The organism is Amycolatopsis taiwanensis DSM 45107 (assembly GCF_000519205.1).
GTDB lineage: Bacteria > Actinomycetota > Actinomycetes > Mycobacteriales > Pseudonocardiaceae > Amycolatopsis_E > Amycolatopsis_E taiwanensis.
The window spans coordinates 1-109074 of sequence record NZ_KI912602.1; the positions used below are offsets into that span (position 1 = coordinate 1).

Sequence of the window (109074 nt, forward strand, 5' to 3'; positions counted from 1 at the left end):
CGCCACGGCCCCAACGCCGCCGAGAGCTCCCGGTCCAGCCCCAGCGCCCGCGCGGTATCAGCCAGCAGCACCGCACCCGCGTGAGAAACCACCCCGTTTCCGGCCGCGTCAACAACAGGCATGGGATAGAACCCCGTAGACTCACTCACCAGAAAGGTGCTCCAGATCTCGGAAAAATCGGTCCTCAGCAAACCGGATTCTCCCAGGTCAGAGCACCTTTCTCCCTATCCGACACACCCACACATCGAATTACCGTGAAAGCCCTGGGCTAGGGTTGCGACGCTCGTTGACCTCGTTGAGCAGCCGGACGAGGGCCGCTTCGGCCTCGCGCTCCGCGTCTGGCCCAGGCGGAACGTGTTCAACGAGATAGTTGCGCTTGCCGGTGATCGAGTCGTACCCAGCGAACACCCGTACGCGCAGCGCACCGCTCGGCCGCACGTCGATCGAGCCACGCGGACGCTTCCGTGCCTTCTCGTATGCCGCCGTGCGGCGAGGGTAGCTTGGTTTCGCGTCCCAAGTGATGTCCCGCAACCCGGATCGGCCGCTTCAGGCGGCCAGTTCCGCCAGGTCAACCGGTGTGCCCTCGGCAGGACTCGAACCTGCGACCTAGAGATTAGATGATTACCGTCGACTTTATTCGACTCTAGCGTTTTCACCTGGGGGAACTCCCTAAAATCGTCGGGTCTTATCGAGTTGAATCGGGTTCCAATGTGGTCCATTAATGGACCACAGTCCGACTAGCCGGTCTCCTCGCCCTCCTCACCCTCTTCGGCCCCCTCGGCCGGCACATCGAACATGCTCTCCAGCGCACCGGCCGTCTTCTCGTTCGCGATCTGCGGACGCCGGTAATGCCCCTCGACGACATCGCGCGTGTTGCCGAGCTGATCGGCGATCGCCTCGCTCGAGATGTCGCTGTCGCCGAGATGCGACGCCGTCGTCTTCCGGAACACGTGCGAGGTGACCCAGCCGTAGCCGATCTCGTCGCACACCTTCCGAAGCCGCTTCATCACGTTGCCCGGGTCCTCCAGCTCCCCATTCCACGTCCGGAACAGCGTGCCGCCGCCCGACTCCAGCTTCCGCCGGCGGAACATCTCCACGCTCCAGCTCGGCACCCGGACCACCAGGACCGCGCGGTTGCCCTTGCGCAGCGGCTGCCGCACGATCCCGACACCCTCCACACGGATCAGGTGATGCGACAACGCGACCTTCCGCTCCCGCGGATCCACGTCATCGGCGGCCAGGGCGAGCACCTCACCGATCCGGCCGCCGGTGGCGAGCCCGGCGAGCGCGAGGTCCGGCAAATCCAGCCATCCCTGAGCGCGCACGCCGAGCCGGCGCTTCGGGTCCTCGGCCCGCGCCTTCACCGCCGCGGCAAGCTTGGCGAGGAAGTCGCCACGCTCCCCCGGCTCCAGCGCGCGGATCGGCTTCGCCTCCGCGGCCGCGGCGATCGCCTCGACCGACTTGATCGGGTTCGCCGTCATCGCCTGGTTCCGCACCGCGTAGGCGCAGATCCCCGACAGCACAGCGCGCACCCGCCTGGCCGCCGCCACGCCGGACTCACCGCGCTTGCCGCCCTTCTTCAGTGCCTTGCGCACTCCGTCCTTGACACCCTTGATCACCTCGTCGCAGAAGCCCACGTCTTCCTGGACCTCACGGCACGTCATCTCGCCGAACTGCTTCTTGACGTGGTTGCGGACCGTGTCGCGATAGTCGTACAAGGTCTTCGGAGCGCGCTCGCCCTCGGCGACCTTGCGTTCCAGCTCGGCCAGCCACAGGTCAGCCACGTGCCCGAAGCGCGTGTCGGGGCTGATCTTCTTTCCGGACACCTCGTCGGCGAGCTTGACCAGCGCCGCTTTCAACTCGTCGACGGCGGCGCTTTCGCTCGGTCCGCGGCGCCGCGGGCGCAGGACGCGTCCGTTGCGCAGGCGGAACCGTGTGCGGGCTTCCCAGATGGCCGATCGGCCCTTTGTTTTCTCGCGGATCTTTGTCGTGTGAATGACACCGTAGGTGCCGATTGGAGTACGCCGTCTGGCCATGTGGTCACCTATCTCGAAAATCCGGCGGGAGGTCCTCGGTGGTCTTGACGGCCGCAACATAGCGGCTGAGCTGGCTTTTCTCGAAATCCTTTCTGAGCTGATCGTGCTCGCGACGAACGACCATAATGATGCGCAGACCGATTACCGACAGCCAGCAGATGACGGTGAGCGACGCGGCACCGATGGCAGCTGCCGGCACGGCTTTGTCCGTCGCCGCGAGCCACGTGACAAACGCGCTTGCGCAGGTCACCACAGCGAGGATCACCCAGAGCGAGATCCGCGCCCATTCACTCTCATGGATCTTCATACAATGTCCCATTCCGATGCGAAATAACTCCTTGCATCGGTCTTTACTGCTACGTTCCGAATGGGTTACGAGCTACTGGCCAGTATCACTCATTTAGACCAAAACACGCGCACAATCCGTCACTCAGAGCTACGCATTCGCGCCTTGCGCTGGATTTCGAAAGCACCTTCGAGCCACTGCCGCTTAGCCTCGACACCCAGCACCGCGTGAATGCGGTCCGCCAGAGCGAAGATCTGCTCGTCCGACATGTGAGCGACCTCGATGCGCCGAGCAGCCAGATCGGCCTCCGCCTCCGACATGACCGGCCCGATGGGCTCAGGCTCGGTCGGCCCGGGCTGCTTAGTCGGCGGGATGGGGCCGTCTTCGAGGATCACACGCGGGGTGTCTTCGTTCCAGGTGGACAGTGCGCGGCCGACGGCGCGAAGGTTGATCTCTCCGACGCCGGGGTTGCCTTGCTCGATGTCGTCGAGGCTGCGCTTGCTGATGCCTGCGAACTCGGCAAAGGGGCGACGGTACTTGTAGCCGTCCGCTTCTCTCTGGATACGCACCGCTTCCCCGAGTCGGCGGCGCATCTTTTCGCTGTAGTCAGCAGTCCTGAGCCTCACAAGCGCAGAGTCTTGCAGACCCGCGCAGACAGGACCATGCCGTGACCTGCACGTTTTGCCCCGCTTGCCCCGATCGAGCGGTGACTTTATGTCCATGTCGATGCAGAGTAGTGCAGAAATTTGCAGACAGCAAGGCCGCAAGTTCATCATCATTCAACGCCATGCAACACATTCCTTGACTTGCCGTTGCAGAGTGATGCAGACTGACGCACATGCCCAACTTGAACAGCCCGCGAGTGAAACATCGCATGGCCGAGCGGGGCTTCGTCGACTCCAAGGCACTCGCCGAAGCGGTCCCCGCTGTCCCGTACGGATCACTCCGCAACGCGGTTGCGGGCACCGACCCGATCCGCCTGCAGCGGGTCTACGACATCGCGCGTGTCCTCAAAGCTCCGGACGAAGAACTCCGCACCGTCGTGGAGGACATCCTGGCGACGGCCGACGGCGGCCCCGACGAGGCACGCGACCGCCCGAAGGACACGCGCCGGGACACCCGCGCACCCTCCAGTCCGAAGCGGCCGACCAAGGCGGAACCGAAGCGGCGGCCGGCATCTGGGGAAGCGGCATGACCATCGCTGATGTCGTCGAAGCCCTCGACAAACTCACCCGCGAGGTCGCCGCCCTGAAGAAGGCCGCGAAGAAGCCCGATCGCGCCGCGTGGAAGCCGCGCGAGGTCGCCGAGAAGCTCGGCCTGGAGTACGAAACCGTGCTCGACCTCATCCACTCCGGTCAGATCCGGGCCGTCGAGATCAACGGCCGCTACCTCGTGCCTGACGACGAACTGCGGCGACTCCTCGCGCTGCCCGAAAGCGCGTGACCTGATCTCCCAGCCGCATCCCGAGCGGCTGGGCCCCATGAAAAACGCCCGCTCCGTGTCAACCGCCAAGCCGCACGGAACGGGCTCCACCGGACCAGCAAAGGAGAACCCGGTGAAGCACAACCGTACCAAGCCCAAGCGCACGCGGGTCGTGCTCGACGAGAAGCACGGCCAGGGCCACGTGGACCACGACCCGGCCGAACTGGAGCGGCAGGCCCGCCGGCGGGACCTGGCCTGGCTGCGTGACCGCTGCGCCACCCGCACCAACAACGAGGGGAGCCAGGCATGAGCGACACCGAGTTCACCGAGCAGCAGGTCCGCGACATGGAGGTCGCGCTCTACCAGGCCCGCATCGTCAACGAGATCCCCAACCGCGAGGCCGCCCTCAACGCGCTCCGCAAGGGTGCCGTCCCGCCGGTCGACGGGCAGCAGCCGGAGATCTGCGGGGACGTGCTCTACCCCGGCGTCACCTGCCAGTCCCCGGCCTGGCGCTGCGCGTTCGAGGACCACGGCTGGAGCAACGGAAAGCGCCGTCTCACCTGGTCGAACCACGGCGGTGAGGCATGAGCCGCGATCACCGCAGCATGTATGGCGTGGCCGCGCTGCTGGAGCGGCACGGCATCCAGATCGACCGGACCCGCGGTCCGCAGCACCGCCGTCCGCGTGCCGCTGAGACCGCGCTGGCCCAACCGACCGAGACCGAGCTGTTCATCGCCGAGATGCGGATGCTCGGTGCCCACGCCTACGAGGTGCTGCGGGACACGCACGGCCCGTGCAAGGTCTGCCAGCTCGAGGGCCGTGAGGGCGACACCGAGGTTTACATCGGCCGCGACGGCCACGAGGTCATGTGCCGGCCGTGCGCCCGCCAGGCCGTGAAGGGCGCCGACCGGCCGACCGTCGTGGAGGTGCTGATCCCGTGAGCACCCGACGCGACTGGCTGGACGCCATGGCCGACCCGCGCGCCGCCGAGCGCGCCGCGGAGAAGACCGCCCGACGCGAGCAGGGCGAAACCACCACGACCAACCCGCCCGCCATGGGCGAGGAAGCGAGCAACTGATGGCCACCTCCAACGACGTGAGCAAGGACCTGCTGGCCGACTTCGACAACCTGCTCGCTGACAGCGCCGCCATGCCGATCGACGAGCTGAAGGCCCGGTTCCAGGAGCTCGGCGAGAGCTGGCTCATCTACAACGACCACCGGGTGTTCGACCGGGTGCTCAGCCTGCCCGTGACGATCGACATGATCCTCGGCGACCAGAGCGACGCCGTCCGCAAGATCGTCGCCGGGTTGAAGGAAATCCACGGCGACGAGCTGGAGTTCGTACTCGACGGCTCCCGCTCCAAGCCGGAACTCGTAGTGCGCAAGTGGCGCGACGAGGACGCGCTCCGCAAGGCATGGAAGGAACACGCCGAGGACCAGTACCGGGCGAAAAACCTCGGCGGTGGACGGTGACCGCGACGATCTCGACCGAGCAGGACGTCTACGACCGGATCGTTGCGGAGAAACTCCAGATCACCGAACCCGGCGTCTACCCGGACGTCGACGAGGCCACGTACCACGCATTGCCGGGCCTGTCGTCCACGGGCATCAAGCGCATGTTGGAGGCGCCTGCGGTGTACCGGTGGCACGCCGACCACCCGGCCCCGCCGCGCAAGGCGTTCGACGTCGGCCACGCGGTGCACGCCCGCGTGCTCGGTGTCGGCCTCCCGGTCGCGGTGATCCCCGACGAGTTGCTCGCTACGAACGGTGCCGCCTCAACCAAGGCGGCCAAGGCGTTCGTGGCCGCCGCGCGCGCCGAGGGCAAGACCGTGCTCAAGCCCGACGAGTACGCCGAAGTGTCGGCGATGGCCGACGCCGTGCTCGCACACCGCGACGCGGCGCAACTGCTGTCCGACGCGGCCCCCGAGGTCAGCATCCTGTGGGACGACCCGTTCACCGGCGTGCGCTGCCGCGGACGGCTCGACTACTGGCACGAGCGGCCCGGCGTGGTCGTGGACCTCAAAACGGCCAGGAGCGCTAACCCGGCGCGATTCGCCCGCCACGCCACCGAATACGGCTACGGGGAGCAAGCCACGCACTACCAGACCGGCGCGGCGCTGCTCACCGGCCGGGATATCGCGCCCCGCTTCATTCACGTCCTGGTGGAGAAGGAACCGCCGCACCTCGTGAGCGTCGTCGAGCTCACCGCCGAGTTCCTCGACGTCGCCCACGACCGTGTCCGGTTCGCGATCGACCTGTACGCCCGCTGCCAGGAAACCGGCCACTGGCCCGGCTACGGCGACGGAATCCACCGCATCCAGCCGCCCGCCTGGTACCGCGCCGACACCCTCGACGAGATGGAGTTCTGACCCATGACCGAGATGGTCACCTACACCCCGCCGTCGCAGACGGCCCTCACCATTGCCGACGAGCAGCACCAGTTCACCGAAGCGCAAACACAGGCCTTGGCCCACATCGGCGTCGAGAACGCTTCACAGGGCGACCTTGCCGTGTTCTTCCACGTCGTCAAGCGCACGGGGCTCGACCCGTTCGCCCGCCAGATCTACATGATCGGCCGCCAGGCGTCCGAAAAGGACGCGCAAGGTAACTGGGTCAAGGTCACCAAGCAGACCATTCAAACCGGAATCGACGGCTACCGGCTCATCGGCCGCCGCGCCGCTGCCCGCACCGGCGAAACGATCTCCGTGGACGCCCCCGAATGGTGCCGCGACAACGGGACATGGGTGCCCGTGTGGTCCGCTGCGTGGGGTCTGCCGATCGCCGCCCGCGTCACGATCCGCCGCGACGGGCAGCCGTTCACGGCGGTCGCGAACTTCGACGAATACAAGCAAACCAAGCGCGACGGTTCACTGAACGCGATGTGGACGCAGCGTCCTGCCGGGCAGATCGCCAAATGCGCCGAGGCCGCCGCGTGGCGCATGGCGTTCCCGCAAGACCTCGCCGACATCTACACCGACGACGAGATGGGCCAGGCCGACAACCCGCCTCTGGCCAAGCCGCGTCGCGAAAGAGCCGCAACCCTGCTCGCACCCGCCGAGAACGTGATCACCGCCGAGCAGTGGAAGAGGCTCGGCACGCTCCTCAAGGGGGTCGACGCCAACAAACAGCTGCGGATCACAGCGCAGTTGATCAAGCGCGAGATCACCTCGCCGAAGGAGCTCACCGAGGCTGAGGCTTCGGAGCTGATCCGCGCGCTCGAAGACCTCGCCAACCAGGGCCCGATCGCCGACATGGTCGAGGCGCTGCTTTCTGCCCCCGAGCCCGGCACCGCGGAACCGGCCCCCGAGCCGGCCGCAGCCGAGCCGGGCACCGTCTACAAGCCCGCTACCCAGGCGCAGCTCACGAAGCTCCACACGGTGCTGACCAAGCTCGACATCGGCGACGGCGAGAAACACCAGATCGTCGGCACCCTGGCCCGCCGCGAGATCTCCACGACGAAGGACCTCAACCGGGACGAGATCGGGCGCGTCATCGACACCCTGGACGGCTGCCTCAAGGACAGCGATCCGCAGCGAGCACTTGACTTCGCGCTGGCCAACGCCGACGAGGAGGGGGCTCAGTGAACTGGCACGAACGCCCCTTCGTGGCGTTTGACCTGGAAACAACCTCTGTGGACGTCGAAACCGCCCGGATCGTGACGGCAGCCGTCGTCACGGTCGACCCCTCCACCGGCGCGAAAGACGTGCGCGAGTGGCTCGCCGACCCCGGCATCGACATCCCGGCCGAGGCGACCGCCGTGCATGGCATCACCACCGAGCACGCCAGGCAGCACGGTGAGCCAGCGGCTGACGTTGTGTGGGCCATCGCGGGCGCACTGACAAGGGCGTGGCTCAAGACGCACCCCGTCGTGGTCTACAACGCGAGCTACGACCTGTCGCTGCTGGACCGCGAGATGCGCCGCCACGGTCTCGGCGAACTGGACACGGCTGCGGTCATCGACCCGCTGGTGATCGACAAGCATTACGACCGGTTCCGGCGCGGATCTCGCAAGCTCGTCGATACCGCGCGGCACTACCGCATCGAACTGTCTGAGCAGGACGCGCATGGTGCGGCTGCGGACGCGCTCGCCGCGGCCCGCGTGGCGTGGCGGCTCGCCCGCGTCTACCCGGAATTGGCCGGGATGCGGCTCCCTGAGCTACACGCGCACCAGATCGCCTGGCACGCCGAGCAGGCCGCGAGCTTGCAGGAGTACTTCCGCGCCAAGGGGAGCGACGAGATCGTGCCGCTCGAATGGCCGCTGCGTCCGGTTGCCGTCTCGCTGCCCGAGCCTGCGGGCGGTGACCAGTGATGGCCGCCCGGATCACGGAGGCCGAGCGCTACGCCCGCGGGGACCGGCGCCTGCGCCACATCATCGACACGCTCGCCGTCGCCGTGCCCGTCGCTTTCGGAACCGCCGCGAGCCTCGCCGTCACCGGCACCTGGCCGGGGCTCGGCATCGGCTGGCGTGTCCTCGCCGGCGCTGGTGTCTTCCTGTCGTTCGCATGGCTGCTGATCGTGCGAGGTGACCGGTGAGCGAGCCGCTTCCACTGTTCGCCGAGGAAGTCCAGAAGTCGGCCGTGATCAGCCCGTGCGGCACCTACCGCTACGAGCTGACTCGCCGCTGGTCGGACGGCCCGCCCGTCGGCTGGGTGATGCTCAACCCGTCCACCGCCGACGCGAACCTCGATGACCCGACCATTCGCCGGTGCATCGCCTTCGCGAAGGCGTGGGGTTACGGCGGCATTGTCGTCCGCAACCTCTACGCCCTGCGTGCAACTGACCCACGCGAACTCGACCGGCACTCCGAACCGATCGGGCCGGACAACGACGCGCACCTGGCCCGATGCGTCGGCGAGCCGCTGACGATCGTGGCCTGGGGTGCCCGCGGCGGGGATCGAGGGCGCGAGGTGCTCGGGCTCCTGGCGAGCCGGGGTGTCCGGCCGCACCTGCTCGCGACCACGGGTGACGGCCAGCCGCGGCACCCGCTGTACCTGCGGGCCGATCTGTTGCCCGTGCCGGTGCAGGAGGTGGCCCGGTGATCCGCCGTCTTCTCGCGCGCCTCGCCGACTGGGCCATCGCCCTGCTCGACCGCGGCGACTCCATGCGCTGGACCGACGAATACGTCCTGCTGCTCGACGAACAGAACCGGCGAGGTGAGGGCCGGTGAACCGCCGCGTCAACGACATCCGGCCCGCGATCGACGAGCTCGCCGACGTCATCGCCGGATGGAACGCCAACCCGCGCAACAGACTGCCCTCGATCAAGGTTGGCGAAGACTGGACCGTTGGCATCGCCTGGCTCGTGAAAGCACTGCGGAAAGTGCTTGACCGGCACGCGCCTGACCGGGACGGCAACTGTGTCGCCTGCTATCGGTCCTCGTCGTCCGGCTGGTATCAGCGGCGCCCCTGGCCCTGCGACGACGTCATCGACATCGCCACAGAACTGGACCTCCAGGACGTGCTCGGCATCGATGCGGAGGACGCGTGAGCAGCCCAGTGAAGACGCGTCCGCATGGCCGGACGAAGTACGTCGTCGAGAAATGCCACTGCGAGGTCTGCCGCACGGCCTCTCGCGCCTACGAGAACCACCGGCGCCGCCAGCGCGCATACGGCCGCCAGGCCTACGTCGACGCCGAACCGGCACGTCAGCACGTCCGCAAGCTCCAAGCAGCCGGGCTCGGCTGGAAACGCGTCGCCCAGCTGGCCGGCCTGGACCACAGCGTCGTCTGGAAACTGATCTACGGCGACCGTAAGCGGTTCGACGGCCCGTCGAAGCGGATCCGGCCCGAGACGGAACGGAAGATCCTTGCCGTCCGGGCCACGCTCGACAACCTCGGCGACAACGCCCTGGTCGACGGCACCGGCACGCGCCGCCGCCTGGAAGCGCTCATCGCGATGGGCTGGTCCAAGGCGAAGCTCGCCGCTCGACTCGGCATGACGCCGACGAACTTCGGCAGCACCATGCAGCGCGCCCGCCTGCACGCGGCGACCGTCCGGGCCGTCCGCGTGCTCTACAACGAGCTGTGGGACATCCGGCCGCCGGAGGACACCCACCGGGACAAGATCGCCGCGTCACGGGCACGCACCTATGCGCAGCGGCACGGTTTCGTGCCACCGCAGGCGTGGGATGACGACACGATCGACGACCCGGTTGCGCAGCCTGAGGGCACAGAGCCAGTGCGCCGCAAGGGAGTACTGCCACCCGCCGAGGAACTGCTGTATCTCCGCAAGTGCGGCGAATCCGTCGCGGCAATTGCGGCCCGGTTCGGCGTCAAGGAGAACACGGTCGAACAGGCGTTGCACCGCGCTCGGGCGGTGGCCGCGTGATCCACTTCTATCTGGGTACCCATCAACCTTCCTGGCTGGCGCACGCCGGTGTGCCGTTGTTCGTGTCCCACCGCCGGCTGTCCGGCCGCAAGACCCTTCCGCGTGCACGCGCAGGATGGGCGCTGGACAGCGGTGGTTTCAGCGAACTGTCGCTGTTCGGCGAGTGGCGCACCAGCCCCGAGGACTACGTCGCCGCGGTGCGCCGCTACGACGAGGAAATCGGCAAGCTCGAATGGGCCGCCCCGCAGGACTGGATGTGCGAGCCGGTGATGCTCGCGAAAACCGGTCTCACAGTGGCGGAACATCAGCGCCGCACCGTCGTGAACTTCCTGCGACTGCAGGAAGTTTGGGGCGACCGGTACAGCTGCCCGTTCATGCCTGTCCTGCAGGGCTGGAACCGCGACGACTACCTGCGCTGCCTCGACCTCTATGGCGCGCACGGTGTCGACTTCACCGAATACCCCGTGGTCGGCCTGGGCTCGGTGTGCCGGCGCCAAGCAACAGGAGAGATCGGCGCCGTCGTGACGGCGCTCCGCGCAGTTGATCCCGGCATGGCACTGCACGGATTCGGAGTGAAAAAGACGGGCCTGGCGGCCTACGGCCACATGCTCACCGCCGAGACCGAGCACGAGTTCAACATCGGCAGCGCGGACAGCATGGCGTGGTCGTTCGACGCGCGCCGGCACGGCCGCCCACGGTGCGGCGGCACCGGGCACAAGAACTGCGCCAACTGCCTGCCCTACGCCTTGACGTGGCGCGGTGAGGTCCTAGCCGCGATCGGGAGCGTCTGGCAGCTCGACCTGTTCACGTCGCTCGAAGGCGAGGAGGTCGCGTGATCACCCTTGCCGCCACCTGGTCCGCCCACGTGCTGACCGACACCGCCACCCAACTCACGCGCGCACACCAGCGCGCACAATCCACAAAGGACTACCGATGAGCTACGAAACCCGCGCCTACGACAAGAACACTGGGGACCAGTTCGGACCCGACCCGGTCGTCGTCATGGCCGTCACCGGCACACACGACATCTCCCGCCTGCTCTACCTCCTGTCTCGCGGCACCATCGAGCAGATCCAGCTCGCCGAGCACATCACGCGGCAGGTCGCCCGGCACAACGGCGGCCGGGCCGCCCTGAAACTGCTGCGCGACCACGGCGGTCCGGACCTGCTCGAAAAGTTCGGAGTGGCTGCCGAGGCGCCTGCCGGCGGTGCGCGATGACCGCCCGAATCCCGGACCCCAAGGGCTACCAGTGGTTCCGGTACGGGCCGTACGACCCGCCGTACCGCAAGACCCCCGAGGGGGAGTACCACCAGTTCAGGCCGCAGTACAACGGCTGGTGCTACTGCAACCAGAACGAGCGCGGCCTGACCCGCATCCCGTTTTCGAAGCTCCCCGCCGAACTCAAGGCCAGGGCCATCGAGAAAGCGCTTCCGCGTCCCGTGGTCGACGTGCAGCTGCCCGAGCCGATCGGGAGCGAGGCATGACCGACCGCGAGAAGCTCAAGGCCGCAATCGACACCGTCGCGCGGCACTTCGTTCGCAACGCCGTGTTCAGCGAGATCGAAGACGGCCGCGGCGGCATCCGCTGCAGGTGCGGAGATGCGTCGTGAGCCTGCGCCTCTGCGATCCCGAGTGCTGCTACCCGGACGACACGCACGTCGAACCGGAGCCCGACTGGATCGGCAATGCCCCCGTCATGCACGGCGAATCCGAACGACCCGTGCCCGGCACGAACGACACGGACGCCTACTGCCTGTGTGGCCACCCGAACTACCTGACCTGCATGGGATGGCTCAACGGCGGCGGTATCGGCAGCTGGACCTTCGAGCGCACCGAGGACCAGACGTGACCCCCGCGCCCGACCGCCACAGCCCCCGTCACGGCGCGACCGCCACACATCACCAGCCCGGACAGCCGGGACCATCCCGCCACTGACCAGCGAAGGAACAGAGACATGACCAGCACCGAGAAGTGCAGCGGACTCGCTACCGACATCGCCCGCTACGACTCCGACTGGAACGAGGAGACCGGCGACTGGGAACCGCTCGCGCCGGAATACCTGAAAGCGCTCGCCAACAACCTCACCAACGCCGGATACCGCAAGTTGTCCACCGACGACGCCACCGTCGAGCGCATCGCAGCCGCTTCGTGGGCGGCATCCGACGGCTACGTCACCGGCATCCCGTGGCCCCCAAAGGGCCTCCACGCCGAGAAGGAACGCCGCCGCGTCCGCGCCATGCTCGCCGTCCTCACGGACCAACTCCCGTACGTCGGGCAGCACGTCGAGTGGAACTACACCGGCGACGAATGGAAGCCGGGACTCGTCCGCGAGATCCGCGGCGAGCACGTGCACATCGTGCTCGCCGACGGCCAAGACCTGCTCGTCGAACGACGACACCTCGCATGGGGCGGCCAAACCGAGTCCGAACCCACCGCCTGACCCGCCGGGCCGCCGCGAGTGACCCGACCCCGCGGCGGCCCGGACTCCCAGACCACGAAAGGAGGTGCGCCGTGGCGATCCACCTGCACACCACAGAACCACCCGGCGGCCGCCCGATCACCGCGCAGGAGCTCTACAACGCGTGCTGGCGCGGCGAACTCCCTGCCGAAGTCCTCCGGGCAGCCGACCGAGAACGCCTCGTCGAAGACCTCTGGGACCAGGGCTGGACCGATGTCGAGATCGCCACACACACCCGCATGACCACCTACACCACCGCGCGCATCCGGACCCGGCTCAGGCTCGCGCCGCACCACGCACAGAAAGAGGCCGCAGCCTGATGGCCCACGACCGGCACCTGTTCATCAAGGTGGACGTGAACATGCCTGATCACCCGAAGATCGAGGCACTGTCCGACCGCGCGTTCCGCGAACTCATCCGGCTGTGGACGTGGTGCTGGAAGCACGACACCGACGGCGAAATCACGCCGGCTCGGTGGCGGAAAGTGCCGCCGAAGGTACGTAACGAACTGATAAATTCCAAAGTTACCGACGAGTCAAGCGGCGTCTTGCTGATGCACGACTATTTGGACTGGCAGCAGTCCTCGGAGGAGCGTCGGCAGGCGTCCGGCGGGCGTGCCAAGGGCGGCTCGCTGGGGATGCATAACCGCTGGCACAAGGCCCGTGGAGTGATCAAAGAGGGGTGTCCGTACTGCGAGGAAAGCACCCCCTCGGAGATCAACAACAGTGATAAGTCGAGTTATAACCCAGGTAATAACTCAGCGATAACAGAGAGAGAGAAAGAGGAAGAACTTAAGGACTTATCGAGTCAGCCGCCTGTAAGTAGCGCGCCCGCGCGAAACGGCAGCGGCATCAGCGGCCCCTACAGCACCAGGGCCTACCGACTCGTCGACCGCACTCTCGGCCGCGACATCACCAGCGCCACCCGCACCCTCCTCGCCATCGAAGTCGCCACCCTGCTGCCCGAAGTCGACGAACCCACCCTGACCGCCGCCCTCGAACGCTGGAACCAGCGCAGCGGCATCGGCCCGAAACTCCTGCCCGGTCTCGTCGACGACATCCGCAAGGAAGCCCGCGGCGCCACCACGCGCGCCTCGCCGGCACCGGCCGTCAACGCCACCGACGCGTTCGCCCAGCAATTCCTCGCCGGCGGCCACACGCCGCCCCCACTCCGAGCACTCCCAGGAGGAGCGTCATGAGCACCACCGTGAAAGCCGTGACAGCCCGTCGCGAGCACGCCTGCGACAGCTGCTCGGGCACACCGAACGTGCGCCCCATAGCCCCTGGCCATCGCTATCTGCGGCACGTGGCCTTTCCCGGAGACCTGCTGAACCAGACCGCGCGGCTGCTCACGAGCGTCGAATGCGTGGCCTGCGCCAGTGAACGCGAGTGCTCAGACGGGCTGCTGGTCGCGGGCGCCTGCGCCACGTGGTGCTGCGGCGACGTTCCCTGCGCCCGCCCCTTCGGCCACGACGGCGACCACTCCTGCCGACGCTGCGCAACGGCGACGCGAGGCGGTGCAGCGTGAACGACGACCAGATCCGCGCCCTGCTCGCCGTGGCCATGGGCTACGACAACCGGCGCCCCGGCGAGTTGAACATCGCCGCCTGGACCGAAGCCAGCGCCCGCGGCCGGTGGACCTTCGACGCCGCGCTCGAAGCCATCCACGCGCACTACGCCGAGAACACCGAGTTCCTGATGCCCGCGCACATCACCAGGCGCGTCCGCGCCGGTGCCGGCCAGCCGCCGCGCTACGAGGCCTTGCCGCCCGCGCAGCCCGCGTCCGAGGACACCCGCCGCCGGATGCGCGACCTCATCGGCAACGCCTTCCGCCTACCGCGCCACGCCCGCGGACACCGACCCGCGCCCGACTCGGCCGAACACCAAGCGGCCCGCCAGCGAGCCCGCGAAGAACTGGACCAGGTCCGCCACAACCGAGGCGAGGCATCGTGAAAGCGCTCACCGTCAAGCAGCCCTGGGCCTGGGCCATCGCCGCCGGCCACAAGCCCATCGAAAACCGCAGCTGGACCACCAGCTACCGCGGCCCGCTCGCCATCCACGCCGGCAAAACCATCGACCGCCACGCCATGCCGCTCGTGCGCCAACTCCTCGCCACCATCGGTGCCGACACCGCCGAACTCGACCAGCCGCTCACCCGCGGCGCCGTCATCGCCACCGCCGAACTGGTCGACGTCTGCGCGCAAGCCGTCAGCGGAGGTACCTGCGCGTGCGGACCCTGGGCCGAACCAGGCCAGCATCACTGGCGGCTTGCGAACGTGCAGCGCCTCGCGGAGCCCGCGCTCGTGACCGGTCGGCTCGGCCTGTGGCATTGGGAAGCCGGTGAGCAGTCATGACCACGACCCTCACCAGGCCCACCTGCACCATCAAGGGCTGCACCCGCAACCGCAAAGCCAAAGGCCTGTGCAACAACCACTACCAGCAGCTTCGGCGCGCGGGACGCGTCACCGCGCCCGAAAAGGACACCCACTGCTCGGTCGACGGTTGCACCAACACCCGCACCGCCCGCGGCTACTGCCTCGGCCACTACACGAACTGGAAACGCACCGGCAACCCCGAACACGCGCCGGTGCAGCAGCTTTCCCGCGATGAACTCGTCTACCTGCGCCGCCTCGTCGGCCTCCCCGACACCGGACCCACCGCCGAGCAGATCGCACGGTGGCGGGCCGAGGAAACCGCCGACGGGCTGGGGGTGGCGTCGTGAGTACCGCAAAGAACATGATCGACATGCTGCGGCGCCACTATCTGCCAGAGACCAAGCCGCCGGGCGGGGTCTTCGCTCCGGAGATCGCCGCGCCGAGTTCCGACCGGCGTGCGGATCTGATCTGGCAGGGGGTGACGGCCGGGTTCGGTCAGGACCTCGTCGGCCACGAGATCAAGGTTTCGCGACGCGACCTGCAAGTCGAGCTGGCCGACCACACCAAGTCCGACGCCTGGATGCGGTACTGCGACCGGTGGTGGCTGGTGGTCTCGGACCTGTCGCTCATTGAAGGCCTGGAACTGCCGCCTACGTGGGGCGTCATGGCCCCGCCGTCCGGGCGCCGCACTCGCTCGATGACCGTCATCGTGGACGCACCCCAGCTCAAGCCGGTCGACCAGGCTCCGGCGTACCTGCGGATCGCCACGTGGCTGCACTGGAAGCTCCAGGACGAGCGCAGCCAGCATCGGGCGGCTCGGGTAGACCTGGAGCGTCGGGACAACCGCATCCGCGACCTGGAGAACCAACTGACGGCGGCCGGTCGTGCGACCCACATGTCCGACCGCATGCAGGTCATCACCCAGATCGTCGATGCGCTCGGGGTGGCCTACGGCGGTGGCCTCGGTGACGGCTATCGCGAGACCGTCAGCGTCGATGAGGTCGTCGAGGCACTGACGGACCTGAAGGCCGCGCGTGGTCGTGCGCGCGAAGTCCAGAGCCGGGCCGAATACCTCCTCGGCCAACTCACGTACGTACGTGGTGATCTCGATCGGCTGCTGAAAGACCGCGACGTCGACAGCCTCGCGAAGTTGGTTCGGAGGCCGGCATGACCCGCGACGAGCCGCGCCGCCGCTGGGGCAAAGCCGGGCGTCGCCTCACCGCCCAGGAATCCGCCGCCATCGCCCGCCGCAAACACCAGCGGACCGTCGACCAGCAAGAGACCTACCGCGCCTGGCGCGCCGGATGCGTGACCCCGTGGCGCATCACCGCCGCCCTCGACATCCGTGGCCTCTACGGGCCGGAAGTTGACGAAGCGTGTGGCGTTGCCGAGCCCGCGGTGGACATGTGGGAAGACGGCCAGCTCTACCCCACCTGGGAGCAACTGCTCGCCCTCGCCAAACTCACCGACTTCCCCGTGGGGTTCTTCACCCTCGGCGGCGAACCCATCCCAGTAGACGCCACCAGCCTGCTGTGCGGCATGACCGACGCCCAGATCGCCGCGTGGAAACGCGACCACCGCGAACCCGTCCTGGAGTTCCTGCCCGAAGCCATCGCCACCACCGTCGAAGGAGAACCCGTTGAGCGAGCACGAATTCACCCCGGACCAGATCGTGCAGGGCATCGCGCGGGCCGTCCGGGAGCGCGCGTTCGACGTGATCCCCAGCCTGATCACGCTGCTCGCACTCCAGGACCCCGACCGCGCGCAGAAAGCCCTCGACGCGCTGCAGGGACGAGCCACGTTCCAGGTGCAGTTCACATGACCCTCGACCGCACCGGCGAGCCCATCGACCCCGACACCGGCCACCACTGCGCCAACGGCTGGCAGCTCGGCCACACCCTCGACGACGACCAGCCCTTGCGCTGCCTGATCTGCCACCCCGAATTCCTGCCCGAACGACGCCGCGCCCGGCTCTGGGGCGGCAACCCCGACGCCCGGCCACACCCGTCCAGCACCGAAACCCGTCCATCTACCAGGGAGAACCGATGAACGAAGTGATCCAGTTCCAGCCCCAGCAGCGCGTCTTCCAGGCCGGAGACCCCGAACCGAGCGACGTGGCCCGAGTCCGCGACAACGAGGGCGACGTGTGGGAGCGCATCGAACCCATGGCGTGGCAGGTGGCGGGCGAGGACCCCGACTACGCCGTGTCGTGGCAGTCGCTGGCCCCGTACGCGCCGCTGACCGAGGTCCGGTCCTGATGGCCGACACCGAGACAGCGCTTCCCGCCCGGTTGGACACGGCGGACACGCCGATCCTCGCCGCCGTGCTCCGCGACCTGGCCGCCACGGACGACGAGTCCGAGGCTTCCGACGGCGAGAGCGAGGCGCGCTGATGCCCATTCCTGCCGCCTCAGATCGCCGTGGAGCCACGAACCCCGGTTCGCTGGTGTCCACGGACGCCGGAAACCGTGTGGGTCAAATCAGACCCGCTTTTCCCGTCAACTTCTTCCGTCGGATGCCCACCGGCGGAAGCACCGCCTACATCCACCCCGAGGAGGACCAAGTGACCCAGGACCCGGCCGCCATCGCGGCATCGATCGACTGGACCCCGACCTGCCGACCAGGCGAGGAGCGGCAGGCCATCGTCGAGCAGGTTCTCCGCGCCGCTGCGCCGGCCGCGAGCGGAGACACCATCGAACGGGCTACGCGGATCATCTGGAGCGACCAGGTTGACCACCTAGCACCGGCGGAGATCGCGCACCACCTTGCCGTTGTTGGCCTCCTGGTTGACGGCCGGGACCGGGCCCGCATCGAGAAGGCGCTGGCGATCGCCTCGAAGCTCAAGCACGCCGTCGCCGAGGAGATCCGCACCGCCCTGACCAGCACCGAGGAGCAGCAGTGACCCAGAACCAGACCACGAGCATCGGGATCGCGATTCTGCGCTACCCCGTCGGAGACCTGTGGGCCGCATACGTGGTGTGCCAGGACGGCCCCACCCGGCTACTGTCCGCCCGGCCGCGTGAGCAGATGATCGCCGCATCGTCGGCGGCTGTCCGCGACATGGCCACCCATGCGCCCGGCCCGGTGCAGGTGTGGCGGTGGGAAACCACCGAGACCGAGGCGCAGGCCCTGGTTCGAGACCTCCCCACGCCGGTGCTGGTGCAGCGGGTGCGGCGAGAGGCCGAGGCACCGCTGGCTGCCCGTGAGTTCCGGGCCGGTCAGCGGGTGATGGAGACCCGCTCCGGCCGCGGCTGGCTGGGCACCGTGCAACGCCGCATCATCGGCTACCCCGCCGACGTCGTGCCGGTCGAACTGGACGGCACCGACGGCGAGATCGTCGGCATCCCGCCGCATGAACTGATCATCGACACCCAGGAGCCCCAGTGACCGCGGACCAGACCACTCGGACATGCGAGGCGTGTGGCCGCACCTACCACGACATGGAGGGCATGGTGGGCGACCGCGACTACTGCCACCCCGACGGCATGACCGGCGAAACCTGCTACGCGCGGGCGTCGCGGGCCGGGTTGACCGGGCGTCAGGACCAGACCACCACCGACACCGCACATGCTCATGAGCATGTGGTGAGCATGTCGAGTGAGCATGTGCCAGCCGACACCGCAGCCCTGCGCGTTCACATCGCCGAAGCGTTCCGCAAGCTCGACGCCGAACGCTGGGGCTACGACAACGGCTTCGTTCCCTACGGCGGGGACGAGGAGTCCGACTCGTTCGTCGATGCCGCCGTGGCCGTCATCGCACCCGCACTGGCCGACCTCAGCCAGAAGCTGGCCGCCGCCGAAGCCTCCGCCGGCCAGTGGCGCAACGCCGCCGAAACCATGCAGCGCGTGCTCGCCGCGCTGTCCGGAGACTGCGGCCACGCCGAGCACGTCAGCACGCGGCAGATCCGGGCATGCCTCGCCCGCCCTGCCGGTGAGAGCGGCGACAACCCGGGCGAGGCGCAGCCGAGGATTACCTACCCCATCCATGCAGCCCACATCGAGCCCGGCAGCCCCTATTTCGACGAAACGATGCCGCCTGGCTGGTGGGTGCTCGGCTCCCACTATCCCGAGGAGGGCGCCGACCTGGAGATTCAGGTGGCGGAGGCAATGGACGACAACGGCGCGGACATCCGTGGGTGGGTTGCTGAGCGAATCGCCGCCGCACTGTCGGACATCACCCAGCCGACTCCGTCCGAGGAACCGGGGGAGACGCGGTGAGCGCCTACACCACCGAGTACGGCGAGCGTGTCCGTGACGCGCGCGAACGCGCTCGCCTCACTCAAATCCAACTCGGCAACCGGCTCAGCCTCACCCGAAGCAGCATCGTCAACATCGAAGCCGGACGCCAAGCCGCCACAGCCGAACAGGTCATCGGCACTGCACAAGCCCTCGATGTGGACCCCGCATGGCTGCTGCTCGGCGATCGTCCCGGCGTGGAAGCGCACATCATCCCGGCCGATGCCGAGAACCGGTTCCGAGAACTGGTGCGCGGAGTCGTCTTCGGCCAGATCGACGAGCGCTTGGGCATCGCGTGGCAGGCCTACGAAAAGGTCCTGACTCGCTTCCCGGTGCGCCCCGCCCCGTCTTCCCAGGAGAACAGCGAGGACCAGGCGTGACCCAGCCCCGCACTGCCGTCGAGATCGACCTGCCCATGGTCATCCAGCTCAAGACCGGATGCCGGCCGCTCACCCATAACGACCGGCTCCACCACCGCCCGCGCCCGGCACGTCAAGACCATCCGCCACGCCGCCCACCTCGGCGCCCGCTCCAAACGGCTCCCCGCCGCCGGCCACATCACCGTGCAGCTGCACTACGCGCCCGGCGGCCGGCGATCCGTCACCGACGCACCCAACCTCACCGCCACCTCGAAACCCGCCATCGACGGCCTCGTCGATGCCGGAATCGTGCCCAACGACACCGACCAGCACGTCACCGAACACATGCCCGTCATCCACCCCGGCCCCGGCACACGGCGGCTCTGGCTCGAAGTCACACCCACGGAAGCCGAGTGACCCTTCTCGCCTACCTCGTCGGCCCGGTGGCACTCGCCACCGGGCTTACCGCTGCCCGACTCGCCACCTGGAGGAACCGTTGACCACCGCCGTGCCCTGCGTGCTGGGCTGCTTGAACGCCGACGGCATCCCGTACCCGGCCGCGCCCGGCCAGCTCGCCTGCACACCGTGCGAGCAACGGCTCATGGGCGTGCTCGGCGACCTCGCCGACCGGCTCATCACCCTCCAAACCGCCGACGCCCTCGCCCCCCACAGCGCCCCCGGCGAAAGAGGCACACCCGGATACGGGCCGCGCAGCCCAGCCCTCGACGCGCTCATCGCCCACGGCGACATGCGCACCAAATGGTCATCCGAACTGGGCCACGGCGTCGTCGCCACCGTCGAATCGTGGGCACGGTGCATCCGCGAAGAAGTCGGCGCCCTGCCACCCGCCGAACGGGCCACCTTCGGCCGTGAACTGCGCACCATCCGGTTCCACTGGGACCACGTCATGTCCTCGCCGTGGCTCGACGAGTTCGCGCGCGAGATGCGCGAAGCACTGTCCAGCCTGCTCAACGCCGGACGGCTCACCGAACGCGCCATGCGGATCGGGCCCTGCCCCGGGCTCGTCGCCATCGGCGAAGAGGTCTTCACCAGCGAAACCATCTACCGGGAATGCGGCGCAACCCTCCGAGTCCGCGCCAGCGACGACGAGATCCGCTGCCGGACGTGCGGCACCGTGTGGCCACGGTCCCGCTGGCGCGAGATCGGCGACCCGTGGGCCGACTACGCCACCCTCGCCGACGACTACGGCGTCGCCGTCGGCACCCTGTGGCGGTGGGCCAGCGAGGACCGCAAGAACGGGCTGGCCTGGCGCACGGAGAAACGCGGCGGGAGACTCCTCGTGCACCGCGACGACGCCGAAGCCTCACGGGCACGGCGACACCACAGGAAGGTGGCGTGATGGCCGGGTTGAACCCGCTGGAAAACCTGCGCGTCGCGATGCAGGAACTCGAGGACTCCCGCCGCGTCGTGATCTGCTCACCCGAGTGGGAATCTCGCGTCAAGACGATGATCGACGCCTACGGCATCGGCGGTCTGTGGTCGGTGCAGGTGAACCGCTTCATCGGCGACGACAAGCTCGTCATCGTCGACCCGAACGCGATGGAAGCCGCGCACCGGCAAGCCATGCAACGCGCAGCCCGCGACTTCCGGTTCGACCCCAACCCGCCGCCGCACGCGGCCCACAACGGAGGGTGGCTACGCCGATGGATGACCTGATCAACGCCAGCAATACCACCGTTCAGGACGAACTCGCGCTCTGCATAGGCGCGTGCATCAACGCCGGCATGTCGCCCAACGACATCGCGGGCGTGTTGCTCCGCAGCGGCTGGAGACCACCCGAGGGTCTGGCCTACCTCGACGGCATGGAGCTGACCCGTGGATGACCTGATCGCGTTCCTGCGGGCACGGCGGCCTTGAATGACGACACGCCGCGCCAGTCACGCTTAGTTGCCGAAGATCGAAGCGAAGGCTAAATTTGTCACCGTTGGTGCAGTGTCCGTACGGGACGCGCCCACGAAAGCCCCCGTCGACCCCCAGCGACGGGGGCTTTCCCATGCTCGGAGGTACCCGTGGCCAAGTGCACCAGCAAGGTCCCGATCAAGCAGGACGGCCGCATCAAACGCGACCCGGACGGCAAGGCGATCACCCGGCCCTGCAAAGCCGAGGCGATCAGGGGCGGCAAGGTGTGCCGAATGCACGGCGGCAACGCCAAGCAAGTCAAGGCCAAGGCAGCTGTGCGGGCCGAAGTCATGGCGTGGGGTCTCGGCAACACCACCGTCGACCCGGCCGAAACCCTGCTCAAACTGCTGTCCCAGTCCGCCGCGCGCGCCGAGCACTACTCGCGGCTGCTCGCCGACGCCTACGACGCCGCTGAACGCCTCAAGACCGCGCACGACGCCCACCAACTGCTCACCACCGGCCGCGGCGACAGCGGCGACGAGGACACCGAGCCCGCCGCGGTGCAGCAAGCCCGCGGCGACCTCGACCGGATCTTCACCACCGGCGGAGTCGCCGCCCTCGTCGGCAACACCTACTCGGCGAGCAACAACGGCAGCGTCTACGCCACCGGCGAAGCCATCCGCGGACTCGCCCAACTCGAAGCCACCGAACGCGACCGGTGCGCACGGTTCGCCAAACTCGCCCTCGACGCCGGAATCGCCGAACGGCAAGTCCGGCTCGCCGAGCGCCAGGGCGCCCTCATCGAACAGGTGTTAACCAGCGTGTTCGCTGACCTCGGCCTCACCGACCAGCAACTCAAGGAGGCACCAGCCGCGCTGCGGCGCGCACTCCACGCCGTCGCATAACCCCAGCGAGGTGATCGACGGTGACCATCGCCACCGGCGACCTCGCCGCGTTCGAGAAGGCCATCGAACGCATCGCCAACCGCGCCTACGCCACCGACCCCGTCGCCTGGGTGACCGAGAAACTCGGCGAACACGTCTGGTCCAAGCAAGCCCAGATCATGCGCTCGGTGGCGGCCAACAAGCTCACCGCCGTCCAGTCCTGCCACGGCGTTGGAAAGACACACCTCGCGTCCAGACTGGTCCTCTGGTTTCTCGCCACACACCCCGTCCAGGACACGATGGTCGTCACGACCGCACCCACCTCGCACCAAGTACGCGCGGTGCTGTGGCGCTACATCCGCCAAGGCCACGAAGCCGGCGGCCTGCCTGGGTTCATCAGCCAAGCGCAGGTGCCGGAATGGAAGATCGACGGGCACCTCGTCGGCTACGGCCGGCGCCCCGCCGACCACCAGCAAAGCGCCTTCCAGGGGCAGCACGCCGAGCACATGCTGATCGTGCTCGACGAAGCCGGCGGCATCCCGAAATGGCTGTGGGACGCCGCCGACTCGCTGATGACCGGGCAGGACCAGCACCTGCTCGCGATCGGCAACCCCGACGACTCCGGTTCACACTTCTTCACGGTGTGCACGAAGGAGCCGGGCTGGACCCGGTTCCGGATCTCGGCGTTCGACGCGCCCGCGCTCACCGGGGAGCAGATCTCGCCGGAGATGGCGTCGAAGCTGGTGCAACGCGAGTGGGTCGAGGACAAGCAACTGCGGTGGGGCAAGACGAACCCCCTGTACCGCGCGAAGGTGTTGGGGGAGTTCGCCGACGCCGACGACTCACTGATCCCGCTGTCGTGGGTGACTGCGGCGAACCAGCGATGGCAGGAGTGGAACGAGGCGGGACGCCCGCCCCAACCCGGCCGCAAGATCGTCAGCACGGACGTGGCGCGCATGGGCGAGGACCAGACGTGCGTGGCGGTGCGGCGCGGTGACGTGGTCGAGTCGGTCACCCGCTACGCCAAGCAGGACACGGTCCAGACCTCGCTGATCGTGGACGCCCAGCTCGCGTCCGAACAGCAGTCGCTTGCGGTTGTCGACGACAACGGGCTCGGCGGCGGCGTCACCGACCAACTCCGGCACCGCGGCCGACGCGTGCAGGCCTTCAACGGCAGCCACGGCACGAAGATCCGCGACTCCAGCGGCGTGTGGAAGTTCCCGAACGTCAGGTCGGCGTCCTGGTGGAACCTGCGCGAACTGCTCGACCCCGCCGGCGGTTCAACCATCGCCCTGCCGCCCGACGACGAGCTGACGGCCGAACTCACCACCCCGAAGTGGAACACCCGAGCCGGCGGTGTCCTCGTGGTCGAGGAGAAAGACTCGGTCAAGCGGCGTCTGGGCCGGTCGACGGACTCTGCTGACGCGGTGGTCATGGCGTTCTGGCAGCTCAAGACCCCGGAACCGGCCGAGCCCGGTGGCCGGCGGCGGTCGCGCGTGCACAAGCACCGCGGATCCGACACCTGGGAATAGACCCCCGTTCTCGTGCCGGGGCGTCAACCGTGCGGCCCCATCGTCTCGAGCAGGGGCGGAGACGACGCTCGGATGGCACGCAAGGACGAGCGCAGGCCGGATCGACGAGGGGCCATCCTGGCCGGCCGTTACCGACCACGTCCTGCGCCCCGGCACGACCCACATCGAAGGAGTAACCATGGCCGCTACCGCGATCACCCCGGCGACGATCAGCCGGTCCGGCACCGCCTACCAGACCCTGGCGGCGTGCGACGCCACCAACGGCAACACCGTGCCCAACAGCGGCCAGGTGTTCCTCGAGCTGTCCAACACCGACACCGCCAGCCACACGGTCACGGTGGCAATTCCCGGCGTGGTCGACGGCGTCGCGAGCCCCGGCAAGGTGATCAGCCTCAGCGCCAGCGCACACGGCCTCTACGGACCGTTCCCGCTCGCGATCTACGGCCCCAACCTCGCGTTCACCGCGGACTCCAACCTCGTGAAGGTCGCCGCCTACCAGCTGCCGTTGAGCTGAGCCCACCACACAACCAGGAGCGGAGAGACATGAGCGAGCAGCAGCCGAGCGTCGGCAGGATCGTGCACTACGTCAGCTACGGCACGCCCGGCGGCGAGTACAAGTCCGAGTGCCGCGCCGCGATCGTCACCGAGGTCACCGAGCACCCAGACGCTGACGGCACAGTCGGACTGTGCGTGCTCAACCCCACCGGCCAGTTCTTCAACCGCAACGTGGCGCACGCCCAGGACAAAGCCGCAGGCGCCTCCGATCACCCTGGCGGTACCTGGCACTGGCCGGAGCGCGTGTAAGGCCGGTGAGGATCACCGTCCGGCTGTTCGGTCGCGAACTCGTGGCAGTCGAATGGAGCGACCAGCCCGAGCCGTGCCGTATCGAGGCCGGATCAGGCGGACAGTTCGAGATCCCGTACGGGTTCATGACCGAGGAAATGACGAAGGGCGGTGACCGGTGGCCAGCGAGAGCGAGGCGCGCCAGCTGAACCAGCGGGAAAAACGAGCCCTCGCCGGGACCGCCCAGTCCAGCCCGTTCGACATCTACGACCGGCTCTTCCCTGACTACAGGGGCGGGGATGTTTTTACCTATAGCTGGGAGAACCGGCGGCTGAAGGAGATGCTCGGCCGGTCGGGCAAAGCCCGCAGCGTCGAGCAGGTGCTGACGCTGCCGCTGCGTTCCGCCGGCGCGAAGCTATCCGGCACCGGCCCGGCCGCCGAGCTCGTGCGGCGCAACCTCATGCCGAAGCTGCCGCTGCTCATCGGGCAGATGACCGGGGCCGTGACCTACAAGAAAGCGTTCTTCGAACTGGTATGGAAGCTCGACGGCGGCCAGGTGGTGCTCGATGAGGTCGCGTGGCGGCCACCAGCGTCGTGTGAGGCCGGGTTCGACCCGAAAACCGGGCGCCCAGCCGGGTTCCGGCAGATGATCGCCCACCCCGGCGGCGTGACCTTGTCCGCCGAAGGGCAGGACACCATCCCCGGCTACGTGCGCATCCCCGCCAGCCGGGCGTTCATCTACACCCACGGCATGCACCGCGAACCGGTGCTCGGCGTGTCCGACCTGGATGTCGCGTTCTGGTGCTGGGAAACCAGCCAGAAGCTGCTGTTCCTGTGGTTCCAGTACCTGGAGAAACAGAGCCTGCCGAACACCATCGTCTACGGCAACGACCCCGATGAGGCCGACGAGAACGCCCAGACTGTGGCCGACATGAAAGCCGGCGGCGCGATCGGGATGCAGCGGCCCCCGGACCCGACCGCGAAGGTGTTCGACATCCTCGAGGCGTCCGGGCAGGGCGCGGATCAGTTCGTTCAGGCCGTGAAGTACCTGGACACGATGATGGTCGCCTCCGTGCTGGCCGGGTTCACTGAGCTGGCCGACAGCGGCACGGCGTCCCGTGTCGGCTCCTACGCCCTGTCCGCGGACCAGTCGGAGTTCTTCCTCGCCTCGCGGCAGGCTGTGGCCGATGAGATGGCGCACGCGGTCAACGAGTACCTGATTCGGCCGCTGGTGGCCTACAACTTCGGCACCGACGTCGAGTTGCCGACGGTCAGCATCGGGCCGTTGTCAAACAGGGACACCGATCGGGCGTTGGACATGCTGAAGGCGATCGTCACCGCTCCGCAGCTCAACGTGCCCGGCTCGTTCGTGGACGAGCTGGTCAAGTCCACTGCCGCCTACCTCGGGTTGGACGAGCAGACTGTGCATGACGAGATCACCGCGTTCGCGAAAGAACGTGCCACCGCCCCACCATCGGGAGTGCCGCCGGAGGTCGGCAAGATCGGCACCGCGGTACGCGCCGCCACCCACATGGTGCAGTCCGATCACCCGGGGGTTCCGGCCAACTCCGCACCCACACCGCAACCACCGGCGCCGCGGCCGGTGACCGTGCCGACAGTGACGAACCCGGCGCCACGGTAAGAGGGGGTGGCGGTGACCGCACCCGTGCCAGAACAGCCGCCCCAGCAGCCGCAGCAGTCCAACGCCGCCGAGGACGCCGCGATCGTCGCCGCGATCGCCGTGCTGCTCGCCATGGTCCCGGCTCCGCCGATCGGACGGCTGATCACCCTGCTCACCCAGCACCGGGTGTCCCGGCCCGCAGCACGCGCAGCGGTCGCGCTGGTGACCTCGACCGGCCGGGACGCGGTGCTGCCGCTCGGCCCGGCCGCGCAGGGCATGCAGCGCACGAACCTGTTGCGGCGGGCTCAGTACCTGCTGGCCGCCGCGAAACGGCTTACGCGGACGCTCGGCACCAACCCGTCGCGTGAAGCGCTTACAGAGGCGCTGAGACGGGAACGGCAGTACTGGCGGCAGCACCTGCACGCCAGCGACCGACGCACCCAAGCCGCCGCGCTGGTCGACTCCACAGCCGACACCGCCAGCGGGCAGGTCATCGACCCGCGCGAACCCAGCCAGCCCCGCCGGGTGCTCGGCTGGCGCGCGGTCATGGACGACCGCACCACCGCCGACTGCCGCGCCGCCCACGGCCGCAACTTCTACGCCGACCAGGAACCACGCATCGGGTGGCCGGGAACCGTGCACGTCCGCTGCCGATGCCGTCCAGTCGCCCCGTGGCCGACCCGTCGGCTCGTCGACGGTGGTCTGCTCCCCCACTTGCCCGGCCGTACCCGTGAGGTCGCCGCATCCAACCCGAGGAGGTGAGCGTGGCTGGCCACACCGGCGGCATGATCGCCCTCGTCCCCACCACGACCGACGCGAAGAAACTCGCCGTGCCCGGCGGCGACCCGCAGCACGAGATGCACCTGACGCTCGCCTACCTCGGTGACAACGTGAAGAACCTGCCCGACCAGCAGGTGTCCGCGCTCAAGCGCGGCACGGCCGCCATCGCCCGCGGCATCGGCGCACCGATCGAGGGCCAGGTGTTCGGGCACGCCGTGTTCAACCCGAACTCGACCGAGTTCGACCCGGCGCACGTGTACATGGTCAACGGGCCTGTGGCCGGGCCACGGCAGGCAGCGGACAAGGTCGCGCGGCGGGCCCTCGGCGAGGACTACCCCACCCAGCACCCGAACTTCGTGCCGCACATCACCGCCGGCTACAACCTGCCGCCCGGGAAGCTCAAGCACACCGGCCCGGTCACGTTCGACCGGGTGCGCCTCACTCTCGGCGACCACGTGCATGACTACCCGATCGGGGAGGCTGTCACCTTGTCCAACACCCTGGAACTGTCCGTCGAGACCCCGGCGCTGGCGAGCGTGCACCACAAGCTCGGCAAGCCTGGCGGGCCCGGCCTGTTCCACGACAAGAACCTGCAGCTCCCGGCCTATATCCAGAACATCGCGCACGCCCTGATCCGGCAGGGACACGACAAGTCCCGCGCGATTCAACTGGCGATCGCCGCGGTTGAGCGCTGGGCGCGTGGCGGCGACAACGTGCACCCCGAGGTCCGGGCCGCCGCCGCGAAGGCGGTCGCCGAATGGGAAGCCGCCCGCGCACGTGCGAAGGCGAAGCCGAACGAGCACGCCCACGCGAACATCAGCCGTGCGGTCGAGTTGTCGCAGCCGCGCCGACCCGCCGGGACCAGCGACGGAGGCCAGTGGTTCGCTGACGACCCTGCCACGCCACGCCAGGACGAGATCCCGAAGGTCACCACGACGGCCGTGGACCGGCTACGCGATGCCGGCGACCTCGACGACCTGGCCACCGGTCTGGACCTCAGCAACCCGGCGACCATCGACCTCGCGGTGGTCATGCACCAGTGGAAGCACGGATGGATTCCGCTCACGCCTCGCGCCGCGGCGGTCAAGGCGAAGATGCTGCGCGGCAGCACCCGCGGCAAGGACCCACACCTGCCGAAGTCCCTGCACGGACGGGCGCACGAGGTGCACCAGCGTGCTGGCAAGAGCGTCACCCACGGCTCCTACGGCAAATCTGCGGTGCCTGCCGATCATCAGTCGCGTAAGCCGGTGGGCCAACGGCTGACGGACGGGGTCGCTGCGCGCCGTGTCAACCCGGCGAACCTGACTGAGGAGCAGCTCCGCACGGTTGATTCCGAGTTCACACGCCGCGCCACTCGGTTGGGCAAGCCGGGGGCGGTAGGCACTACACATCGGGCGGTCAAGGCTGAACTGGGTCGCCGCGCGGCGGAGAAACGAGCGCGTGAAGCCCGCTCGGCGCGGGCCACGAAAGCAGCCGAGACCAGGAAGCGTCGCGCCGAGCAAGGGCTGGGCCCGAAGCGGCCGAAAGGGCTGGACAATGCGCCTCCGGGCGGCTGGACCGAGCAGGACCGGGTGGCCGGTGGAACGCAGCGGCTGGCCACGCCGAAGCCGAAACCTGCGGCGCCGCAGGCGCCCCGCGCGACCGTGGAGGATGCGCGCCGGGCCACGGCGGAGAAGAACGCGGCCCGCTGGGACAGGCGCGACGCCGAGAAAGCGGCGCTCACGCCCGAGGAGCGCAAGGTCTACGACGCGGCCAACCGGCGCCCATCGACCGCCCAAGAGCGGAACGTGTTCGGCACCGGCCCGACCACGAAGCGCACGATCAACCTGGACGAAGCCCACAAGCTCGGTATGCGGGCTGTCCGCGAGCACCGTGCGCGGCAGGCGCGTAAGCCGCTGGCCCCCAACGTTCAGCGTGCAGCGTCAGGCAACACGTCCACGACGCACAGCGGTTTGCTGGTGGAGAACACCGGCACGCCGCACCGAAACCTGGTGAAGCGCGACGGAAAGCTGCTCGGTGTCGTCGAAGGGCGCACCAACACCCGCCGCGGCGACATGGCAACACCCGCAGGCGAGACACCGGACTTCTACCGCTCAGCGACAGCGGGCCGGCACACCCCGAAGGTCGGCGGCAGCGAGGTACGAGCCGCCACAGCCACCCATTCGTCCCTTGACGAGGCATTGGCCCACGTCGACAAGCAGGCCGCGGGGTCGGCGAAACGCAACGCACAGGACCTGCAGGGCGGTCTGTTCGCCCCGCCGAAGCCGACGCGTCGCGCGAGCAAACTCCACGAGGTCAAGGAAGGCGAAGCCGGCGGCCCGATCGCCTTCGAGGGCGGCAAACGTACCGGCACCGTGTGGTCAGACGCGCCCGGCGGCGGCAAATGGGTCATCCCCGACGAGCGCCAACCGGGCGAGGCGCACGCGATCTACGTCGACCAGCGGGGCAACGTCCACGCGAATCTGTCGTCGCGCGAGTACCAGCAGAACTGGCTCGGACGGCGGCAGGGTGAGCTGGACAAGCTGTACAAGTCGCCGAACCAGAAGGCCGTGGAGAAGGTACGCGACCAGAAACTGAGCAGCGTCGCCTCCCAGCTCAAAAAGGGCGACACTTCTGGCTTAAAGGGTCTGTCCGACGACGAGCTGACGAGCCTGGACATCCTCCACGGCACAGGCGGCTACGGCGCCTCTGTCCGCTCCTACGTAACAAGGGAGAAGACGCGCCGTATCGACGCGAAAATCGAGGCCGACATCCGGTCGCTCACACCCGCGCAGCAGGACCGCTACTTCGAGGTCACCTCCTCCCGGAAGGGTATAGACCGGGAAGCCGCTCACCGGCTGGCGATGCGGGAAGCCGGGGACCGTTCCATCGGGAACCTGACACCGCAGGAACAGCGCGCCTACAAGGCCGCCTACGAGCGGCTCATCCGGGCCGGAAAGCCGACCTGGCAGGCTCACAAGATGGCGCTGCAGGAAGCCAAGCTGAGCAACACCGCTGCTGGTGACGTGCTGAATCTGTCCCATGTGCCTCCGCGGCTGCGTGCGAAGGCCCGGCGGCGGGCTGCCGCCCAGGGTGAGGCGCTGCCGGACGGGTCGTGGCCGATCCGCAACCGCGGCGAACTCGGCGACGCGCTCCGCAACTGGGGCCACGCCGTCAAAGCCGGCAACACCAGCCAGGTCAAGGCGCACATGCGCAAGCGCGCCAAGACGCTCGGCGCATCCCAGACCGTGCTCGACCGCATCCAACAGCTCAAGGGGTGACCACCATGCCCACCCAGGTCCTCACACCGCTCGACTTCGGGGCCGCGACCAAGCTCACCGGGCGTGTGTTCCGCAAGCAGATCCTGCCGGTCGGGTCGATCAACTACCAGGGCCGGCGGATCGAGTTCAGCCGCGAAAAGCTGGCCGCGATCGAAGCCGCGTATCGAGACCAGGCCTTCGACTTCGTGCCGCTCGTGCTCGCCGACGAGAAGAACACGCACACGATGGATCCGCGCGCCACCAGCGGCAAGGTCATCGACATGGAGTTGGCCGCGGACGGCCTGGACGTGATCGTGCACGCCGACGACGAAGCCGCGCAACTGCTGGAGAAACACCCCGAGATCGGGATTTCCGCCCGCATCCTCGAGAACTACGACCGGGCCGACGGCCGCCACTACCCGGCCGCGATTCAGCACGCCCTGATCACCGCCGACCCGCGCATCACCGGCATGCGGCCGTGGGAGGCCGTGAACCTGTCCATCGAGGTCGACAACACCGTCGACCTCACCGCGGCCACGTTCGCGGACGACACCAAGGAGGAGCCCATGGCTCAACTCACCGACGACGAACTGGCGAAACTGCGCAGTCTCCTGGCCGAGTTCGACAACGCCCCGACCGGGAACGACAACCCCGGCGACCAGCCAGCCGAGGACAAGCCGGAGGACACCCCCGGCGACCCCGAGCTGACCGACGAGGAACTGGAAGCCATCGCGCTGGAAGCGCTGGCCGCCGAGGGCGGCGAGACCCCGGCCGAGGACGCCCCAGCGCCGAGCGAGCCGGAACTGGTCACCGCATCCAACGACAGCGCCGCCGTCGAGCTCGCCAACGCCCGCACCGCCGAACTGCAGGTGCAGCTCGCCAACATCCAGGCGCAGCTCGACCAGCGCAACTACGAGGCCGAGCGGGACAAGCTGGCCTCGGAGTACGGCATTCCGCCGGCGGTGACCGAGCTGGCGAAGCCGCTGCTGCTCGGCTCGAACGTGATCGAGCTGTCCAACGGCGACAGCGTGGACGCGGGCGCGGTGATGCGGAAGGTCCTCACCGAGTTCGGCCGGCAGATCAAGCTGCTGGACCTGTCCAGCCCGCTCGGAAGCGCCGTGGAAACCGACCAGGACAAGGCCAAGGCCGACGAACTCCGGTCCTGGGTCGGGCAGGCCCGCGCCCAGCTGGGTGTCTGACCACCCGTTTCGCCGCAACCATCCATCGAACCCCCGACGTGTCCGGGGGTTTTCTCATGTCTGGAGAAGAAATGTCGATCGTTCCTGTGTTGTGGGAAGGGCCCGACACCTGCGAGGTGTCGGCCGCGGTCACCGGCGGCCAGCTCGTCGTTCCCGACGGCACCACCGGCAAGGTCAAGCCCGCCGGCGCGGGCGCCACCAACGTGCTCGGTGTCGCGCTCACCGACGCCCAGCCCGCCGGATCGGCCCCCACAAACCCGATCAGCACCGCCTGGCCGGACCCGTACACCTCGGTCGCTGACGACGTGGACGTGCGCGTCACCTACGCCGCGGCGGCGAACTACGGCGACCGGCTCAAGGCCGCCGCGAACGGCCAGGTCACCCCGTTTGTGGGCGGCACCGACACCGACTTCCGCCTGATCATCGGCCGCTGCACCGAACCCAAGGGTGTCGCCTCCGGCGCCGTGGGTCGCGCCCGCATCGACGTCCAGTAACCCCCTGCTCTTTCCCTTCCCCGGCCGTGCTCGACGGCCACCACTCGTGAGGAGTAACCCACATGGCCACGATCCCCGTGGTGTCCAGCTCGGACGGCCCGAAGGTCACAGTCAACGACTTCGTCAAAGACCCGCTGCGGCTGCCGACGCTGATCGTCGACATGATGAAGCAGGGCTTCATCGCCGACGCCGTGCTGCGCTCGGCCGGCGAGGTCGAATCCGGCGCGGTGCGCTACAACGAGTCCACCCCGCCCTACGCCGACACCGATTCGGTGATCCGGGGCGAGTTCTCCGAGGTCCCGATCGCGCAAACCTCGGTCGGTGCGCCGAAGGTCGCCTACGCCCAGGAACGCGCGCTCGGGATCATGGTGTCTGACCGGATGCGCAGGCGGCAGGTCGTCGACCCGGTAACCCGCCAGTTGCAGCAGGTCAAGAACACCCTGGTCCGCAACTGGGCCGACGCGTTCCTGAACATGCTGCTGTCGGGCGCGGGGAATGTCGTGGCGGGCGGCTCGGACTGGACGAACTCGACCTCCGCGACCATCCGCAAGGACATCAACGCCGGCAAGAAGGCCGTCAACACCGCGAAGACCTCGCAGGGCGCGAGCTTCGGCTTCGAGGCCGATGTGATGATCATCGGGCAGAACGCCGCGTTCGACATCATGTCCGACGACACGTTCCAGAAGCCCTACCAGGGCAACATCGCGGACGAGAACCTGCTCTACACCGGAAAACTGCCGTACAAGATCCAGGGCCTCAACGTGCTGGTCACCCCGGAACTCGACTCGATCGACCCGCACAAGGTGATCATCGCCCAGCGCGGGATCTGCGGGTTCATCGCCGACGAGATCCCGTTGCAGGCGTCCGCCGTGTACCGGGTCGAGGAGAAGAAGAGCTGGCGCAGCGACGTGCAGCGCGCCTCCGCGATGGGCCTGGACCAGCCGCTCGCCGTCGCCGTCGTCGACCTCGCCGGCGCCTGACCGACCATCAACCCGTAGGGAGCAGCAATGCCCAAGTACACCGTCAAGCGGCGCACCTTCGTCGGGCTGATCGCTCACGAGCCTGGCGACACCATCGAACTCGACCAGACGGCCGGCGACAGCCTGGTCGCCAGCGGCTGGGCGGAGAAGGCCACCGGCGGCGACACCACGGAAACGTCGTCCGAGCCGTCGGAGAGTCCGGACAGCAAGACCAGCGACACCAAGAACACCGGCAAGACGGCGGCCAAGACGACCAGCAAGACCGCGGCCAAGACCGACAGCGGCAACCCGGACGGGAACTGACCGGTGTACGTGACGGTCGCCGCGGTGCGCGCCATCCTCGCCCGCGACCCCACCAACCCGGTCGGGACGGCCGCCGAACTCAGCGATGCGGACATCGCCTCGGCCATCACGTCCGCCGAGGCCGAGGTCGATGCCGCGCTCGCCGTCCGCTACACCACCCCGTTCGCGGACCCGGTGCCGCAGCTGGTGGCGGACCTGACGCGCGACATCGCCGCCTACCTCGCCGACCTGCTGTACCGGCAAGGCAAGGACTACGAAACCCAGCAGGACCCGGTACTCCTGCGCTACCAGCGCGCCAAGGACATGCTGGACAAGCTCGCGGCCGGGAAACGGGACCTCCCGTCCGGGCCGCCCGTGTCGGAGGGCGCGGCGACGATGCGGGCCCACAACCGCTACATCGGCAATCTGTTCGGGCTGGACGACTTCGGGTTAGGAGTGACCAGTGGACGCGTTCGACGACCGTATTGCTGAACTGGCGGCGAAGGTAGGTGATGCAAATCTGGTCGGCAGTGTCGTTGTCGACCAGGTATTACCCGGTCTACGCCCGCTACCAGCATGAAGAACTGCAGCTCAACCACCCGCGCGGCGGGCAAGCCAAGTACCTCGAGCAGCCGCTGCACGCCGAGTACCGCGGCTACCTCGACGACATCGCCCGCCGAACCCTGGAGACAGGTCCGGTGGAACCGATGATCGACGCCATGGAGAACCTCGCCGCCGACCAGCTCGGCCAGCACGCACCGCTCGAGTTCGGCAACCTCCGCGAATCCGGGCACCCGAGCGTGACCAGCGGCGGCGAGACCGTCTACGACCGGGAGCCGGTGCAGCGCCGCCTCACCGAGGCCGAACTGCGCGAGCAGCACCGCACCGGTATCCGGCACCGGCACCTGCACCCCGAGCAGTACGGGGAATAGCCGATGTGGACCACCGAGACGGTGATGTCGTGGCTGACCGGGCTGGGCGTGCCGGTGCCGATCATCAACGGCACCGGCACCATCCCGGACATGCCGGACCGGATCTGTGTCGTCACCCCGATCCCCGGCGTCGGGCTCGCCCTCGAAGGCGCGGCGGACACGCCCGGCTTCCAGGTTCGGATACGGGGTGCGCAGAACCAGCCCGACGACGCCGAGAACATCGCGTTGGACGCGGACCGCCGCATCCTCGGCGCCACCTTCCCCACGCTGGTTGGCACCACCCAGTTGGTGTGGGTTACCCGCTCCGGCGGCCGGCCCGCGCCACTGTCGGCGAAGCCTGACGACGGTGGCCGTACCGAGTTCGTCTGTACCTACCTCGCTCGCATCTTGGAGGCACCATGACCACCCCCCGCAAGGGCACCGCGAAGACCACGGCCACGACCGACGACAGCACGCCGGACACCGCGACCGCTGGCGACAGCAAGCCGGCCAGCGCGGACACCGTCGACACCAGCCCGGCCTCGGCCGAGGAGTCGACGGTCACCCTCGCGACACCACCGTTCACCAGCGAGTTCCGCGTCGGCCAGCACGCGATCACCACCGCGGGCACGAAAGTGCCGGCGTCGGAGGCCGAAAAGGTGCGGACCGCCGCGCTGCGCTCCGGCATCGCCCTGCGCGAAATCCAGTAACCCCCAGCTCAGCCACTCCAGCCCCCCGGTGACCGCCGGGGGTTTTCTCATGCCCGGAGGACGCCATGCCCACCCTTGTGCCCACCTACGACCCCGCCAAGGTCCTCGTCGGCCAGGCCGCCATGTACCTGCAGCCCTACAACGCCGCGAGTCCGGCGACACTGCCCGAGGACATCGTGCCGCTCGGCACCCCATGGGGCGGCCTGTGGACGCCGCCAGGGGCGACCATGGACGGCCTGTCGTTCGACGTGAAGCGGACACCGCAGGACATCACCATCGAAGAGCAGATGACACCGGTCGACCAGCGAACCAAGTCGATGGACTTCACCGCCAACTTCGAGCTGGCGCAGGACACGCTGGAGACGATGCTGTGGGCCTACGGCGGCGGCACGATCGTGTCCACGGCCGCATCGAGCGGCGTTCCCGGGACCTCAGTACTGACGATCAGCGACGAGATGGACAACTTCGCGTTCGGGTTCGAGGGAGTCAACGAGGCCGGGTTCTGGCGGCGCATCCTGCTTCAGCCGGTCAAGAGCGTGGGCAACGCGAAGACCCAGTACCGCAGGGCCAACAACCAGCGCACCTACGCGATCAGCCTCACGGCGCTGTGCGCCCCGTCGGACGTCGTGATCAAGAACATGGACGCGGCCGCCCTCTGACCCACCAAGCCCCTGCACCGTAAGGAGAACACCCGATGGGATTCGTCCTGTCCGAGCACGCCGCCCCGCTCGACTACGACTTCGGCAACGGCGTGAAAGGCACCGTGCCCGAGCCGTCATCGAAGGCGGTGAACAAGTTCCTGGCCCGGCTGCGCTTGAGCGTCCGCGCCGCCGGGGTCGAGATCGACGACACCGCCAGCTCCGTCGAACTGTCCCGCGTCATGCAGGGCCTCACGGCCGAGCAGATGGACGCAGTCACCGACGAGTCCACCGACGCGATCTGCGAGGTCACCCAAAACCATCCCACCCGCGAAGACCTCGACGCGGCAGGCCACCGGCCACGGCAGGCGTTCCTCGGCTGGCTGCTCGGGGAGCTGACCCGCCCGGAAGGCGCGAAGCCCGGTACGACGCGTACACCCGCGGCGCTGCCGGGCGCCTGACCTACTACCTCGTCCGCAAACACCTCGGCTACACCGTCGAGGAATGGGACGCGCTGCCCTGGTGGCAATCCGACATGTACCTGGACGAACTCCAGCGCGACCTCGGCGGCGGCGAGGCCGCCGAGCCCGTGACCGAGGACGACAAGCTCCGTGCCCTCGGGTTCCACATCGACTGACGGCGGGGGGTGAGGGCCTTGGCGTTCGACGCCGGCGCGATCGAAGCGACCCTCACCCTCAATCGCACCCCGTTCCAGCGTGGCCTGGACCAGGCGCGGGCCGACAAACAGCGGTTCGTCGACGAGGACTTCACGGTCGACCTGGACCTGGACACCGCAGCAGCGTCCGGGCACCTGAACGAGTTCCGCGCCAGCCACTCGGACCCTCTCGGCATCGGGATCGACCTCGACACCGCCAGGGCTGGGGTGGCGTTCGCCGACTGGCGGCGCCTGCAAGAAGCCACCAACCTGGCCATCGGCATCAACCTGGGCACCGCGCAGGCCGGGGTCGCCCTGGCTGACTGGCGGCGCCTCCAAGAGGCCACCGCCCTGGGTGTGGACGTCAACGTCGACACGTCACTGGCCAGCGCCCGCATGGCCCAATGGCGCGCCACCGAAGGCAGCCACACCTTGCGCGCCGACGTCCAAGCCGACACCAGCGGCGCGACCCGCAGCATCGACGGGTTCAACTCCCACTGGAAGCTGATCGCCGCCGCCATCATCGCCGCCACCCCGTTCATCGGTGGCGCGATCCTCGCTGGTATCGGCGCCGGGTTCGTCGGCGTTGCCGCGCTCGCGGAGAAAAGCAACGAGCAGGTCAAGGCCAGCTGGCGCCAGCTGTGGTCCGACGTCGTCCTGGGAACTCGCGACGCCGCCAACCAGATCGTGCCCCAGATCGTCGGCGCGGCGAACCAGATCGACGCCACGGTGCGGCGGGTGGGTCCCGACCTGAAGCAGGCCATGGCGGCGGCCGGGCCCGACATTGTCACCCTCACCCGCGGTCTGGACGATCTCGCCCTGAACGTGGTGCCGGGCTTGACGTCAGCGATGCGGAACGCGCAGCCCGTCGCGCAGGGCATGGCTTCGCTGCTGGGCACCCTCGGCACTGCTGCCGGGGACACTTTCGAGTCCCTCGGCCAGCACTCCAGCGAACTCGGCACCGACCTGGCCTCGCTGGGCCATGTCGTGCAGTCCGTGCTTGGCCTGGCCACCACTGTCATTGAGGTCGCGGCGAGCGCGTGGGCGCAGAACGCCGGGACGATCGATGCGGCGATCAACGGTGTCACCACCGCCGCGTCCGCACTGGCCCAGGGCGCGCTGCCGCTGCTGTCCGGCACGCTCAGCGTCGTCGCCAACATCCTCCAGGGCATCACCACTGTCCTGGGGCCGATCGCGCCGCTGCTCGGCACGGTCGGGGGCGCCGCACTGGCCACGTGGGCCGCGTTCAAGCTCGCCGACCTCGTCACCTCAGGGGTGAAGGCCCTCGCGATCGGTGTGGTCACGCTGGCCGCGAACTTCGAGGCCGGCGCGACGCGTGCCGCGGCCTACACGGCGTCCATGCTGGGCGTTGAGGCGGAATCCTCGGCGGCGGCGGGCGCGATCACCGCAGCGGGCACGGCAGCAGCCACAGCCGGCACGGAGATGGGCATCGGCCTGTCGGCACTGGCTGGCCCGATCGGTATCGTCGCCGGGCTCGCCGCCGGGGCGATCGCACTTGGTGCGGCGTTCATTCACACCGGCGGGGACGCTGTGCAGCTCACCGGCAACATGGATTCCCTCACGGCAGCCCTGGAACGCTCACACGGGGCGATGGACCAGGCCGCGCAGGATGCGCTACGGGCGGAGCCAGATTTCAAGGCTGTCACCGGCGCAGCTGCTCAGTTCGGGGTGTCTCAGCAGGACGTGGCGGACGCGGTCACCAAGGGCGGGGCCGCGCTCGATGGACTGCGCGTCAGGCTCCAGCAGATCATCGACGCCCACAAGGTCCTGGTGGCCGACGAGGTCACAGGCGATCTGGACTGGACCGGCCAGTTCGACGCCACAGGGCAGGCCGCCCAGGGTGTCCTCACCGCGCTCAACAACCTCACGAGGGAATACGGCGACGCGTCAGCCGCCGCTGCCGACGCCACCACGGCACAGAATTCGGCGGCGGCGGCCTTGGCCAACAGCAGCCAATACCAGGAATCCGCTTCCAGCACCGCGAACCTACTCGGCCTCAGCTTGGCGAACGTCACCTCGGGCTACCAGTCAGTGATCCTGGCGTCCGGCTCGGCGTCCGCGTCGGTGGCGGCGACCAGCGAGGCGTTCCTCAAGCAGCAGTTGGCGGTGGCGCAGGCGGCGACCTCGATGACGCAGCAGTTCACGCAGGCCGACGCCCAGGTGGTTCAGGCCGAGCAGTCCGTAGCGGACGCCCACCGCAGCGTCGAGCAGGCGGCCCGCGCCGTGGCCGACGCACAGCAAGGTGTAGTGAACGCCGCGCACTCGCTCGCGCAGGCGCAACGCTCGCTGCAGGACGCCTACACCGGAGTAGCGACAGCGGAGCAGGCCTATACGCGGGCACAGCAGGCCGAACTGCAGGCCCAGCAGGCCCTGAACAAGGCCCGCGAGCAGGCCATCCAAGACCTCAAGGACCTCCACCTGCAACTCGAAGACCAGGTCCTGTCTGAGCAGCAGGCCCGGGTGCAACTGTTCGACGCTGAGCAGGCCGCGGCGGAGCAGGGTGTGACCGCGGACAACGCGCGGACGATCGCCGCGCAAGAGGTCACGGCAACGAACGAAGCCCAGATCAAGGCAGCCCTGAGCCTGATCGGTGCCCAAAACGCCCTGAACGACACCTTGAACAGCGGCGACAAGCTGCGTAAGCAGGTCAACGACGCCGACCGGGCTGGTGTCGACGGCGCGCCGGGTGTGCTCTCGGCGCAGAACGCGTTGCGGAACGCCCAGGATCAGGTGGCTTCCAGCGCTGCCGCGCTCGTGAAAGCCCACCAGCAGGTTGAGGATGCCCAATACGGCGTCCAGCAGGCGTCTCTGGCGCTGCAGCATGCGCACCAGCAGGTGACGGACGCGCAGTACCAGGAGCAGCGGGCCGCCGACCAGCTCCGCGTGGCGCAGCAGAACCTGCGAGACGCGCAGGACGCGGCGTCGCGGTCGCTGGACCTGCACACCGCCGCCGGGCAGCGCAACCTGGGCATGGTCCTGTCGCTGTGGGACACGATCACCAAGAGCGGCCTGCCGATCCAGCAGCAATACCGCACGGCGATCGACGACGTGGCCTCCGCGTTCGGGATCTCCCGCGACCGCGCGGCCGACTACCTCAAGCAGTTGGGCTTGATCCCGAAAGACTTCCAGTACAGCGTCACCGCGATCACCCAGGTCGACCGCAACAACTTCGACTCCTGGCTCAAGGGTGTGCTGTCCACCGGCGGATACGCCATGGACTCCCGCAACCAGCAGAAGACCGTCGGTGGCACCGGCTACGCCACGGGTGGCCAGATTGCAGGCCCGGGCGGTCCGCGGGACGACGTGGTTCCGATCATGGCGTCGGCGGGCGAGTTCATGCAGCCGGCGGACGCGGTCGACTACTACGGCGTCGGGTTCATGGAAGCCGTCCGCGCCAAGCAGCTACCGCGCGGCGGGGACGGCGCGGCGATGCCCGGGTACGCCTCGGGTGGCCTGATCGAGCAGGCCGCGAACAGCGTCTACACGGGCGCGTCGCTCGGCGCGGCCTACCTGGCGACGAACAACGCACGCCGGGTCATGGGTTTCCCGACCATGCCGGACCTGCCGAAATATGACCCGGCTGGCGACGTGGGCGGAATGGTCGGCTACACCCCGAGCGCCGGGGTCGCCCAGTGGGCCGGTGTGATCCTCCAAGCCCTGTCGATGCTGGGCCAGGCTCCGGGATGGTTGGGCACGGTCGAACGCCGTATGAACCAGGAGTCGGGCGGTAATCCGAATGCAGTAAACCGCTGGGACAGCAACTGGAAGGCCGGGCACCCGTCCGTTGGCCTCATGCAGGTCATCCGCGGCACCTACGCGGCATACAAGGGCCCGGACGTTGGCCCGTACATGTACGGGGTGAGCGTCAACCCGCTGTCCAACGTCTTCGCCGGATTGAACTATGCGATCCACCGGTACGGGTCGCTAGCGGCGTTGAACAGGCCGGGCGGCTACGACAACGGTGGCCTGCTCGATCCCGGCTGGACGGCGGTCTACAACGGCACCAGATCGCCAGAGAATGTGCGCACCTCACAGCAGGAAGACCAGCTACTCGCCGAGCTCCAGGCGTTGCGTGCCGAAGTCCAGGCCGCCGGCGGCGTGCACATCCACCAGTCGTTCAACGGCAACCGCTGGTCGCCGGAAGAACTGGCCGCGGCGTCCTCGCGACGGGCGGCCGAGGCGTTCAGGGGGCTGGGTTGACCACGACGGTGACCGTCGGTGGGTTGGTGATGGGCCAGCCCGCCGTGGACGACTACGGCGTGACCTGGTGGCACCAGAAACTCTCCGGCTGGCGCGACGGCGTCCCGATGCGCACCAACTTCACCGACCGGCCGCAGGGAGCAGGCGCCTACGACGGGCCCGCCTACCCGGACAAGCGGGTCATCGTCGTGGCCGGCACGCTGCGAGCGCCCGACAACCTTGAGCGAGAGCGCGCGATGCGCCGACTCGCGGCGTGCCTGGCCGACGGGTCGATGGGGCAGATGACCGTCGCCGACGAGCTCGGCACGCTCATGGCGTGGGTGCGGCGCTCGGACAAACCGACGATGACCATGACCGGCACCACCTGGTGCGACTATTCGATGCAGTTCACAGCGCCGGAGCCGCGGCTGGTCGACACACAGCTGCAGGCGGCCACGACGTTGATGGCGCAGCCCGGCGCGGGCGGGGTCGCCTGGAACGGCACCGTGCCGATCCTGAACAGCAACGCCACGTTCGAGACGGGCACGGACCCGTGGGCCGCGACCGTGGGCACGCTCGCGTGGTCGGGGGCGCGGGCGCACGCCGGCACCTACTCGGCGCAGATCACCCCGACCGGGTCCGCCGCAACGGCGGCGATCCAATCGGAGCTGGTGCCGGTCACGGCCGGGAAAACCTACCGGGCTCGCACCTGGGTGTGGGTCACCAACGCGGTGACCAGCAACTACTCGCCCTCGATCGCCTGGTACAACTCGGCGGGCACGCTGCTGTCTACCTCAGCCAGCGCACAGTCGGTGCCGGCGGGGACCTGGACCCAAGTGGATGTGGTTGCCGCCGCGCCAGTGGGAGCGACGCAGGCGCGGATGGTGCCGACCCTGTCGGGCACCCCGGCCGCGGGGCAGATCTGGTATGTCGACGACGCCACCCTGCGCTTGAACCCGACCGGAACGGAGTGGAACGGCCCAGCCGGAACCACTGGCCTGTCGTGGGGACAGCCATCCGACACCGGCACCGTCGTGGTCGACAACCTCGACGGCACCGCCGAGGCGGACCTGCTGATCACGATCACCGGGCCGTGTTCCAACCCGTCGGTGTCGACGTCGGATTCGTGGATCACCTACCAGGGTGACCTGTCGCCCACCGACACGCTGGAAATCAACACCGGAACCGGGTCGGTGCAGCTCAACGGCGCCAACCGGCGTCCCCGGCTGCGGCGTGCCCAGTGGTTCACCGCGCTGGCCGGCGAACAACTCGCCGTGCGATTCACCTGCGAGGGCATCGAGAACGCGCAGGCCACCATGACCGTGCAGTGGAGAGTGAGTTACGCATGACCGCCGTCGCGATGACCGACGCGCTGCCGTTGACCGAAGCGGACGGCTCCACCGGCCGCAACAACGGCCGCGATTTCCGCAAGGGTCTGCTCGCGTCGTTGCTGGTGCCGGACGTGAAGACCGACCCGCTCGCGGTGCGTAATGGGGTCCTGCCCCACGACTACGACACCAACGGGGTCACCTCGCTGCGCGTGGAAGCCCAGGCCACCCCCGACAACACCGCGCTGGTTCGACCCGGACCCTTCGTGTGCGAACGCGCCGGCCAAGGCCCCTACATCGGATGGACGGAGACCGCGCTCACCGTCACCCCACCCAACGCGGACGTGTCCAACCCCAGGATCGACGTCGTGTACGCGCACGTGCGCGACATCGCCAGCATCGCCACCGACCCCGGCACCGGGCCCGTGCTCGATGTCCTGCAGGGAACCCCGGCGGCCAGCCCCACGGCGCCCACCGCGCTGCCGGACGGCGCGGTCGCGCTCGCCCAAGTGCTCCGGCCCGCGAACAACTCGACGATCACCGCCGCGCGCATCACCGACGTGCGTAGGTCGTCGGGGTTGTGGGGCGCGGTGCGGGTCCTGCTCGCTGGCGACGCGGTCTCCGATCCCGGCAAAGTCCGCGGCGAACTCCGGTTCCGGGCCGCCGCCGGGTCGCTGCCGGCGCTGGTCGATTACTGGGACGGCACCCAGTGGCGCGGCACCATGTCGTTCGTCGTGACCGACACGTTCCCCGGCACCCCGGACTCGGCGTCGCTGGTGTACGGCACGGTGGGCAACTCCACGTCGATCGTGACCACGACGATTCCCGATCCCGGCTTCCCGTACCGGCTCACCGGCGCCGCGCACCTACGGGGCATGACGTTCACCAACAACATCAACGGGTCGTTCTACATCAACGTCAACAACGGGCCGTTCGCGTCCGCGATCGTTGTGGCTGGTCCAGGCCCCGAAAACATCTACCTCATGCCCGTGGGCGGCACGGTCTACACCGGGTCGGTCACCGCGCGGCTCAAGGTCGACCCGATCGGGCCAGGGAACGGCCAGATCACTTGGCGCGGCGACGTCCGCAACAAGATCACCTACACCATCATCCCGGCCTGACGGGAGGCCTGCGTGGCTATCATCCCGGTCGGCTCCCTCGTCTCCGCCTCCGGCAGCGGCCTGTCCAGCCTCACCGTCACCCCGACCGCCGTCGGCAACGCGATCATCCTCGCGGTGGACGTGCTGTCCGACTACATTTCATCCACCCAGGTCACCGGCGGAAACTGCACCTGGACCCGCCTCTACGGGCCCGTGATCGACGACGTGCCGATCCTCTACGACCTCTGGTTGGGCGTGGCCACATCAACCGGGCCCGCCACTGTTCAACTCGGCTTCTCCGGCAACGTCGGCGGCATCTGGGTCGAGACTGTCGCCAGCCAGTTCCGCTCCAGCCGCGGCCCGGCCGCCAGCTGGACACTCGACACCGCCACCCTGCAGCTCAACGCCGACTCGACCGAGGTGCCGTTCCCGGCGTTGACACCGGCCGGCCCCGGCGAGCTGTACTGGGGTTATGCCGTGGTCGACAACACCGGCGAACCCGGCGACAGCGCCGGCTGGACGTTCCAGCTGGCTGACACCAACAACATCGTCGCCTTCAAAACCTGGGTCGGTGCAGGCGACGCACCGACCGCGCACCAGGCCGTCCCCGGGTTCTCCCGTGTCGTTGCCGTGCTGCTCGGCGACGGCAGCCCCACCACGCCGACCAGCACCGCGCCGCCGGCCGTCGTGTCCCGCACGACGCGGCCCCGCCCGCCCCGCCTACCCCAGTTCCGGCTCGCGATCGCCAACACCACCACCGGGCAGGTAGTGGCCGACCTGCCATGGACCGGGGTGCCCCAATGGTCGCGAGGCATCAACATCTCCGGCACGCTGCGGGCCACGATCCCGCTGTGGCCCCGCCTAGAGGCCGACACGCTGCAGTACCTGCGGGAGCCGTACCGGTGGACGGTGCTGTGGTGCTACGGCCACCAGATCTTGCAAGCCGGCATGCTGGTCAAGACCACACCCTCTGACGATCTGAGCACCGCAGAGCTGGGCATCATGACGCTGTGGGACTTCCTGTCCCGCAAACGCCTGGTCTACAGCACTCCCGGCTTGATCTCCGCAGGCGGTGACATCACTAGCCCGGCCGCCGATATGGCGTTCGGTCCCACCTCGCCCGACCCCGCTAACCAAAATCTCTCGTGGGGCTCTGTGGCGCGACGACTCGTCGAGATGGCCACGGTCGGTAACACCTACCCGCAGTTCTGGTTGCCGATCGTGCTGCCCGATGTCACCGCCGGCACCGCGACGATCACCTACTTCGCCACGGACTTCGCCTACACGGGGCAGCGGCTGACCGAGATCACGCAGATGGACGGCGGCCCCGAGCTTGAGTTCAGCCCGGAGTTCACTGATGCCAGCGAGTCCGCGTTCACGTGGCGGATGCGCATTGGGGCGCCGCGGCTCGGCCAGTTGGGGTTCCCGCACGCCTGGGACTACGGCAAAGCCGCCCAAACCTACGTGCCGAGCCGTGACGGCGCGGATATGACGTTCCGGACCATCAGCAAAGGGCAGGACTCGCGCAACTCGAGCGGCGGCAGCCTGGCGTGGGCGGACTCGGTATCCGTCACGCCGCCGTGGGGTTTCGCCGGGTGGCCGTGGCTGCAAACGATCGACACCTCGCACGTGTCCGAGACGGACGGCTCGGTGCTGCAGAGCTACGCGGTACAGGACACGACCACCAACCAGTACCCCATCGAGACCGCGGCCGCCGTGGTGCGTGTGGATGGCCGCTCCGCCAGCGGCCTGCGCACCGGCTCACCGTCGATCGACCAGGTACTGCCCGGCGACACCGCCGTGTTCACCCTGCATGGCCATCCAACCGAGAACGACGGCCAGTACGGGCAGCGCGTCATCGGCATCGGTTCCGGCGCTGACCTGTGGACCGCGGCGCTCACACTCCAGGTACTGGGGGAGGTGACGTGACCTACCCAGCGATCCCGGACGGCCGCCCCCGCACACCACCGGATCTGGCGGCGGAGGTCGCGCGTCTGCAACGCCAGGTCGCGGAGCTGACCCGCCGTGGACCAGTTCCGACGCTTCTGCCGGTATGCCGGATCAAGTTGAACGTCAACGTGCCAATGTCCGCGGGCATCGACATGTGGGCACAGGGCAACTGGGTTGTCGGTGAAGACCCGGACGGGCTGTTCACAGCGGGCGGCACAAGCGCAAACCCCAACTCCTTTGTCCGCATCCAGAAGACCGCCCGGTACCTGGTGTCGGTGACCGGCCTGTTTAGCGGCGTGCCAGTGAACGCAACCTGTGTCGCGTTCGCAGCACTGGGCGCCCCCAACCCGAACAACTCGATCACACGCGACCCGCGCAACAGCTCAAACGCGGGCAGCGACGGCGTAACCCCGCACGCGTGGCGTGGCCGGGTGCTGAACGCGGGCGACCTCATCTACTGGGGTCACTGGGCATCGACGACCTGCACCCTCAACGCCACCAGCTTCACCGTCCCCACAGAGTTCTCCCTCTACTGGTTAGGACCAAGGTGATATGACCACTCCCGCATCGGCCTACGCCGCCGCAGCCACCACCGCGCAGAACGCCGGTTTCCAGGACCGGGTGCGTGCCGCCCTGCTCGCCGCCTGCGTCCGCGTCGGGGCCGACACCTTCACCGACCCCAACCAGAAGGCCTACTTCATCGGGCTGTCGAACTCGATCATCGGGAACCCCGACCACTACGTCACCGTGTACGCCTGGCTGCTCGCCGGGTACAGCCAGCTCGACACCGAATGCGACGACGCGGACCTTGACGCAGCGATCACCTCGCTGTGGCCCACGGTGTCCGGCTACGTCTCCGTCCAAGCCTGACACGCGCCCTCTTTCTCGACCCCGTCCAGCCCCGACCGCCGTGGTTGGGGCTTTCTCATGTGAGGACCCATGATCTTCCGTCTACGCCGGATCCGAGGTGAACGTGAGTGACTTGGCCAGCCTGCTCACGGGCCTTGCGGCGATCATCACCGCCTTATCCGGCGCGTTCGTCACGACCTGGGCGCTTCTCCGCGGCTCGCCACGCGAACGCGAGATCGCCGCACGCGGCGCGGTCCAGAAATTCCTCGAATCGCCGGACGACGACGATGACGAGCTCGCCGACGCGATCGACGAGCTCATTGCCGAACTGCGCCGCAAGCGGGGTGATGACCGGTGACTGACCCGATCGAACGCGCCATCGTGCAGCCGGCTGCCCGCTCCGCACGGGACAGTCGCTCGCACCGGCTCATTTACGTCGCTGGGGCGCTGCTCGTGCTCGGCATCATCGGGTTGGCGGTGCTGTGGTGGGGACAGCATCAGCAGATCGCGCAGCTACGGGCCGACGGCAACACGACCGCATCGCAGGCCCAGCAACTCGCGCAGCAGGTGCGGTCGCTGGGCGGCACGCCGGTGGTCGAACCGCCGGTGCCGGGCCCGCAGGGACCACAAGGTGAGCCGGGTGCAGCTGGTGCCGCCGGCGCACCAGGTCCGCAGGGACCGCCAGGCCCGGTTGGCGTGGCCGGGCCACCCGGTCCAGCAGGCCCGAGCGGAGCACCGGGTGCGAGCGGCCGAGACGGCAAAGACGGTGCCACCGGTCCGGCCGGCCCGTCCGGTGCGCAAGGTCCCGCCGGGCCTGCTGGCCCTCAGGGCCCCCAAGGGCCGCCTGGTCCGCCGGGTCCGGCCGGCGCGAGCGGGGCGCCCGGTCAGCCGCCATCCGGCTGGACAGCCACCTACCCGGACGGCAGCACGGAGACCTGTACGCGCTCCAGCAACTTCGATCCGTCTGCGCCGACGTACACGTGCACGGTCGCCCCCGTGGTGACCTTGGGAAAGGGGAGGTGAGGACCCAGCATGGCGACAGTTCTGGACTACAGCGACGGATTCCCCGGAGCGGGCGCGATCGCTGCGGCCGGGCACATCGGCGCGGTCCGCTACATCGGTTTCCCGGGCCGGAGGAAGTGCACCACCGCCGCGGAACTCGCCGACTTCAGCCGCCACGGCATCGGCATGGCGCTGGTGTACGAGGACTTCAACGGCGATTGGCTCAACGGCTACGCGGGTGGGCAGAGCTCTGCGCAGCGGGCCCGCAACCACGCGAACGCCGTGGGCTTCCCGGCTTCCCGGCCGATCTATATGGCCGTCGACCGTGACGTGGTGACCGCCGCGCAGTTCGACGTGATGGCGGCCTACCTCGCCGGTGCGGGCAGTGTCCTCGGCCGCGGCCTGACCGGTGTTTACGGCGAGCACGATGTGTGCGCCAGGGCCGCCGGTGATGGTGTCGCGTCGTGGTTCTGGCAGTGCCGCGCCTGGTCCGGCACGCCGGTGCGCCTGTTCCCCGGGCGGCACCTCTATCAGGGTGTCGGCACCGTGCGCGTGGGCGGTGTCGACTGCGACGTGTCCGATGTGCTCCGCGACGACTGGGGCCAGCACAACCACATCAACACCTTCTTGAAGGAGATCGACCCCATGTCCGTGATCCCGTTCTCGCTGCCCTACGCCGCCGACTTCGACAACGTGGCACTCCCGTTCGAAGTCGGCACCAGCAGCAGCGTCATCGCCCAGGGCTGGGTGTCGCTGCTCGCGACGTTCGGCGACAGCAACTACGAGGTGATCTGCCTCAAGGGCGGCCAGGTGGTGCCCTTCAAATCCCAGTCCGCCGCGACGGTGGGCGTCCTGAAGGAGAACACGCGCGTGTTCTTCCAGTTCCCGGACGGCGCCGAAGGCCTCGCCATCCGATACAAGAACCTGACCCCAGGCGCCCGGCTCGGCTACTCCTTCCCCCAGATCCCGAAGTGAGAGGACAGCAGATGTCCGACCAAATCGACCCCCAGACGCCGGGAACGGTGCAGGGCTACCACGCGCAGACCCAGGACGACATCGACCTGGTCAACCAGATCAAGACGCTGGAGTCGCAGGTCGCGGAGTTGTGGAAGGAAGTCCAGCGGCGCCCGTCCACCGACAAGCGCATGGCCGCGATTGCGCGCACCGAGATCGAGACTGGCTTCATGTGGCTGGTGCGCAGCGTCTTCCAGCCCGCCACCAACTTCGACAACTGAGAGGAACCATGGACTTCAAGCACGAGCTGCAGGTCATCGAAGGCCGACTCATCGACAAGGTTGAGGCCAAGGTGAAGGCTGCCAGCACGGCCGCCGCGGTCACCGGTCTGGTCCTGTCCCTGCTCGGCGCCTACGTGTTTCGTGGCGCGGTTCCGGAGTGGGTGCAGGCTCTGATCGACACTGTGGTGACCGGTGGCCTCGCGTTCGTGGCCGGCTGGCTGGCGAAGCACACACCCCGCACGATCGCGCCACCACCAGCACCGGTCACTCCAGCGCCACCGCCGACTCCTCCCGCCAGCGCCTGACAGATCCACCAGACGGCCGCTCGTCGCCCGGCGGCCGAAAGCCCCCGCGGTCCCCGTTTCCGACGGGTTGACCGCGGGGGCTTTTCTCTGTGCTCAGGAGCCGAGCGTCAGCACAAAACCGCTGTTAACGGCCTGATCCTCTGGCTCCCAGATGATGCCCCTGTTGGCGTTGCCGACGTGCACGCCGTACAGGTGCTCGCCGCGAGGCACGCCGGGGATGGTGAAGGTGTAGTCGGGGACGTCCAGGCCGCCGTTCCCGGTGCGCCGACCGTCGTTGGCCAGCCGCAACTGGCCGACCGCGAGCACCTTGTTGGCTTGGTTCAGCACCTCGACCTGTGCGCCCGGCACGATGTCCGTGTAGCCGCTGCACACGAGCCGGCCGGGGCAGGAAAGCGCGCCCTGGACGGTGAACGTGTCGGGTTCGCTGGGCTTGAGGGCGATTATCACGGCGGTTGCGGCGCCGGCGAGAACGACGACAGCGGCCGCGACGATGACGATGAGTCTGCGAGAGACGGTCACAGATTGTGGGTCGGAGTCCCGCTGCCGGATGTTACGCAATGGTCCAGACAGCTCGTCGACATGAAGCGGCCCCGCCCGGTTCGCCGGGACGGGGGCCGCTTTGTCGGTCAGGGCATGAACACTCGGCATCTCATGCAGTGTCGGGTGTTGATGGTGCCGCGCTGGTGTGGGCGCCCGTCGGGGCAGGCGTGGGTGGTGCCGGGGTGGCGGTCGACGAGCCGCGCGTCGAGTCCGTCCGCGATCAGTTCGGTAAGCACCTGCTCGATGCTGTGGCCGGTGGCGCGGGCGTGGTGCTCGGCGTAGAGGGCGACTGGTTCGGGGACGTGGATGGTGATCCGCCGTAGACCAGGCTGTACACGCTTGGTGTGAACCTGGGGTACGGCGACGGGTGCGCGGTTGCCCGGCACGCTCAACACGAGATCGGTTCCGGTCACGGTCGCCCCTTCCGCCGCTGCTTGTATCTCCTTGTATCGCTACGTGTCGCTACGTGTCTAGACGTAGCGCGATATCGTGCTACGACGGTGCGCAAATAGCGTCCGATCGGTGGACCCCGATGCCGAGATCGACCCGGATGGTCCGGTGACGCCGTACCGGCAGCTGGCCGAGATCCTGCGTGCCCGCATCGACCGCGGGGACTGGAAGCCGGACCGGCCGATCGCCTCGGAGACGCAGCTCGTACAGGAGTACGGCCTGGCCCGTACGACGGTGCGGCGCGCGATAAAAGTGCTGGTCGACGACGGCGTGGTGTACGTGGTGCCAGCTCGCGGCACCTACGTGGCGGCAAAGAAATAGCCCCCGACCAGGGCCGGGGGCTTTGTGGCTGGGCTGTCTACCCGCAGAGGGCTTGCGCGTGCTCCAGATCGCGCCGATAGTCCGTGATCCAGTCGGTGTCGCGCTGGCTCTCGGGCAGCGCGGCGAGCCCAGCCTCAAGATAGGTGACGGCCTGCTCGGCGCGGGCCGGCAGGCGGGACAGCGCCCGGCCGCGCTCCAGGTCCCAGAACTCGGGCGACCGGTAGTAGTGCCACGGCGGCGCGGCCTCGAGTTCGAGCAGTGCCTGCTCGGCAAGTTCGTGGCTCTCGTCCACCAGCCGATCCACCATGTACGCGCTGCCCGCGACCGCGTGGCCGCGGGCTTCCTGCAGGCAGTCATAGGCGCGCTCACCTGCATAGATGTCGCGGTATCGCTGTGCCCGGCGGGACAGGCTGATCACGCGACCGGTGTGGCCGAGGACCCACGCGAGGTGTCCGCGCCAAGACCACACGGTGGCGGCAAGGTCGTCGTCCTCAGCATCATCGGCCCACTCCAGCGACCAGGCGAAGCACTTGGCGGCCTCGTTGAAGTGCCCGGCGGCGATGTGCAGCCAGCCGGTGTACTGGGCCCATTGGCCGGCGAGGTCGATGGCGTCGCGCTGGATGTCGCCGCGGGCTTCGTCGGCGATGGTTTCGGCGAGGGCGAGGTACCGCTGGGTGGCCCCGTAGACGGGATCGACTCCGATCTCGTCTTCGAGGCTGCGCGTGGCGGCGAGCACCGCGGCGAAGTTCGCGAGTCCGGCGCGGTCGACGCCGCGGGGGTTGTGGGCGGTGTGGTTGAGGCGGTCGTGGTCGATGTCCATGTGCGTCCCCATTCGCGTGTGGTGCAGACCAGGCTAGTGAGATCGTGCGGTGGGTGAGAAGACCGAAAACGGCCCACCAGCCAGCGGGCCGTGTTCGGCGGCACGTGGTTACCTGAGCAGGTTGCGCCACACTCCCGCGCGGTTTTCTGCCTTGGCTGCCGCGTTGCGGTAGACGCTGGCCTGCTTGTGGTCTCCAATGCTCTCCAACATTTCCGCCTTGTCGCGGAGGGCGGTGGCGGTGGATTCCTCGTCTGCCGCGTTGTAGCGCACAGCCTCGTCAAACTTCTTCATCATTGACTCCTCTCGTGGTGTGTTAGTCGTGCCGGAGAACGTCCTGGAGCACGTGGCCCAGGATCTTCTTGTGGTCGAATGCCAGCTTTGGCACGTTGACGACCGGCCACCAGCGGGCGTCCCGGGCGTCATCCCCGTGGCTCGGCTCGGGCATGTCGTCCAGGAGGGCGCTGTACGCGACGGAGATGACTCGGCCACGCGGGTCACGTCCGGGGTCGTCGTAGATGCCGACCTGCCGCAGAAGGTGCGGGCTGTCCAGTCCAGTTTCCTCGCGGAATTCGCGCCGCGCGGCCTGCTCGAAGGTTTCGTCTTCGTCGAGATAGCCGCCGGGAAACGCCCACCAGCCGGGGAAGGCGTCGCTTTCCTCGTCACGCTGGATGAGCAGGACGTGCAGAACGCTCGCCTTCCTGGCCAGCAGCACGAGATCGGCGGTGAGGTGCGCGCCGGTGATGTCGGTGGTCATGGTCCTGTCCTCTCAATAGATCTTGCCGCCGCAGGTGGCGCAGCAGACGCTCTTGAAGATGAGGCCCTGGTGCCAGAACGGGTCGGCGCTCGGGCACGTCTGCCGGTGCTTCGCGACGAGCCGGGTGATGGAGGTGGGAGCCCGCCAGCTGTAGGTCACGACTTGTCCCGGCTTTTGCCCGTGGACGCACTTCACCGCTGGCCACCCGTCTTCCGCGCCGTGTACTTCGCCAGACACGCCGGGCATGTGGGGACGCTCGACCACCACCGGTTGCTGGTCTGTTTCGTCGGCACGGTCTGCCCGCAGTCCGACGTGAAGGTGCCGTTCCACCACGAGGTCTTGCCCGTGTGCGTCAGCTGCTTGGACATCAGTAGCCCCGGTTCAGCGGCGGCGCGGCGGCGCGTCGATTTCGTCGATGGTGGCTTCGCACCGGCACTGCCAGCGGACGGTGGTCGCGTTGATCTGCGTGCCGCTGTCCTTGGTGTGCTTGTGTCCCGGCTGATTGGCAAAGGTGTTGACCACCCCGCGCGGGAGCCTCGGCTTGGTCCATCCGCTTTTAGCCATCATGTTCTCCTATCTTGATCACTATCTGTGAGTTACTTTTTCGAGTTAGGTCCTTGCGGGCGAGTTAGGTTTTTCACTCGCCGCCTGGCGCCCCCGTAACCGATCCGCTGACCTGCGCAAAGTTAGCGAGTTAGCCGAGTGATGCTCGACCCGAGCGCCCCGCCGATCTCGGCCAGGACCGGCTATTCCTCGTCGAGGTCGAGCGTCGCTAACTCCGCCAAACGTTCACGCACAGTGACAGGATCGATGGGCCAGCGATTACCAGTCGACGGCACCTTCACGCCGTACGCCCGATCCAGCCGCGCCACCAACTGCTTCCCGGTCAACGCCCGGTACTGGCGCGGCCACCGGGTCTTGAGCGCGCCGGCCACCTCGGCCGCCGGGATCGGATCGCCCTTGCCCAGCACCTCGGCCACGTCCTCGAGCAGGTCCCGCTTCTCGCCCTCCGCCCGCGGCGCGCTGGTGATGTTGCGCTGCTGGCGCAGCTCCATCGCCCGGTCGGTGACGCGATGTGCGTCCTCTTGCGGCACGTAGAAGGTCCTGAGCAGGCCCGGCTTGGCCATGAAACCCCTGGTCATGGCGGTGCCAACATCACCCGGGCCCTCGTCGGTCTTGGGCACCAGGCCCACTGCCGAGATGCCGGCCTTGTACGAACCGGTGCCCAGCACGGCGTCGTTACCCATTTGGTCGCCGATGGCGTAGCACGCCTTGTTGCTCGCGACCGTGATGATCTTGCGCGGTAGCGCGTCCTTCGACGGCTCCGGCGTCAGGAACATCAAGGTGATGGCGTACTTCCGGGCCGTGCTGATCAGCTTCGACGCGGCCTCGAGCGCGGTGGTGCTGTGCTTGCCCATGAACAGGTTCTGGCACTCGTCCACGACGACGATGCGGGGGCGCAGGCGCTCGTCCTTCTCGGCAAGTTCCCTGGTCACCGCCCTCTTGTCGTGTTCGCGCAGCGCCTGGCCGCGAACCGAGAGATCGTCGTACAGCTCGGCGAGGATGCCCATGCACACGTCGACCGTGTCGTCGCCGGGGCCGGCGGTCAGGGACCGCAACCGCGGCTCCATCGGCTCCCAGTCGGCGTTCTCTGCCATCACCACGACGTCGATATCGACCAGCGGGTCCAGCATCGCGCCCAGCACCAGCGTGATGGCCATCGTCGACTTGCCCGAACCCATCACGCCGCCCATGACGTAGTTCGCCTCGAACAGCCTGCCGCGCACCACGTCGCCCTTGATCGTGACGCCAACCGGCACACCCTCGAAGTAGTCGACGGTGACGTTGTCCAGGTCTTCCAGCAGCGGCCACGGGTCCACCGGACCAGACAGTGCACCAGGCTTCGCGACCCACAGGTCCAAAACCGCAGGTTGTGGCTCTGTCGGCCACACCTCGATCGGATAGCGCACCAGGTTGTGCGCCAGCGTCGTCTTACGCTTCACGATCTCTTCGACCGGGCAGGCCGGCGGCAGGGCGAGTTGGGTGCGCCAGCCCTTACCGTCAATGACCGGTGGCATCAGGAACTTGATCCGCCAGCCCTCCTTCAACGCCTGGTTGAAGCCCCGGATGTTGAGGTTCTTGAGCGCGTTGAGGATCGTGCCCTCGTCCGGCAGTTGGTCCATTACGTCGCCCTCACCTGCCTGCCGCGGCGCGGTCCACGATGGCGGCTCGGTGTGCTTGCGGCCCTGTTCGTGCAGGTAGATGAGGATGGCCGCAGTCGTCCCGGTGGCGAGGAAGATGCCGTAGGCGGTGAGGAACCATGCGGTCCAGCGGATCGCGTTGAGGACGCCGACGATCGGCCCGATCACTTCACGGGCGTTGCCGTCGGCGACCGCGAGGATCATCCCGATTCCGAGCAGTAGGCCGGTCACGGCTGCCAGGCCGATCGCGACGGCTTTGACCAGCTCTTTCGGCGACCGTACCCAGTCCATGACCCGGTCGTGGCGCCGCTGCTTCTCCGCCACGTCGGCTTCCTGCCAGTAGCGGAGGGCTTCCTGGTCGCCGGCGGCCTCGGCGGCACGCATCTGCCGCTCGTAGCGGTTCGCACCGTGCGCATCCCGCCACCGCTTGACGACCACGCCGACACCGGCCGCCGTATAGCAGGTGTGCCGAACCAGGGCGCGACCAGCGGTTTTCGTCCGGTCATGGGTGGCCACGGTGCGCGCCGCCCGGTACAGCACGATCGGGGTCTGCCTGTACCCCTCGTAGCGGATGGCCTGCTTGCGACGCTGGATCTCGTCCCAGTCCTCGTCCGAGACGAGTTCGGCCTGGACCACCTCGGTGTCCAGCGGGGTGGGGCTGGAGTCTGGGCGCCGCACCGGCAGGTGCCGAACCTCGGCGAGCGAGGTCTCCTGCTGCTCGTCCATCACTGCTCCTCTCCAGCGCTGGAGATCCGCTGGCGATCGGCCGTCACCAGCTTCGCCAGCGCGCTCGCCAGCCCGAGCACCACCACGGGCACGCAAGCCACGAGCATCGTGATCTGCCACGGCGCGCGGGTCATGCCGGCGGCCTCCATGAGGTGGTAGGCGACCTGTGCTCCAGCGCCGATCGCCAGGCTGGAGATCGCCGACCAGCGCGCGAACCGGACAGTTCGCTCCGAATACCGGTGCGCGCCGAGCCAGCACTGCAACGCGTACGCCGCATACGCCTCGACGCTCAATGGCAGGACGACAGCAGTGTTGATCCGCAGGTCATCGACGATGCCGGGCAACGGAGTGATCACCCCGAACCCGCACAGTTGCCCGAGCCCGACCCACCCGGACCACACGGCGACCGCCGCACCGGAGCCGATGACGAGCAACGGCCAGGGCAGGAAGGCGAGCCGGGCCCACCGCGACCGCCGAGGTACCGCAGACACGCGCTGGAGACCGGCTGGCGGCGTTGGATCTCCAGCGGGGTTGTCCTGGAGATCAGCCGTCTCCAGCGGTTCGCCAGCGGGTTCAAGCTCGGCCGGTTCGTCGCGGTCGACCGCGGGCATCTCCTCGGTGTCCGGACCGCCGTTCGGCTCGGCTGGAGACTCGCTGGTGTCGCCTGGAGATTCGTCCTTCGCCAACTCCGCCAGCGCCTTCTTCACGTAGTGGTCGCTGAGGCCGGTCAGCTCGGTGATCGTCGGCCGGCCGGGCCGCGGGCGACCTTCCCTCTCGGCGTCCTCGATCACCTGGCGTACACGCTCGATGATGGCGTCGAGTTCGACCATCGGGGCGCTCATCAGCTCTGCTCCTCGTTGTCTCCGCGGCGGGCGCGGTGTTCGTGCACGGCCCACAGCAGCGCGGCCACCCCCGAGCCGATCGCCCACCACGGCGACACGGTCGCGGCGAGCACGGCGGGCCCGGCGACGCCGGCCAGTTCGGCGCGGTGGTAGCGGACCCACCTGGCGGCGAGGTCGATGCGCGTGGGTGTGGGGCGGGTGGTGATCTGGCCGCCGCCGTGCTCCTGCACCTGTGCGGGGTCCGGTGTGGGGCGGGGCTCAGGGGTGGACACTTGTCCCCTCCTTCCGGGGCGGTGGTGTCGGGATTGGCATGAGGAGCCAGGTGGCGGCGGTGTCGACGCCGCGGGCGACGGCCTCCAGGCCGCGGACCGTCGCGGTGAGCGGGTCGCGGATGAGGCGGATCGCCACGATCACGAGCAACGCCGCGAGCATCACCACCAGCTGGGGCAGGCTGCGGGCCTGGAGGTCGTCGCGGGACATCAGGCTTCTCCGTCCTCGGCGGGCTGCGGGGTCTCGGCGAGGACCATGGCGAGGCTGGCGTATGCGACGCAGTCGCGGCGGTGAGCGCAGTAGCCGAGCCGCTTGTCGGTCGGCTTGAGCGGGCGACGGCAGCGCGGGTTGATGCACCGGCCCGGCTTGGGTTGGACGCTCGCGATGACCTTGGTCCCGAACGGGTTGCGCGACGGCGCGGCGGTCGCCTTCTGCTTCTTGGCCTTGTCGGTCGACTTGGCGGGTGTCTTGGAGAAGAAGCCCATCACGCCACCGCCTTTCGTGCTGCGCGGCGCCATGTGGCGACCTGGGCGGGTGTGGCGTCGATTCCGGGCCGGGTGTAGATGAGCCGGCCGAGCGCAACCAGTCCGGGCAACAGTTCGGTTTCGGACGGACTGGCGGGCGATGTTGTCGGCGGGGCAACAGTACGGTTTTGCATGGGTCGACTCCTTGCTAGTCGATCAAGGCCCTCGGTTGGTGTTCGCGCACCGCCGGGGGCCGCCTTCTTTACTTGGTGGTCAGCGGATCGGCACTCTGACCTTGCAGACGGTGCACCTGCCGTAGCCGGCGCGGTGCCATGTGGGATCCGGGTGCTTGCGAACGGTTCCCTTGTGGGTGCAGGTCATCGGGGAGGCCAGCGGCTGGCCAGGCCTGAGGCCGCGCTTGTCGTTGGTGGCTCCGGCCAGGAAGTGGAGGACGCCCACGTAGGCGTCGAGACGCGTCTCGTCCTCGGCCCTCTCGGCGTGGACCGCCAAGCCGCGGATGTGTCCTTCCAATTCGTCAAGCAGGGTCGCGTCGCTCAGCTGGAATCTGGTCACTTCTCCTCGCTTCCTGGTCAGGTGGTGGTCTGGAGGAATCCGGCGACGCCGCCGTCGAAGTGGCGGCCGATGCCCGCGATGACCTCGCGGTCGGTGAGCTCGCCAGCGTTGTCAATGTCGGCCCACTGGCAGTCGGCGATCCACGCCCGCATCTCGGCGATCTGCGCGGCGCTGACCTCGATGTTGTGGTGCTTCACTTCTCCTCGCTTCCTTGGGTCTTAGACAGCAACCAGTCGAGCCGCGTCACGGCGGGACCGCTCGATGCGGTAGCTGCGCTCCTGCTCGGCCTGCTCCTCGTCGCGGCGGGCCCGCATGGTCAGCTCTGCCAAGGCGCGAGTACCAGCGCCGAAGGCGCCGCTGTCGGCGATCTTCCACAGGAACTCGTCCCGGGTCCGGTTGAACAGCGGCTTGACCCGCACACCGTCCAGGACGGCCGGGTTGACCTGCACGTCGGAGACAACGGCACCGGACTCGGTGAGAAGGGTGACGAACGCAATGGCGCTGGTGGTCAGGCCCTGACGGATCGGGAAGCCGGTCACGGTCTCCTCGACGCCGCGGACCCAGCGGCTGCCGGTCACGGTGACGAAGGTGGTGGTCATCTGGTCCTCCCTGGCTGGAACCATTACTTGTACCCACAAATGTACCCCCGCGATTAAAAGATCACAAGTGGCATGTGGGCACGAATGTGGACCCGAATCGGGGTACACTCCACGCATGGCAGAGAACATGGAGCCCTTCAAGTTCCGCATCCGGCCCTCAATGCTGAGGAAGGCCCAGCGGATCGCAGAGAAGCGCGAAGACAACTTCTCCGAGGTGTTGAGGGACTTCGTGAAGGACTACATCCGCCGCTACGAGCACCTGCTGACCGATGAAGATGGAGACGTGTGACCGGATGACCGACAATCCGCAAGTCCTCTACCGCCTGTACGACCAGTTCCAGCAGCTGCTGTACGTCGGCATCACGATGGACCCGGTCACCCGGTTCCACGACCACAAAGCAAACAAGCCGTGGTGGACCCAGATCGCCAACATCTCGCTTGAGCACTTCGATCGCCGAGAGGATGTCGAGGAAGCTGAAGCACGGGCAATCCTCGAAGAGAATCCGCTCTACAACGTCGTCGGCCGACCCGCGATGGGACCCGTGAAACCAACCGTGAGCAGGGGAACAGCGCGGCAGACCTTCCGTGCAGACGAGGATCTGTGGGAGACGTTCGGCGCGTCTGTCGAAGCAGCAGGGGCGAAGGACAGGTCCGTGGTCCTGCGCGACTTCATGCGCTGGTACAACCGCGAACCCGGCGCGAGGCTCCCCAAGCGACCCTCGAACGTTGAGCGAGAGTCGCCCGCCGCCGGGACCGACGCGTAAACCGGCAGACACTACTTCTCCTCGCTTTCTGGGTTGGGTTTCGCCGCCGCGTCTCGGGCCGCGCGGCGGTCGGCCAGCTGGTGGTGGAAGCCCGCGCGCTTGATGCGGGACGGCACGGTCAGGGCGATCCCGGCGGCGAGGATGACGAGGCCGGTCGCAAAGTGGGCGGCGTCGCGTGCACGGGGCGGCGGGTTCACCGGGTCACCTCCTCGGCGACGGGCGCGACGATGGTGACGTACCGGCGGCCGACCGACGCGGATCCGCGGTTCGGGTAGAAGCGGGACACCTCGCGGATCTCGACGATGCTGGGCAGTTCGTGCAGCACGGCCTCGATCTCGGCCGGAGTGCCCTCGATGCGGATCTTCATTCGCGATCGTCCTCACGAACGGTGACGATGAACGTCCGGCCGCCGACGGTGAGCGTGAGCTCGCCGGTCCAAGTGCGCTCCACCTCGGCGGGCTGCTCACGCGCGCTTTCGATGAGAGCTTCGAGCCAATTCGCGACGTGATCCGGGTCGGGCGGCATCATCACCAGCGGCGAACTGGGAACCACGGCGACGCGCGGCGAGGAGAAGAGGACGTCCCGCAAGACGTCGGGGCTGCGTTCGGCCAGTGCGGCGAGGGCGGCCCGGACGATCTCAGCCTGCTCGGCGCTGCCGCAGTGGGCGAGCGGCTTGTAGGCGCCATGGGTCTCGATGGCGACGATGCGGCGGTCCTCGGCGAGGACGTTGACGGTGATGTTCAGGTCGTTCATCAGTTCTCCTTGCTGGTTATGGCGTCCGTGATGGCCACGGCGTCGAGTTCGGCGAGCCGCGCGGTCAGGTCTTCGAGGTGCTGCCGCTCGATCCGGTCGTCGATGAGCGCGACCTGCCGCGGGTTGGTGAACGGGATCGCGACGATGATGCGTGGGCCGTGCTCGGGCAGGAACCCGCACAGGTTCAGGCGCACACCCTTGTCGGAGGCGCGGCGGCGGCCCGCGGTCGCGTCGACGGCGTCCATGAAGTCGACCCACCTGCGGGCGGTCGCGCCCTGATGGCCGGAGTCGGCGAGGGTGATCTGGTGGGCGTCGATCTCGATCCGGAACTCGACCGAGGAGACCGGCCCGAGGTCGGAGGCGTCGAGGTAGGCGATCAGGTCCGCGTGCGGGTTCATCGTCACCAGTCCTCCCCGCAGTAGCAGCCGTCGCAGACGGTGCACACCCCGCAGCCACCGCAGCGGGAACGCTCCAGATGTCCGCAAGGCTGGAAACGACCGCTCTCGTCCACCTCATAGCGGCCCAGCGGGCACGGAATGGCGATCGACGCCTTGCAGTCCTCGGCGTTTCGGCAGCCCCGCGGGCAATCGCGACTGGGCTTGACAGAGGGCAGGGGTTTCGGGTCCGGCGGGCAGTACCACTCCTTCCCGTCGTGGTGGCCGAACATGCTGGACGGCTTGCCACAGTTGGCGCAGTGGTAGTGCGATCCGCTTATCCAGTCGTTGCATCGCTCGCACCACGTGTGAAGCGGGTTGGGGTGGCGGTCGCCTTCGCGCGGGGTCGACGTTTGCGCCTCGCTCATCGCGCACCGCCGGTGTGGTGGATGGTGACGAGGGGGTGGCTGGTGGACCAGTCGGTGTCGTACACCCAGCGGTGCGGGCCGCAGGCGATGGCGACCGCGGTGAAGATGGCGGCGACGGGGCCGATGGTCAGAAGGAAGAGAACCCGGCGCGGCGTGAAGGTCGCCGGGAAGCGCTTGGCCGCGCGGTCAGTTCCGAGCGAATCCGGCCCATTTATGGACCATCCGGGGTTTGCGGCTCGGGTTCGAGTGGTCGAGATGCCCTCTGACCTGCGGCGGTGTGCCCTCGGCAGGACTCGAACCTGCGACCTAGAGATTAGAAGGCTCTTGCTCTATCCAGCTGAGCTACGAGGGCCGGGCGTCGGCGGCCACTGCAGGCCACGAGCACGCCAGCAGTTTAGTCAACGCCAACCCTCGTATCGTCGAGCGTCAGCCAATCGTTTCAGCCTCGCCCGATGAAGGGCATCTTTGTCGCCGTAATAGTGATGAACTGCACGTTTGCTTCCAACGGGAGACCGGCCATGTACAGCACGGCGCTCGCCACGTGCGCCGCGTCGAAGGTGGGTTCGGGCACTTCACGACCGTCGGCCTGGCGGGCGCCACGGCTGATGCCCGCGGTCATCTCCGTCGCGGCGTTGCCGATATCGATTTGGCCACAAGCGATGTCGTAGGGCCGCCCGTCGAGGGAGATCGACTTCGTCAGGCCGGTGATGGCGTGCTTGGTCGCGGTGTAGGCCGCCCCGCCGGGGCGGGGGCTGTGCGCCGAGATCGAACCGTTGTTGATGATCCGCCCGCCCCGCGGCCGCTGCTCCTTCATCATCCGGACGGCCTGCTGCGCGCACAGGAAAGACCCGGTCAGGTTGGTGTCGACGGTTCGCCGCCACTCGTCGACCGGGATCTCACCGACGTCGCCGGCCGGCCCGAACATGCCGGCGTTGTTGACCAGCAGGTCCAGCCGGCCCCACTTCGCGCGTACGGCGTCGAACAGCGCCTCGACCTGGATGGCGTCCGCCACGTCGGTCGGGACCACCAGCGGGTCCGGATACCCCTGCGCCGACTCGCGCAGCGCGTCCTCGCGCCGGCCCGCCAGCGCTACCCGATAGCCGGCGTCCAGCAGGGCGCGGGAAATCTGGCGGCCCAGACCCGAGCCGGCTCCGGTCACCACGGCCACGCCGGCCATCACGCCTCCTCGAGATCACTCAACCGGTCGCCCCCGGGTGGAGGCTCCTCCGACCCGGGGAACCGATTTTCGAACAGCTCTGCCGGGGCGCCGCAGCGGGGCCGGCACCCGGTCAGAGGTTGATCATGTGACCGGCCAGGCCGTGAATGGCTTCCTTGACGGCTTCGCCGAGCGTGGGGTGCGCGTGCACGTTGCGTGCGACCTCGTGCACGGTCAGGTCCCACTGCTGGGCCAGGGTCAGCTCGGGCAGCAGTTCCGTGACGTCCGGGCCGATCAGGTGCGCGCCGAGCAACTCGCCGTACCGGGCATCGGAAATGATCTTGACGAAGCCGCCGGAGTCGGCGAGCCCGTGAGCCTTTCCGTTGGCCATGAACGGGAACTTCGCCGCCTTGACGTCGAAACCCTGCTCGCGGGCCTGCTCCTCGGTCCAGCCGAAACTGGCGATCTGCGGCTGGCAATAGGTCGCGCGCGGGATCATGCGGTAGTCCAGCTCCATGGTCTCCGCGCCGGCGATCGTCTCGGCCGCGACGATCCCCATCGACTCCGCAGCGTGCGCGAGCATGAGCTTGGCCGTCACGTCACCGATCGCGAAGATGTGGTCGACCGTGGTCCGGCCCCGGCCGTCGATCGCGATCGCCCCGCGCTCGGTCAACCCCACACCGGTGTTCTCCAGGCCGTAGCCCTCGACCCGGGGCTGGAACCCGATGGCCTGCAACACCTTGTCGGCCCGCAGGGTCTGCTTCGTGCCGTTCGAGACGACGGTGACCTCGACCTGGTCGCCGCGGTCGTCGATCGACTCCACCTTGGTCGAGGTGAGGACCTCGATGCCGAGCCGCTTGTAGCGCTTTGCCAGCTCCTTCGACACCTCGGCGTCCTCCAGCGGCACCATCCGGTCGAGGAACTCGACGATGGTCACCTGCACGCCGTAGTTGTGCAGCACGTAGGCGAACTCGACGCCGATCGCGCCCGCGCCGGCGATGATGATGCTGCCGGGCAGGTCCCGGTCGAGAATCTGCTCTTCGTAGGTCACCACGCGCTCGCTGAGCGTGGTGCCGGGCAGCAGCTTCGTCGTGGCACCGGCCGCGATGATGCAGTGGTCGAACGTCACCGTCTCGGTGCCGTTCTCACCGGTCACGCGCAGGGTATGCGGGTCGGTGAAGGTGCCGCGGCCGGTGAACTCCGTGATGTTGTTCTTCTTCATCAGGAAGTGCACGCCCTTGACCCGGCCATCGGCGACCGAGCGGCTGCGGTCGAAGGCGGCGCCGTAGTCGAAGCGGATCTCCGCGTCGGAGGAGATGCCGAACGTCTTGGCTTCCTTGGTGACCAGATACGCCAGTTCGGCGTTGCGCAACAACGCCTTCGACGGAATACAGCCGACGTTCAGGCACACCCCGCCCCAGTAGCGCTCCTCGATCACCGCCGTCTTCAACCCGAGCTGGGCCGCCCGGATCGCGGCGACATACCCGCCGGGCCCGGCGCCCAGCACCACAACGTCGAAATGTGCGCTCATGCTTGCACCCTATGCCTGAACGCAGGAGGCGGCGTGGGCACGTCGATGTGATGCCAGACCGGCCCGGTCAGACCCGTTCGAGGATCACCACCGGAATCTCGCGGTCGGTCTTGCGCTGATAGTTGTCGTAGTCCGGCCACACCTTGACCATCTTCGGCCACAACACGGCCCGCTCCTCGTCGTTCGCGGTGCGCGCCCTCGCGTCGAACCTGTCGGCCTTGACCTGGACCTTCACCTCGGGGTCGGCCATCAGGTTGCGGTACCAGCCCGGGTGCTCGGGTGCGCCGCCCTTGGAGGCCACCACGACGTACGCGCCTTCGTGCTCCTGGTAGATCAGCGGGAACTTGCGCTCCTCGCCGGTCTTCCGTCCCGTCGTGGTCAGGATGAGGCACGGGGCGCCGCGCTCCCAGTCGTGGCCCACCTCGCCGCCGGTCTCCTCGTAGCGCCGGACGTGTTCCTCGCCATACAGCACGAGGATCTCCTTCCTGTCTACGCAGTCGGTCCTCGCCACGGTCAACGTCGTGAGCCGAAACGGTATTTCGCCCGCTACTCCAGGGGCAATCCGAACCCGATGGTGTGGAGATGACCAGGCAAAACGCGCCAATCCACCTAGAATTTCCCTGACGGGGAGGAGCTCGGATGAACGGCAGGCCCCATGTGACGCTGGAAGACGTGGCCCAGATGGCCAGCGTCTCGCTGGCTACCGCATCCCGGGTGATCAACGGCACCACCCGGGTGCGGGAAGACCTCCGCGACCGGGTCCTCTCCGCGGCCGCGCACCTCGCTTACACCCCCAACGCGCATGCCCAGGCGCTGGCGGGCGCGTCGCATCGCACGGTCGGGGTGGTGTGCCACGACGTGAACGACCCGTACTTCGCCGCGGTCACGCACGGTGTGATGCGGGTGGCCGACGAGAACCGGATGCTGGTGATGCTGGCCAGCACCTTCCGGGACCCGGAGAAGGAGATCGCGTACGTGTCGATGCTGCGGGCCGAGCGCGCGTCGGCGATCTTGCTCGTCGGTTCCGCCTTCGAAGACCGCGCGTGGGAGCGGGCGATGGCCGCCGAGATCGAGCCGTATCGCCGTGGCGGCGGGAAGGTGGCCGTGGTCAGCAGGCACCGCAACCTCCGGGTGGACACCGTGCTGCCGGACAACCGGGCCGGCGCGCAAGCCCTCGCCGAGGCGTTGCTCCGCCTGGGACACCGGCGGTTCGCCGTGCTGGCCGGGCCGCGCTCGCTGACCACCGTGCTCGACCGGATCGACGGCTTCCGGGATGGACTGGCCACCGCCGGTGTCGAACTGTCCGAACGGGACATCTTCGAAGCATCGTCCACTCGGGACGGCGGGTATGCCGCGGCGAACGACCTCCTGGCCGCCAGGCACCGGGCCACCTGTGTGTTCGCGGTCACCGACATGATGGCGATCGGCGCGCTCACGGCGCTGCGCGAGGCGGGCCGGTCGGTGCCCGACGACGTGTCGCTCGCGGGGTTCGACGACCTCCCGGTGGTGCGCGACCTCTCGCCGTCGCTGAGCACGGTGGCGCTGCCGCTCGAACAACTGGGCGAGCAGGCCATGGAACTCGCCCTCACCGGCCGCGCCGGCCCAGGCGCCCGCAGTCGTAGCCGCCGCCTGGCGGCCGAGGTCGTCCTCCGCGGCTCCACCGCCCGGCGACGCCGCCGCTGACGGCCCCGCCGGGGTCACATCGCGCCCCGGCGAATGCGGAATGCAACGGTCACGGCAAATGGCTGACCTGTCGGTGAAGAACGGCCCGATTCGCCACTCGGCGTCCCCGAAGGGTTGTTCGAGGGATACTCCGGCTTGCTGACATCGACGGCCATTTGGGGGAATAGGCTCGCCCGAGCGCGCGCCCGCCGACGGACGATTGTTCTCCCGTTCGGAGGAATACACGAAGCGGCAAAACAGCCGCGTCACGCAACGTGACCCCGAGTTCCGGGTGCCAAAGATCGGCACAATCCCCGGGCACAGGGCGCTCAGCAGCGAAAATGAGACGCTTCAAGACCACACTTCGTTCCGGTCCCCGGCCCCGCCCCCGGCGCACTCGGATGCGTCCGAACGACTGACATTTGGTCAACCTGGTCGGAAAACGATACCTGTCCCGAGCGGTCGTGCCACGATGTCCGCCATGACCCCATCGGAACCCCGTTGGCGCAGGCTGGAACCGGATGCGCGCAAGGAGCAGATATTCACCTGCGCCACTCGCCTGTTCGGGGAAAGGCCCTACGCGGAGGTGTCCACTTCGGATATCGCGGCCGAGGCCGGAGTCGCACGCGGCCTGATAAACCACTATTTCGGCACAAAACGGGAGCTGTATCTCGCGGTCATCCGGCAGGCGGTGACCCTGCCCAACGTGGTCCCCGAGGTGTTTCCGGACGGACCACTGGAAGAGCGGGCCGCGACCGCGGTGTCCTGGTTCCTGGATCTGGTGGTCGACCACGGAAAAATGTGGATCACCGCGACCTCCGAGGGCATCGGCCGGGATCACGAGGTGGAGCAGATACTTTTCGACGCCGAGCGCAGATCGGCGGACCGGGTACTCGACGTGGTCGGCGTGCCCTCGGACAACAGGAATCGGGCCAAGCTGAACGCTGTCCTGCGAGCCTACGCCGGAATGATCAAGGCCGCCGGCCGGGAATGGTTGCTGCGCAACGCCCTCGACCGAGAGCAGGTGCACACCCTCCTGCACAGATCGCTGCTCGTGCTGCTCACCGACGTTTTCCCGGCGATGCTGGACGAACCACTCGAGCTGACCAGCCGCGCCTCGGCGTGACGCTCGGGCCGCCGAGGTAACGCATTGATGTAGTCCAATTTCAAATGGTCGGCCGCGCCCGGCGAGCCAAGATTCGTCCGGACTCGTACAAATGATTTCCGGGAACGACCCGATCGCGCGAAATCCCGGTTCCGAATCCGGCGAATTTCGGGTGTCCCAAATAGACCCTTTAGGACGCAATCGGGAACAGGAGCGCCTGAATCGGGAACACAGACGCCTGAAGCGAGAACACGCGTTCCTGAATCGGGAACATGGGCGCCTGAACCGGGGACACGGCCGCCGGGGAGGTATGAGTGGCCCGTTCGTGCCGAATTTCGACAGTAACGGGTCACTCATACCCGGGAATTCACGCGGTGGTACGCGGGAGTTGACGGTGGGCGCGGTGGCTGAGCAGCCGGCTCGCCCGGCCTTCCAGATGCGCGTGCTCGTTGAAGGACAGCAGGGTTACGCCGTTTCGAGTCGATTCGAGCCGGGTGATGCCGCAGTTCACGATCACCGGGTTCAGCTTCAGCAAGCCCGCTTCCGGCGTCCCCAGCACGAGCCCGGCGAGCGTGCTGATCACCCCGCCCGAGGTGAAGACGATCGCGCTTTCTTCCATTTCCAGCAAGGAAACGACGTCTCGCAGCGCGCCCTCTACCCGGGCGACGAACGCGGGCCAGGTCTCGGCGCAGGGGCCGGCGGCCCCGGCCGCGACCCACTCGGTGAGCGCGGCGTCGAGTATTTCAGGGCAAGCGCGCGGGTCGAGGTCGCGCTGCGGCGCGTCGTCTCCGTGCAACCTGAGGATCTCGGTGTGGTCGTACTCGTTCCAGCGCGGGTCGTACTCGACCAGTGCGGCATGGCCGAGCCAGTCCAGCACGATCTCGGCGGTCTTGACCTGCCGCGCCTGGGTACCGCTGCGCGCCGAGCTGAGCGGGAGCGTGCGGCGCAGCAGTTCCGCACCGACGACGGCGGCCTGCTCCACGCCGCCCGCGGAGAGGCGGGCATCCACGTTGTCGGGAAACGACGCCTGACCATGGGTGATCAGATAGACGACGCCCACGGCTCAGCCCGCCGGCCGCGGCCGCACCGGCCGCCTTCGCTTGTTGCCCATGAACCCACATCACCTCGTCCTGGTCACCATCCGACGGCCCGCACTTCATGCAATCGGGTCGCAGGGACAACGGGCAATGATTCACAGTTACCACTACTAGACCAATCAGGTGATGCGCTAGGGTCAGAACGCCATTCAAGAGGCCAGATAACTACTGTGGGATGGTCACCGGTGTCCAGTTCGGAACACGCTACCAACGGCGCGTTCGCCGAGGCGCTCAGAGCGTCCATCGCCCGTAGCGGCCTAACCCTGGACCGCGTGCAGGCCCGGCTGCATGCCCGGGGAATCTCGGTCAGCGTGACCGCACTCAGTTACTGGCAATCCGGAAAACGGCAGCCGGAACGGAGCCGGTCGATTTCGGCGGTCCGCGGGCTGGAGGAGGTTCTCGGCCTGCGCGCCGGGGAACTGTTCGACCTGCTGTCCCCGCCACGGCCACGCGGCGCGTCCCGCCCCCGCCGCGCCCTGGGCGACACGGTGAACTTTCCGCCGGACCCGTTGCGCGCGCTGCTGAAACGAGTCGGCGCTCCGCACGCGCTCGAACAGCGACATCGCCTCGACCTGGTCAGCCTGCACGATCGCGGCGAGATCGCCGGCGACGGCGGCCAGCGCTCGCTGACCACCCGCATCGTCTTCCGGGCCACCGGCCACGGGCAGGACCGGTGGCTGCTCATCTACGACCACGGTGGCACGGACGCCGAACCGCCACGCCTGCAGGCACTCCGCAACTGCACCACCGGCCGGTTCGAGGTCGACGCCGAGCACGGCCTCACCGCGGCCGAACTGCTCTTCCACCGCAAGATCGACCGCGGCGAAACCCAGCTCATCGAGTACGCACTGGTCAACAGCGGTCCCCCGTACCCGGAATGCCAGAACACCTACTACCGCGAGTTCCGGCGGCCGGTGCACGAATACCTGCTGGAGATCCAGTTCGACACCTCGCCGAGCCGGTGCTGGCAGTACACGCGCGTCGGGGATGCCCCCGAGCAACGCCAGGACCTGCTGCTGGACACCGGCTGTGGGGTGCACGCGGTCGCCGCCGACTTCGGTCCGGGCGTCTTCGGCATCGCCTGGCACTGAGCGGAGTTCGCACGCCCGCTTACGAGTGCCGGGCGCCGGTTTTCTCACCTGCCACGGCCGCGAACCACGACCGATCCGCTGTGCACCACCGGTCGAATCGCAGGCCCGCGCCGGACAGCACTTCACGAAGCCGCGTGTCCGACAATTGCCGGGCGACGAACGACTGGCTCCAGTGCCGCCCGCGCGCTTCGTAGTGCACGGTAGCGCTCAGCAGGTCGGCCTTCCGGCTGATATCGGACAGCCGGACCGACACCTCGCCGAGCGCTCCGGTCGCGCCTTCGGCCACGGAATCGAACCACTCCGGTGGATGCCACTGAACAATCGCTTGGCCGGTGTCGCTCAGGTGCTCGCGTACGGTCTCCAACAGCGGGCCGCTGTTCGGATTGTTGACCAGATGGCTGGCCAGCAGCACCGCGTCGAAGCGACGCCCCAACCGAAGCTCCTCGATCCGCGCCAGCACATTCGTCGCCCCGTGCACGTGCGCGAGCATTTCCGGTGAATCGTCGACCGCGGTTACCGGATGGCCCAGTTCGAGTAACCGGTGCGCGAGCCGGCCGGTGCCGCAGCCGAGATCGAGTACCTCCGCTCCGGACGGCACCGCGGCATGCACGATCTCCGCTTCCCCGTCCGGTGGTAGCAGCCGGTACACCTCGACAGAGCACCCATCGGTAGTGATCACGGTTTCATGCTGCCACGCAGTTCGGAGCGCAGGACCTTTCCGGTCTCGTTGCGGGGCAGGGAATCGAGGAACTCGACATCGCGCGGCACCTTGTACCGAGCCAGATTCGTCTTCACGTAAGCGCGGATCTCGTCGGCGTTGAGTGTGGTGCCGGGCGCGGTCACGACGAATGCCTTGAGCCGTTGGCCGAACTCGGCGTCGGGCACACCGATCACCGCCGCCTCGAGCACGTCGGGGCGTTCCACGAGCAGGTTCTCCACCTCGACCGGATACACGTTCTCGCCGCCGGACACGATCATCTCGTCGTCGCGGCCGTCGATGAACAGCAGCCCATCGGAGTCGAAATGCCCAACGTCGCCGGTTTCCAGCAAACCATCGACGACCTCTACTCGCGCTCCGTTGGTGTATCCGCGGAAGCTGAGCCCGCTGCCGACGAAGATCCGGCCGGTCACGCCGGGCCGGGTGACGCGCTTGCCGTCCTCGTCGTAGAGCGCGACCCGGCAGCCGACCGGTGGCTTGCCCACCGTGCCGGGCGCCTTACGCCAGTCCTCCGGGGTGGCCACGGTGGCCACCGCCACCTCCGTCGAGCCGTACAGGTTGTGGAGCACGTCGCCGAACGCCGCCATGGTGCGGTTGCCGAGCTCCGGGGGCAACGCCGAGCCGGCCACGAAGACGATCCGCAGCGCCGACGTGTCGTACCGGCCGAGCACCTCGGGCCCGAGGTCCACGATCCGCCGCAACATCGTCGGCACCAGGATGAGCGCCGTGCAGCGATGCTCCTGCACGGCCGCCAGGGTGGCCTCCGGATCGAACCGTCGCCGCATCACCACGGTCGACGCGAGCGCGAAGGACAGGATGAACTGCGAGATGCCGACGCCGTGGAAGAGCGGTGCCGCGATGAACGTGGATTCCCCGGCCCGCAACGGAATCCGGTCCAGGAACTGCGCGGACGACAGCAACGAGGTGTGCTCGCGCGGTGCTCCCTTGGGAGTGCCGGTGGTGCCGCTGGTCAGCAACACGAACCCGCCGCCCCGCGCCGGAGGTGGCAGCGGCCGGTCGTCGGTGCTGGTGATCAGCTCGTCCAGCACGGGAACGTCGGCCGGCACGTCTCCCTCGACCCAGGCCAGGTAGCGGCGGACGGTATCCGGCATGGCGCCGGCCATTTCGGCGAATTCCTCGTCGTGGACCAGAATCTCGACGCTCTCGCGACGGGCCACGTCGACCAGTTGCGGCGTGGCGAACCCGGTGTTCAACAGCAGTAGCCGCGCCCCGAGCTTCCCGGCGGCGAGCATCGTGGTCACCAGGCCACGGTGGTCGCGGCACATCGCCGCGAGCACGGTGCCCGCGCGGGCCCCGCGCTCGGCCAGCGCCCGGGCCAGCGCGTTGGACCGCAGGTCGAGCTGCTTGAAGGTGAGCGGCCCGCGCTCGTCCACCAGTCCGACGGCGAGCGGGTCGCGGCGCGCGGCGTTCCGTGCGGCCGCCGCGATCGGGCCGATCCGCCGCATGTCGAGCAGGGCCCGCGCGCCCTCGTCGAGTCTGGGAAACGGAATGAGCCCGGCTCGCCACATCACTTCGATGCTGCGTGCGGCTTCCGCGACCTTGCCGACCAGCATGGCAGGCACCTCCGTGGGACCGTCGAAACCTACTCGACAGTAGCTTAGTGGGCCCGGCAAGCAACACCGGACTTTGCCTGAGACCGCTCCAAACGCAAGACGCACATCCCTGGCAACGCCGAGCAACACTGCACGGGGGCGGGGAGGCAGGCCGCCACCGTCGTCGACTGGCAGCCGGCGACAAGAAGTCACGGCCTGGTTACCCGCACACGTTCTGAACAAAACTGTCGCCCACACGGCGCAGAATCATGGTGTGCACATCATTGTCGGACAGGAGGACGACGGCAGCTACTCGGTGCCCGGCCGGCGCGGGCTGACCGAGGCCGAGTTCGTCGCGTACCTGGCCGAGACCGAGCGTGAGCAGGGGCCCCGCTGGGTGTTCGCGTCGGTCGAGCGGACCTACCCGGTGCTGGTGCGCGCAGGGCTGCGGCTGCGCCGCTGTCACGACCTGGCGTTGACCGAAGGGTTGCTGCTCGCTCACGAAGGCCGTGACGGGCAACCGAAGGGGCTCGCCGCCGCGCTCGCCCGGGCGAACGGACGTGAGCCGCCGCCCGATCCGCCCGCTCCCAAAGGGGCCTGGGGGCGCGCCCCCAGTTGGGATGTGGGGACTGAGCCCCCACTAGACACTGCCGTCCAGCCCGCCCTGTTCAGCACGCGTGGCTCCGGCCTCCCGCCCGGGGTAGGCGTCACGGACGCGATGAAAACCGTGCTGTCCGAGCAGGAACGGCGCATCCAGCATGCCGAGCACCCGGCGCGCATGCGGCTGCTGATCGCGGCCGAATCGGCGAGCGCGCTGGTCGCGGCCGAGATGTCCGTCGACGGCCTGCCCTGGCGGGCCGACGTGCACGACGCGCTGCTCACCGACCTGATCGGACCACGCGTGCCGGCCGGCCACCGGCCGAAGAAGCTGGTCGAGCTGGCCGCGCGGATCAGCGAGGCGTTCGGCGGCAAGCCGGTCAACCCGGACAGCCCGTCGTCCATCGTGCGCGCGTTCGGCCGAGTGGGCATTTCGGTCCCGTCCGCACGGGCGCACGTGCTGCGCGAGATCGACCATCCCGCAGTGCCGTTACTGCGTGAATACCGCGAGCTTTCCCGCCTGCATTCGGCCAACGGCTGGCAATGGCTGGACGAGTGGGTCTCCGGCGGCCGGTTCCGGCCGGCCTGGGTGGTCGGCGGGGTGGTGTCCGGGCGCTGGGCGAGCCAGGGCGGTGGTGCGCTGCAGATCCCGAAGACGTTGCGGGTCTGCGTGCGCGCCGACCCGGGCTGGAAGCTGGTGGTCGCCGACGCCGCCCAACTCGAACCGCGGGTGCTCGCCGCACTGTCCGGAGACCGGCGGCTGGCCGAGGTGTCCGCCTCCACCGACCTGTACGCGCGACTGTCCGAGGCATTGTTCTCGAAGGTTGACGACGACTGCCGGGCGCGCGCGAAGATCGCGATGCTGTCCGCGATGTACGGCGGCACGGCCGGCGAGGCGGCCTCGCTGCTTGCCCTGCTACGCCAGCGTTTCCCGGCCGCGGTGTCCTATGTGGAACGCGCCGCGCAGGACGGCGAGCGTGGTGAGCGGGTGCGTTCCCGGCTGGGTCGCACCTCGCCGGCGCCGTCGGCGGCATGGCGGGCGCTCACCGGCGGCGCGGCCGAGGACGAGGCCACCGAGGGCCGGGCCCGGCAGGCGGCGCGGAACTGGGGCCGGTTCACCCGCAACTTCGTCGTGCAGGCATCCGCCGCCGACTTCACCGCGGTGCTGCTGGCCACCCTGCGCCGGCTCCTGCCGCGCCCCGCGCACCTGGTCTTCTTCCAGCACGACGAGGTCATCGTGCACGCACCCGACGAAGTCGCGGCGCAGGTCCCGGCGCTGATCGAGTCCGCCGTGGCCGAGACCGCCGCCATGGTCTTCGGCCCCGCCTGCCCCGTCCGCTTTCCCATGCACACCGCCGTCGTGGACACCTACGCCGACGCCAAATAGGCCCGCCCGACGCTCGCCACCGCCCTTCAGCCAGGCAATTCCCCACCCCAGCCCAGCAAGCCCCCGCCCCAGCCCAGCGAATTCCCGGTTCAGGCCGACGAATTCCCGCCCCAGACCGACGAGTCCCCGCTCCAGGCCGACGAATTCCCGCCCCAGGCCGACGAGTCCCCGGTTCAGGCGGGCAAGTTCCTGCCTCAGGGCGGCGAGTTCCCGGTTCAAGCCAGCGAATTCCCGCTCCAGGCCAGCGAGTCCCCACCTCAGACCACCGAGTCCCCGCCTCAGACCAGCGAGTCCCCGCTCCAGGCCGACGAATTCCCGCCTCAGGGCGGCGAGTTCCCGGTTTGCCGCCTCCGGCTTGTCCTGTCGAGCCTCCGCCTTCAACCCGGGCGAATCCTGGCATCACGGACCCGGATCGCGAATGGCGAACTCACCTGTCCGAACCCGGAACTCGGACGCCTGGAACGGGGACACGCGTGCCTGAGCCGGGAACTCGGACACCTGAGCCGGGGACACGCCGACCTGGAGCGGGAACTCGGACGCCTGAATCGGGAACTCGGATGCCTGAGCCGGGGACACAGGTGGTTGAGCCGCTTGACGTCCGCGGTGCCGAGGTAGTTCGTCAGCAAGTTGCGCGATTGGCTGACGCCTCGCGTCATGCCGCGGCGTCGAGGGCGCGCAGGATCCGTTTGGTGGAAACGGGGAACGCGGTGCCGAGGGTTTGCGCGAAGAAGCTGACGCGAAGCTCCTCGATCATCCAGCGTACGTCGGCCAGCGCGGGTCCGGGCTCGATACCGGGCGGGAGCGCGGAGACGGCGTGCCGGTACTCCTCGATGATCCACTGGACATCGCGCAGCATCTCGACGTCACGGGCCGCGCCCGTGCTCAGCTTCTCCAGGCGGCGCTCGATAGCGCGCAGGTACCGCACCAGGTTCGGCAGCCGGGCCAGGCCGGTCGCGGTGACGAAGCCGGGATACACCAGGCCGTCGAGTTGCTGCCGGATGTCGGCGAGGGATTCGGCGGGACCGCGGGCGTCGGCCAGCGCGGTTTCCACCTCGTTCGCCGCGCGCAGAATCAGTTCCACTTCGGACAGTACGTCGAGCATGAGCGGGTTGAGCCCGCCGCGCACCTTCTCCAGCAGGACACCGAATCCGGCCTCGTCCCAGGCCGGACCGCCGTTGTCCGTGATGAGCTTGTCCACCACGCAGTTGACGCAGTCGTCCAGCAGCGCGGCCACGCTGCCGTGTGGATTACGTCCCAGCGTCAGCTTCGACGAGTTGCTCAGGTTGCGGGTGATGAACTTCATCGGCGACGGAATGTTGAGGCGAAGGAGTTTACGGGTGCCCAGCCACATCCGCTGCCGCTGCTGCGCCGGGGTGTCCAGCATCCGCACGGCCACCGTGTCGCCCTCGTCGACCAGCGCCGGGTAGGCCTCCATCCGCTCCCCGCGCCACACTCGCGGCAGTTCGCCGAAGTCGGGTTTGGTCAGTCCGGCGCGCTCGATGTCCGGGGCGGCCTTGGCGATCGTCTCCCGGACCCGGCCGCTCAACCGGCGCTTGAGCGCCGCCAGGTCCTTGCCCTCGGCCGTTTTCCGGCCACGCTCGTCGACCACCCGGAAGGTCATCCGCAAATGGTCCGGAACGCTGGAAAGCTGCCACGCGTCGTGAGGCACCGCAACGCCCCGCAGCGCCTCCAGCTCGTCGGCAAGCACCGTCAGCAACGGCCCGTCGGACGGGCCGACCCGCGACAGCACCAGCTTCGCGTGGTCCGGTGCGGGCACGAAGTTCCGCCGCACCGCCTTCGGCAACGACTTGATGAGCGCGGTCACCAGCTCTTCGCGCAGGCCCGGCACCTGCCAGTCGAACCCGTCCGGCGCGACCTGGTTGAGCACGGACAGCGGGAGGTGCACGGTCACGCCGTCCGCGTCGGCACCCGGTTCGAACTGGTAGGTCAACCCGAACCGCAGCGACCCCTGCGTCCAGGTGTCCGGGTAGTCCGACTCCCGGACCTCCCGCGCGCCCTGGTTGATCAGCATCGCCTTTTCGAAGTTCAGCAGGTCGGGCTGAGCACGGCGGGTCTTCTTCCACCAGGTGTCGAAGTGCCGGGCCGACACGACCTCTTCGCCGACACGCTGGTCGTAGAACTCGAACAGCGTCTCGTCGTCCACCAGCAGGTCGCGCCGCCGTGCCCGGTTTTCCAGATCCTCGACCTCGTCGGTCAGGGCGCGGTTTTCCCGGAAGAACTTGTGCTGGGTTTCCCAGTCACCCTCGACCAGCGCGTGCCGGATGAACAGCTCACGGGAGGTCTCCGGGTCGATCCGGCCGTAGTTGACCTTGCGCCCGGCGACCAGCGGCACGCCGTAGAGGGTGACCCGCTCGCTGGCCATCACCGCGCCGCGCTTGCGTTCCCAGTGCGGCTCCGAGTAATTCCGCTTCACCAGGTGCCCGGCCAGCGGTTCGACCCACTCGGGTTCGATGCGCGCGTTCACCCGCGCCCACAGCCGCGAGGTCTCCACCAGTTCGGCGGCCATGACCCAGCGCGGCTGCTTCTTGAACAGCGCCGAGCCGGGGAACACCGAGAACCGGGCGCCGCGGGCGCCGAGGTAGTCGCCGGTTTCCGGGTCCTTGAGTCCGATGTGCGACAGCAGCCCGGCGATCAGCGACGAGTGCACGTACTGTGGATCGGCCGGCTCCCGGTTCACCGTGAGCCCCAGCGGCCGAGTGAGCCGGCGGAGCTGGGTGTAGACGTCCTGCCACTCGCGCACCCGCAGGTAGTTCAGGAACTCGGCCCGGCAGAGCTTGCGGAACTGGTTTCCGGACAACGCCTTCTGCTGTTCCCGCAGGTACTCCCACAGGTTGAGGTAGGCGAGGAAGTCGGACGTCTTGTCGGTGAACCGGGCGTGCTGCTGGGCGGCCGCTTCCTGGCGGTCCGCAGGGCGCTCCCTCGGGTCCTGAATGGACAATGCCGAGGCGATGATCATGACCTCGCGCACGCACCCGTTTTCCCCGGCCTGCAGGACCATCCGGCCGAGCCGGGGGTCCACCGGCAGCTTGGCCAGTTGCCGGCCGATGTCGGTGAGCTTGTCCTTTCCGGACGGTTCGAGCGCGCCGAGCTCCCGCAGCAGCTGCACGCCGTCGCTCACCTGCCGCCGGTCGGGCGGCTCGACGAACGGGAACGCGGCGACGTCCCCGAGCCCGAGCGAGGTCATCTGCAGGATCACCGAGGCGAGGTTGGTGCGCAGGATCTCCGGCTCGGTGAACTCCGGCCGGGACAGAAAGTCGTCCTCGGTGTAGAGGCGGATGCAGACACCATCCGAGGTCCGGCCGCAGCGCCCCTTGCGCTGGTTGGCCGACGCCTGCGAGACCGGCTCGATCGGCAGGCGCTGCACCTTCGTGCGATGGCTGTACCGGGAGATACGCGCGGTGCCCGGGTCGATCACGTACTTGATGCCGGGCACGGTGAGCGAGGTTTCCGCGACGTTGGTGGCCAGCACGATCCGGCGTCCGGTGTGCCGCGCGAACACCCGGTGCTGATCGGCCACGGACAAGCGCGCGTACAACGGCAGGATCTCGGTGTTACGAAGATCCTGTTTGGACAACGCCTCGGCGGTGTCGCGGATTTCCCGCTCGCCGGACAGGAAGACCAGGATGTCGCCGGGTCCCTCGGCGCAGAGCTCGTCGACGGCGTCGCTGATCGCCTGGACCTGGTCACGGTCTGGCTCGGCCCTCGGGTCGTCGGGATCGACGATCGGCCGGTAGCGGACCTCGACCGGATACGTGCGGCCGGACACCTCCACGATCGGCGCCGGGCGGCCGCGCTCGTCCGCGAAATGCCGGGCGAAGCGCTCCGGGTCGATGGTGGCCGAGGTGATGACGAGCTTGAGGTCCGGGCGGCGCGGCAGCAACCGCTTGAGGTAGCCCAGCAGGAAGTCGATGTTGAGGCTGCGCTCGTGGGCCTCGTCGATGATGATCGTGTCGTAGCGGCGCAGCATCCGGTCGGTCTGGATCTCGGCCAGCAGGATGCCGTCGGTCATCAGCTTGACCATGGTGTCGTCACCGCTGGTGTCGGTGAACCGCACCTGGTACCCGACGGTCGAGCCGAGCTCGGTGTTCAGCTCGCTCGCGATCCGTTCGGCGACGGTGCGCGCGGCGAGCCGGCGGGGTTGGGTGTGCCCGATCTGGCCCCGCACCCCAAGGCCGAGCTCGAGGCAGATCTTCGGCAGCTGCGTGGTCTTGCCCGACCCGGTCTCGCCCGCGACGATCACCACCTGGTGATCGCGGATGGCGGCGGCGATCTCGTCCCGGCGCCGGCTGACCGGCAGCTCGTCGGGATACCGGACCTCGGGCATGGCCTCGCGGCGCTGCTGTACGCGCAGCTCGGCGGCCTCGATGTCGGCGGCGATCTCGCCCAGCGCCTGCCGCTGGTCCCGGGCCTTGCGGGCACCATCGAGCCGGCGACGGAGCCGGTGCTCGTCGCGCACGGTCAACGCGGACAGCCGGGCCCGCAACTCGTCAAGGGGGGAAGCCGTAGACATACGGACTCCAGGATACCGGTGCGCGCCACCAATTTTCACCGCGTCACTCAGGGGCGCTACCTGTGATCCTCGGTGTAGATGTCGGCCGGTTCGATCAGCGTGAGCCGTTCGTCGGACTCGGCGACCGCGCGCAGCCGCACGCTGAATCCGCTGCGCGAGAACAGGAACCGCCGCGAATCCCGGGCGCCGCCGGGCAGGTGCGCCGACAGCCGGTCCAACAGGTTCAACTCGTCGACGTCCACTTTCGCCGCGGTCCACTTGCACATGCCGATCACCAACGGGTTCCGGGCGCCGTCGACTCCGACGACGTCGAGCTCCCGTTCCTCGGTTCGGCGACCGTGCCCGGTCGGGACCTGTCCCCACCAGCGTCCTACCATCGCGACCTCCGGGATGCGCTGCTGGATGTATTCCCGGCAGATGTCCTCCCAGGCGAGCGAGGCGTGGTGGTCCAGCTGCGGCATCACCGAGTCCGCGACGTACCTTGCCGCGAGTTCGTTGGTGCGCAAGTAGGACTTCGCAGGCTCGACGAAACGGTAGTGGAACCGCAGAAAGTGGTCGGTGATCGCGTAGGCGGTCTTCTTGGCCCGTTCGGAGGATGTCACCGGCCGCAACCTGGCGATCAGACCGAGCCGTTCGAGAGTCGCCAGGACCTTGGCAACGGTCGATGTATCGAGCTGTGTCCGTTGGCTGATCGCGTTGGACCTGTTGTGTCCGTGCGCGATCGCCCGTAGCACCGCGATGTGATTCGCCGGTGCCGCGATCGACTGCCGGAGCATCAGCTCGGCCTCGTCGTGGAGCAAACCGGTCCGCTGGAAGACCTCGCGGACCAGGTTGTCCTCGAGCGAGCGGCGGTCGGTGAACCGTTCGAGGTAGTACGGAATGCCGCCACACACCGAATACGCCCGCACCCGGTCCTCCACCGAGAAGCCAGGATGGAACAGGCTGGCTTCACGGGCGAGAAAGGGTTCCAGCCGCAACTGTCCGGTGCGCCTGCCGTACAGCCGGCCGGCCAGGACCTCGTCTTCGAAGAAGGACAGCTCACTGCCCGCCAGGACGAGCACGATCGGCAGCTTGCGGCCGGTCGTGCGCCACCACCGGCTCAGCACGCTCTCCAGCTCGGGCGAACGAGCGGCGAGCAGCTGGAACTCATCCAGCACTACCAGCGTGCGCTGGTCACCGACGACCTGGGCAAGCGCGGCAAGCGCCGCGTCCCAGGTCGTCAGAGGCTGGGACCGGAGCACGTCGCTGCCGGACACATCCGCCAACTCCGCCGTCAGGTCGCGGAGCTGATCGGCGGCAACCGAATCGGTTGCCTCGAAGAAGACACTTCGCACCTCCGAGGCCAGCTGTGCCAGCAACTCGGTCTTCCCGACCCTGCGGCGGCCATATACGACCAACAGCTCCGCCTGGGAGTTGTGAAGTCGCTCCCGGAGCATGTCCAGTTCGGCCGTCCGATTGAAAAACCGCACTTCAGCAGGCTACATGAGAACTTCTTGCAGAAGAAGTTCCTGTGCAGGAAGTTCCTGTGCAAGCAGCTCCCATGGGGGCCCTAGGCCGCTTTGCGCAGGAGTGCCGCGAACCCTTCCCGTGCGTTTTCGCGGAAGCCGATGAAGAACCGGTTCGCGAGTGGCACTGCCCACCGCAGCCGGTCAGCGACGTTGTAGACCCGATACGTCACCCTGGTGCCGCCGCCCGGCTCGCCGGAAACCTCGTACTCGCCGCGGTACCACCATCCGCCCTGGTAGGCGACGGTGCCACGGTCGCGGTCGACCACGAGACCTGCCGCGCCGCCCAGTGCCGCGGTGAATCGCTCGATAACGGTGTCCAGCACGTCGGTCGCCGGCGTCGCGACCACTTCGGATAGTTCGACGATCAGCTTCTTCATGGCTTCGCCCACGACATCGGATCGGTGACGCGAGCGTTGTGGAACGAGGCGATCCGCCAGCGGCCATCGTTCCACGCGGCCACGAGGCCGGTCACCGCCGCGAGAACTCCGGTTTCCCTGGAATCAGGCATCGGTCCCTCCCTCATCGAACGGTGTTCGTTGACGAACATCGTTCTAGTAGCGAACGTCGTTCGTGTCAAGTACGCTTCGGCAGAGAGCCGTTGGAGGAACCGACAGGAAGGTCACCCTTGGATCTCCCCGCCCCGCCATGGCATCGGGCACCCCGTCGCCGCGTGGCGAAACCGCAGCTGTCGCAGGAGTTGATCGTGCAGACGGGGCTCGAGATCCTCGCCAAAGAAGGCATCGACGCGGTGAGCATGCGTCGGGTCGCGCAGGCGCTGGACACGGGTCCCGCGTCGCTGTACGCGCACGTCTCCAACAAGGACGAGCTTGACGAGTTGATGTTCGACCGCATCCTCGCGGACATCCCGCTGCCGAAGCCCGATCCGGCCCGCTGGCGGAAACAGCTGAAGGACCTCCTGCACCAGCAGGTCCAGGCCATGCTGGCGCATCCTGGCATCGCGAAGGTGGCGTGGCGGACCATGATCCCGGTCGGCCCGAACGCACTACGACACGCCGAAGCCCAACTCGCCTTGTTGCGGGCCGGTGGGTTGTCACTGAAGCAAGCGGCCTACGCGGCGGATGCGCTTTCGATGTACGTGAAGGCTTTCGCCTACGAGGGCAACGCGTGGTCGTCGGGGGAGGTCTCGGAGAGGGAGACGACCGAACGGGGCAGGCAAATGTTGGAGTATCTGCGTTCGCTGCCGCCCGGCACCTTCGACAACTTGCTGGAGGCGCGGGGAATGTTCAGCGGCGACAACGCGTCCGAACGGTTCGTGTTCGCCCTCGACGCCTTCCTGAGCGGTCTGACGGCCACGCGGGACTGACTCTCACGCGCGGTGCAGCGCCGCCGGGGACAGCTCCGAGGGGGTTCGGTGCCCGGTGAGACCGAGAGTTATCTCAAGGTCGGCCAGCAGGGAGCGCACGACGTGGCGCACGCCGTCCTCTCCGCCCTGCGCGAGGCCATAGGCGTACGGGCGACCGAGCAGCACGGCCTTGGCGCCCAAGGCCAGGGCCTTGATCACGTCGGAGCCGGTGCGCACGCCCGAGTCGAAGTACACCTCGATCCGGCTGCCCACCGCCTGCGCGATGGGCGGCAGCGCCTCCAGCGCGCCGATCGCGCCGTCAACCTGCCGCCCGCCGTGGTTCGACACCACGATGCCGTCCATCCCGGCATCCACCGCGCGCCGGGCGTCGTCGACGTGCTGGATGCCCTTGAGCACGATCGGGCCGTCCCACAGCTCACGCAGGACGGACAGCCGTTCCCAGGTGAAGTCCGTGCCGGACTGCATCGACGACCACAGCAGGAGCGCGGCCGCGGGGTCCTCCTCGGGCGTCTTTTCCAGCCGAGACCGGAACACCGGGTCGGACAGCGGTGTCGCCGGGGGATGCCCGGCGAAGAACGGCAGATAACCATGATCGAGGTCGCACGGGCGCCAAGCCAGCGTCGGAGTGTCCAAGGTGACCACGAGGGCCGAGTAGCCGGCCGCCCGCGCCCGGCCGAGAAGGCTCGCGCAGACATCCGGGTCGTTGGGCCAGTACAGCTGGAACCATCGTGGGCCGGCCCCAGCGGCCTCGGCGATCTTCTCGATGGTGTGTGAAGCCACCGTGGACACGATCATCGGCACGCCGAGGGATGCCGCCGCGCGGGCGGTCGCCAGGTCGGCTTCCGGGTGCAGGGTCGACTGCCCACCGACCGGGGCGAGCAGCACCGGCGCGGGCAACTCGGTGCCGAGGACGGTTGTGGCGAGGTCACGGTTCGTCGCGCCGGTGAGCATCCGGGGCACGATCTTCCACCGGTCGAAGGCCTCCCGGTTCGCCCGCACCGTCGCGCCGGAACCGGCGCCGCCCGCGACGTAGCCGAACACCTCTGGGGGGCATCGTCTGAGACGCGGCCTCCTCCAGGGCGGCAAAGTCGGTCGAGATCGGCGGCTTCACCCCGCTCAGACCGCGCAGGTAGATCTCGGACTGGTAGTTGCCGAACCCTCCGGCCACGCGCCACCTCCTCGTCCGCTTCCGGGCAGCCTACGGGCGGCGGAAAGCGCTTTCGGGAACCGGGTCGGCAACTATGAAAACTATATTGCGCAATTTTTGCTTCGGATCTACGGTGAGAGCATGCGACCGAAGCACCGGCCTGAGCGGATCACCGAGCTGTCCCGGCTGAAGGCGTTCACGAACCCGCTGCGGCTGCGGATCTACCGGTTGCTGTACGCCGCCGGCTCCGCGACCGCTTCCCAGCTCGCCGAGCAGGTCGGCGAGACGCCCTCGCTGGTCAGTTACCACCTGCGCAAGCTGGCCGAGCACGGCTTCGTGGCCGAAGCGACCAGCCACGGCGACGACGGCCGTGAGCGGTGGTGGCAGGTGGCATCCGAGGATGGCTGGGGCTATCGCGACTCTGACTTCGCGGACACGCCCGAAGGAGCCGCGGCCGCCGGCGCGGTGACTCGCGGAATTTTCGACACCCGCGCCGCCCAGTACCGCACGTATCTCGACCAGGACTGGGACAAGGCGTGGACCGACGCGGCCTTCAGTTCCGAGTGGCTGCTCGACCTCACCCCGGCCGAACTCGCCGAGATGAGCGACGAACTCGAGGCGCTGGTCCGGCGCTGGCGTGAGCGCGGCAAGGCCGCCAAGGCGGCCGGCGACACCGAGGACCGCGAGCACGTGTCCCTACACCTCTACGGCTTCCCGTTCCGGCCCTGACCCGGCCGCATTCCCTCACTTACTGGAGCCCGCCATGGCCGCAGTGGAGACAGCCCTGCCCGAACGCGCCACCACACCGGCTCACCGCGACGGCAACGTCCTTCGCTGGCTCACCGCGTACACCGCCTCCCTCGTCGGCGACAGCGTGTACTTCGCCGCCCTGGCGTGGTCCGCCCAGAAGGTCGCCGGCCCCGCCGAAGTCGGCCTCGTCATGGCCACCGGGTCGCTACCCCGGGCGTTGCTCATGCTCGGCGGTGGCGTGCTCGCCGACCGGTTCGACCCCCGCCGGGTGATTCTCGGCAGCGACACGCTGCGCTGTCTCCTCATCCTGGCGGTGGCCGCCGGCATCGCGCTGACCGCTCCCGCCCTGTGGATCCTGATCGCGGTGGCGCTCGTCTTCGGCGCCGTAGACGCACTGTTCGTACCCGCGGTCGGTGCCCTCCCACCGCGCATCACCAGCCCAGAGCAACTGGCCCGGGTCACCGGTATGCGCTCACTGTCGATGCGCCTGGCCCAGATCGCGGGCCCGCCGATCGGCGGCCTGGCCATGGGACTCGGTGGACCCGCGGCCGCTTTCACCGTCGCGGGCCTGCTCTTCGCGCTGTCCCTGCCGCTCCTGCTGACAACACGGATACGGCCCCTCGAGTCGCGCGACGCAGCACGGCCGGAGCCCAGGACCGCGCGAGGGGACCTGCTCGACGGCTTGCGCTATATCCGCCGCCACCGGCTCATCGGCCCACTGGTCGCCGTCAGCGCCATCAGCGAACTCGGGCTCATCGGCACCCTCAACGTCGGCATGGTGCTTCTCAACGCCGAGCGTGGCTGGGGCCCTTCCGGCTACGGCTGGATCATCAGCGGCTTCGGTGCCGGAGCCGCGGCCAGCGCCGCGCTGCTCGCCATCGCCGGTTGGCTGCCACGCGCCGGCCTGCTGCTGGCCGGGACGCTGCTCGTGAGTTGCGTGGGCGCGGCCACCATCGCACTGGTGCCCGCCCTGTGGCTCGCCGTGGTGCTGGCCGCGGTGATCGGGCTGAACGCGGGCGTGCTCAGCAGCCTGGACAACGCCCTCATACAGACTGCCGCGGAGCCGGTCTATCTCGGCCGGGTCACCTCCGTCGTCATGCTCAACGTGGTCGGTGTCGCACCGCTGAGCTACCCGTTGGTCGGCGCCGCCATCGGGGCCTGGGGCGCCGCCCCCGTGTTCGCCGGCTGCGGCGCCTTCGCCGGCCTGGGCGTGGTCATCGCCCTGACCGCCAGCGCGGTGCGGCAGGCCGAACTGCCCCGGCAGCGGCCGGCCGTACGCACCTGAGTATCGGCCGACCAGGCGGATTTCCGGTGTTGTGCAGCACAATCGGGAATGCGCGCCGCCCCGCGACCGGTTGAGTAACGGTCGGACGAGGAGGTCGGTGGCGGCATGAGTACGAGCGCGGTCCAAAGCTCTCAGGGGGAGACCACCGCCAAGGCAGGCAAGCTGCGCTACCTGCTCATCCTCGGTGGCCTGTCCGCGCTTGCGCCGTTCTCGATCGACATGTACCTGCCCGCGCTGCCGCGGATGTCGAGTGATCTGCAAGCCAGCGACGCGGCGCTGCAGTTCACGCTGAGCGCGTTCATCATCGGTCTCGCGGCGGGACAGTTGGTCGCCGGGCCGCTCTCCGACTCTTTCGGGCGCCGTAAGCCACTGCTCGCCGGCCTGGTGCTGTATTCACTGGCCGTGGCGCTGTGCGCGATGAGCCCGTCGATCGGCGTGCTCATCGCCGCCCGCATGCTGCAGGCGTTCGGCGCCGCGGCCGGGATCGTGATCGCCCGCGCCGTGGTACGAGACCTGTTCTCGGGCAGGCAGATGACGAAGTTCTTCTCGACCCTGCTGCTGGTGTCCGGGATCGGGCCGGTCCTCGCGCCGGTACTCGGTGGGCAGTTGCTGCGGCTCACCTCATGGCGCGGGGTGTTCGTGGTGCAGGCGCTCTTCGGCGTGCTGTTGCTGATCGCCGTCCTGTCGATGCTGCCCGAATCGCTGTCGGCCGACCGCCACCGGCCCGCCCGGCTCGGCGCGACCCTGCGCACGTACGGACGGCTGCTCGCCGATCGGGGCTTTCTCGGCTACGCGCTCGCGGGCGGGCTGATGTTCGCGGGCCTGTTCGCCTATGTGTCCGCGTCGTCGTTCGTGCTCCAGGGTTTCTACGGCCTCAACCCGCAGCAGTACAGCCTGGTGTTCGGCGCCAACGGTGTGGGCATCGTGCTGGCCGGTCAGCTCAACGGCCTCCTGGTGAACCGCTTCCCGGAACGGCGGCTGCTGGCCGCCGGCCTGGCCATCGGCACGGTCGGCGGCGCCGGCGTGCTGGTCGCGGGGGTGTTGTCCCTCCCGCTCGCGGCGCTTCTGGTGCCGCTGTTCTGCCAGGTGTCCATGATCGGTCTCGTGATGCCCAACGCGACCTCGCTGGCGCTGGCCGGACAGCCGGACCACGCCGGTGCCGCCTCGGCGCTGATGGGGGTCGCCCAGTTCACCATCGGCGCGCTGGCCACCCCGCTGGTCGGCATCGACGGGGTGCCGATGGGTGCCGTGATGGCCGGCTTCGCGCTCACCGCGCTGATCGTGTTCGTCACCGTCGCACGCGCCCGGCGCGCCCGGGCCTGACGGCGGCCGGCGCGGGTCAGGCCAGGCCGGCGAGGGAGGCGTGCTTCAGCTCGTCCGGGCTGACCCGCTTCTGGTTGTCCACAAGGGACTTCAGCGCCGCGGTGTCGTCCCAGACGTTGACGTTCATCGCGGCCCGCACGGCGCCGTCGGCCAGCCAGAACGCGATGAACTCCCGGGACCGCAGGTCGCCCCGCACCACGAGTTCGTCGGTGTCGGGGTTGGCGAGCCCCCGGTACTCGCAGCCGAGGTCGTACTGGTCGGAGAAGAAGAACGGGGAGGCCAGGTACGGCTCCTGCGCACCGAGCAGGTTCCCGGCGACGTGCGTGCCCTGGTCCTTGGCGTTGGACCAGTGCTCGACCCGGACCCGCCGGTCCAGCCGGGGGTGGAACTGCGAGGCGATGTCCCCGGCGGCGTACACGTCCGGCGCGGCCGTGCGCAGGGTGGCGTCGACGGAAATGCCGCCGTCGTCGGACACTTCCAGCCCGGCCAGGCGCGCCAGGTCGACCCGGGGCGCCGCCCCCACGGCCATCAGCACCAGGTCCGCGGGCAGCTCGGTGCCGTCGGTGAGCCGCACCCCACGCACCCCCTCCGGCCCGCCGGTGAACTCGGCGACCCCGCTGCCGAGCCGCCAGCGCACGCCGTGCTCGCTGTGCAGGTCGCGGAACACCGCCGCCACCTCGGACCCGAGCACCGACAGCAGCGGCGCGCTGATCAGGTCCACGACGGTCACGTCGACGCCGTGCCGTCGCGCGGCGGCCGCCGCCTCGGTGCCGATCCAGCCCGCGCCGACGATCACGACCTGCCGCGCCTTGCCGAAGGCGGCGCGCAACGCGAGCGAATCGTCGATGGTGCGCAGCGTGTGGATGCCGGGCAGATCGGTGCCGGGCACCGGCAGCGTGCGCGGGTGCGAACCGGTGGCCAGCAGCAACCGGTCGAACGGGTGCTCACCACCGTGACCGTCGATCACCGTGCGGCTGCCGAGCTCGATCCGGGTGGCCGTCGTGCCGAGCCGCAGGTCGATGTCGTGCTCGCGGTAGAAGCCGTCCTCGTGGGCCCAGTCCGGCTCGTCGGCGTCGCCCAGCAGGACCGCCTTGGACAGTGGCGGCAGCTCGTAGGGGCGGTGCGACTCGGCGCCGAGCACCACGACGTCGCCGGTGAAGCCGCGTTCCCGCAGTGACGCGGCCGCGGAGGCACCGCCCAGGCCGGCACCGACGATCACGATTCGCTGAGGTCCCGCCATCCCGCTCTCCCATCGCTTCGACCGTGATCAGCTGAACGTCCGCCTCGACCGTGATCAGACTAACTCCCACCCGTCGCCCACCACCGCCCTCAACGGACGCGCTCCGCGCGACAGCATACTTTCCAAAGCAAGAGCAGAAGCGGAGGAATCATGACCGACACCCGGTGGAGCGAGGTCGACGCCTACCTCGTCGACCAGTTGCACACCCCTGATCCGGTGTTCGCCGAGACGCAGGCGAGGGCCGACGCGGCCGGGCTGCCGTCGATCGCGGTGGCGCCGAACCAGGGCAAGTTCCTCAACCTGCTGGCCCGCTTCGGGCGGGTGAAGACGATCCTGGAGCTGGGCACGCTGGCCGGGTACAGCACCATCTGGCTCGGCCGCGCACTCCCCCCGGACGGCCGCCTGCTCAGTCTCGAAGCCAACGCGAAGCACGCCGAGGTGGCCCGGGCCAACATCGCCGCGGCCGGGCTGGCCGAGGCCGTGGAGGTGCGCGTCGGCGCGGCGCTCGACGTGCTGCCGACGGTCGCCGGGCCGTTCGACCTGATCTTCATCGACGCGGACAAGGTCAACTACCCCGAGTACTTCCGGTGGGCGATGCGGCTGTCGCGCCCGGGCACCGTGATCGTCGTGGACAACGTGGTGCGGCAGGGAAAGGTCGCCGACACCCGGACGGACGATCCCAACGCGCTCGGCGTGCGCCGGATGCACGAGCTGATCGCCGCCGAACCGCGCGCCGACGCCACCGCCTTGCAGACCGTGGGCGTGAAGGGCTACGACGGATTCACCATGGTGCTGGTCACCGATTGACCGGTCGTTTCGTAGCAAATCCGCCTTGCTCCACAACGCGTGGTCGTTTCGTAGCAAATCCACCTTGCTCCACAAGGACCCCGGCGCTCCGGCTCAACTCAGGAAGGCCCGCAGCAGCGACGCCGTGCCGTCGAGGTGTTCGGCCATGGCCTGCCGGGCCGCCGCGACGTCTCCCGCCAAGATCGCCGCGACCAGCCGCTCGTGCTGGTCGTTCGAGTGTTCGAGGTTCCGTTCCAGCAACGGGATCCGGTCGAGGAACCGGTTGACGGCGGTGCGCACGTCCGCGACCGCGGAGGTGAGTGAGGCCGAGCCGGTGGCCTCCGCCACGGCGAGATGCAGGCGCGAGTCGCGGCGCCGGTAGTCGTCCAGTCCGGCGGCCGACGCCTCGGCCAGTCTGTCGCGCAGGTGCGCCCGCTCGGCGGCGGGCAGCCCACGCTTGGCGGCCAGCTCGGCCGCACCGGTCTCAAGCACGTACCGCAGGCTCAGCACGTCCTCAAGGGACTCGACGTCGAAGCTTCGCCCGTCGCCGCCGGGCGAAGCAGGCAGGGTCTCCTTGACGAACGTGCCTCCGTAGCGGCCTCTTCGCGACTCCACATAGCCGGCGTCGGCGAGCGCCCGGATCGCCTCGCGCAGGGTGACCCGGCTGACGCCCAGCCGCTCGGCCAGCTCACGTTCGGGAGGCAGCCGCTCGCCCGCGCGCACCACCCCGAGCCGGATCGACTGAAGCAGCCGCTCCACGGTCTCCTCGAAGGCGTTCCCGGCGCGCACCGGCCGGAACAGCATGTCGACGGCGGAATCCACGATCACCTCCGGCTCGCATGCCGGGTCGTGGAGGGGTGCTCGCCGATCGTCACCCCGCCATCTTGCCTCAGCGCCTTGAGGACCGTTTCGCAGTGGCTTGCGTGGCGGTGCGGGGAGATCAGCACTCGATGACGTTGACGGCCAGGCCGCCGCGGGCGGTTTCCTTGTACTTGACCTTCATGTCCGCACCGGTCTCGCGCATCGTCTTGATCGCCTTGTCCAGGCTGACCACATGACGTCCGTCGCCGCGCAGCGCCATCCGTGCCGCGTGGATCGCCTTCGCCGCGCCCACCGCGTTGCGTTCGATGCACGGGATCTGGACCAGCCCGCCGACCGGGTCGCAGGTCAGCCCGAGGTGGTGCTCCACCCCGATCTCGGCGGCGTTCTCGACCTGCTGAGGAGTCCCGCCGAGCACCTCGGTGAGCCCGGCAGCCGCCATCGCGCACGCCGAGCCGATCTCGCCCTGGCAGCCGACCTCGGCCCCGGAGATGGACCCGGTCTGCTTGAGGATCGACCCGATGGCACCGGCGGTGAGCAGGAAGGCGACCACCCCGTCGTCCGTGGCCCCGGGGACGAAGCGCCGGTAGTAGTGCAGCACCGCGGGAATGATCCCCGCCGCCCCGTTGGTCGGTGCGGTCACCACCCGGCCGCCGGCGGCGTTCTCCTCGTTGACGGCCAGCGCGTACAGGCTCACCCAGTCCATCACCTGCAGCGAGTCCGCGGCTCCGTCCTCGGCGAGAAGCTTGTGGTGTAAGGCTTTCGCACGCCGCGGCACCTTCAACCCGCCGGGCAGCACGCCGTCGTGCTCGCAGCCGTTGCGCACGCATTCGGCCATCACGCGCCAGATCCCGCCCAGCCCGTCGCGGATCTCCTCACGGGTCCGCCAGGAGAGTTCGTTGCGCAACATGATCTCGCTGACCGGCAGCCCGGTCTCCAGGCAGTGCCCCAGCAGTTCGGCCGAGGTGGCGAACGGGTACGGCAGCCGGGTCGGCTCCGGCACGATCGCGCCATCGTCGCGGACGAAACCGCCGCCGACGGAATAGTAGGTGCGCTCGAGGAGAAGGTCGTCGCCGTAAGCAGCGAAGATCATGCCGTTGGGGTGTTCCGGCAACGACTTCCGCCGGTGCAGCACCAGATCCGTGTCCTCGTCGAAGGTGATCTCGTGCGTGCCGCCCAGGCTCAGCCGTTTCGCCGCCCGGATGTCCGCGACGATCCCCGGCACCGCCTCGGTGTCGACCTCTTCCGGGCGCTCCCCGGTGAGCCCGAGCAGCACCGCCTTGTCGCTGCCGTGCCCGTGGCCGGTGGCCCCCAGCGATCCGAACAGCTGCACTCGCACCCGCCGGACGCCGGTCAGCGACCCGTGCAGCAACCCGTCGGCGGCGAGCCGGTCGACGAACATGCGTGCCGCACGCATCGGGCCGACGGTGTGCGAACTGGACGGCCCGATCCCGACCGAGAACAGGTCGAAAACGCTGATCCCCATGTCAGCGCCCGTAGAACGGCAGCGCGACGACCTCTACCGGCTCGATCCTTCCCCGAATGTCGACGCTGAGGCTCGTTCCGGGCACACTCAGCTCCTTCGGCACATATGCCATCGCGATCGGATATCCGAGCGTCGGCGACAGCGCCCCGCTCGTCACGACGCCGACCTCACGCTCGCCGTCGAGCACCCGGTAGGAGTGCCGCGGCGCCCGCCGGCCGGTACCCCGCAGGCCGGCGAGAACCCGGTCGGGGTCACGCCGGCGTTCGAGTGCGGCCCGGCCGACGAAATCCGGCTTCTCGAACTTCACCACCCGGCCCAGGTTCGCGTTGAACGGGGTGAGTTCGGTGCCGAGTTCGTTGCCGTACAAGGGCATTCCGGCTTCCAGGCGCAGCGTGTCGCGGCAGGCGAGACCGGCCGGCTGTAGCCCGGACGGTTCCCCGGCCTCGGTGAGGCTGTGCCACAGGTCGACGGCCTCGGTCGCCGGAACGAACAGCTCGAAGCCGTCTTCGCCGGTGTAACCGGTGCGCGCAAGCAGGACATCGTGGCCGCCGACCTTCGCGGGAAGGCTCGCGTAGTACTTCAACCCGGAGAGATCGGCGTCCGTGACCGCGCCGACGATGTCCGCGGCACGCGGCCCCTGCACCGCGATCAACGCGGTCTCGGCCGAGCGGTCGGTCACGGCGGCGTCGAAGGAATCCGTGCGCTTGAGCAGTTCGGCGAGCACGACGGCGGTGTTCGCGGCGTTGGCCACGACGAGGAAGCTCTCCTCGCCCAACCGGTACACCACGAGGTCGTCGAGCACGCCGCCGTCGGCGTCGCACATCATCGTGTACCGGGCCCGGCCCACGTTGACCGCGGACAGCTTCCCGACCAGCGCGTAGTCGAGAGCCGCGGCGGCCTGCCGTCCGGTCACCTCGATCTCACCCATGTGCGACAGGTCGAACAGCCCGGCCGCCTCGCGCACCGCGCGATGCTCGGCCAGCTCGCTGCTGTAGCGCACCGGCATCTCCCAGCCGGCGAAGTCGGTGAACAGCGCGTGCAGTCCTTTGTGGACCGCGTGCAAAGCGGTGTGCATTGTCGGCTCAGCTCCCGGAGCGGCTGGTGTCGGCGGCGTACTCGGTGACCGGTGGGCACGAGCAGACGAGGTTACGGTCCCCGTAGGCGCCCTCGATCCGCCGGACCGGCGGCCAGTACTTGCCCTTGGGCGAGACCCGCCCGTCGTCGGCGGGATACACCGCCGTAGCCCGGTCATACGGCAGATCCCAGTCGCCGACCAGCATCTGGGCGGTGTGCGGGGCGTTGCGCAACGGACTGCGCTCCAGCGGCCACCGGCCCTCGGCGACCTCCTCGATCTCGCGGCGGATCGCGATCATCGCGTCACAGAACCGGTCGAGCTCGGCGGTGTCCTCGCTCTCGGTGGGCTCCACCATCAACGTCCCGGCGACGGGGAACGACATGGTCGGGGCGTGGAAACCGTAGTCCACCAAGCGTTTCGCGACGTCCTCCACGGTGACGCCGGTGCGTTTGGTCAACCCGCGCAGGTCGAGCACGCACTCGTGCGCGACCAGGCCGCCGCGGCCGGTGTAAAGCACCGGGTAGTGCGGGGACAACCGCGCGGCCACGTAGTTCGCGGCGAGCACGGCGACCTGGGTCGCCCGGGTCAGCCCGGCTCCGCTCATCATTCGGACGTAGGCCCACGAAATGGGCAGGATCGAGGCCGACCCGAACGGCGCGGAGGCGATCGGACCCACCGGGCCGTCGGTGCCGTCGGTGGCCTGGAGTGGCTGCGGATGGCCCGGCAGGTACGGCGCCAGGTGCGCGCGCACCGCGACCGGCCCGACCCCCGGCCCGCCCCCGCCGTGCGGGATGCAGAACGTCTTGTGCAGGTTCAGATGCGAGACGTCACCGCCGAACTCGCCCGGCTTGGCCAGCCCGAGCAAGGCGTTGAAGTTCGCGCCGTCGACATACACCTGCCCGCCCGCCTCGTGCACGAGCCGCGCGATCTCGCCGATGCCGGTCTCGTAAACCCCGTGCGTGGAGGGGTAGGTGACCATGATGGCGGCCAGCGTCTCGCCGTGTTCGGCCACTTTGGACTTCAGGTCCGCCAGGTCGACATCGCCATCGGAGTTGCAGGCCACGACCACCACGCGCATGCCCGCCAGCACCGCGGAAGCGGCGTTCGTGCCGTGCGCCGAGGACGGGATGAGGCACACGTCCCGCTGCGGCTCGCCGTTCGCGCGGTGGTAGGCGCGGATGGCCAGCAGACCGGCCAGCTCACCCTGGCTGCCCGCGTTGGGCTGCAACGAGACCTGGTCGTAGCCGGTCACTTCGGCCAGCCAGCCGGCCAGCTGTTCGATCAGCTCGCGATAGCCGGCGACGTCCTCGGCCGGGGCGAACGGGTGCAGGCCGGCGAAGGCCGGCCAGCTGATCGGCTCCATCTCGGTGGTGGCGTTGAGCTTCATGGTGCACGAGCCGAGCGGGATCATGCCGCGGTCCAACGCGTAGTCCTGATCGGACAGTCGCCGCAGGTAGCGCAGCATCGCGGTCTCGGAGCGGTGCGTGTGGAACACCTCGTGGGTCAGGTAGTCACCGGTGCGGGCGAGGCTCGCGGGCAGCCAAGGCGAGCCGGCCGGGCCGGGCTCGGCGTCCGGGGACTCGGCGTCCGGGGATAGGCCGAACGCGGCCAGCACGCTGCCCAGGACGGCAGGCGTGGTCACCTCGTCGCAGGCGACGCGAACGTGGTCGGTGTCCACCCGCCCGAGGTTGATGCCGGCTCGCCGCGCGGCGTCGACGACCTGCCCGGCCCGGCCGGGAACACGGGCGAGCACGGTGTCGAAGAACCCCTCGTGCACGACCTCGACACCGCCTTCACGCAGCGCGGTAGCCAGTCCGGCAGCCAGCGCGTGCACCCGTCCGGCGATCCGTCGCAGCCCGTCGGGACCGTGGTACACGGCGTACATCGCAGCCAGCACCGCCGGCAGCACCTGCGCGGTGCAGATGTTGGAAGTCGCCTTCTCGCGGCGAATGTGCTGCTCACGCGTCTGCAGCGCGAGCCGGTACGCGGGGTTGCCGTCGGCGTCCACGGACACCCCGACCAACCGCCCCGGCAGCGAGCGTTCGAGCCCGGAGCGAACCGCGATATACCCGGCGTGCGGGCCGCCGTAACCCAGCGGCACGCCGAAGCGCTGAGTGGTGCCCACGGCGACATCCGCGCCGAACTCGCCCGGCGGGGCGAGGAGGGTCAACGCGAGCAGGTCGGCGGCGACCGTGTAGAGCGCGCCCGCCGCCTGCGCGGCATGGCCGATCGCTGAGTAGAAGTCTTTGTCCCGCACCAGTCCGGAGGCGCCCGGATACTGCACGACGACGCCGAAGAACTCCTCCGGCAGTCCGGCCGCCAGGTCGCGCACATCGACCTCGATGCCGACCGCCTCGGCGCGAGTACGCACCACTGCGACGGTCTGCGGCAGGCACTCGGCGTCCAGCACCACCCGTCGCGACCGCGCCTTTGAGGCACGCCGCATGAGCAGGATGGCCTCCACGACGGCGGTGGACTCGTCGAGCAGCGACGCGTTGGCGATGTCGAGGCCGGTCAGGCTGGAGACCATGGTCTGGAAGTTGAGCAGCGCCTCGAGCCGGCCCTGCGAGATTTCCGGCTGGTAGGGCGTGTACGCGGTGTACCAGGCCGGGCTTTCCAGCACGTTGCGCCGGATCACCGGCGGGGTCACGGTGTCGTAGAAGCCGAGACCGATCATCTGCGTCATCGGGCGGTTCTTCGCCGCGAGCGCCCGCAACTCCGCCGTCGCCTCGACCTCGGACACCGCGGGCGGCAGTTTCAGATCGCTGCGGTCGCGGATGGCCGCGGGCACGGCGGCATCGACGAGCGCGTCCAGACTGGAGTACCCGCATTCGGCGAGCATCTTGTCCTGTTCGTGCCCGGACGGCCCGATATGGCGGTCGGCGAAGGTCGACACGGGAGCTCCTCTCTCGTCGGGAACTCCCCCTCTGTCACGGCACCTGAGAGTTTCGCCGCTCACGCGGCTTTCACCTTGGGTGAGACGCCGATGCGGCGCCTACTTTCCAGAGTGGCCTGGCCTGAAGCGGTAGCTGGTACCTGAGAGATTGACGGGGAGATTGCTCCTTCGGCGCCCCATTCGTGATGGGGACTCTCCCGCTCCGGCTCGTAGCGGCCCTGTGTTCAGTTATGCGCGGCAGTATACCTGTGACCACGTCACAGCGAGGCATCCTGGCCCACATGATCGGTAGAGTCGGCGATGACCTGAGAAAAGAGGACGCCGTGACCATCGAACGGACCGACCCACCACGGATGGGGAACGAGCGCGAGACGCTGCGCGACTTCCTCGACTTTCACCGTGGGACGCTGGCAGTGAAGTGCGAGGGGCTGTCCGACGACGACCTGCGCCGCCAGTCGATGCCCCCTTCCACGCTGTCGCTGCTCGGCCTGGTGCGGCACATGGCGGAGGTGGAGCGCACCTGGTTCCGTCGGGTGATCAACGGCGAGAAGGACCTCCCGTTCGTGTGGTCGGCCAAGGGCGACTACCAGGAGGCCTACGACGCGAGCACCGCCAACCGCGCCGAGGCGTTCGAGGCCTGGCAGGCCGAGGTCGAGCACGCGCGCCGCATCGAGCGAGAGGCCGAGTCCCTCGATGTGACCAGCTATTTCGCCAGGTGGGACGAGGAGGTTTCGCTGCGGTTCGTGATGCACCACCTCATCCACGAGTACGCCCGGCACAACGGACATGCCGACTTCCTGCGCGAAGGTATAGACGGCACGGTCGGCGTCTGAGCGCTAGAGCGGCGTGACGTACGCGCCCGAGATACCACCGTCCACCAGGAACTGGGATGCGGTGATGAAGGACGCGTCGTCGCTGGCCAAAAACGCTACGGCGGCGGCGATCTCCTCCGGCTCGGCGAACCGGCCCAGCGGCACGTGCACCAGCCGGCGGGCCGCCCGCTCCGGGTCCTTGGCGAACAGTTCCCGCAGCAGCGGCGTGTTGACCGGGCCGGGGCACAGCGCGTTGACTCGGATGCCTTCGCGCGCGAACTGCACGCCCAACTCGCGCGTCATGGCCAGCACGCCGCCCTTCGACGCGGTGTAGGAGATCTGCGAGGTGGCCGCGCCCATCACCGCGACGAAGGAGGCGGTGTTGACGATCGAGCCACGGCCCTGTCGCTGCATGTGCGGGATGGCGTATTTGCAGCACAGGTAGACCGAGGTGAGGTTGACTTCCTGAACCTTCTGCCACGCCGCGAGCCCGGTGGTGAGGATCGAGTCGTCCTCGGGCGGCGAGATCCCGGCGTTGTTGAACGCGACATCGAGCGAGCCGAAGTGGTCCACAGTGGTCTGGAAGACCGCCTCGACCTGGGACTCGCTGGTGACATCGGTGGCGATGAACTCGCCGCCGACCTCACTTGCGGCGGCCTTGCCACTGGCCGCGTCCACGTCGGCGATCACGACCCGGGCGCCCTCGGCCGAGAGCCGGCGTGCGGTGGCGAGGCCGATCCCGCTGGCGCCGCCGGTGATCACCGCGACCCGACCGTCAAAGCGTTGCATCCCTACCTCCGTGCTCGTTCTTCCCCATGTCAAGCCAATCCACCATTTCAAGTGGCTTTTTTGTCATGAGTGACCCGTTACTGCCGAAATTCGGCAGGAACGGGTCACTCATGCACACGAGCCGCCGCAACCAAGGCCGCGAACAACCGGACGTCCCCGGGGTCCTGCTCCGGGTGCCACTGCACGCCCAGTACGAAGGGCTCGCCGGGCAGTTCGACGGCCTCGACGACGTCGTCCGGCGCCCAGGCCACCGGGATGAGCCCGGCACCGAGTCGGTCCACCGCCTGGTGGTGATAACACCACGTTTTCGCTTCCCCGCCAAGGATTCCAGCCATCCGGCTACCCTCGGCGACGGTGACCCGATTCGGGCCGTAGGTGGCCGGCGCGGGCTGGTGCACGGCACGGAGGTCGTCCGGCAGGTGCTGGGTCAGCGTGCCGCCGAGTGCGACATTGAGAACCTGCATGCCCCGGCACACCCCGAGCACGGGCAGGCCACCGGCCAGCGCCGCGTCCAGCAGCGCGAATTCAAAGCCGTCACGCTCCGGCCGGCTGACGGTCTCCTCGTGCGCCGCATCGGCGTACCGGGCGGGTTCGACGTCCGCACCGCCGGCCAGCACCAGAGCATCCACCCCGGACAGGGCCGAAGTGTCCTCGCCCACGGACGGCAGCAGAACCGGTACCCCGCCGGCCGCGACCACACAGTCCACATAGGAACGTGGCAGCAGCGCCGCGCCGGTGTCCCACACGCCCCAGCGTGCGGTTTCCACATAGGTGGAGATGCCGACCACGGGTTTGGAACAGCGACGCGAAGCGTCTCCGTCGAGGGTGGTGGGCCGGCGGGCGGGATCAGAGGCGTTCGAAACCACGGCTGCGCTCCCAATCCGTGACAGCGGCGTCGAACGCGGCCTGTTCCACGCGGGCGGCGTTGAGGTAGTGCTCGATCACCTCGTCACCGAAGGCCGCTCGGGCCATCTTGCTCTCCGCCAGCAGCCCGGCCGCTTCCCGCAGGGTGGCCGGGACGGCCGGTTTGTCCGAATCGTAGGCATTTCCCTCGTGCTCCGCTTCCAGTGGCAGCTCGTTTTCGATGCCGTACAGGCCGGCTGCCACCAGCGCCGCCACCGCGAGGTAGGGGTTGACGTCACCGCCGGGCACCCGGTTCTCGACCCGCAGCGACCCGCCGTGCCCGACGACCCGGAGCGCGCAGGTCCGGTTGTCGGCGCCCCAGGCCACCGCGGTCGGGGCGAAGCTGCCGGGCGCGAACCGCTTGTAGGAGTTGATGTTCGGTGCGAAAAAGTAGGTCAACTCGCGCAGGCAGGCCAACTGCCCGGCAAGGAAGTGCTCCATCAGCGCCGAGAACCCGCCCGGCCGGTCGCCGGCCAGCACGAACTCCCCGTCGGCCGAGCGGAGGCTGAGGTGGATATGGCAGGAGTTGCCCTCGCGCTCGTTGTACTTGGCCATGAAGGTCAGGCTCTTGCCTTCCTGCGCGGCGATCTCCTTGGCGCCGGTCTTGTAGATGCTGTGGTTGTCGCAGGTGGACAGCGCTTCGGCGTACCGGAACGCGATCTCGTGCTGGCCCGGGTTGCACTCGCCCTTGGCCGACTCGACATACATGCCCGCACCGCGCATCTCGTTACGGATGCGGCGAAGCAACGGCTCCAGCCGGGCGGTGCCCAGCATCGAATAGTCCACATTGTACTGATTCGCCGGGGTGAGGTCGCGATAGCCGCGCCGCCACGCCTGCTCGTAGCTGTCGTCGAAGACGATGAATTCCAGTTCGGTGCCGGCATAAGCGGCCAGCCCTCGCTCGGCCAGCCGGTCCAGTTGGCGACGCAGCACCTGCCGCGGGGACGCCGGCACGTCTCCACCGTCCACCCGCTCGACATCGCACAACACCAGCGTCGTGCCCTCGTGCCACGGCACGTGCCGCAGCGTGCTCAGGTCGGGCCGGAGGACGAAGTCGCCGTAGCCGCGCTCCCAGCTGGACATCTCGAAGCCGTCGACCGTGTTCATGTCGACGTCGACCGCGAGAAGGTAGTTGCACGCTTCGGTCGCGTGCGAGGCCACCTCGCCGAGGAAGTAGTCGGCCGAGCAGCGCTTGCCCTGCAACCGGCCCTGCATGTCCGTCATCGCCACCAGGACGGTGTCGACCACGCCCCGGTCCACCAGTTCGCGCAACTCGTCCAGGGTGAGCATGCCCTTACCGTGGTTCATCGGAACACCCTTCCGCACGGCCAGACCGTCAAAGGCTCACTATTGGTCCATTGATCAACGCTGTCAACCCGGCGACCGTAAACTTCCAACCGCGGAGGAAAGGAAAGGCCGGTGCCGGACGAGATCATCGACGTATGGCTGCAGCAGCCGAACGAGCTGTTCCTTTCGCAGCCCTGGTTCGAACCGGTGCTGCGCTGGACGAAGGCGCCCACGGTCGCGCCCACGGTGTCGATGACCCTCGACGCAATGGACCAGGCCGGGGTCCGGTTCGGCCTGCTCTCCGCGTGGTACACGCCATTCGGCCCGTTGATCACCAACGACGAGGTCGCGGACATCGTCTCCGCCCACCCCGGCCGGTTCGGCGGCATCGCGTCCGTGGATCTCGCCGACCCCGTGCGCGCCGTGCGGGAGATCCGGCGCTGCGTGCGGGACCTGGGATTCGTGGGGGTGCGGGTGCTGCCCTGGGTGTGGAACCTGCCGCCCAACGACCGGCGTTTCTACCCGGTGTACGTGGCCTGCGTGGAGGAGGACGTCCCGTTCTGCACGCAGGTCGGGCACACCGGACCGCTCCGCCCGTCCGAACCCGGCCGCCCGATTCCCTACCTGGACGAGGTTCTGCTGGACTTCCCGGAACTGGTCGTGGTAGGCGGGCACGTCGGATATCCGTGGGTCAACGAGGTGCTGTCGCTGGCCGACAAGTATCCCAACTTCCACCTCGACACCTCGGCCTACGCCGTACACCGCCTGCCACGAGAGATCGTCGAGTTCATGCGGGGCCGCGGACGGACCCGGGTGTTGTTCGGCAGCAACTATCCGATGCTCACCCCGGGAACGTGCCTGAAACGCCTGGCCGATCTCGGGTTGGGGGCTGAGGCCACCGAGTTGTACCTCGGCGGCAACGCGCGGCGCGTGTTCTCGCTACCGGTCTAGCCGGCTTTCGCGTCGGAGCAGACCGGTGGCGAGCACGCTGAAGTAGCCGAATCCGATGGTGATACTGATCCGCTGCCACAGACCGTGGTAGCTGCCGGTCTGGGTGTCGGCGTCATACCGGGCGACGGCCACCAGCAGCGTCGCCATGGCCGCAACCGCGGTGGCGGTCGAGTACCACATCCAGCCCCACTGCTTGTCGGCCGCGAAACGGGCGGCGAGCACGAGTATGGCGATGGTCATCACGATCCAGGTCGGGAACAGGTTTCCGTCGTGGATCAGGCTGTGCAGGGTGGGGTTCGCGGTTCCGGTGCTTCCTGCGGGGTAGCCGGGCTTCGGGTCGGCGACGAACACCCCGGCCACCACCAGCCCGAGCCCGAACAGACCGACGAACACCGGTGCCACGAGTGCGCCGCGGCCGGGGCGCAGCACCTTTCGCAGCCCGAGGGCGAAACAGATCGTGAACGTGCCGGCGACGATGAAGTTGGCGATCATGAGCCAACCGCGGTCACCGTTGGCGAGTTCACTGCCGAAGTGGTGCAGCGGGTTGTAGGCCGGGCGGGTCAGGCTGTCGAGCAGCAGCACGACGATGTACAGCGCCGGACCAAGGCCGGCGAGCATCAAGAGCCGGGTGCGCGGAGACGGTGCTGTCGAAACGGGCATCGACACGAGAAGACCTCCAAGTCGTGGACGTGTGTCTACGGTGTAGACCGTATCTATACCGTAGACTACACAGCGTAAGAATCCTGGAGGGGTTGGCATGACATCGACAGCAGTCACCGATTTGGTCCGGACTTCCGGCGCCAGACTGCACACTGAAAAGACGGGACAGGGGCCCGCGTTGGTACTCATTCCCGGGGGCGGCGGCGACGCGGAGATGTACGGCGACATCGTCCCGCCGCTGGCAAAGCGGTTCACCGTGATCACCCTCGACCGGCGCGGAAACTCCCGCAGCCCGCTCGACGACGAGTCCAACTCCATCGAGGTCGCGGATCAGGCGGCTGACATCCTCACCGTACTGGACCACTACGGGATCGATCGGGCCTTCGTCTTCGGCAACAGTGGCAGCGCGATCATCACTCTGGAACTACTCGCCGAGCATGCGGGCCGCCTGCTCGGTGCCGTGGTCCACGAGCCGCCGCTGGTGCAGATCCTTCCCGGCAGCGCCGAACAGCGGGAGTTGGACGAGCTACGCCGGATCGGAGACACGGAAGGACCGTTGCAGGCATTCGTCGCCTTCGCGGCCATGACCATGCCCACGCCGTCCCGTCCGCTCCAGACTCGCCCCGGCCGAGTTGTGCTGGCAGCGATGACGCGGGTGATGCTGGCCGCCGGCTGGATGTCGCGACGGGTGACCGGACGCGAGCCGAGCGGGATGCAACGCCTGCTCGGCAACGCCGGCATCCTTGTCCGCCGCGAATTGCCCGCCTTCTGTTACGACTACGAACCGAGCCTGGCGAAGCTACGCTCGGTGCGGGTGCCATGGCGGTTGGCCACCGGCCAGGACAGCGTCGGCCGCCCCTACTACCGACCCGCCCATGTCCTCAGTGAGAAACTCGACGTGCCCTGTGTCGAGTTTCCCGGCGGACACACCGCCTATCAGCAACACCCGGAGGCATTCGCCGACCGGCTGACCGAGATCCTGGACCAACTTCACCCATGACAAACGACAATCGAGCACGCCGAGCGCGGCCCGCAGCGCCGATGAAACCGACGCTGAGCCGCGAATACATCGCCGCCATGGCCCTGGCCCTCGTGGACGACGTCGGCCGGGACAAGTTCTCCATGCGCAAACTCGGCGCCGAACTCGACGTGGACCCGATGGCCGTCTACCGGTACTTCACCGACCAGGAGGCACTCTTCGACGGCATCGCCGAGACACTGTTCGCCGAGCTCGACGTCGACACCCTGCCCTGGCACGAGTCCTGGCGCGAACTGGCCGAGCAGTACGTCCGCCGGCTGCGGGACACACTACTCACGCATCCGCACGCGGTCACCATCTTCGCCACCCGCCCGGTCCGCTCATCAATGGCCATCGACACCGGCAACCGCATGATCGAGCTCATGACCGAGTCCGGCTTCGCCCAGGGCACCGCCCTGCAGATCCTGCGCTGTCTGCGGGAATTCACCATCGGTCACGCGCTCACGCTCGCCGTGCTTCGGCTCGGCGGCGGGCGGCGCAGCAGGAAACCATCACCAGACGCACCGGAGTACAACCTTCTCGCCAAGAGCGCCGACGACGCAGGCCACGACGACCACTTCGGTCTCGGCCTCACCGCGATGCTCGACAGCTTCGCCCGACTCAAGGGATGAGTCTGTTGTGCCCTGGTGCCGGCGTTGAAAGTCGCGGGTACTGCGGCTGTGGCAGCAGCGGCTGACCACTGACCTGCACCACCGTTTGGACGGCGACAGCCAGGTGGAGGTGAGGCCGTGACCACGCACCCCAACACCCGTGCCGCCGTTACCCACGGGGCAGAGCAGTGGGCGCCGCATCCGGCTCGCGACGCCCACCTCTGGCTGGTCAGCGGCGGCGGATGGCCCGGATGATCGCCAGCACGATCAGGAACGCGGCGACACCCCCGAGTACCGGCGCGAGACGCTTGGCGACCGAACTGCCGGCGTACTCGAACAGGTCGATCGCCTCGGCCTCCTTTTGCGGCGCGGGCTGCACGGCCTCGAGCTTGGGCTTGGCCGGCTCCTCGGGCGCACCCTCCGGCTTCGCCGCCTTGGCCGCCTTGGTCTCCTCGGCGGCGGCCGGCTTCTCCTGCGCGCTCAGCCGCTCGGCCAGGTTGGTCGCGAACTGGTCGAGGATCTTGCCGCCCACCTCGGAGATCATGCCGCGGCCGAACTGGGCCGGCTTACCGGTCACGTTCAGGTCCGTGGACACCTTGCCCTTGGTGTGGCCGTCCTCCTGGGCGAGGGTCACCGTCACGGTCGCGGCGGCCGTGCCCGCGCCGCGGGTGTCCTTTCCGGAAGCCTTGATGACGATCTTCCGGGCCTTCTCGTCGGCCTCGAGGAACTCCCCGGACCCCTTGTAGGTCAGGGAGATCGGGCCCAGCTTGACCTTCACCGTGCCGGTAAAGGTCTCGCCCTCGACCTTGGTCAGCGTTGCCCCCGGCATACACGGCGCCACGCTTTCGGGATTCGTGACGGCCTTCCATACCTGCTCAGGCGGTGCTGGAACGGTGAATTCGTGGTCAAGCCGCACGGCCCGACCTCCCTTCTCGAAACATCCGGTTTGGTCCAGAACACGTCCACCGCTAGCCATGGTCTCGTGTTTTGGACAGCGCTCCTTTCAGCAACCTTACTTGCGCCCGGCCACGTCAACCCGTCATTGCGACGTGACGGACGCCTCCAGACTCTCTCACCCTCCTCCTGTGTTACCCGGCGAGCGCGGCGGAAACGGCCCGGCCGGTCAGGACTCGAGCCAGTTCCTGCCGGTACTCGACATCGGAGTTGTTGTCCGGCGTCGGGTCGGTGCCCTCGGCGGCATGCGCGGCGGCGGCCCGGATCGCCTCCGGCGTCGCCGGCTGCCCGACCAGGGCCTGCTCGACCGCGGTGGCCCGGACCGGGACCGCGGCCATGTTGGTCAGCCCGACCCGGGCCTCGGCGATCGTGCCGCCGTCGACCCGGACGGTCGCCGCCACGGCCACCATCGACCAGGCCTGCGCGACCCGGTTGAACTTCTCGTAGTGCGCGTGCCAGCCGGTGAACTTCGGCACCCGGACCTCGACCAGGATCTCGTCCGGCGCGAGCGCCGTGGTGAAGAAGTCCTGGAAGAACTCCGACGCCGGCACCGTGCGGCGCCCGTTCATCCCGGCGATCACCATCTCCGCGTCCAAGGCGAGCGCCGGGGCGAGCAGGTCGCCCGCCGGGTCCGCGTGCGCGATCGACCCGCCGAAGGTGCCGCGGTGCCGGACCTGCGGGTCCGCGACCGTGTCCGTCGCCTTGGCCAGCAGCGCGGCGTGCTCGGCGATCAGTTGGTCGCGTTGCACGTCGTAGTGCGTGGTCATGGCACCGATGGCCAGATGATCGGTCTCGTCGCGGACGCCGCGCAGTTCGGCGATCCGGCCGAGGTCGACGATCGTGGAGGGAGCGGCCAGTCGCATGCGCAGCACCGGGAGCAGGCTCTGGCCACCGGCGAGCACCTTGGCATCCTCCCCCGCGGCGGAAAGCGCCCGCACCGCTTCGTCCACTGTGGACGGGGCGACGTAGTCGAAGGCAGCGGGAATCACTGAGCACCTCCAGAAGAATCGATCGAGCCCAAACCGCCACCGGCCTCGCCGCCGAGCCCGCCGGCGGCGGTCCGGCCGCGATGGACGGCCGACCACACGCGCATGGGCGAGCACGGCATCTCGACGTCGTTGACGCCGAACTGCCGGACCGCGTCGACCACCGCGTTGACCACTGCCGGAGTCGAGGCGATGGTGCCCGCCTCGCCAACTCCCTTGACGCCCAGGGGGTTCGAGGTCGCCGGGGTCTCCGTGCGGTCGGTGGTGAAGGAGGGCAGGTCCGCCGCCGAGGGCAGCAGGTAGTCGGCGAACGTGCCGGTGGTCAGCGTGCCGTTCTCGTTGAACACCGCCTCCTCGAACAGGGCCTGCGCAATGCCCTGGGCAAGCCCGCCGTGCACCTGGCCCTCCACGATCAGCGGGTTGACCACCGAACCCACGTCGTCCACACACACGTAGGACCGGATGTTCACGCGGCCCGTCTCGGTGTCCACCTCCGCCGCGCACAGATGGGTGCCGTGCGGGAAGGAGAAGTTCTCCGGGTCGTAGACCGCTTCCGAGTCGAGCGAGGGCTCGACGCCCTCGGGCAGGTTGTGCGCCATGAACGTGGCGAACACGACCTCCTGGATCGTGGTCGACCGGTCGGTCCCGCGCACGGTGAACTTGCCCTGCTCGAACTCGAGGTCGTCCGGCGAGCATTCCATCAGGTGCGCGGCGATCGAGCGGGCCTTTTCGACGACCTTGTCCGTCGCCTTGACCACCGCGATCCCACCGACCGCCAGGGACCGTGAACCGTAGGTGTCGAGGCCCTTCGCCGAGGACTGGGTGTCGCCGTGGAGCACCTCGACGTCCTCGAACGCCACGCCCAGCCGGTCGGCCACGATCTGGCTCCACGCCGTCTCGTGCCCCTGGCCGTGCGCCGACGCGCCGGTGATCACCTCGACCTTGCCGGTGGGCAGCATCCGGATGGACGCGGCCTCCCAGCCACCCGCACCGTAGTCGAGCGAGCCGAGCACCCGCGACGGCGCGAGCCCGCACATCTCGGTGTAGGTGGAGACGCCGATGCCGAGCTGGACCGGATCCTTGCGGTCCCGCCGTTCGGCCTGCTCACGGCGAAGGCCGTCGTAGTCGAACAGCTGCCGGGCCTTCTCGGTCGCGGCCTCGTAGTTGCCCGAGTCGTAGGTCAGCCCGGCGACCGTGGTGTACGGGAACTCCTCGTGCTTGATCCAGTTCTTCTCCCGCAGTTCGAGCGGGTCCATGCCGAGCTCCGCGGCGAGCTCGTCCATGATCCGCTCGATGGCGAACGTGGCCTCCGGCCGGCCGGCGCCGCGGTAGGCGTCGGTGAGTGTGGTGTTGGTGAACACGTTCGTGCAGGCGAAGCGGTAGGCCGGGATCTTGTAGATGGCGTTGAACATGAACGCACCCAGGATCGGCACGCCCGGCCCGACCAGGCCGAGGTAGGCGCCCATGTCGGCGAGCAGGTCGACCTTGAGGCCGGTCACCGTGCCGTCCCGGCGGGCGCTGATCGTGATGTCCTGGATCTGGTCGCGGCCGTGGTGGGCGGTGAGCATGGCCTCCGAGCGCGTCTCGGTCCATTTCACCGGCTTGCCGAGCTTCTGCGCGACCAGCAGGGCGATCGCCTCCTCGGGCAGCACGCCGATCTTGCCGCCGAACCCGCCGCCCACGTCCGGCGCGATCACGCGCAGTTTGTGTTCGGGGATGCCCAGGGTGAGCGCCGCCATCGTCTTGAGGATGTGCGGGATCTGGGTGGCCGACCACATGGTGATCTGCGGTCCGGTCGGGTCGACCACGGTCGAGCGCGGCTCCATGAAGGAGGGCACCAGCCGCTGCTGGCGGAACCTGCGCTTGACCACGACCTCGCCCTGGCCGATGGCCTCCTCGACGTCGCCGCCCGTGCCGGCCTCCGCGGAGTCGAACACCCACAGCGCGTTGCGGTTGGTGCCGAGGTCCCCGTGCACCAGCGGCGCGCCTTCGGCGAGGGCCTCCTCCAAGCCCAGCACCACGGGCAGTTCCTCGTAGTCGATGTCGATGGCTTCGATGGCGTCGCGCGCTTCGGCCGCGCTCCGGGCGACCACGACGGCGATCCCCTCACCGGCGAAGTTCACCTGGTCCGACGCGAGGACGGGGCGGCGCGGATGTTTCATGTCCGGCGTGACCGGCCAGGCGCACGGCATGCCGATGGTGCCCTCCGGGTCGAGGTCCGCGGCCGTGTAAACGGCGGCCACGCCGGGCATGTCCCGGGCGGCGGACGTGTCGATGGAGTTGATCCGCGCGTGCGCGAAGGGGCTTCGCGCGACGGCGATGTGCAGCAGACCCGGCAGCGTGATGTTGTCGGTCCACCGGGTACGGCCGGTGATCAGCCGGGCGTCTTCCTTACGGGCCCGGGCCTTGCCGACCTCGTTTTCCACGGTCGCGGTCATCACTCGCCTCCCGCCGGGACCTTGCTGGCGGCCCCTTCCGAAGACGCCCGGGCCACCCGCTCGGCCTCGGGTCCGGCGCCGGGACGCATGTGGTGGGCGGCGTCCCGCACGGCGCGCACGATGTTCTGGTAACCCGTGCAGCGGCACAGGTTCCCTTCCAGGCCCTCGCGGACGGCCTGCTCGTCCGGGTCCGGGTTGTCGGCAAGGAGGTCGACGGCCTGCATGATCATGCCGGGCGTGCAGTATCCGCACTGCAAGGCGTGGTTGTCGTGGAACGCCTGCTGCACGGGGTGCAACTGGCCGTCGCGGGCCAGCCCCTCGATCGTGGTGATCTCGCTGCCGTCGGCCTGTACGGCGAGCACCGAGCAAGATTTCACGCTTTGCCCGTTCAGGTGGACGGTGCACGCGCCGCAGTTGCTGGTGTCGCAGCCGATTACGGTGCCGACTTTGCCAAGTGTCTCCCTCAGGTAGTGCACAAGTAACGTTCGAGGTTCGACCTCGTCGGTGTACTGGGTGCCGTCGACTGTGACGGTGATACGCATGGGGCCCTCCAGGGTGGGAGGTGGTGATCGGCTTCACAAGCGAGCGTGCTACGTATGGCGCGCAGGGACAAGTCCGAACGGCCTACCTCTTGCGAGAGAGTCCGCAACTGCGTCGCCAGAGAGGCAAAATCGCCGATTCTGCGGACCGAACCCGAAACAACGGGCCCTTCGTGCGGACCAAAGTATGGAACCGTCGTGCGGCCGGCGTCCGTACAAATGCGACTCGCCCGCGAATTCACGGTGCCGGTCGAAGGCCGGAGTCAGGCGTGGATGCGGCCGGACAGGTCGGTGAGCCGCTTCCCGCCACCGCCCCAGCGCAGCGCGATCATCTCGGCCGCGATCGAGACCGCGGTCTCCTCGGGGGTGCGCGCGCCCAGATCCAGCCCGATCGGCGAGGACAGCCGGGACAGCTCCTCCTCGGTGAGCCCCTCGGCGCGCAGGCGCTCCAGCCGGTCGACGTGCGTGCGACGTGACCCCATCGCGCCGATGTACCCGACGTCCAGCCGCAACGCCACTTCCAGCAGCGGCACGTCGAACTTCGGGTCGTGGGTGAGCACGGCGATCGCCGTGCGGCGGTCGATACGGCCCGCCTCGGCCTCGGCCTTGAGATAGCGGTGCGGCCAGTCCACGACCACCTCGTCGGCCTCCGGGAACCGGCTTCTGGTGGCGAACACCGGCCGCGCGTCGCACACCGTCACCTGGTAACCGAGATAGGAACCCATGCGCGCCATCGCGGCCGCGAAGTCGATCGCACCGAACACCAGCATGCGCGGCGGTGGCTCGAAGGTGTTGACGAACACCGACATGCCCTCGCCCCGGCGCTCGCCCTCGAGCCCGTAGTGCAGGGTGCCCGTCCGGCCGGTGGCCAGCAGCCCGCGCGCGTCGTCGACGACCGCCGCGTCGATCCGGTCCGTGCCGAGCGTGCCGGCCGTGCGGTCGGTCCACACGATCATGTGCCGGCCCAGCCGCTGGGGGTCGCTGTGCTCGACGACCGTGACCACCGCGACCGGCTCTCCATTGTGGACGGAGTCCACCACGTCGCCCAGCTCGGGCAGGGTCTGCCGGTCGACCCGCTCGACGTAGACGTCGATGATGCCGCCACAGGTCAGCCCCACCGCGAACGCGTCGTCGTCGCTCACCCCGTAGCGCTGGAGCACGGGCGTGGAATCGGCCACGACCTGTTGCGCCAGCTCGTAGACCGCGCCCTCGACGCAGCCGCCCGACACGCTGCCGACGACCGTGCCGTCCTCCCCGACGAGCATCGCCGCGCCGGGCGCCCGGGGCGCCGACGAGAAGGTGGAAACGACCGTGCCCAGGCCGACCGCCTGCCCGTCGGCCCACCGCTTGTAGAGCTCATCCAGTACGTCATGCATCGCGTATCTCCACCAAGAGTCGTTCCAGAGTGGCCAGGCTGTGGCCGGCCAGCAAACGATCGATGTGCGGCAGCGCCGCGGCGATGCCCGATTGCACCGGGGCGTAGCCGTCGTGCCCCGCATGCGGGTTGACCCAGAACACGGCGTGCGCGAGGCGTCTCATCCTGGCCAGTTGCTCGCCGAGGAGGCTCGGATCGCCACGCTCCCAGCCGTCGGAGAAGATCGTCACCACCGCCCGCCGCGCGAGGCCCCGCTGGCCCCAGCGGTCGAGGAACACCCGCAGCGTCTCGCCGAGCCGGGTGCCACCGGCGAAGTCGGCGACGGCCTCCCCCGCCGCGAGCATCGCGCGTTCCGGGTCCCGCTGCCGGAGCTGGCGGGACACCCTGGTGAGCCGGGTGCCAAGAGTGAACACCTCCACGTCGGACGGGGACCGCCGAACCACGACGTGCGCGAACCGGAGCAATGCGTCGGCATACGGGCTCATCGAACCGGACACGTCGAGCAGCAGCACGACCCGGCGGGGCCGGTCCGTGGCGCGCCGGCGCGCGAGCCGGACCGGCTCTCCACCGCCCGCCAGCATCGCACGCAACGTGCGGTCCGGGTCGAGTGCGCCGCGCCGCGCCGGACGTTGCCGCAGCGACCGCCGGGTCGGCATCTCCGGGCGTAGCACGGCCAGCAGTTCCCGGAGATGCCGGCGTTCCGCGGCGGTCAGTTCGGCCAGGTCGCGCTGGCGCAGCACCTCCACGTCGGTCGCCGCCACCCGCAGTTCGTCGGACTCGGCGCCGGATTCGCTAGCCCGCGCGGACTCCTCGGCCAGCGCGGCCACTCTGGCCTGTTGCCGGCGGTGGACGACCGCCGGGGTCGCGCCGGGCGGGGCAGCCGCGAACCACTGGGTGAACGCGTCGTCGTAGCGCGGCAGGTCGTCCGGATCGGCGCACAGGGTCAACCGCCCGGCCCAGTACAACTGGCCCGTGTCGGTGAGATCAACCCGTTCGACCGCGTCGAGATACGCCTGGACCCGCTGCGGCCCGGCGGGCAGTCCGGCTTCGCGCAGCGCGGTGGCGAATCCGACCAGGCCGGGCAACGGATCAGAGACGGTCACCCCTCCATTGTTCCTCAGCTGTGCAACCCGCTGCGCTCAACTTTCGCCGTGCCGAGCGGTGTGTTATGCATGACTCATGCATGATGGCCGCTTGGAGAACTTGCTCGGCGCGTTGGCGTTGTCCGTCACCGACCTGGCGCTGGCCGGTGTCACGGCTGCTGCCGGGACGAGCGCCAGCGGAGCGGCGGCACTGGTCGTGCTCTCGACAGCACCGGGGCTGTCGGTGACCGAACTGGGCCGGCGCGTCGGACTGAGCCAACCGGCGGCGGCCCGGATGGTGGACGCGCTGCAGCGCGCCGGCCTGGTGGAGCGCCATGACACGCCGACCCGGGCGGTGGCGGTCGAGCTGACCAGGGACGGCATGGCAGCGGCTGAGCACATCTTGGGTGCCCGCGGCGGCCGATTGACCGACTTGACCCGCTCCTTGGAGCCGGCCGAGCGGGTGGTGCTGGCCGGGCTGCTGGACAAGCTGCTCGCCGGGGTTTATCAGCAGGTGCGCGACGCCGAGCGGGTGTGCCGGCTCTGCGATCGCGCTGCATGCATCGCCGGCGATCAGGTTTGCCCGATCGGTGCCGCGTGTCGGAAAGCCGCCGGCGACGATGGGTGAACTGCTCGCGCTCGCCTCGGCAGCCTGTTATGGCCTGTCCGACTTCGCCGGCGGCTTACTTTCCCGTCGAGCGTCCTTCGTCGCCGTGGCCCTCATCGGCCAGCTCAGCGGTTTGGCACTGGCCTTCGTCGCGGCTGCGATCACGACATCGGCCCTTCCCGGGCTTGCCGACCTGGGTTGGGGTGCGGCCTCCGGCGTCGGCACCGGAATCGGGATGATGTTCCTGTTCCGGGGACTGAGCCGGGGCGCCATGAGCGTGGTGGTGCCGGTCAGCGCGGTCGGCGGGGTCGCACTGCCCGTGCTGGTGGGCGTGACGCTGGGCAGCCGCCCCTCGCCGGTGACGTGGCTGGGAATCGCACTGACCCTGCCGGCGCTGTGGCTGGTCTCGCACCCCCGCCGCGGCACCGGGCGGCAGGTCGTCCCGGCCATGGCCGACGGGCTGATCGCCAGCGGCGGGATCGCGCTGCAGTACCTCGCGCTCGCCCAGGCCGGTCCGCACTCGGGACTCTGGCCCGTCGTCGCCGGGCGTGTCACCGCCGCGGCGACCATCGCCGCGCTTGCCGTGCCCGTGGGCACGGGACTGCGCCTGCGGCTGCCGACCCGCCACACGCTGACCGCCGTCATGACCGGCGGCAGCGCCGCCCTCGCCCTGGTCTGCTACCTGCTCGCCACTCGAGACCAGCTCATGGTCGTCGCCGTCGTGCTGTCGTCTCTTTACCCCGTGATCCCGGTGCTGCTCGGTATCGGCGTACTTGGCGAGCGACTGTCCCGGCAACAGATTGCCGGGACAGTCGGCGCCGGATTGGCGATAGCACTCATCGTCGCTGGGTAGCTGCTCCGGTATTGGTCAGCCCGAGGTGTCCGGATTCGTGCTATCCGCGCCCGAACCAGGTCGTGAGCGCGGCTTCCAGACCGGCGGTCCCGCCGTCTTCCCGCGCCCATGCGACGTGCCCGTCGGGACGGATCAGCACCCCGGTCAGGTCCGCATGCGTACCGCACTTGGTGGTCAGCACGCTGACCCGCTCGGACCAGCCCCCGGCGATTTCCCGAAGCTCCGCGGAATCCGCCAGATCGAGCAGCAGTGGCTTGCCGTCCTGCAGCCGTTCGCCGAGCCGGCCTCCGTCGGCGAATTCGAAGTCGGGCGCGCCGCGGCCGACGAGATCGTGCTCGCCCTCCATGGGATACCGGTGCAGCACGCCGGACAGCTTCTTCGCCAGATACGTCGAACCGTCCGCGGTCTCCAACAGGTCGGTGACCACCTGCTGCAGCGCGCGTGTCCGCGGGTCGGTGCGCATCAGCGCCACCTGCGCGCGGTTCCATTCCAGCACCCATTCACCGATCGGATGCCTTTCGGTGGTGTAGGTGTCGAGCAGGTTTTCCGGCGCCCAGCCCTGGATCGTCGCGGCCAGCTTCCAGCCGAGGTTGACCGCGTCGCCGATGCCGAGATTGAGCCCCTGCCCGCCGAACGGCGAGTGAACGTGCGCCGCATCCCCAGCGAGAAGCACCCGTCCCTTGCGGTAAGTCGTGGTCTGGCGCGCGTTGTCCGTGAAGCGGGTCGCGGTCTTGACCTCCGTGACCGTGACGTCCACTCCGGACACTCGGCGGATGCTTCCCTCGATCTCCGCCGCGGTGATCGGGGCCTCGCGGTCGGCGGGTGGGCCATCGAACTCCACCGTGAGAATCCGGCCCGGTACGGGACCGTGCACGAAGACACCGGTGTCCGTCCGGTTCCAGCCAGTGGGCAGGTTCTCCCCACCCGTCATTTCCACGAGCGCCTGGCGTCCGGTGATTTCCGGATCCGTGCCCGGGAAATCGAACCCGGCGTTCTTGCGCACGAGGCTCCGGCCGCCGTCGCAGCCGACCAGCCACCCTGCCCGCACGGTCTCGTCGCCGAGATGCACGGTGACCCCGGCATCGTCGGCGTCGAAACCCGTCACCTCGATGCCGCGGCGCACCTCGACCCCCAACTCGGCGGCTTTCTGACCGAGCACCAGCTCGATCACCTGCTGGGGCACGACGAGGAGCGACGTGGCGGGCCCGGCGTCTCGGAAGGCTGGGTCGGCGAAGTCGACCTTGCCGCTGCCTATCATGATCCCGGCGAAGTGCCCCACCGGCACCACCGGCCGCTCCTGGCCGGATCGTTGTTTCAAAAACGCCTTCATCTGCTCGAACGCCTGGCGTTGATACTCCTCGATCACCGGGAGCAGGCCGCGCCGGTACAGCGCTTCGGCAGTGGGCAGGTTGATCGAGCCCGCCTTGACCGTCGGGTCTATTTCGGACAGTCGCTCGACGACCAGCACATCGACGCCGGCCAAGCTCAGTTCGCAGGCCAGCATCAGGCCCACCGGTCCGCCCCCGGAGATCACCACATCCTTGTTCATGGAGCCCACTCTAGCGTCGAAACTTTTACCGGGTCAATGTTTTGAGTGAGTATAAGATGAGCGGGTGGTGAAGCAGGGCTTGCGAGAGCAGAAGAAGCAGGAGACCCGGCGGACGATCGCGAACATCGCGACCGGCCTGTTCTTCCGGTACGGCTTCGACAACGTCACCGTCGCCGACATCGCGGAGGCGGCCGGGGTCTCGAAGATGACCGTGTTCAACTACTTCCCGCGCAAGGAAGACCTGTTCCTCGACCGGCACGCGGACCGGCTACGCGACCTGGAAATGGCCATCCGGGAACGGGATCCCGCAGAGTCCGTGATCTCCGCGATGCGCCGGTACCACCAGGAACTGCTCGCTGCACAGCACCCGCTCTCGGGTGCGATCGAGGGGGCACGTCCGTTCTTTCAAGTCGTCCGGTCGAGCCCCGCCCTGATCAGCCGCACGTACGAGCATCAACACGAAATCCGGGACATGCTGGCCGACGTCCTCGCCGAGGAGATGGCCGACCGGGCACCGGCGGAACTTCTCGCGGCCCTGCTCACCGCGACGATTTACGCGATCTTCGACCGGGCGGTGAACCGTATCCTCGCAGGAGAGGACGTCGCCGACGTCCGGCGCGAGCAGACCGATTTCATCGACCGTGCCTTCGATCTGCTCGAACACGGCGTCGCCGGGATCTGAC

Annotated in this window: 137 protein-coding genes, 1 tRNA gene, 1 pseudogene and 1 riboswitch; of the genes and pseudogenes, 87 read left to right on the forward strand and 52 right to left on the reverse strand. The window is 68.7% G+C overall.

Translation table 11 applies throughout. The features are described from left to right. Positions 1 to 249: 249 nt before the first annotated feature. The 4 genes from A3CU_RS49310 to A3CU_RS0141320 all read right to left on the reverse strand — a co-directional run bounded on the left by A3CU_RS49310 (position 250) and on the right by A3CU_RS0141320 (position 2915). Positions 250 to 531: a hypothetical protein gene (locus A3CU_RS49310; protein WP_043844349.1), complete on the reverse strand. Its 282-nt coding sequence runs from the start codon at positions 529 to 531 to the stop codon at positions 250 to 252. Between the two features lie 206 nt (positions 532 to 737). Next, entirely contained in the window at positions 738 to 2036 is a 1299-nt protein-coding gene (locus tag A3CU_RS0141310; RefSeq protein WP_027947173.1) for a site-specific integrase, read from the reverse strand. A 4-nt stretch (positions 2037 to 2040) separates the two neighbouring features. Continuing rightward, positions 2041 to 2343 carry a hypothetical protein gene (locus A3CU_RS0141315; protein ID WP_027947174.1) on the reverse strand — a complete coding sequence of 101 codons (303 nt, stop codon included), beginning with the start codon at positions 2341 to 2343 and terminating at the stop codon, positions 2041 to 2043. Positions 2344 to 2462: 119 nt separating this feature from the next. After that, on the reverse strand, positions 2463 to 2915 hold the full coding sequence (locus tag A3CU_RS0141320) for a helix-turn-helix domain-containing protein (RefSeq protein ID WP_027947175.1): 453 nt from the start codon (positions 2913 to 2915) through the stop codon (positions 2463 to 2465). Between the two features lie 245 nt (positions 2916 to 3160). Here A3CU_RS0141320 and A3CU_RS53780 point away from each other — a divergent pair, with 245 nt between their 5' ends. The 68 genes from A3CU_RS53780 (at position 3161) to A3CU_RS49380 (ending at position 48031) form a co-directional block, all read left to right on the forward strand. After that, on the forward strand, positions 3161 to 3517 hold the full coding sequence (locus tag A3CU_RS53780; protein WP_169739755.1) for a hypothetical protein: 357 nt from the start codon (positions 3161 to 3163) through the stop codon (positions 3515 to 3517). Beyond that, positions 3514 to 3765 (forward strand): helix-turn-helix domain-containing protein, encoded by a 252-nt coding sequence (locus A3CU_RS53785; protein ID WP_027947177.1) that lies wholly within the window; start codon positions 3514 to 3516, stop codon positions 3763 to 3765. The genes A3CU_RS53780 and A3CU_RS53785 overlap by 4 nt, the downstream gene beginning before the upstream one ends. A 112-nt stretch (positions 3766 to 3877) precedes the next feature. Further along, a complete protein-coding gene (locus A3CU_RS53290; protein ID WP_156960823.1) occupies positions 3878 to 4054 on the forward strand; it encodes a hypothetical protein in 177 nt (58 codons plus the stop codon). Continuing rightward, the gene (locus A3CU_RS0141340) at positions 4051 to 4332 is read left to right on the forward strand and encodes a hypothetical protein (RefSeq protein ID WP_027947178.1); all 282 of its coding nucleotides are present in this window, start codon (positions 4051 to 4053) and stop codon (positions 4330 to 4332) included. Before A3CU_RS53290 ends, A3CU_RS0141340 begins: the two co-directional genes overlap by 4 nt. Then, on the forward strand, positions 4329 to 4685 hold the full coding sequence (locus tag A3CU_RS0141345; protein ID WP_027947179.1) for an RING finger protein: 357 nt from the start codon (positions 4329 to 4331) through the stop codon (positions 4683 to 4685). The genes A3CU_RS0141340 and A3CU_RS0141345 overlap by 4 nt, the downstream gene beginning before the upstream one ends. Continuing rightward, positions 4682 to 4822 (forward strand): hypothetical protein, encoded by a 141-nt coding sequence (locus A3CU_RS53295; protein ID WP_156960824.1) that lies wholly within the window; start codon positions 4682 to 4684, stop codon positions 4820 to 4822. The genes A3CU_RS0141345 and A3CU_RS53295 overlap by 4 nt, the downstream gene beginning before the upstream one ends. Then, positions 4822 to 5217, forward strand: coding sequence for a hypothetical protein (locus tag A3CU_RS0141355; RefSeq protein ID WP_027947180.1), 396 nt, complete (start codon positions 4822 to 4824; stop codon positions 5215 to 5217). Before A3CU_RS53295 ends, A3CU_RS0141355 begins: the two co-directional genes overlap by 1 nt. Next, positions 5214 to 6113, forward strand: coding sequence for a PD-(D/E)XK nuclease-like domain-containing protein (locus A3CU_RS49315; RefSeq protein WP_052373114.1), 900 nt, complete (start codon positions 5214 to 5216; stop codon positions 6111 to 6113). Before A3CU_RS0141355 ends, A3CU_RS49315 begins: the two co-directional genes overlap by 4 nt. A gap of 3 nt (positions 6114 to 6116) precedes the next feature. Then, on the forward strand, positions 6117 to 7328 hold the full coding sequence (bet, locus tag A3CU_RS50450; RefSeq protein ID WP_052373116.1) for a phage recombination protein Bet: 1212 nt from the start codon (positions 6117 to 6119) through the stop codon (positions 7326 to 7328). Beyond that, positions 7325 to 8053 carry an exonuclease domain-containing protein gene (locus A3CU_RS49325; protein WP_084144234.1) on the forward strand — a complete coding sequence of 243 codons (729 nt, stop codon included), beginning with the start codon at positions 7325 to 7327 and terminating at the stop codon, positions 8051 to 8053. Before bet ends, A3CU_RS49325 begins: the two co-directional genes overlap by 4 nt. Further along, positions 8053 to 8277: a hypothetical protein gene (locus A3CU_RS0141375; RefSeq protein WP_027947182.1), complete on the forward strand. Its 225-nt coding sequence runs from the start codon at positions 8053 to 8055 to the stop codon at positions 8275 to 8277. Before A3CU_RS49325 ends, A3CU_RS0141375 begins: the two co-directional genes overlap by 1 nt. Continuing rightward, positions 8274 to 8783 (forward strand): DUF1643 domain-containing protein, encoded by a 510-nt coding sequence (locus A3CU_RS0141380; RefSeq protein ID WP_027947183.1) that lies wholly within the window; start codon positions 8274 to 8276, stop codon positions 8781 to 8783. The genes A3CU_RS0141375 and A3CU_RS0141380 overlap by 4 nt, the downstream gene beginning before the upstream one ends. Beyond that, entirely contained in the window at positions 8780 to 8911 is a 132-nt protein-coding gene (locus tag A3CU_RS55330; RefSeq protein WP_281174196.1) for a hypothetical protein, read from the forward strand. The genes A3CU_RS0141380 and A3CU_RS55330 overlap by 4 nt, the downstream gene beginning before the upstream one ends. Beyond that, the gene (locus tag A3CU_RS0141390; RefSeq protein WP_027947184.1) at positions 8908 to 9231 is read left to right on the forward strand and encodes a hypothetical protein; all 324 of its coding nucleotides are present in this window, start codon (positions 8908 to 8910) and stop codon (positions 9229 to 9231) included. Before A3CU_RS55330 ends, A3CU_RS0141390 begins: the two co-directional genes overlap by 4 nt. Next, on the forward strand, positions 9228 to 10070 hold the full coding sequence (locus A3CU_RS50455) for a sigma factor-like helix-turn-helix DNA-binding protein (protein ID WP_156960825.1): 843 nt from the start codon (positions 9228 to 9230) through the stop codon (positions 10068 to 10070). The genes A3CU_RS0141390 and A3CU_RS50455 overlap by 4 nt, the downstream gene beginning before the upstream one ends. Then, positions 10067 to 10906 carry a deazapurine DNA modification protein DpdA family protein gene (locus A3CU_RS49335; protein WP_052373119.1) on the forward strand — a complete coding sequence of 280 codons (840 nt, stop codon included), beginning with the start codon at positions 10067 to 10069 and terminating at the stop codon, positions 10904 to 10906. The genes A3CU_RS50455 and A3CU_RS49335 overlap by 4 nt, the downstream gene beginning before the upstream one ends. Before the next feature lie 97 nt (positions 10907 to 11003). Next, on the forward strand, positions 11004 to 11288 hold the full coding sequence (locus A3CU_RS0141410) for a hypothetical protein (RefSeq protein ID WP_027947185.1): 285 nt from the start codon (positions 11004 to 11006) through the stop codon (positions 11286 to 11288). Continuing rightward, on the forward strand, positions 11285 to 11554 hold the full coding sequence (locus A3CU_RS0141415) for a hypothetical protein (protein ID WP_027947186.1): 270 nt from the start codon (positions 11285 to 11287) through the stop codon (positions 11552 to 11554). The genes A3CU_RS0141410 and A3CU_RS0141415 overlap by 4 nt, the downstream gene beginning before the upstream one ends. Next, positions 11551 to 11679 carry a hypothetical protein gene (locus A3CU_RS55335; RefSeq protein WP_281174197.1) on the forward strand — a complete coding sequence of 43 codons (129 nt, stop codon included), beginning with the start codon at positions 11551 to 11553 and terminating at the stop codon, positions 11677 to 11679. Before A3CU_RS0141415 ends, A3CU_RS55335 begins: the two co-directional genes overlap by 4 nt. Next, the gene (locus A3CU_RS0141425; RefSeq protein ID WP_027947187.1) at positions 11676 to 11918 is read left to right on the forward strand and encodes a hypothetical protein; all 243 of its coding nucleotides are present in this window, start codon (positions 11676 to 11678) and stop codon (positions 11916 to 11918) included. Before A3CU_RS55335 ends, A3CU_RS0141425 begins: the two co-directional genes overlap by 4 nt. A gap of 105 nt (positions 11919 to 12023) precedes the next feature. Continuing rightward, positions 12024 to 12509, forward strand: a complete 486-nt coding sequence (locus tag A3CU_RS0141430; protein WP_027947188.1) for a hypothetical protein — start codon at positions 12024 to 12026, stop codon at positions 12507 to 12509. Between the two features lie 71 nt (positions 12510 to 12580). Further along, positions 12581 to 12847, forward strand: coding sequence for a hypothetical protein (locus A3CU_RS0141435; RefSeq protein ID WP_027947189.1), 267 nt, complete (start codon positions 12581 to 12583; stop codon positions 12845 to 12847). Then, entirely contained in the window at positions 12847 to 13725 is an 879-nt protein-coding gene (locus A3CU_RS0141440) for a hypothetical protein (protein WP_027947190.1), read from the forward strand. The genes A3CU_RS0141435 and A3CU_RS0141440 overlap by 1 nt, the downstream gene beginning before the upstream one ends. Continuing rightward, a complete protein-coding gene (locus A3CU_RS53300) occupies positions 13722 to 14054 on the forward strand; it encodes a hypothetical protein (protein ID WP_156960826.1) in 333 nt (110 codons plus the stop codon). The genes A3CU_RS0141440 and A3CU_RS53300 overlap by 4 nt, the downstream gene beginning before the upstream one ends. Beyond that, complete coding sequence (locus A3CU_RS53790; RefSeq protein ID WP_027947191.1) at positions 14051 to 14479, forward strand: hypothetical protein; 429 nt, start codon at positions 14051 to 14053, stop codon at positions 14477 to 14479. Before A3CU_RS53300 ends, A3CU_RS53790 begins: the two co-directional genes overlap by 4 nt. Then, a complete protein-coding gene (locus A3CU_RS53795) occupies positions 14476 to 14880 on the forward strand; it encodes an ASCH domain-containing protein (RefSeq protein WP_027947192.1) in 405 nt (134 codons plus the stop codon). Before A3CU_RS53790 ends, A3CU_RS53795 begins: the two co-directional genes overlap by 4 nt. Further along, positions 14877 to 15248 (forward strand): hypothetical protein, encoded by a 372-nt coding sequence (locus A3CU_RS0141455; protein ID WP_027947193.1) that lies wholly within the window; start codon positions 14877 to 14879, stop codon positions 15246 to 15248. Before A3CU_RS53795 ends, A3CU_RS0141455 begins: the two co-directional genes overlap by 4 nt. Further along, on the forward strand, positions 15245 to 16072 hold the full coding sequence (locus A3CU_RS50460) for a hypothetical protein (RefSeq protein WP_052373121.1): 828 nt from the start codon (positions 15245 to 15247) through the stop codon (positions 16070 to 16072). Before A3CU_RS0141455 ends, A3CU_RS50460 begins: the two co-directional genes overlap by 4 nt. A gap of 468 nt (positions 16073 to 16540) precedes the next feature. After that, the gene (locus tag A3CU_RS0141465) at positions 16541 to 16723 is read left to right on the forward strand and encodes a hypothetical protein (RefSeq protein ID WP_027947194.1); all 183 of its coding nucleotides are present in this window, start codon (positions 16541 to 16543) and stop codon (positions 16721 to 16723) included. After that, positions 16720 to 16950, forward strand: a complete 231-nt coding sequence (locus A3CU_RS0141470; protein ID WP_027947195.1) for a hypothetical protein — start codon at positions 16720 to 16722, stop codon at positions 16948 to 16950. Before A3CU_RS0141465 ends, A3CU_RS0141470 begins: the two co-directional genes overlap by 4 nt. Beyond that, positions 16947 to 17159 carry a hypothetical protein gene (locus tag A3CU_RS0141475; RefSeq protein WP_027947196.1) on the forward strand — a complete coding sequence of 71 codons (213 nt, stop codon included), beginning with the start codon at positions 16947 to 16949 and terminating at the stop codon, positions 17157 to 17159. The genes A3CU_RS0141470 and A3CU_RS0141475 overlap by 4 nt, the downstream gene beginning before the upstream one ends. Next, positions 17159 to 17293, forward strand: a complete 135-nt coding sequence (locus A3CU_RS55340; RefSeq protein WP_281174198.1) for a hypothetical protein — start codon at positions 17159 to 17161, stop codon at positions 17291 to 17293. The genes A3CU_RS0141475 and A3CU_RS55340 overlap by 1 nt, the downstream gene beginning before the upstream one ends. A gap of 170 nt (positions 17294 to 17463) precedes the next feature. Further along, positions 17464 to 17802 carry a hypothetical protein gene (locus A3CU_RS0141485; RefSeq protein WP_156960827.1) on the forward strand — a complete coding sequence of 113 codons (339 nt, stop codon included), beginning with the start codon at positions 17464 to 17466 and terminating at the stop codon, positions 17800 to 17802. Beyond that, positions 17799 to 18287, forward strand: coding sequence for a hypothetical protein (locus A3CU_RS0141490; RefSeq protein ID WP_027947198.1), 489 nt, complete (start codon positions 17799 to 17801; stop codon positions 18285 to 18287). Before A3CU_RS0141485 ends, A3CU_RS0141490 begins: the two co-directional genes overlap by 4 nt. Beyond that, complete coding sequence (locus A3CU_RS0141495; protein WP_027947199.1) at positions 18284 to 19117, forward strand: hypothetical protein; 834 nt, start codon at positions 18284 to 18286, stop codon at positions 19115 to 19117. The genes A3CU_RS0141490 and A3CU_RS0141495 overlap by 4 nt, the downstream gene beginning before the upstream one ends. Continuing rightward, positions 19114 to 19515 (forward strand): helix-turn-helix domain-containing protein, encoded by a 402-nt coding sequence (locus A3CU_RS0141500; protein ID WP_027947200.1) that lies wholly within the window; start codon positions 19114 to 19116, stop codon positions 19513 to 19515. Before A3CU_RS0141495 ends, A3CU_RS0141500 begins: the two co-directional genes overlap by 4 nt. A 183-nt stretch (positions 19516 to 19698) precedes the next feature. After that, positions 19699 to 19911, forward strand: coding sequence for a hypothetical protein (locus A3CU_RS53305; protein ID WP_052373123.1), 213 nt, complete (start codon positions 19699 to 19701; stop codon positions 19909 to 19911). Between the two features lie 79 nt (positions 19912 to 19990). Beyond that, complete coding sequence (locus A3CU_RS0141510; protein ID WP_027947201.1) at positions 19991 to 20854, forward strand: hypothetical protein; 864 nt, start codon at positions 19991 to 19993, stop codon at positions 20852 to 20854. Then, entirely contained in the window at positions 20854 to 21171 is a 318-nt protein-coding gene (locus A3CU_RS0141515) for a hypothetical protein (RefSeq protein ID WP_027947202.1), read from the forward strand. The genes A3CU_RS0141510 and A3CU_RS0141515 overlap by 1 nt, the downstream gene beginning before the upstream one ends. Then, entirely contained in the window at positions 21159 to 21338 is a 180-nt protein-coding gene (locus A3CU_RS0141520) for a hypothetical protein (protein ID WP_027947203.1), read from the forward strand. The genes A3CU_RS0141515 and A3CU_RS0141520 overlap by 13 nt, the downstream gene beginning before the upstream one ends. 186 nt (positions 21339 to 21524) lie before the next feature. After that, a complete protein-coding gene (locus A3CU_RS0141525) occupies positions 21525 to 22259 on the forward strand; it encodes a hypothetical protein (RefSeq protein ID WP_052373124.1) in 735 nt (244 codons plus the stop codon). A gap of 20 nt (positions 22260 to 22279) precedes the next feature. After that, positions 22280 to 23770, forward strand: coding sequence for a hypothetical protein (locus A3CU_RS49350; protein ID WP_052373126.1), 1491 nt, complete (start codon positions 22280 to 22282; stop codon positions 23768 to 23770). A gap of 178 nt (positions 23771 to 23948) precedes the next feature. Continuing rightward, positions 23949 to 24284: a hypothetical protein gene (locus A3CU_RS0141535; RefSeq protein ID WP_027947205.1), complete on the forward strand. Its 336-nt coding sequence runs from the start codon at positions 23949 to 23951 to the stop codon at positions 24282 to 24284. A 29-nt stretch (positions 24285 to 24313) separates the two neighbouring features. Then, complete coding sequence (locus tag A3CU_RS0141540; RefSeq protein WP_027947206.1) at positions 24314 to 24574, forward strand: hypothetical protein; 261 nt, start codon at positions 24314 to 24316, stop codon at positions 24572 to 24574. A gap of 157 nt (positions 24575 to 24731) precedes the next feature. Then, on the forward strand, positions 24732 to 26195 hold the full coding sequence (locus A3CU_RS0141550; RefSeq protein WP_027947208.1) for a phage portal protein family protein: 1464 nt from the start codon (positions 24732 to 24734) through the stop codon (positions 26193 to 26195). Positions 26196 to 26207: 12 nt separating this feature from the next. Beyond that, complete coding sequence (locus A3CU_RS0141555; RefSeq protein ID WP_156960828.1) at positions 26208 to 26936, forward strand: structural protein; 729 nt, start codon at positions 26208 to 26210, stop codon at positions 26934 to 26936. Between the two features lie 2 nt (positions 26937 to 26938). Next, positions 26939 to 30214: a hypothetical protein gene (locus tag A3CU_RS50470; RefSeq protein WP_052373128.1), complete on the forward strand. Its 3276-nt coding sequence runs from the start codon at positions 26939 to 26941 to the stop codon at positions 30212 to 30214. 5 nt (positions 30215 to 30219) lie between these two features. Continuing rightward, positions 30220 to 31392, forward strand: coding sequence for a hypothetical protein (locus tag A3CU_RS0141565; RefSeq protein ID WP_156960829.1), 1173 nt, complete (start codon positions 30220 to 30222; stop codon positions 31390 to 31392). A 71-nt stretch (positions 31393 to 31463) separates the two neighbouring features. Then, on the forward strand, positions 31464 to 31886 hold the full coding sequence (locus tag A3CU_RS0141570; protein WP_027947211.1) for a hypothetical protein: 423 nt from the start codon (positions 31464 to 31466) through the stop codon (positions 31884 to 31886). Positions 31887 to 31948: 62 nt separating this feature from the next. Then, positions 31949 to 32866: a hypothetical protein gene (locus tag A3CU_RS0141575; RefSeq protein WP_027947212.1), complete on the forward strand. Its 918-nt coding sequence runs from the start codon at positions 31949 to 31951 to the stop codon at positions 32864 to 32866. A gap of 27 nt (positions 32867 to 32893) precedes the next feature. After that, positions 32894 to 33169, forward strand: a complete 276-nt coding sequence (locus A3CU_RS0141580) for a hypothetical protein (protein ID WP_027947213.1) — start codon at positions 32894 to 32896, stop codon at positions 33167 to 33169. 3 nt (positions 33170 to 33172) lie between these two features. After that, positions 33173 to 33640, forward strand: coding sequence for a phage protein Gp36 family protein (locus A3CU_RS0141585; protein WP_027947214.1), 468 nt, complete (start codon positions 33173 to 33175; stop codon positions 33638 to 33640). Positions 33641 to 33660: 20 nt separating this feature from the next. Further along, a complete protein-coding gene (locus A3CU_RS0141590; RefSeq protein ID WP_027947215.1) occupies positions 33661 to 34080 on the forward strand; it encodes a hypothetical protein in 420 nt (139 codons plus the stop codon). A gap of 3 nt (positions 34081 to 34083) precedes the next feature. After that, positions 34084 to 34482, forward strand: a complete 399-nt coding sequence (locus A3CU_RS0141595) for a minor capsid protein (protein ID WP_027947216.1) — start codon at positions 34084 to 34086, stop codon at positions 34480 to 34482. Next, the gene (locus A3CU_RS0141600; RefSeq protein WP_027947217.1) at positions 34479 to 34769 is read left to right on the forward strand and encodes a hypothetical protein; all 291 of its coding nucleotides are present in this window, start codon (positions 34479 to 34481) and stop codon (positions 34767 to 34769) included. The genes A3CU_RS0141595 and A3CU_RS0141600 overlap by 4 nt, the downstream gene beginning before the upstream one ends. A 65-nt stretch (positions 34770 to 34834) precedes the next feature. Further along, positions 34835 to 35428 carry a hypothetical protein gene (locus A3CU_RS0141605; RefSeq protein ID WP_027947218.1) on the forward strand — a complete coding sequence of 198 codons (594 nt, stop codon included), beginning with the start codon at positions 34835 to 34837 and terminating at the stop codon, positions 35426 to 35428. Positions 35429 to 35463: 35 nt separating this feature from the next. After that, complete coding sequence (locus tag A3CU_RS0141610) at positions 35464 to 35868, forward strand: hypothetical protein (protein ID WP_027947219.1); 405 nt, start codon at positions 35464 to 35466, stop codon at positions 35866 to 35868. Positions 35869 to 36062: 194 nt separating this feature from the next. Continuing rightward, the gene (locus A3CU_RS53800) at positions 36063 to 40283 is read left to right on the forward strand and encodes a lytic transglycosylase domain-containing protein (RefSeq protein ID WP_027947220.1); all 4221 of its coding nucleotides are present in this window, start codon (positions 36063 to 36065) and stop codon (positions 40281 to 40283) included. Next, the gene (locus A3CU_RS50480; RefSeq protein ID WP_027947221.1) at positions 40280 to 41611 is read left to right on the forward strand and encodes a carbohydrate binding domain-containing protein; all 1332 of its coding nucleotides are present in this window, start codon (positions 40280 to 40282) and stop codon (positions 41609 to 41611) included. The genes A3CU_RS53800 and A3CU_RS50480 overlap by 4 nt, the downstream gene beginning before the upstream one ends. After that, a complete protein-coding gene (locus A3CU_RS0141630) occupies positions 41608 to 42711 on the forward strand; it encodes a hypothetical protein (protein WP_027947222.1) in 1104 nt (367 codons plus the stop codon). The genes A3CU_RS50480 and A3CU_RS0141630 overlap by 4 nt, the downstream gene beginning before the upstream one ends. A gap of 12 nt (positions 42712 to 42723) precedes the next feature. Further along, positions 42724 to 44619 (forward strand): hypothetical protein, encoded by a 1896-nt coding sequence (locus tag A3CU_RS0141635; RefSeq protein WP_027947223.1) that lies wholly within the window; start codon positions 42724 to 42726, stop codon positions 44617 to 44619. Beyond that, on the forward strand, positions 44616 to 45191 hold the full coding sequence (locus A3CU_RS0141640; protein ID WP_027947224.1) for a hypothetical protein: 576 nt from the start codon (positions 44616 to 44618) through the stop codon (positions 45189 to 45191). Before A3CU_RS0141635 ends, A3CU_RS0141640 begins: the two co-directional genes overlap by 4 nt. A gap of 1 nt (position 45192) precedes the next feature. Continuing rightward, positions 45193 to 45510 (forward strand): hypothetical protein, encoded by a 318-nt coding sequence (locus tag A3CU_RS0141645; protein ID WP_027947225.1) that lies wholly within the window; start codon positions 45193 to 45195, stop codon positions 45508 to 45510. A 112-nt stretch (positions 45511 to 45622) separates the two neighbouring features. After that, positions 45623 to 45847 carry a hypothetical protein gene (locus A3CU_RS0141650; protein ID WP_156960830.1) on the forward strand — a complete coding sequence of 75 codons (225 nt, stop codon included), beginning with the start codon at positions 45623 to 45625 and terminating at the stop codon, positions 45845 to 45847. After that, positions 45844 to 46512 (forward strand): hypothetical protein, encoded by a 669-nt coding sequence (locus A3CU_RS52055; protein ID WP_211246647.1) that lies wholly within the window; start codon positions 45844 to 45846, stop codon positions 46510 to 46512. Before A3CU_RS0141650 ends, A3CU_RS52055 begins: the two co-directional genes overlap by 4 nt. A 9-nt stretch (positions 46513 to 46521) precedes the next feature. Further along, positions 46522 to 47466, forward strand: a complete 945-nt coding sequence (locus tag A3CU_RS50490; RefSeq protein WP_052373131.1) for a glycoside hydrolase domain-containing protein — start codon at positions 46522 to 46524, stop codon at positions 47464 to 47466. 11 nt (positions 47467 to 47477) lie between these two features. Beyond that, positions 47478 to 47726: an Acb2/Tad1 domain-containing protein gene (locus A3CU_RS0141665; protein WP_052373132.1), complete on the forward strand. Its 249-nt coding sequence runs from the start codon at positions 47478 to 47480 to the stop codon at positions 47724 to 47726. A gap of 8 nt (positions 47727 to 47734) precedes the next feature. After that, a complete protein-coding gene (locus tag A3CU_RS49380) occupies positions 47735 to 48031 on the forward strand; it encodes a hypothetical protein (protein ID WP_052373133.1) in 297 nt (98 codons plus the stop codon). Between the two features lie 93 nt (positions 48032 to 48124). Here A3CU_RS49380 and A3CU_RS0141675 read toward each other — a convergent pair whose 3' ends face one another. Then, entirely contained in the window at positions 48125 to 48550 is a 426-nt protein-coding gene (locus A3CU_RS0141675) for a hypothetical protein (RefSeq protein WP_027947228.1), read from the reverse strand. Between the two features lie 107 nt (positions 48551 to 48657). Further along, the gene (locus A3CU_RS0141680) at positions 48658 to 48984 is read right to left on the reverse strand and encodes a hypothetical protein (protein ID WP_027947229.1); all 327 of its coding nucleotides are present in this window, start codon (positions 48982 to 48984) and stop codon (positions 48658 to 48660) included. A gap of 109 nt (positions 48985 to 49093) precedes the next feature. Between A3CU_RS0141680 and A3CU_RS0141685 the strand changes: the two genes are divergently transcribed. Then, positions 49094 to 49342: a GntR family transcriptional regulator gene (locus tag A3CU_RS0141685; protein ID WP_027947230.1), complete on the forward strand. Its 249-nt coding sequence runs from the start codon at positions 49094 to 49096 to the stop codon at positions 49340 to 49342. Between the two features lie 37 nt (positions 49343 to 49379). On the opposite strand, the gene A3CU_RS49385 is transcribed toward A3CU_RS0141685, so the two are convergent. From A3CU_RS49385 to A3CU_RS0141750, 14 genes are all read right to left on the reverse strand, one after another. Continuing rightward, positions 49380 to 50174: an NsdA family TPR-like regulatory protein gene (locus A3CU_RS49385; RefSeq protein ID WP_052373135.1), complete on the reverse strand. Its 795-nt coding sequence runs from the start codon at positions 50172 to 50174 to the stop codon at positions 49380 to 49382. A gap of 96 nt (positions 50175 to 50270) precedes the next feature. After that, a complete protein-coding gene (locus tag A3CU_RS0141695; RefSeq protein ID WP_027947231.1) occupies positions 50271 to 50453 on the reverse strand; it encodes a hypothetical protein in 183 nt (60 codons plus the stop codon). A gap of 22 nt (positions 50454 to 50475) precedes the next feature. Further along, entirely contained in the window at positions 50476 to 50916 is a 441-nt protein-coding gene (locus A3CU_RS0141700) for an NUDIX domain-containing protein (RefSeq protein ID WP_027947232.1), read from the reverse strand. A gap of 12 nt (positions 50917 to 50928) precedes the next feature. Continuing rightward, positions 50929 to 51075 (reverse strand): hypothetical protein, encoded by a 147-nt coding sequence (locus tag A3CU_RS53315; protein WP_156960831.1) that lies wholly within the window; start codon positions 51073 to 51075, stop codon positions 50929 to 50931. A 32-nt stretch (positions 51076 to 51107) separates the two neighbouring features. Beyond that, positions 51108 to 51284 (reverse strand): hypothetical protein, encoded by a 177-nt coding sequence (locus A3CU_RS53320; protein ID WP_156960832.1) that lies wholly within the window; start codon positions 51282 to 51284, stop codon positions 51108 to 51110. 13 nt (positions 51285 to 51297) lie between these two features. Then, entirely contained in the window at positions 51298 to 51480 is a 183-nt protein-coding gene (locus A3CU_RS53325; RefSeq protein WP_156960833.1) for a hypothetical protein, read from the reverse strand. A 182-nt stretch (positions 51481 to 51662) separates the two neighbouring features. Further along, positions 51663 to 53843, reverse strand: coding sequence for a hypothetical protein (locus A3CU_RS49390; protein ID WP_052373136.1), 2181 nt, complete (start codon positions 53841 to 53843; stop codon positions 51663 to 51665). After that, a complete protein-coding gene (locus tag A3CU_RS0141720) occupies positions 53843 to 54685 on the reverse strand; it encodes a hypothetical protein (RefSeq protein WP_052373138.1) in 843 nt (280 codons plus the stop codon). Before A3CU_RS0141720 ends, A3CU_RS49390 begins: the two co-directional genes overlap by 1 nt. After that, positions 54685 to 54957, reverse strand: coding sequence for a hypothetical protein (locus A3CU_RS49395; RefSeq protein ID WP_043844353.1), 273 nt, complete (start codon positions 54955 to 54957; stop codon positions 54685 to 54687). The genes A3CU_RS0141720 and A3CU_RS49395 overlap by 1 nt, the downstream gene beginning before the upstream one ends. Beyond that, a complete protein-coding gene (locus A3CU_RS0141730; RefSeq protein WP_027947235.1) occupies positions 54944 to 55165 on the reverse strand; it encodes a hypothetical protein in 222 nt (73 codons plus the stop codon). Before A3CU_RS0141730 ends, A3CU_RS49395 begins: the two co-directional genes overlap by 14 nt. Continuing rightward, positions 55165 to 55473, reverse strand: coding sequence for a hypothetical protein (locus A3CU_RS0141735; protein WP_027947236.1), 309 nt, complete (start codon positions 55471 to 55473; stop codon positions 55165 to 55167). The genes A3CU_RS0141730 and A3CU_RS0141735 overlap by 1 nt, the downstream gene beginning before the upstream one ends. 219 nt (positions 55474 to 55692) lie before the next feature. Further along, positions 55693 to 55992 carry a hypothetical protein gene (locus A3CU_RS0141740; RefSeq protein WP_027947237.1) on the reverse strand — a complete coding sequence of 100 codons (300 nt, stop codon included), beginning with the start codon at positions 55990 to 55992 and terminating at the stop codon, positions 55693 to 55695. 17 nt (positions 55993 to 56009) lie between these two features. Further along, on the reverse strand, positions 56010 to 56189 hold the full coding sequence (locus A3CU_RS0141745; RefSeq protein WP_027947238.1) for a hypothetical protein: 180 nt from the start codon (positions 56187 to 56189) through the stop codon (positions 56010 to 56012). Between the two features lie 21 nt (positions 56190 to 56210). Continuing rightward, on the reverse strand, positions 56211 to 56591 hold the full coding sequence (locus tag A3CU_RS0141750; protein WP_027947239.1) for a hypothetical protein: 381 nt from the start codon (positions 56589 to 56591) through the stop codon (positions 56211 to 56213). 115 nt (positions 56592 to 56706) lie between these two features. Between A3CU_RS0141750 and A3CU_RS53330 the strand changes: the two genes are divergently transcribed. Then, positions 56707 to 56880, forward strand: coding sequence for a hypothetical protein (locus tag A3CU_RS53330; RefSeq protein ID WP_156960834.1), 174 nt, complete (start codon positions 56707 to 56709; stop codon positions 56878 to 56880). Positions 56881 to 56884: 4 nt separating this feature from the next. Then, positions 56885 to 57355 carry a GIY-YIG nuclease family protein gene (locus tag A3CU_RS53335; RefSeq protein WP_169739757.1) on the forward strand — a complete coding sequence of 157 codons (471 nt, stop codon included), beginning with the start codon at positions 56885 to 56887 and terminating at the stop codon, positions 57353 to 57355. An 11-nt stretch (positions 57356 to 57366) separates the two neighbouring features. On the opposite strand, the gene A3CU_RS0141770 is transcribed toward A3CU_RS53335, so the two are convergent. The 8 genes from A3CU_RS0141770 to A3CU_RS0141810 form a co-directional block, all read right to left on the reverse strand. Further along, complete coding sequence (locus A3CU_RS0141770) at positions 57367 to 57552, reverse strand: hypothetical protein (protein ID WP_027947240.1); 186 nt, start codon at positions 57550 to 57552, stop codon at positions 57367 to 57369. Then, positions 57549 to 57722: a hypothetical protein gene (locus tag A3CU_RS53340; RefSeq protein WP_156960836.1), complete on the reverse strand. Its 174-nt coding sequence runs from the start codon at positions 57720 to 57722 to the stop codon at positions 57549 to 57551. Before A3CU_RS53340 ends, A3CU_RS0141770 begins: the two co-directional genes overlap by 4 nt. After that, the gene (locus A3CU_RS0141780) at positions 57719 to 58108 is read right to left on the reverse strand and encodes a hypothetical protein (RefSeq protein ID WP_027947241.1); all 390 of its coding nucleotides are present in this window, start codon (positions 58106 to 58108) and stop codon (positions 57719 to 57721) included. The genes A3CU_RS53340 and A3CU_RS0141780 overlap by 4 nt, the downstream gene beginning before the upstream one ends. Continuing rightward, on the reverse strand, positions 58108 to 58512 hold the full coding sequence (locus A3CU_RS0141785) for a hypothetical protein (RefSeq protein ID WP_156960837.1): 405 nt from the start codon (positions 58510 to 58512) through the stop codon (positions 58108 to 58110). The genes A3CU_RS0141780 and A3CU_RS0141785 overlap by 1 nt, the downstream gene beginning before the upstream one ends. 676 nt (positions 58513 to 59188) lie before the next feature. After that, positions 59189 to 59262: transfer RNA gene (locus A3CU_RS0141795), tRNA-Arg, on the reverse strand. An 87-nt stretch (positions 59263 to 59349) separates the two neighbouring features. Next, the gene (locus A3CU_RS0141800) at positions 59350 to 60087 is read right to left on the reverse strand and encodes an SDR family oxidoreductase (protein WP_027947243.1); all 738 of its coding nucleotides are present in this window, start codon (positions 60085 to 60087) and stop codon (positions 59350 to 59352) included. Between the two features lie 112 nt (positions 60088 to 60199). Beyond that, positions 60200 to 61597, reverse strand: a complete 1398-nt coding sequence (gene lpdA, locus A3CU_RS0141805) for a dihydrolipoyl dehydrogenase (protein ID WP_027947244.1) — start codon at positions 61595 to 61597, stop codon at positions 60200 to 60202. Between the two features lie 67 nt (positions 61598 to 61664). Next, a complete protein-coding gene (locus A3CU_RS0141810) occupies positions 61665 to 62069 on the reverse strand; it encodes a nitroreductase family deazaflavin-dependent oxidoreductase (protein ID WP_027947245.1) in 405 nt (134 codons plus the stop codon). Positions 62070 to 62236: 167 nt separating this feature from the next. Between A3CU_RS0141810 and A3CU_RS0141815 the strand changes: the two genes are divergently transcribed. Continuing rightward, positions 62237 to 63280 carry a LacI family DNA-binding transcriptional regulator gene (locus A3CU_RS0141815; RefSeq protein ID WP_027947246.1) on the forward strand — a complete coding sequence of 348 codons (1044 nt, stop codon included), beginning with the start codon at positions 62237 to 62239 and terminating at the stop codon, positions 63278 to 63280. A gap of 460 nt (positions 63281 to 63740) precedes the next feature. Beyond that, on the forward strand, positions 63741 to 64385 hold the full coding sequence (locus tag A3CU_RS0141820; RefSeq protein WP_043844356.1) for a TetR/AcrR family transcriptional regulator: 645 nt from the start codon (positions 63741 to 63743) through the stop codon (positions 64383 to 64385). A gap of 346 nt (positions 64386 to 64731) precedes the next feature. Here the strand turns inward: A3CU_RS0141820 and A3CU_RS0141830 are convergent, their stop codons facing one another. Further along, complete coding sequence (locus A3CU_RS0141830) at positions 64732 to 65424, reverse strand: histidine phosphatase family protein (RefSeq protein WP_027947248.1); 693 nt, start codon at positions 65422 to 65424, stop codon at positions 64732 to 64734. Positions 65425 to 65646: 222 nt separating this feature from the next. Here A3CU_RS0141830 and A3CU_RS0141835 point away from each other — a divergent pair, with 222 nt between their 5' ends. Then, positions 65647 to 66552 carry a helix-turn-helix domain-containing protein gene (locus A3CU_RS0141835; protein WP_027947249.1) on the forward strand — a complete coding sequence of 302 codons (906 nt, stop codon included), beginning with the start codon at positions 65647 to 65649 and terminating at the stop codon, positions 66550 to 66552. Between the two features lie 19 nt (positions 66553 to 66571). Here A3CU_RS0141835 and A3CU_RS0141840 read toward each other — a convergent pair whose 3' ends face one another. Beyond that, positions 66572 to 67231, reverse strand: coding sequence for a class I SAM-dependent methyltransferase (locus tag A3CU_RS0141840; RefSeq protein ID WP_027947250.1), 660 nt, complete (start codon positions 67229 to 67231; stop codon positions 66572 to 66574). Continuing rightward, a complete protein-coding gene (locus A3CU_RS0141845; protein ID WP_027947251.1) occupies positions 67228 to 68844 on the reverse strand; it encodes an acyl-CoA synthetase in 1617 nt (538 codons plus the stop codon). The genes A3CU_RS0141840 and A3CU_RS0141845 overlap by 4 nt, the downstream gene beginning before the upstream one ends. Positions 68845 to 69097: 253 nt before the next feature. Here A3CU_RS0141845 and A3CU_RS0141850 point away from each other — a divergent pair, with 253 nt between their 5' ends. Beyond that, positions 69098 to 70807: a bifunctional 3'-5' exonuclease/DNA polymerase gene (locus A3CU_RS0141850; protein WP_027947252.1), complete on the forward strand. Its 1710-nt coding sequence runs from the start codon at positions 69098 to 69100 to the stop codon at positions 70805 to 70807. 652 nt (positions 70808 to 71459) lie between these two features. Here the strand turns inward: A3CU_RS0141850 and hrpA are convergent. From hrpA to A3CU_RS55345, 4 genes are all read right to left on the reverse strand, one after another. Further along, entirely contained in the window at positions 71460 to 75338 is a 3879-nt protein-coding gene (hrpA, locus tag A3CU_RS0141860; RefSeq protein ID WP_043844357.1) for an ATP-dependent RNA helicase HrpA, read from the reverse strand. Positions 75339 to 75394: 56 nt separating this feature from the next. Then, a complete protein-coding gene (locus A3CU_RS0141865) occupies positions 75395 to 76807 on the reverse strand; it encodes an ATP-binding protein (protein ID WP_027947254.1) in 1413 nt (470 codons plus the stop codon). A gap of 80 nt (positions 76808 to 76887) precedes the next feature. Further along, positions 76888 to 77223 carry a hypothetical protein gene (locus A3CU_RS0141870; protein WP_156960838.1) on the reverse strand — a complete coding sequence of 112 codons (336 nt, stop codon included), beginning with the start codon at positions 77221 to 77223 and terminating at the stop codon, positions 76888 to 76890. Further along, positions 77220 to 77354 carry a hypothetical protein gene (locus A3CU_RS55345; RefSeq protein ID WP_281174200.1) on the reverse strand — a complete coding sequence of 45 codons (135 nt, stop codon included), beginning with the start codon at positions 77352 to 77354 and terminating at the stop codon, positions 77220 to 77222. The genes A3CU_RS0141870 and A3CU_RS55345 overlap by 4 nt, the downstream gene beginning before the upstream one ends. A 162-nt stretch (positions 77355 to 77516) precedes the next feature. Between A3CU_RS55345 and A3CU_RS0141880 the strand changes: the two genes are divergently transcribed. Beyond that, the gene (locus A3CU_RS0141880; protein ID WP_245617558.1) at positions 77517 to 78170 is read left to right on the forward strand and encodes a TetR/AcrR family transcriptional regulator; all 654 of its coding nucleotides are present in this window, start codon (positions 77517 to 77519) and stop codon (positions 78168 to 78170) included. A gap of 3 nt (positions 78171 to 78173) precedes the next feature. Here the strand turns inward: A3CU_RS0141880 and A3CU_RS49410 are convergent. Then, a pseudogene (locus A3CU_RS49410) lies at positions 78174 to 79338 on the reverse strand (lactate 2-monooxygenase). 120 nt (positions 79339 to 79458) lie between these two features. Between A3CU_RS49410 and A3CU_RS0141890 the strand changes: the two are divergent. The 3 genes from A3CU_RS0141890 (at position 79459) to A3CU_RS0141900 (ending at position 82675) form a co-directional block, all read left to right on the forward strand. Further along, complete coding sequence (locus tag A3CU_RS0141890) at positions 79459 to 80046, forward strand: winged helix-turn-helix domain-containing protein (RefSeq protein WP_027947257.1); 588 nt, start codon at positions 79459 to 79461, stop codon at positions 80044 to 80046. Between the two features lie 34 nt (positions 80047 to 80080). After that, on the forward strand, positions 80081 to 81352 hold the full coding sequence (locus A3CU_RS0141895) for an MFS transporter (RefSeq protein ID WP_027947258.1): 1272 nt from the start codon (positions 80081 to 80083) through the stop codon (positions 81350 to 81352). A 105-nt stretch (positions 81353 to 81457) separates the two neighbouring features. Continuing rightward, complete coding sequence (locus A3CU_RS0141900) at positions 81458 to 82675, forward strand: multidrug effflux MFS transporter (protein ID WP_027947259.1); 1218 nt, start codon at positions 81458 to 81460, stop codon at positions 82673 to 82675. Between the two features lie 16 nt (positions 82676 to 82691). On the opposite strand, the gene A3CU_RS0141905 is transcribed toward A3CU_RS0141900, so the two are convergent. Further along, the gene (locus A3CU_RS0141905; RefSeq protein ID WP_027947260.1) at positions 82692 to 83915 is read right to left on the reverse strand and encodes an NAD(P)/FAD-dependent oxidoreductase; all 1224 of its coding nucleotides are present in this window, start codon (positions 83913 to 83915) and stop codon (positions 82692 to 82694) included. 150 nt (positions 83916 to 84065) lie between these two features. Between A3CU_RS0141905 and A3CU_RS0141910 the strand changes: the two genes are divergently transcribed. Then, positions 84066 to 84722 carry an O-methyltransferase gene (locus A3CU_RS0141910; protein WP_027947261.1) on the forward strand — a complete coding sequence of 219 codons (657 nt, stop codon included), beginning with the start codon at positions 84066 to 84068 and terminating at the stop codon, positions 84720 to 84722. Between the two features lie 93 nt (positions 84723 to 84815). Here A3CU_RS0141910 and A3CU_RS0141915 read toward each other — a convergent pair whose 3' ends face one another. From A3CU_RS0141915 to gcvP, 4 genes are all read right to left on the reverse strand, one after another. Continuing rightward, a complete protein-coding gene (locus tag A3CU_RS0141915) occupies positions 84816 to 85505 on the reverse strand; it encodes a FadR/GntR family transcriptional regulator (protein WP_043844424.1) in 690 nt (229 codons plus the stop codon). Positions 85506 to 85641: 136 nt separating this feature from the next. Further along, entirely contained in the window at positions 85642 to 87006 is a 1365-nt protein-coding gene (locus A3CU_RS0141920; RefSeq protein ID WP_027947263.1) for an L-serine ammonia-lyase, read from the reverse strand. Between the two features lies 1 nt (position 87007). Beyond that, complete coding sequence (gene gcvT, locus A3CU_RS0141925) at positions 87008 to 88081, reverse strand: glycine cleavage system aminomethyltransferase GcvT (protein ID WP_027947264.1); 1074 nt, start codon at positions 88079 to 88081, stop codon at positions 87008 to 87010. A 7-nt stretch (positions 88082 to 88088) separates the two neighbouring features. Continuing rightward, a complete protein-coding gene (gene gcvP / locus A3CU_RS0141930; protein ID WP_027947265.1) occupies positions 88089 to 90977 on the reverse strand; it encodes an aminomethyl-transferring glycine dehydrogenase in 2889 nt (962 codons plus the stop codon). 117 nt (positions 90978 to 91094) lie between these two features. Next, positions 91095 to 91187, reverse strand: a riboswitch (glycine riboswitch). Positions 91188 to 91330: 143 nt separating this feature from the next. On the opposite strand from gcvP, the gene A3CU_RS0141935 reads away from it, so the two are divergent. Then, positions 91331 to 91810 (forward strand): DinB family protein, encoded by a 480-nt coding sequence (locus tag A3CU_RS0141935; protein WP_169739763.1) that lies wholly within the window; start codon positions 91331 to 91333, stop codon positions 91808 to 91810. Positions 91811 to 91813: 3 nt separating this feature from the next. Here the strand turns inward: A3CU_RS0141935 and A3CU_RS0141940 are convergent, their stop codons facing one another. The 3 genes from A3CU_RS0141940 to A3CU_RS0141950 all read right to left on the reverse strand — a co-directional run bounded on the left by A3CU_RS0141940 (position 91814) and on the right by A3CU_RS0141950 (position 94789). Further along, a complete protein-coding gene (locus A3CU_RS0141940) occupies positions 91814 to 92578 on the reverse strand; it encodes a 3-oxoacyl-ACP reductase (protein WP_027947267.1) in 765 nt (254 codons plus the stop codon). A 104-nt stretch (positions 92579 to 92682) separates the two neighbouring features. Continuing rightward, on the reverse strand, positions 92683 to 93366 hold the full coding sequence (locus A3CU_RS0141945; protein ID WP_027947268.1) for a gamma-glutamyl-gamma-aminobutyrate hydrolase family protein: 684 nt from the start codon (positions 93364 to 93366) through the stop codon (positions 92683 to 92685). 58 nt (positions 93367 to 93424) lie between these two features. Beyond that, positions 93425 to 94789 carry a glutamine synthetase family protein gene (locus tag A3CU_RS0141950; protein WP_027947269.1) on the reverse strand — a complete coding sequence of 455 codons (1365 nt, stop codon included), beginning with the start codon at positions 94787 to 94789 and terminating at the stop codon, positions 93425 to 93427. A 111-nt stretch (positions 94790 to 94900) separates the two neighbouring features. Between A3CU_RS0141950 and A3CU_RS0141955 the strand changes: the two genes are divergently transcribed. Next, positions 94901 to 95719, forward strand: coding sequence for an amidohydrolase family protein (locus A3CU_RS0141955; protein ID WP_027947270.1), 819 nt, complete (start codon positions 94901 to 94903; stop codon positions 95717 to 95719). Here A3CU_RS0141955 and A3CU_RS0141960 read toward each other — a convergent pair. Next, positions 95708 to 96379 carry a DUF998 domain-containing protein gene (locus A3CU_RS0141960; RefSeq protein ID WP_027947271.1) on the reverse strand — a complete coding sequence of 224 codons (672 nt, stop codon included), beginning with the start codon at positions 96377 to 96379 and terminating at the stop codon, positions 95708 to 95710. The two genes, A3CU_RS0141955 and A3CU_RS0141960, sit on opposite strands and share 12 nt — an antisense overlap. 97 nt (positions 96380 to 96476) lie before the next feature. On the opposite strand from A3CU_RS0141960, the gene A3CU_RS0141965 reads away from it, so the two are divergent. Together A3CU_RS0141965 and A3CU_RS49415 are read left to right on the forward strand one after the other, a co-directional pair. Further along, on the forward strand, positions 96477 to 97379 hold the full coding sequence (locus A3CU_RS0141965; RefSeq protein WP_043844359.1) for an alpha/beta fold hydrolase: 903 nt from the start codon (positions 96477 to 96479) through the stop codon (positions 97377 to 97379). Between the two features lie 41 nt (positions 97380 to 97420). Further along, complete coding sequence (locus A3CU_RS49415) at positions 97421 to 98029, forward strand: TetR/AcrR family transcriptional regulator C-terminal domain-containing protein (protein WP_052373142.1); 609 nt, start codon at positions 97421 to 97423, stop codon at positions 98027 to 98029. A gap of 208 nt (positions 98030 to 98237) precedes the next feature. On the opposite strand, the gene A3CU_RS0141975 is transcribed toward A3CU_RS49415, so the two are convergent. The 6 genes from A3CU_RS0141975 to A3CU_RS0142000 all read right to left on the reverse strand — a co-directional run bounded on the left by A3CU_RS0141975 (position 98238) and on the right by A3CU_RS0142000 (position 105403). Beyond that, positions 98238 to 98924 (reverse strand): SRPBCC family protein, encoded by a 687-nt coding sequence (locus tag A3CU_RS0141975; protein ID WP_027947273.1) that lies wholly within the window; start codon positions 98922 to 98924, stop codon positions 98238 to 98240. 172 nt (positions 98925 to 99096) lie between these two features. Then, a complete protein-coding gene (locus A3CU_RS0141980; RefSeq protein WP_027947274.1) occupies positions 99097 to 99951 on the reverse strand; it encodes an FAD binding domain-containing protein in 855 nt (284 codons plus the stop codon). Further along, on the reverse strand, positions 99948 to 102386 hold the full coding sequence (locus tag A3CU_RS0141985) for a xanthine dehydrogenase family protein molybdopterin-binding subunit (RefSeq protein WP_027947275.1): 2439 nt from the start codon (positions 102384 to 102386) through the stop codon (positions 99948 to 99950). The genes A3CU_RS0141980 and A3CU_RS0141985 overlap by 4 nt, the downstream gene beginning before the upstream one ends. Further along, entirely contained in the window at positions 102386 to 102928 is a 543-nt protein-coding gene (locus A3CU_RS0141990; protein ID WP_027947276.1) for a (2Fe-2S)-binding protein, read from the reverse strand. The genes A3CU_RS0141985 and A3CU_RS0141990 overlap by 1 nt, the downstream gene beginning before the upstream one ends. A gap of 260 nt (positions 102929 to 103188) precedes the next feature. Next, positions 103189 to 104301, reverse strand: coding sequence for an XdhC family protein (locus tag A3CU_RS0141995; protein WP_027947277.1), 1113 nt, complete (start codon positions 104299 to 104301; stop codon positions 103189 to 103191). After that, positions 104294 to 105403, reverse strand: coding sequence for a vWA domain-containing protein (locus A3CU_RS0142000; RefSeq protein WP_027947278.1), 1110 nt, complete (start codon positions 105401 to 105403; stop codon positions 104294 to 104296). The genes A3CU_RS0141995 and A3CU_RS0142000 overlap by 8 nt, the downstream gene beginning before the upstream one ends. A 91-nt stretch (positions 105404 to 105494) precedes the next feature. On the opposite strand from A3CU_RS0142000, the gene A3CU_RS0142005 reads away from it, so the two are divergent. Both A3CU_RS0142005 and A3CU_RS0142010 read left to right on the forward strand, forming a co-directional pair. Further along, positions 105495 to 106010 (forward strand): MarR family winged helix-turn-helix transcriptional regulator, encoded by a 516-nt coding sequence (locus A3CU_RS0142005; RefSeq protein ID WP_245617559.1) that lies wholly within the window; start codon positions 105495 to 105497, stop codon positions 106008 to 106010. Next, entirely contained in the window at positions 105973 to 106842 is an 870-nt protein-coding gene (locus A3CU_RS0142010; RefSeq protein ID WP_245617560.1) for a DMT family transporter, read from the forward strand. Before A3CU_RS0142005 ends, A3CU_RS0142010 begins: the two co-directional genes overlap by 38 nt. Positions 106843 to 106882: 40 nt before the next feature. On the opposite strand, the gene A3CU_RS0142015 is transcribed toward A3CU_RS0142010, so the two are convergent. Further along, complete coding sequence (locus A3CU_RS0142015) at positions 106883 to 108391, reverse strand: FAD-dependent monooxygenase (protein WP_027947281.1); 1509 nt, start codon at positions 108389 to 108391, stop codon at positions 106883 to 106885. 64 nt (positions 108392 to 108455) lie between these two features. Between A3CU_RS0142015 and A3CU_RS0142020 the strand changes: the two genes are divergently transcribed. Next, positions 108456 to 109073, forward strand: a complete 618-nt coding sequence (locus A3CU_RS0142020) for a TetR/AcrR family transcriptional regulator (protein WP_027947282.1) — start codon at positions 108456 to 108458, stop codon at positions 109071 to 109073. The last annotated feature ends 1 nt before the right edge of the window (position 109074 follow it).

Bases quoted from the DNA above. Each gene is read 5' to 3' on its own strand.
- A3CU_RS0141310 (WP_027947173.1), bottom strand. From the start codon at position 2,036: ATGGCCAGACGGCGTACTCCAATCGGCACCTACGGTGTCATTCACACG.
- A3CU_RS0141315 (WP_027947174.1), bottom strand. From the start codon at position 2,343: ATGAAGATCCATGAGAGTGAATGGGCGCGGATCTCGCTCTGGGTGATC.
- A3CU_RS0141320 (WP_027947175.1), bottom strand. From the start codon at position 2,915: ATGCGCCGCCGACTCGGGGAAGCGGTGCGTATCCAGAGAGAAGCGGAC.
- A3CU_RS53780 (WP_169739755.1), top strand. From the start codon at position 3,161: ATGCCCAACTTGAACAGCCCGCGAGTGAAACATCGCATGGCCGAGCGG.
- A3CU_RS53785 (WP_027947177.1), top strand. From the start codon at position 3,514: ATGACCATCGCTGATGTCGTCGAAGCCCTCGACAAACTCACCCGCGAG.
- A3CU_RS0141340 (WP_027947178.1), top strand. From the start codon at position 4,051: ATGAGCGACACCGAGTTCACCGAGCAGCAGGTCCGCGACATGGAGGTC.
- A3CU_RS0141345 (WP_027947179.1), top strand. From the start codon at position 4,329: ATGAGCCGCGATCACCGCAGCATGTATGGCGTGGCCGCGCTGCTGGAG.
- A3CU_RS0141355 (WP_027947180.1), top strand. From the start codon at position 4,822: ATGGCCACCTCCAACGACGTGAGCAAGGACCTGCTGGCCGACTTCGAC.
- bet (WP_052373116.1), top strand. From the start codon at position 6,117: ATGACCGAGATGGTCACCTACACCCCGCCGTCGCAGACGGCCCTCACC.
- A3CU_RS0141375 (WP_027947182.1), top strand. From the start codon at position 8,053: ATGGCCGCCCGGATCACGGAGGCCGAGCGCTACGCCCGCGGGGACCGG.
- A3CU_RS0141410 (WP_027947185.1), top strand. From the start codon at position 11,004: ATGAGCTACGAAACCCGCGCCTACGACAAGAACACTGGGGACCAGTTC.
- A3CU_RS0141415 (WP_027947186.1), top strand. From the start codon at position 11,285: ATGACCGCCCGAATCCCGGACCCCAAGGGCTACCAGTGGTTCCGGTAC.
- A3CU_RS55335 (WP_281174197.1), top strand. From the start codon at position 11,551: ATGACCGACCGCGAGAAGCTCAAGGCCGCAATCGACACCGTCGCGCGG.
- A3CU_RS0141430 (WP_027947188.1), top strand. From the start codon at position 12,024: ATGACCAGCACCGAGAAGTGCAGCGGACTCGCTACCGACATCGCCCGC.
- A3CU_RS0141440 (WP_027947190.1), top strand. From the start codon at position 12,847: ATGGCCCACGACCGGCACCTGTTCATCAAGGTGGACGTGAACATGCCT.
- A3CU_RS53300 (WP_156960826.1), top strand. From the start codon at position 13,722: ATGAGCACCACCGTGAAAGCCGTGACAGCCCGTCGCGAGCACGCCTGC.
- A3CU_RS0141455 (WP_027947193.1), top strand. From the start codon at position 14,877: ATGACCACGACCCTCACCAGGCCCACCTGCACCATCAAGGGCTGCACC.
- A3CU_RS0141470 (WP_027947195.1), top strand. From the start codon at position 16,720: ATGACCCTCGACCGCACCGGCGAGCCCATCGACCCCGACACCGGCCAC.
- A3CU_RS0141475 (WP_027947196.1), top strand. From the start codon at position 16,947: ATGAACGAAGTGATCCAGTTCCAGCCCCAGCAGCGCGTCTTCCAGGCC.
- A3CU_RS55340 (WP_281174198.1), top strand. From the start codon at position 17,159: ATGGCCGACACCGAGACAGCGCTTCCCGCCCGGTTGGACACGGCGGAC.
- A3CU_RS0141515 (WP_027947202.1), top strand. From the start codon at position 20,854: ATGGCCGGGTTGAACCCGCTGGAAAACCTGCGCGTCGCGATGCAGGAA.
- A3CU_RS0141520 (WP_027947203.1), top strand. From the start codon at position 21,159: ATGGATGACCTGATCAACGCCAGCAATACCACCGTTCAGGACGAACTC.
- A3CU_RS0141535 (WP_027947205.1), top strand. From the start codon at position 23,949: ATGGCCGCTACCGCGATCACCCCGGCGACGATCAGCCGGTCCGGCACC.
- A3CU_RS0141540 (WP_027947206.1), top strand. From the start codon at position 24,314: ATGAGCGAGCAGCAGCCGAGCGTCGGCAGGATCGTGCACTACGTCAGC.
- A3CU_RS0141565 (WP_156960829.1), top strand. From the start codon at position 30,220: ATGCCCACCCAGGTCCTCACACCGCTCGACTTCGGGGCCGCGACCAAG.
- A3CU_RS0141570 (WP_027947211.1), top strand. From the start codon at position 31,464: ATGTCGATCGTTCCTGTGTTGTGGGAAGGGCCCGACACCTGCGAGGTG.
- A3CU_RS0141575 (WP_027947212.1), top strand. From the start codon at position 31,949: ATGGCCACGATCCCCGTGGTGTCCAGCTCGGACGGCCCGAAGGTCACA.
- A3CU_RS0141580 (WP_027947213.1), top strand. From the start codon at position 32,894: ATGCCCAAGTACACCGTCAAGCGGCGCACCTTCGTCGGGCTGATCGCT.
- A3CU_RS0141590 (WP_027947215.1), top strand. From the start codon at position 33,661: ATGCAAATCTGGTCGGCAGTGTCGTTGTCGACCAGGTATTACCCGGTC.
- A3CU_RS0141595 (WP_027947216.1), top strand. From the start codon at position 34,084: ATGTGGACCACCGAGACGGTGATGTCGTGGCTGACCGGGCTGGGCGTG.
- A3CU_RS0141600 (WP_027947217.1), top strand. From the start codon at position 34,479: ATGACCACCCCCCGCAAGGGCACCGCGAAGACCACGGCCACGACCGAC.
- A3CU_RS0141605 (WP_027947218.1), top strand. From the start codon at position 34,835: ATGCCCACCCTTGTGCCCACCTACGACCCCGCCAAGGTCCTCGTCGGC.
- A3CU_RS0141610 (WP_027947219.1), top strand. From the start codon at position 35,464: ATGGGATTCGTCCTGTCCGAGCACGCCGCCCCGCTCGACTACGACTTC.
- A3CU_RS0141630 (WP_027947222.1), top strand. From the start codon at position 41,608: ATGACCGCCGTCGCGATGACCGACGCGCTGCCGTTGACCGAAGCGGAC.
- A3CU_RS0141645 (WP_027947225.1), top strand. From the start codon at position 45,193: ATGACCACTCCCGCATCGGCCTACGCCGCCGCAGCCACCACCGCGCAG.
- A3CU_RS50490 (WP_052373131.1), top strand. From the start codon at position 46,522: ATGGCGACAGTTCTGGACTACAGCGACGGATTCCCCGGAGCGGGCGCG.
- A3CU_RS0141665 (WP_052373132.1), top strand. From the start codon at position 47,478: ATGTCCGACCAAATCGACCCCCAGACGCCGGGAACGGTGCAGGGCTAC.
- A3CU_RS49380 (WP_052373133.1), top strand. From the start codon at position 47,735: ATGGACTTCAAGCACGAGCTGCAGGTCATCGAAGGCCGACTCATCGAC.
- A3CU_RS49385 (WP_052373135.1), bottom strand. From the start codon at position 50,174: ATGGGGACGCACATGGACATCGACCACGACCGCCTCAACCACACCGCC.
- A3CU_RS0141695 (WP_027947231.1), bottom strand. From the start codon at position 50,453: ATGAAGAAGTTTGACGAGGCTGTGCGCTACAACGCGGCAGACGAGGAA.
- A3CU_RS0141700 (WP_027947232.1), bottom strand. From the start codon at position 50,916: ATGACCACCGACATCACCGGCGCGCACCTCACCGCCGATCTCGTGCTG.
- A3CU_RS53320 (WP_156960832.1), bottom strand. From the start codon at position 51,284: ATGTCCAAGCAGCTGACGCACACGGGCAAGACCTCGTGGTGGAACGGC.
- A3CU_RS53325 (WP_156960833.1), bottom strand. From the start codon at position 51,480: ATGGCTAAAAGCGGATGGACCAAGCCGAGGCTCCCGCGCGGGGTGGTC.
- A3CU_RS49390 (WP_052373136.1), bottom strand. From the start codon at position 53,843: ATGGACGAGCAGCAGGAGACCTCGCTCGCCGAGGTTCGGCACCTGCCG.
- A3CU_RS0141720 (WP_052373138.1), bottom strand. From the start codon at position 54,685: ATGAGCGCCCCGATGGTCGAACTCGACGCCATCATCGAGCGTGTACGC.
- A3CU_RS0141730 (WP_027947235.1), bottom strand. From the start codon at position 55,165: ATGTCCCGCGACGACCTCCAGGCCCGCAGCCTGCCCCAGCTGGTGGTG.
- A3CU_RS0141735 (WP_027947236.1), bottom strand. From the start codon at position 55,473: ATGGCGCCGCGCAGCACGAAAGGCGGTGGCGTGATGGGCTTCTTCTCC.
- A3CU_RS0141750 (WP_027947239.1), bottom strand. From the start codon at position 56,591: ATGACCACCACCTTCGTCACCGTGACCGGCAGCCGCTGGGTCCGCGGC.
- A3CU_RS53330 (WP_156960834.1), top strand. From the start codon at position 56,707: ATGGCAGAGAACATGGAGCCCTTCAAGTTCCGCATCCGGCCCTCAATG.
- A3CU_RS53335 (WP_169739757.1), top strand. From the start codon at position 56,885: ATGACCGACAATCCGCAAGTCCTCTACCGCCTGTACGACCAGTTCCAG.
- A3CU_RS53340 (WP_156960836.1), bottom strand. From the start codon at position 57,722: ATGAAGATCCGCATCGAGGGCACTCCGGCCGAGATCGAGGCCGTGCTG.
- A3CU_RS0141780 (WP_027947241.1), bottom strand. From the start codon at position 58,108: ATGAACGACCTGAACATCACCGTCAACGTCCTCGCCGAGGACCGCCGC.
- A3CU_RS0141800 (WP_027947243.1), bottom strand. From the start codon at position 60,087: ATGGCCGGCGTGGCCGTGGTGACCGGAGCCGGCTCGGGTCTGGGCCGC.
- lpdA (WP_027947244.1), bottom strand. From the start codon at position 61,597: ATGAGCGCACATTTCGACGTTGTGGTGCTGGGCGCCGGGCCCGGCGGG.
- A3CU_RS0141815 (WP_027947246.1), top strand. From the start codon at position 62,237: ATGAACGGCAGGCCCCATGTGACGCTGGAAGACGTGGCCCAGATGGCC.
- A3CU_RS0141820 (WP_043844356.1), top strand. From the start codon at position 63,741: ATGACCCCATCGGAACCCCGTTGGCGCAGGCTGGAACCGGATGCGCGC.
- A3CU_RS0141845 (WP_027947251.1), bottom strand. From the start codon at position 68,844: ATGCTGGTCGGCAAGGTCGCGGAAGCCGCACGCAGCATCGAAGTGATG.
- hrpA (WP_043844357.1), bottom strand. From the start codon at position 75,338: ATGTCTACGGCTTCCCCCCTTGACGAGTTGCGGGCCCGGCTGTCCGCG.
- A3CU_RS0141870 (WP_156960838.1), bottom strand. From the start codon at position 77,223: ATGAAGAAGCTGATCGTCGAACTATCCGAAGTGGTCGCGACGCCGGCG.
- A3CU_RS55345 (WP_281174200.1), bottom strand. From the start codon at position 77,354: ATGCCTGATTCCAGGGAAACCGGAGTTCTCGCGGCGGTGACCGGCCTC.
- A3CU_RS0141890 (WP_027947257.1), top strand. From the start codon at position 79,459: ATGCGACCGAAGCACCGGCCTGAGCGGATCACCGAGCTGTCCCGGCTG.
- A3CU_RS0141895 (WP_027947258.1), top strand. From the start codon at position 80,081: ATGGCCGCAGTGGAGACAGCCCTGCCCGAACGCGCCACCACACCGGCT.
- A3CU_RS0141900 (WP_027947259.1), top strand. From the start codon at position 81,458: ATGAGTACGAGCGCGGTCCAAAGCTCTCAGGGGGAGACCACCGCCAAG.
- A3CU_RS0141905 (WP_027947260.1), bottom strand. From the start codon at position 83,915: ATGGCGGGACCTCAGCGAATCGTGATCGTCGGTGCCGGCCTGGGCGGT.
- A3CU_RS0141910 (WP_027947261.1), top strand. From the start codon at position 84,066: ATGACCGACACCCGGTGGAGCGAGGTCGACGCCTACCTCGTCGACCAG.
- A3CU_RS0141915 (WP_043844424.1), bottom strand. From the start codon at position 85,505: ATGCTGTTCCGGCCGGTGCGCGCCGGGAACGCCTTCGAGGAGACCGTG.
- A3CU_RS0141920 (WP_027947263.1), bottom strand. From the start codon at position 87,006: ATGGGGATCAGCGTTTTCGACCTGTTCTCGGTCGGGATCGGGCCGTCC.
- gcvT (WP_027947264.1), bottom strand. From the start codon at position 88,081: ATGCACACCGCTTTGCACGCGGTCCACAAAGGACTGCACGCGCTGTTC.
- A3CU_RS0141935 (WP_169739763.1), top strand. From the start codon at position 91,331: ATGGGGAACGAGCGCGAGACGCTGCGCGACTTCCTCGACTTTCACCGT.
- A3CU_RS0141940 (WP_027947267.1), bottom strand. From the start codon at position 92,578: ATGCAACGCTTTGACGGTCGGGTCGCGGTGATCACCGGCGGCGCCAGC.
- A3CU_RS0141950 (WP_027947269.1), bottom strand. From the start codon at position 94,789: ATGAACCACGGTAAGGGCATGCTCACCCTGGACGAGTTGCGCGAACTG.
- A3CU_RS0141960 (WP_027947271.1), bottom strand. From the start codon at position 96,379: ATGCCCGTTTCGACAGCACCGTCTCCGCGCACCCGGCTCTTGATGCTC.
- A3CU_RS0141965 (WP_043844359.1), top strand. From the start codon at position 96,477: ATGACATCGACAGCAGTCACCGATTTGGTCCGGACTTCCGGCGCCAGA.
- A3CU_RS49415 (WP_052373142.1), top strand. From the start codon at position 97,421: ATGAAACCGACGCTGAGCCGCGAATACATCGCCGCCATGGCCCTGGCC.
- A3CU_RS0141985 (WP_027947275.1), bottom strand. From the start codon at position 102,386: ATGACCGCGACCGTGGAAAACGAGGTCGGCAAGGCCCGGGCCCGTAAG.
- A3CU_RS0141990 (WP_027947276.1), bottom strand. From the start codon at position 102,928: ATGCGTATCACCGTCACAGTCGACGGCACCCAGTACACCGACGAGGTC.
- A3CU_RS0141995 (WP_027947277.1), bottom strand. From the start codon at position 104,301: ATGCATGACGTACTGGATGAGCTCTACAAGCGGTGGGCCGACGGGCAG.
- A3CU_RS0142015 (WP_027947281.1), bottom strand. From the start codon at position 108,391: ATGAACAAGGATGTGGTGATCTCCGGGGGCGGACCGGTGGGCCTGATG.